Source organism: Shewanella sp. MF05956 (assembly GCF_059758055.1).
Genome location: NZ_JCAYNV010000003.1, coordinates 230,687 through 346,029, shown reverse-complemented (window position 1 = coordinate 346,029; position 115,343 = coordinate 230,687). Strand labels below are relative to the sequence as shown.

107 protein-coding genes and 1 pseudogene (2 of these 108 running past the window's edge) are annotated in these 115,343 nt (G+C 42.3%); 61 read left to right on the top strand and 47 right to left on the bottom strand.

Going from position 1 to position 115,343, the window contains the following annotated elements; all coding sequences use genetic code 11:
- The 8 genes from AC19MX_RS05235 to AC19MX_RS05200 all read left to right on the top strand — a co-directional run.
- Positions 1 to 1,512 carry the 3' portion of a bifunctional aspartate kinase/homoserine dehydrogenase II gene (locus AC19MX_RS05235; protein WP_498296835.1) on the top strand. Its footprint begins 882 nt before the window's first position, so 1,512 of the gene's 2,394 nt are visible here — the last part of the coding sequence; its start codon lies off the left edge, out of view; its stop codon occupies positions 1,510 to 1,512.
- Between the two features lie 118 nt (positions 1,513 to 1,630).
- Positions 1,631 to 2,221, top strand: a complete 591-nt coding sequence (locus AC19MX_RS05230; protein ID WP_498296834.1) for a 3'-5' exonuclease — start codon at positions 1,631 to 1,633, stop codon at positions 2,219 to 2,221.
- Between the two features lie 216 nt (positions 2,222 to 2,437).
- A complete protein-coding gene (locus AC19MX_RS05225) occupies positions 2,438 to 2,923 on the top strand; it encodes a VOC family protein (protein WP_498296832.1) in 486 nt (161 codons plus the stop codon).
- Positions 2,924 to 3,260: 337 nt separating this feature from the next.
- The gene (gene metF / locus AC19MX_RS05220; protein WP_432400100.1) at positions 3,261 to 4,145 is read left to right on the top strand and encodes a methylenetetrahydrofolate reductase; all 885 of its coding nucleotides are present in this window, start codon (positions 3,261 to 3,263) and stop codon (positions 4,143 to 4,145) included.
- 77 nt (positions 4,146 to 4,222) lie between these two features.
- Positions 4,223 to 4,474 carry a cysteine-rich CWC family protein gene (locus AC19MX_RS05215; RefSeq protein WP_498296830.1) on the top strand — a complete coding sequence of 84 codons (252 nt, stop codon included), beginning with the start codon at positions 4,223 to 4,225 and terminating at the stop codon, positions 4,472 to 4,474.
- Between the two features lie 107 nt (positions 4,475 to 4,581).
- Positions 4,582 to 5,118 (top strand): SRPBCC family protein, encoded by a 537-nt coding sequence (locus AC19MX_RS05210; protein ID WP_498296828.1) that lies wholly within the window; start codon positions 4,582 to 4,584, stop codon positions 5,116 to 5,118.
- A 191-nt stretch (positions 5,119 to 5,309) separates the two neighbouring features.
- On the top strand, positions 5,310 to 6,674 hold the full coding sequence (locus AC19MX_RS05205) for an alanine/glycine:cation symporter family protein (protein ID WP_432400097.1): 1,365 nt from the start codon (positions 5,310 to 5,312) through the stop codon (positions 6,672 to 6,674).
- Between the two features lie 150 nt (positions 6,675 to 6,824).
- The gene (locus AC19MX_RS05200; RefSeq protein WP_498296826.1) at positions 6,825 to 7,223 is read left to right on the top strand and encodes a hypothetical protein; all 399 of its coding nucleotides are present in this window, start codon (positions 6,825 to 6,827) and stop codon (positions 7,221 to 7,223) included.
- A gap of 40 nt (positions 7,224 to 7,263) precedes the next feature.
- Here AC19MX_RS05200 and AC19MX_RS05195 read toward each other — a convergent pair whose 3' ends face one another.
- From AC19MX_RS05195 to AC19MX_RS05180, 4 genes are all read right to left on the bottom strand, one after another.
- A complete protein-coding gene (locus AC19MX_RS05195; protein ID WP_498296824.1) occupies positions 7,264 to 8,382 on the bottom strand; it encodes an ABC transporter permease in 1,119 nt (372 codons plus the stop codon).
- Between the two features lie 4 nt (positions 8,383 to 8,386).
- Complete coding sequence (locus tag AC19MX_RS05190) at positions 8,387 to 9,364, bottom strand: ABC transporter ATP-binding protein (protein ID WP_498296822.1); 978 nt, start codon at positions 9,362 to 9,364, stop codon at positions 8,387 to 8,389.
- The gene (locus tag AC19MX_RS05185) at positions 9,361 to 10,320 is read right to left on the bottom strand and encodes an HlyD family secretion protein (protein WP_498296820.1); all 960 of its coding nucleotides are present in this window, start codon (positions 10,318 to 10,320) and stop codon (positions 9,361 to 9,363) included. The genes AC19MX_RS05190 and AC19MX_RS05185 overlap by 4 nt, the downstream gene beginning before the upstream one ends.
- A gap of 159 nt (positions 10,321 to 10,479) precedes the next feature.
- Positions 10,480 to 11,832 carry a flavohemoglobin expression-modulating QEGLA motif protein gene (locus tag AC19MX_RS05180; RefSeq protein WP_498296818.1) on the bottom strand — a complete coding sequence of 451 codons (1,353 nt, stop codon included), beginning with the start codon at positions 11,830 to 11,832 and terminating at the stop codon, positions 10,480 to 10,482.
- On the opposite strand from AC19MX_RS05180, the gene AC19MX_RS05175 reads away from it, so the two are divergent.
- Both AC19MX_RS05175 and AC19MX_RS05170 read left to right on the top strand, forming a co-directional pair.
- A complete protein-coding gene (locus AC19MX_RS05175; RefSeq protein WP_498296816.1) occupies positions 11,832 to 11,981 on the top strand; it encodes a hypothetical protein in 150 nt (49 codons plus the stop codon). The genes AC19MX_RS05180 and AC19MX_RS05175 overlap by 1 nt on opposite strands.
- 110 nt (positions 11,982 to 12,091) lie before the next feature.
- Positions 12,092 to 13,069, top strand: coding sequence for a PDC sensor domain-containing protein (locus tag AC19MX_RS05170; RefSeq protein ID WP_498296814.1), 978 nt, complete (start codon positions 12,092 to 12,094; stop codon positions 13,067 to 13,069).
- A gap of 51 nt (positions 13,070 to 13,120) precedes the next feature.
- Here the strand turns inward: AC19MX_RS05170 and AC19MX_RS05165 are convergent, their stop codons facing one another.
- The 5 genes from AC19MX_RS05165 to AC19MX_RS05145 form a co-directional block, all read right to left on the bottom strand.
- A complete protein-coding gene (locus AC19MX_RS05165; protein WP_170293502.1) occupies positions 13,121 to 13,297 on the bottom strand; it encodes a PA3496 family putative envelope integrity protein in 177 nt (58 codons plus the stop codon).
- Between the two features lie 291 nt (positions 13,298 to 13,588).
- Positions 13,589 to 14,275, bottom strand: coding sequence for a TorF family putative porin (locus tag AC19MX_RS05160; protein ID WP_432400090.1), 687 nt, complete (start codon positions 14,273 to 14,275; stop codon positions 13,589 to 13,591).
- A 324-nt stretch (positions 14,276 to 14,599) separates the two neighbouring features.
- Complete coding sequence (gene hbs, locus AC19MX_RS05155; protein WP_011638950.1) at positions 14,600 to 14,872, bottom strand: non-specific DNA-binding protein Hbs; 273 nt, start codon at positions 14,870 to 14,872, stop codon at positions 14,600 to 14,602.
- A 156-nt stretch (positions 14,873 to 15,028) separates the two neighbouring features.
- Complete coding sequence (locus tag AC19MX_RS05150) at positions 15,029 to 15,826, bottom strand: response regulator (protein ID WP_432400089.1); 798 nt, start codon at positions 15,824 to 15,826, stop codon at positions 15,029 to 15,031.
- Between the two features lie 116 nt (positions 15,827 to 15,942).
- Entirely contained in the window at positions 15,943 to 16,314 is a 372-nt protein-coding gene (locus AC19MX_RS05145) for a hypothetical protein (protein WP_498296812.1), read from the bottom strand.
- A gap of 108 nt (positions 16,315 to 16,422) precedes the next feature.
- Here AC19MX_RS05145 and AC19MX_RS05140 point away from each other — a divergent pair, with 108 nt between their 5' ends.
- Together AC19MX_RS05140 and AC19MX_RS05135 are read left to right on the top strand one after the other, a co-directional pair.
- Positions 16,423 to 16,932, top strand: coding sequence for a DUF4240 domain-containing protein (locus AC19MX_RS05140; RefSeq protein ID WP_498296810.1), 510 nt, complete (start codon positions 16,423 to 16,425; stop codon positions 16,930 to 16,932).
- A 160-nt stretch (positions 16,933 to 17,092) separates the two neighbouring features.
- Positions 17,093 to 17,617: a DUF3016 domain-containing protein gene (locus tag AC19MX_RS05135; RefSeq protein ID WP_498296808.1), complete on the top strand. Its 525-nt coding sequence runs from the start codon at positions 17,093 to 17,095 to the stop codon at positions 17,615 to 17,617.
- A 137-nt stretch (positions 17,618 to 17,754) separates the two neighbouring features.
- Here the strand turns inward: AC19MX_RS05135 and AC19MX_RS05130 are convergent, their stop codons facing one another.
- Positions 17,755 to 18,063 (bottom strand): prephenate dehydrogenase, encoded by a 309-nt coding sequence (locus AC19MX_RS05130; RefSeq protein WP_188956114.1) that lies wholly within the window; start codon positions 18,061 to 18,063, stop codon positions 17,755 to 17,757.
- 52 nt (positions 18,064 to 18,115) lie between these two features.
- On the opposite strand from AC19MX_RS05130, the gene AC19MX_RS05125 reads away from it, so the two are divergent.
- Complete coding sequence (locus AC19MX_RS05125; RefSeq protein ID WP_498296806.1) at positions 18,116 to 19,024, top strand: TraB/GumN family protein; 909 nt, start codon at positions 18,116 to 18,118, stop codon at positions 19,022 to 19,024.
- Between the two features lie 28 nt (positions 19,025 to 19,052).
- On the opposite strand, the gene AC19MX_RS05120 is transcribed toward AC19MX_RS05125, so the two are convergent.
- Positions 19,053 to 19,826, bottom strand: a complete 774-nt coding sequence (locus AC19MX_RS05120) for a methyltransferase domain-containing protein (RefSeq protein ID WP_498296804.1) — start codon at positions 19,824 to 19,826, stop codon at positions 19,053 to 19,055.
- Positions 19,827 to 20,112: 286 nt separating this feature from the next.
- Between AC19MX_RS05120 and AC19MX_RS05115 the strand changes: the two genes are divergently transcribed.
- On the top strand, positions 20,113 to 20,946 hold the full coding sequence (locus AC19MX_RS05115) for a MaoC family dehydratase (RefSeq protein ID WP_498296862.1): 834 nt from the start codon (positions 20,113 to 20,115) through the stop codon (positions 20,944 to 20,946).
- Between the two features lie 72 nt (positions 20,947 to 21,018).
- Here AC19MX_RS05115 and AC19MX_RS05110 read toward each other — a convergent pair whose 3' ends face one another.
- Positions 21,019 to 22,668: a mechanosensitive ion channel family protein gene (locus tag AC19MX_RS05110; protein WP_498296802.1), complete on the bottom strand. Its 1,650-nt coding sequence runs from the start codon at positions 22,666 to 22,668 to the stop codon at positions 21,019 to 21,021.
- Between the two features lie 129 nt (positions 22,669 to 22,797).
- Between AC19MX_RS05110 and AC19MX_RS05105 the strand changes: the two genes are divergently transcribed.
- On the top strand, positions 22,798 to 23,121 hold the full coding sequence (locus tag AC19MX_RS05105) for a hypothetical protein (RefSeq protein WP_432400082.1): 324 nt from the start codon (positions 22,798 to 22,800) through the stop codon (positions 23,119 to 23,121).
- A gap of 16 nt (positions 23,122 to 23,137) precedes the next feature.
- Here AC19MX_RS05105 and AC19MX_RS05100 read toward each other — a convergent pair whose 3' ends face one another.
- On the bottom strand, positions 23,138 to 23,263 hold the full coding sequence (locus AC19MX_RS05100) for a hypothetical protein (RefSeq protein ID WP_432400081.1): 126 nt from the start codon (positions 23,261 to 23,263) through the stop codon (positions 23,138 to 23,140).
- 213 nt (positions 23,264 to 23,476) lie between these two features.
- Between AC19MX_RS05100 and AC19MX_RS05095 the strand changes: the two genes are divergently transcribed.
- The 6 genes from AC19MX_RS05095 (at position 23,477) to rraB (ending at position 28,349) form a co-directional block, all read left to right on the top strand.
- Positions 23,477 to 23,767, top strand: a complete 291-nt coding sequence (locus AC19MX_RS05095) for an ABC-type zinc uptake system zinc chaperone (RefSeq protein ID WP_432400080.1) — start codon at positions 23,477 to 23,479, stop codon at positions 23,765 to 23,767.
- Positions 23,768 to 24,034: 267 nt separating this feature from the next.
- Complete coding sequence (locus AC19MX_RS05090; protein WP_498296800.1) at positions 24,035 to 25,237, top strand: hypothetical protein; 1,203 nt, start codon at positions 24,035 to 24,037, stop codon at positions 25,235 to 25,237.
- Positions 25,221 to 26,126, top strand: coding sequence for a metal ABC transporter solute-binding protein, Zn/Mn family (locus AC19MX_RS05085; RefSeq protein ID WP_498296798.1), 906 nt, complete (start codon positions 25,221 to 25,223; stop codon positions 26,124 to 26,126). Before AC19MX_RS05090 ends, AC19MX_RS05085 begins: the two co-directional genes overlap by 17 nt.
- Positions 26,127 to 26,130: 4 nt before the next feature.
- On the top strand, positions 26,131 to 26,898 hold the full coding sequence (locus AC19MX_RS05080; protein WP_432400077.1) for a metal ABC transporter permease: 768 nt from the start codon (positions 26,131 to 26,133) through the stop codon (positions 26,896 to 26,898).
- Between the two features lie 197 nt (positions 26,899 to 27,095).
- A complete protein-coding gene (locus AC19MX_RS05075; protein WP_498296796.1) occupies positions 27,096 to 27,830 on the top strand; it encodes a 1-acylglycerol-3-phosphate O-acyltransferase in 735 nt (244 codons plus the stop codon).
- Between the two features lie 81 nt (positions 27,831 to 27,911).
- A complete protein-coding gene (gene rraB, locus AC19MX_RS05070; protein ID WP_498296794.1) occupies positions 27,912 to 28,349 on the top strand; it encodes a ribonuclease E inhibitor RraB in 438 nt (145 codons plus the stop codon).
- Positions 28,350 to 28,482: 133 nt separating this feature from the next.
- Here rraB and AC19MX_RS05065 read toward each other — a convergent pair whose 3' ends face one another.
- A complete protein-coding gene (locus AC19MX_RS05065) occupies positions 28,483 to 29,439 on the bottom strand; it encodes a GGDEF domain-containing protein (protein ID WP_432400074.1) in 957 nt (318 codons plus the stop codon).
- A 17-nt stretch (positions 29,440 to 29,456) separates the two neighbouring features.
- Positions 29,457 to 30,452, bottom strand: coding sequence for a response regulator (locus AC19MX_RS05060; RefSeq protein ID WP_432400073.1), 996 nt, complete (start codon positions 30,450 to 30,452; stop codon positions 29,457 to 29,459).
- 392 nt (positions 30,453 to 30,844) lie between these two features.
- Between AC19MX_RS05060 and AC19MX_RS05055 the strand changes: the two genes are divergently transcribed.
- A complete protein-coding gene (locus AC19MX_RS05055; protein ID WP_498296792.1) occupies positions 30,845 to 31,654 on the top strand; it encodes a crotonase/enoyl-CoA hydratase family protein in 810 nt (269 codons plus the stop codon).
- Positions 31,655 to 31,686: 32 nt separating this feature from the next.
- On the opposite strand, the gene AC19MX_RS05050 is transcribed toward AC19MX_RS05055, so the two are convergent.
- Both AC19MX_RS05050 and rapA read right to left on the bottom strand, forming a co-directional pair.
- Positions 31,687 to 32,559 (bottom strand): DUF3530 family protein, encoded by an 873-nt coding sequence (locus AC19MX_RS05050; RefSeq protein ID WP_498296790.1) that lies wholly within the window; start codon positions 32,557 to 32,559, stop codon positions 31,687 to 31,689.
- 96 nt (positions 32,560 to 32,655) lie between these two features.
- Entirely contained in the window at positions 32,656 to 35,562 is a 2,907-nt protein-coding gene (rapA, locus tag AC19MX_RS05045) for an RNA polymerase-associated protein RapA (protein ID WP_498296788.1), read from the bottom strand.
- 350 nt (positions 35,563 to 35,912) lie between these two features.
- On the opposite strand from rapA, the gene AC19MX_RS05040 reads away from it, so the two are divergent.
- The 3 genes from AC19MX_RS05040 (at position 35,913) to AC19MX_RS05030 (ending at position 43,720) form a co-directional block, all read left to right on the top strand.
- A complete protein-coding gene (locus AC19MX_RS05040) occupies positions 35,913 to 37,307 on the top strand; it encodes a PhoH family protein (RefSeq protein WP_432400069.1) in 1,395 nt (464 codons plus the stop codon).
- A gap of 242 nt (positions 37,308 to 37,549) precedes the next feature.
- Positions 37,550 to 41,254 carry a response regulator gene (locus AC19MX_RS05035; protein ID WP_498296786.1) on the top strand — a complete coding sequence of 1,235 codons (3,705 nt, stop codon included), beginning with the start codon at positions 37,550 to 37,552 and terminating at the stop codon, positions 41,252 to 41,254.
- A gap of 69 nt (positions 41,255 to 41,323) precedes the next feature.
- The gene (locus AC19MX_RS05030) at positions 41,324 to 43,720 is read left to right on the top strand and encodes a zinc-dependent metalloprotease (RefSeq protein WP_498296784.1); all 2,397 of its coding nucleotides are present in this window, start codon (positions 41,324 to 41,326) and stop codon (positions 43,718 to 43,720) included.
- A gap of 62 nt (positions 43,721 to 43,782) precedes the next feature.
- On the opposite strand, the gene AC19MX_RS05025 is transcribed toward AC19MX_RS05030, so the two are convergent.
- Complete coding sequence (locus AC19MX_RS05025) at positions 43,783 to 45,597, bottom strand: protein kinase domain-containing protein (protein WP_498296861.1); 1,815 nt, start codon at positions 45,595 to 45,597, stop codon at positions 43,783 to 43,785.
- A gap of 172 nt (positions 45,598 to 45,769) precedes the next feature.
- Between AC19MX_RS05025 and AC19MX_RS05020 the strand changes: the two genes are divergently transcribed.
- The gene (locus AC19MX_RS05020) at positions 45,770 to 46,117 is read left to right on the top strand and encodes a hypothetical protein (protein ID WP_432400067.1); all 348 of its coding nucleotides are present in this window, start codon (positions 45,770 to 45,772) and stop codon (positions 46,115 to 46,117) included.
- An 80-nt stretch (positions 46,118 to 46,197) separates the two neighbouring features.
- A complete protein-coding gene (locus AC19MX_RS05015) occupies positions 46,198 to 46,857 on the top strand; it encodes a thiopurine S-methyltransferase (protein ID WP_432400066.1) in 660 nt (219 codons plus the stop codon).
- A gap of 70 nt (positions 46,858 to 46,927) precedes the next feature.
- On the opposite strand, the gene AC19MX_RS05010 is transcribed toward AC19MX_RS05015, so the two are convergent.
- Complete coding sequence (locus AC19MX_RS05010; RefSeq protein ID WP_432400065.1) at positions 46,928 to 47,185, bottom strand: hypothetical protein; 258 nt, start codon at positions 47,183 to 47,185, stop codon at positions 46,928 to 46,930.
- 938 nt (positions 47,186 to 48,123) lie between these two features.
- Between AC19MX_RS05010 and AC19MX_RS05005 the strand changes: the two genes are divergently transcribed.
- Positions 48,124 to 49,299, top strand: coding sequence for a type III PLP-dependent enzyme (locus AC19MX_RS05005; protein ID WP_498296782.1), 1,176 nt, complete (start codon positions 48,124 to 48,126; stop codon positions 49,297 to 49,299).
- 413 nt (positions 49,300 to 49,712) lie between these two features.
- Entirely contained in the window at positions 49,713 to 50,471 is a 759-nt protein-coding gene (gene udp / locus AC19MX_RS05000; protein ID WP_432400063.1) for a uridine phosphorylase, read from the top strand.
- A gap of 99 nt (positions 50,472 to 50,570) precedes the next feature.
- Here the strand turns inward: udp and AC19MX_RS04995 are convergent, their stop codons facing one another.
- Positions 50,571 to 51,323 (bottom strand): outer membrane protein OmpK, encoded by a 753-nt coding sequence (locus tag AC19MX_RS04995; protein ID WP_498296780.1) that lies wholly within the window; start codon positions 51,321 to 51,323, stop codon positions 50,571 to 50,573.
- A gap of 375 nt (positions 51,324 to 51,698) precedes the next feature.
- Here AC19MX_RS04995 and AC19MX_RS04990 point away from each other — a divergent pair, with 375 nt between their 5' ends.
- The 3 genes from AC19MX_RS04990 (at position 51,699) to AC19MX_RS04980 (ending at position 54,114) form a co-directional block, all read left to right on the top strand.
- Positions 51,699 to 52,160 (top strand): NfeD family protein, encoded by a 462-nt coding sequence (locus AC19MX_RS04990; RefSeq protein WP_498296778.1) that lies wholly within the window; start codon positions 51,699 to 51,701, stop codon positions 52,158 to 52,160.
- 86 nt (positions 52,161 to 52,246) lie between these two features.
- The gene (locus tag AC19MX_RS04985; protein ID WP_432400060.1) at positions 52,247 to 53,176 is read left to right on the top strand and encodes an SPFH domain-containing protein; all 930 of its coding nucleotides are present in this window, start codon (positions 52,247 to 52,249) and stop codon (positions 53,174 to 53,176) included.
- Positions 53,176 to 54,114, top strand: a complete 939-nt coding sequence (locus AC19MX_RS04980; protein WP_188956062.1) for an SPFH domain-containing protein — start codon at positions 53,176 to 53,178, stop codon at positions 54,112 to 54,114. Before AC19MX_RS04985 ends, AC19MX_RS04980 begins: the two co-directional genes overlap by 1 nt.
- Before the next feature lie 233 nt (positions 54,115 to 54,347).
- Here the strand turns inward: AC19MX_RS04980 and AC19MX_RS04975 are convergent, their stop codons facing one another.
- Complete coding sequence (locus tag AC19MX_RS04975) at positions 54,348 to 55,220, bottom strand: LysR family transcriptional regulator (RefSeq protein ID WP_498296776.1); 873 nt, start codon at positions 55,218 to 55,220, stop codon at positions 54,348 to 54,350.
- 191 nt (positions 55,221 to 55,411) lie between these two features.
- On the opposite strand from AC19MX_RS04975, the gene uvrD reads away from it, so the two are divergent.
- From uvrD to AC19MX_RS04955, 4 genes are all read left to right on the top strand, one after another.
- On the top strand, positions 55,412 to 57,601 hold the full coding sequence (uvrD, locus tag AC19MX_RS04970) for a DNA helicase II (protein WP_498296774.1): 2,190 nt from the start codon (positions 55,412 to 55,414) through the stop codon (positions 57,599 to 57,601).
- Positions 57,602 to 57,637: 36 nt separating this feature from the next.
- Positions 57,638 to 58,498: a 4-hydroxybenzoate octaprenyltransferase gene (gene ubiA / locus AC19MX_RS04965; RefSeq protein WP_498296773.1), complete on the top strand. Its 861-nt coding sequence runs from the start codon at positions 57,638 to 57,640 to the stop codon at positions 58,496 to 58,498.
- Positions 58,499 to 58,530: 32 nt separating this feature from the next.
- Positions 58,531 to 59,460, top strand: coding sequence for an alpha/beta hydrolase (locus tag AC19MX_RS04960; protein WP_498296772.1), 930 nt, complete (start codon positions 58,531 to 58,533; stop codon positions 59,458 to 59,460).
- 186 nt (positions 59,461 to 59,646) lie between these two features.
- Positions 59,647 to 60,657: a hypothetical protein gene (locus AC19MX_RS04955; protein WP_498296770.1), complete on the top strand. Its 1,011-nt coding sequence runs from the start codon at positions 59,647 to 59,649 to the stop codon at positions 60,655 to 60,657.
- Between the two features lie 93 nt (positions 60,658 to 60,750).
- On the opposite strand, the gene AC19MX_RS04950 is transcribed toward AC19MX_RS04955, so the two are convergent.
- The 3 genes from AC19MX_RS04950 to ubiD all read right to left on the bottom strand — a co-directional run bounded on the left by AC19MX_RS04950 (position 60,751) and on the right by ubiD (position 63,744).
- Positions 60,751 to 61,332, bottom strand: a complete 582-nt coding sequence (locus tag AC19MX_RS04950) for a nucleoside triphosphate pyrophosphohydrolase family protein (protein WP_498296768.1) — start codon at positions 61,330 to 61,332, stop codon at positions 60,751 to 60,753.
- A gap of 153 nt (positions 61,333 to 61,485) precedes the next feature.
- Positions 61,486 to 62,184 (bottom strand): NAD(P)H-flavin reductase, encoded by a 699-nt coding sequence (gene fre, locus AC19MX_RS04945; protein WP_498296766.1) that lies wholly within the window; start codon positions 62,182 to 62,184, stop codon positions 61,486 to 61,488.
- A gap of 78 nt (positions 62,185 to 62,262) precedes the next feature.
- Positions 62,263 to 63,744: a 4-hydroxy-3-polyprenylbenzoate decarboxylase gene (gene ubiD / locus AC19MX_RS04940; protein WP_498296765.1), complete on the bottom strand. Its 1,482-nt coding sequence runs from the start codon at positions 63,742 to 63,744 to the stop codon at positions 62,263 to 62,265.
- Positions 63,745 to 63,885: 141 nt separating this feature from the next.
- On the opposite strand from ubiD, the gene AC19MX_RS04935 reads away from it, so the two are divergent.
- Positions 63,886 to 64,515, top strand: a complete 630-nt coding sequence (locus AC19MX_RS04935; RefSeq protein WP_498296763.1) for a hypothetical protein — start codon at positions 63,886 to 63,888, stop codon at positions 64,513 to 64,515.
- On the opposite strand, the gene AC19MX_RS04930 is transcribed toward AC19MX_RS04935, so the two are convergent.
- From AC19MX_RS04930 to AC19MX_RS04920, 3 genes are all read right to left on the bottom strand, one after another.
- Positions 64,485 to 65,813, bottom strand: a complete 1,329-nt coding sequence (locus AC19MX_RS04930; protein ID WP_498296761.1) for a diguanylate cyclase domain-containing protein — start codon at positions 65,811 to 65,813, stop codon at positions 64,485 to 64,487. The two genes, AC19MX_RS04935 and AC19MX_RS04930, sit on opposite strands and share 31 nt — an antisense overlap.
- Positions 65,814 to 65,816: 3 nt before the next feature.
- Positions 65,817 to 66,824 (bottom strand): ABC transporter substrate-binding protein, encoded by a 1,008-nt coding sequence (locus tag AC19MX_RS04925; protein ID WP_498296760.1) that lies wholly within the window; start codon positions 66,822 to 66,824, stop codon positions 65,817 to 65,819.
- 214 nt (positions 66,825 to 67,038) lie between these two features.
- The gene (locus AC19MX_RS04920) at positions 67,039 to 70,149 is read right to left on the bottom strand and encodes a CHASE domain-containing protein (RefSeq protein ID WP_498296759.1); all 3,111 of its coding nucleotides are present in this window, start codon (positions 70,147 to 70,149) and stop codon (positions 67,039 to 67,041) included.
- A 174-nt stretch (positions 70,150 to 70,323) separates the two neighbouring features.
- Between AC19MX_RS04920 and AC19MX_RS04915 the strand changes: the two genes are divergently transcribed.
- The gene (locus AC19MX_RS04915) at positions 70,324 to 72,783 is read left to right on the top strand and encodes an EAL domain-containing protein (protein WP_498296757.1); all 2,460 of its coding nucleotides are present in this window, start codon (positions 70,324 to 70,326) and stop codon (positions 72,781 to 72,783) included.
- 9 nt (positions 72,784 to 72,792) lie between these two features.
- The gene (locus tag AC19MX_RS04910; RefSeq protein ID WP_498296755.1) at positions 72,793 to 75,912 is read left to right on the top strand and encodes an ATP-binding protein; all 3,120 of its coding nucleotides are present in this window, start codon (positions 72,793 to 72,795) and stop codon (positions 75,910 to 75,912) included.
- 953 nt (positions 75,913 to 76,865) lie between these two features.
- Here the strand turns inward: AC19MX_RS04910 and AC19MX_RS04905 are convergent.
- The 13 genes from AC19MX_RS04905 to AC19MX_RS04845 all read right to left on the bottom strand — a co-directional run bounded on the left by AC19MX_RS04905 (position 76,866) and on the right by AC19MX_RS04845 (position 86,165).
- Complete coding sequence (locus tag AC19MX_RS04905) at positions 76,866 to 77,117, bottom strand: transposase (RefSeq protein ID WP_432400044.1); 252 nt, start codon at positions 77,115 to 77,117, stop codon at positions 76,866 to 76,868.
- Between the two features lie 20 nt (positions 77,118 to 77,137).
- Positions 77,138 to 77,290, bottom strand: coding sequence for a hypothetical protein (locus AC19MX_RS04900; RefSeq protein WP_160052705.1), 153 nt, complete (start codon positions 77,288 to 77,290; stop codon positions 77,138 to 77,140).
- A gap of 670 nt (positions 77,291 to 77,960) precedes the next feature.
- On the bottom strand, positions 77,961 to 78,230 hold the full coding sequence (locus AC19MX_RS04895; protein WP_498296754.1) for an HPr family phosphocarrier protein: 270 nt from the start codon (positions 78,228 to 78,230) through the stop codon (positions 77,961 to 77,963).
- A 20-nt stretch (positions 78,231 to 78,250) separates the two neighbouring features.
- On the bottom strand, positions 78,251 to 79,114 hold the full coding sequence (gene rapZ, locus AC19MX_RS04890; RefSeq protein ID WP_498296753.1) for an RNase adapter RapZ: 864 nt from the start codon (positions 79,112 to 79,114) through the stop codon (positions 78,251 to 78,253).
- Positions 79,111 to 79,554: a PTS IIA-like nitrogen regulatory protein PtsN gene (gene ptsN / locus AC19MX_RS04885; protein ID WP_432400040.1), complete on the bottom strand. Its 444-nt coding sequence runs from the start codon at positions 79,552 to 79,554 to the stop codon at positions 79,111 to 79,113. Before ptsN ends, rapZ begins: the two co-directional genes overlap by 4 nt.
- A gap of 2 nt (positions 79,555 to 79,556) precedes the next feature.
- A complete protein-coding gene (gene hpf, locus AC19MX_RS04880; RefSeq protein ID WP_188953525.1) occupies positions 79,557 to 79,844 on the bottom strand; it encodes a ribosome hibernation promoting factor in 288 nt (95 codons plus the stop codon).
- A 24-nt stretch (positions 79,845 to 79,868) separates the two neighbouring features.
- On the bottom strand, positions 79,869 to 81,353 hold the full coding sequence (locus AC19MX_RS04875; protein ID WP_432400039.1) for an RNA polymerase factor sigma-54: 1,485 nt from the start codon (positions 81,351 to 81,353) through the stop codon (positions 79,869 to 79,871).
- A gap of 408 nt (positions 81,354 to 81,761) precedes the next feature.
- Positions 81,762 to 82,493 carry an LPS export ABC transporter ATP-binding protein gene (gene lptB, locus AC19MX_RS04870; RefSeq protein WP_160052698.1) on the bottom strand — a complete coding sequence of 244 codons (732 nt, stop codon included), beginning with the start codon at positions 82,491 to 82,493 and terminating at the stop codon, positions 81,762 to 81,764.
- Complete coding sequence (gene lptA, locus AC19MX_RS04865; protein WP_432400038.1) at positions 82,490 to 83,071, bottom strand: lipopolysaccharide transport periplasmic protein LptA; 582 nt, start codon at positions 83,069 to 83,071, stop codon at positions 82,490 to 82,492. The genes lptB and lptA overlap by 4 nt, the downstream gene beginning before the upstream one ends.
- Positions 83,058 to 83,618 carry an LPS export ABC transporter periplasmic protein LptC gene (gene lptC / locus AC19MX_RS04860; protein WP_432400037.1) on the bottom strand — a complete coding sequence of 187 codons (561 nt, stop codon included), beginning with the start codon at positions 83,616 to 83,618 and terminating at the stop codon, positions 83,058 to 83,060. Before lptC ends, lptA begins: the two co-directional genes overlap by 14 nt.
- On the bottom strand, positions 83,615 to 84,178 hold the full coding sequence (kdsC, locus tag AC19MX_RS04855) for a 3-deoxy-manno-octulosonate-8-phosphatase KdsC (RefSeq protein WP_498296751.1): 564 nt from the start codon (positions 84,176 to 84,178) through the stop codon (positions 83,615 to 83,617). Before kdsC ends, lptC begins: the two co-directional genes overlap by 4 nt.
- A 2-nt stretch (positions 84,179 to 84,180) precedes the next feature.
- Positions 84,181 to 85,158 (bottom strand): KpsF/GutQ family sugar-phosphate isomerase, encoded by a 978-nt coding sequence (locus AC19MX_RS04850; protein WP_498296749.1) that lies wholly within the window; start codon positions 85,156 to 85,158, stop codon positions 84,181 to 84,183.
- Positions 85,159 to 85,202: 44 nt separating this feature from the next.
- On the bottom strand, positions 85,203 to 86,165 hold the full coding sequence (locus AC19MX_RS04845) for a calcium/sodium antiporter (RefSeq protein WP_432400034.1): 963 nt from the start codon (positions 86,163 to 86,165) through the stop codon (positions 85,203 to 85,205).
- Positions 86,166 to 86,353: 188 nt separating this feature from the next.
- Here AC19MX_RS04845 and AC19MX_RS04840 point away from each other — a divergent pair, with 188 nt between their 5' ends.
- From AC19MX_RS04840 to murA, 7 genes are all read left to right on the top strand, one after another.
- On the top strand, positions 86,354 to 87,178 hold the full coding sequence (locus AC19MX_RS04840) for an ATP-binding cassette domain-containing protein (RefSeq protein WP_428848133.1): 825 nt from the start codon (positions 86,354 to 86,356) through the stop codon (positions 87,176 to 87,178).
- A complete protein-coding gene (gene mlaE, locus AC19MX_RS04835) occupies positions 87,165 to 87,950 on the top strand; it encodes a lipid asymmetry maintenance ABC transporter permease subunit MlaE (protein ID WP_498296747.1) in 786 nt (261 codons plus the stop codon). Before AC19MX_RS04840 ends, mlaE begins: the two co-directional genes overlap by 14 nt.
- Positions 87,951 to 87,991: 41 nt before the next feature.
- Positions 87,992 to 88,465: an outer membrane lipid asymmetry maintenance protein MlaD gene (mlaD, locus tag AC19MX_RS04830; RefSeq protein WP_432400032.1), complete on the top strand. Its 474-nt coding sequence runs from the start codon at positions 87,992 to 87,994 to the stop codon at positions 88,463 to 88,465.
- Positions 88,466 to 88,475: 10 nt separating this feature from the next.
- Positions 88,476 to 89,144, top strand: coding sequence for an MlaC/ttg2D family ABC transporter substrate-binding protein (locus AC19MX_RS04825; RefSeq protein WP_498296745.1), 669 nt, complete (start codon positions 88,476 to 88,478; stop codon positions 89,142 to 89,144).
- Positions 89,141 to 89,440, top strand: a complete 300-nt coding sequence (locus AC19MX_RS04820; protein WP_432400030.1) for an STAS domain-containing protein — start codon at positions 89,141 to 89,143, stop codon at positions 89,438 to 89,440. The genes AC19MX_RS04825 and AC19MX_RS04820 overlap by 4 nt, the downstream gene beginning before the upstream one ends.
- Before the next feature lie 163 nt (positions 89,441 to 89,603).
- The gene (locus AC19MX_RS04815; RefSeq protein WP_188953551.1) at positions 89,604 to 89,855 is read left to right on the top strand and encodes a BolA family protein; all 252 of its coding nucleotides are present in this window, start codon (positions 89,604 to 89,606) and stop codon (positions 89,853 to 89,855) included.
- A gap of 15 nt (positions 89,856 to 89,870) precedes the next feature.
- Positions 89,871 to 91,130, top strand: coding sequence for a UDP-N-acetylglucosamine 1-carboxyvinyltransferase (gene murA, locus AC19MX_RS04810; RefSeq protein ID WP_498296743.1), 1,260 nt, complete (start codon positions 89,871 to 89,873; stop codon positions 91,128 to 91,130).
- 109 nt (positions 91,131 to 91,239) lie between these two features.
- Here murA and degS read toward each other — a convergent pair whose 3' ends face one another.
- Together degS and degQ are read right to left on the bottom strand one after the other, a co-directional pair.
- Positions 91,240 to 92,319: an outer membrane-stress sensor serine endopeptidase DegS gene (gene degS / locus AC19MX_RS04805; protein ID WP_432400028.1), complete on the bottom strand. Its 1,080-nt coding sequence runs from the start codon at positions 92,317 to 92,319 to the stop codon at positions 91,240 to 91,242.
- A gap of 176 nt (positions 92,320 to 92,495) precedes the next feature.
- Positions 92,496 to 93,845: a Do family serine endopeptidase DegQ gene (gene degQ / locus AC19MX_RS04800; RefSeq protein ID WP_498296741.1), complete on the bottom strand. Its 1,350-nt coding sequence runs from the start codon at positions 93,843 to 93,845 to the stop codon at positions 92,496 to 92,498.
- 315 nt (positions 93,846 to 94,160) lie between these two features.
- Here degQ and zapE point away from each other — a divergent pair, with 315 nt between their 5' ends.
- The 8 genes from zapE to rlmB all read left to right on the top strand — a co-directional run bounded on the left by zapE (position 94,161) and on the right by rlmB (position 102,094).
- Positions 94,161 to 95,273: a cell division protein ZapE gene (gene zapE / locus AC19MX_RS04795; protein WP_498296739.1), complete on the top strand. Its 1,113-nt coding sequence runs from the start codon at positions 94,161 to 94,163 to the stop codon at positions 95,271 to 95,273.
- 259 nt (positions 95,274 to 95,532) lie between these two features.
- A complete protein-coding gene (rplM, locus tag AC19MX_RS04790; RefSeq protein WP_011638797.1) occupies positions 95,533 to 95,961 on the top strand; it encodes a 50S ribosomal protein L13 in 429 nt (142 codons plus the stop codon).
- Between the two features lie 17 nt (positions 95,962 to 95,978).
- Positions 95,979 to 96,371, top strand: coding sequence for a 30S ribosomal protein S9 (rpsI, locus tag AC19MX_RS04785; RefSeq protein WP_432400025.1), 393 nt, complete (start codon positions 95,979 to 95,981; stop codon positions 96,369 to 96,371).
- A gap of 146 nt (positions 96,372 to 96,517) precedes the next feature.
- The gene (locus tag AC19MX_RS04780; protein ID WP_432400024.1) at positions 96,518 to 96,703 is read left to right on the top strand and encodes a DUF2065 domain-containing protein; all 186 of its coding nucleotides are present in this window, start codon (positions 96,518 to 96,520) and stop codon (positions 96,701 to 96,703) included.
- Positions 96,704 to 96,775: 72 nt separating this feature from the next.
- On the top strand, positions 96,776 to 98,071 hold the full coding sequence (locus tag AC19MX_RS04775) for an adenylosuccinate synthase (protein WP_432400023.1): 1,296 nt from the start codon (positions 96,776 to 96,778) through the stop codon (positions 98,069 to 98,071).
- A 146-nt stretch (positions 98,072 to 98,217) separates the two neighbouring features.
- On the top strand, positions 98,218 to 98,835 hold the full coding sequence (locus AC19MX_RS04770) for a tetratricopeptide repeat protein (RefSeq protein WP_498296737.1): 618 nt from the start codon (positions 98,218 to 98,220) through the stop codon (positions 98,833 to 98,835).
- A gap of 36 nt (positions 98,836 to 98,871) precedes the next feature.
- Positions 98,872 to 101,346: a ribonuclease R gene (gene rnr / locus AC19MX_RS04765; protein ID WP_498296735.1), complete on the top strand. Its 2,475-nt coding sequence runs from the start codon at positions 98,872 to 98,874 to the stop codon at positions 101,344 to 101,346.
- A gap of 4 nt (positions 101,347 to 101,350) precedes the next feature.
- A complete protein-coding gene (gene rlmB, locus AC19MX_RS04760) occupies positions 101,351 to 102,094 on the top strand; it encodes a 23S rRNA (guanosine(2251)-2'-O)-methyltransferase RlmB (protein WP_432400019.1) in 744 nt (247 codons plus the stop codon).
- Positions 102,095 to 102,167: 73 nt separating this feature from the next.
- Here the strand turns inward: rlmB and AC19MX_RS04755 are convergent, their stop codons facing one another.
- The gene (locus AC19MX_RS04755; RefSeq protein WP_498296733.1) at positions 102,168 to 103,562 is read right to left on the bottom strand and encodes an MFS transporter; all 1,395 of its coding nucleotides are present in this window, start codon (positions 103,560 to 103,562) and stop codon (positions 102,168 to 102,170) included.
- 296 nt (positions 103,563 to 103,858) lie between these two features.
- Positions 103,859 to 104,611: a DUF481 domain-containing protein gene (locus AC19MX_RS04750; protein ID WP_432400016.1), complete on the bottom strand. Its 753-nt coding sequence runs from the start codon at positions 104,609 to 104,611 to the stop codon at positions 103,859 to 103,861.
- A gap of 215 nt (positions 104,612 to 104,826) precedes the next feature.
- On the opposite strand from AC19MX_RS04750, the gene rpsF reads away from it, so the two are divergent.
- From rpsF to rplI, 4 genes are read left to right on the top strand one after another with little or no spacing between them, the layout of a single operon-like run.
- Positions 104,827 to 105,222, top strand: a complete 396-nt coding sequence (rpsF, locus tag AC19MX_RS04745; RefSeq protein WP_432400015.1) for a 30S ribosomal protein S6 — start codon at positions 104,827 to 104,829, stop codon at positions 105,220 to 105,222.
- Positions 105,223 to 105,230: 8 nt separating this feature from the next.
- Positions 105,231 to 105,533 carry a primosomal replication protein N gene (gene priB, locus AC19MX_RS04740; protein WP_160052670.1) on the top strand — a complete coding sequence of 101 codons (303 nt, stop codon included), beginning with the start codon at positions 105,231 to 105,233 and terminating at the stop codon, positions 105,531 to 105,533.
- Positions 105,534 to 105,545: 12 nt separating this feature from the next.
- Positions 105,546 to 105,773, top strand: a complete 228-nt coding sequence (gene rpsR, locus AC19MX_RS04735) for a 30S ribosomal protein S18 (protein WP_006083042.1) — start codon at positions 105,546 to 105,548, stop codon at positions 105,771 to 105,773.
- A gap of 42 nt (positions 105,774 to 105,815) precedes the next feature.
- Complete coding sequence (gene rplI, locus AC19MX_RS04730) at positions 105,816 to 106,268, top strand: 50S ribosomal protein L9 (protein WP_432400013.1); 453 nt, start codon at positions 105,816 to 105,818, stop codon at positions 106,266 to 106,268.
- Between the two features lie 1,449 nt (positions 106,269 to 107,717).
- Here the strand turns inward: rplI and AC19MX_RS04725 are convergent.
- Positions 107,718 to 109,907 (bottom strand): annotated as a pseudogene (locus AC19MX_RS04725) (S46 family peptidase); the annotation flags it as partial.
- 130 nt (positions 109,908 to 110,037) lie between these two features.
- Between AC19MX_RS04725 and dnaB the strand changes: the two are divergent.
- The gene (gene dnaB / locus AC19MX_RS04720; RefSeq protein ID WP_432400011.1) at positions 110,038 to 111,444 is read left to right on the top strand and encodes a replicative DNA helicase; all 1,407 of its coding nucleotides are present in this window, start codon (positions 110,038 to 110,040) and stop codon (positions 111,442 to 111,444) included.
- A gap of 122 nt (positions 111,445 to 111,566) precedes the next feature.
- Complete coding sequence (alr, locus tag AC19MX_RS04715) at positions 111,567 to 112,685, top strand: alanine racemase (protein WP_432400010.1); 1,119 nt, start codon at positions 111,567 to 111,569, stop codon at positions 112,683 to 112,685.
- 152 nt (positions 112,686 to 112,837) lie between these two features.
- Here alr and AC19MX_RS04710 read toward each other — a convergent pair whose 3' ends face one another.
- Complete coding sequence (locus AC19MX_RS04710; RefSeq protein WP_432400009.1) at positions 112,838 to 113,308, bottom strand: chemotaxis protein CheX; 471 nt, start codon at positions 113,306 to 113,308, stop codon at positions 112,838 to 112,840.
- 635 nt (positions 113,309 to 113,943) lie between these two features.
- Positions 113,944 to 114,102, bottom strand: coding sequence for a diguanylate cyclase domain-containing protein (locus AC19MX_RS04705; protein WP_498296731.1), 159 nt, complete (start codon positions 114,100 to 114,102; stop codon positions 113,944 to 113,946).
- 358 nt (positions 114,103 to 114,460) lie between these two features.
- Here AC19MX_RS04705 and dusA point away from each other — a divergent pair, with 358 nt between their 5' ends.
- Positions 114,461 to 115,343, top strand: the 5' portion of a protein-coding gene (dusA, locus tag AC19MX_RS04700; RefSeq protein WP_498296729.1) for a tRNA dihydrouridine(20/20a) synthase DusA. 119 nt of this gene lie beyond the right edge of the window; 883 of the gene's 1,002 nt are visible here — the first part of the coding sequence; its start codon is at positions 114,461 to 114,463; the stop codon falls past the right edge of the window.

Below are 115,343 nucleotides of genomic sequence, written 5' to 3'. Positions count from 1 at the left end.
TCATCGGCTAGCGCACCTGTGGTGACTAACCTCAATGAAGTGGTGTTATTTAGCTTTAAACTCAACACCGAGATTGCACCACTGCTGGCTATTTTAGATCAAGCAGGCCTGACGCCATTAGCATATTGGGAGCTCGCCCAACATAAATTTGAGCTGGCATTTACCCTAGAAAGCCAAAAACAGGTTCAAGCACTGTTGGTAAAACATGGCGAGCAATGGGCGATTGATGAATTAGCCATACAAACCGATCTTGGTTTAGTGGCGCTAGTCAGTGCAGATGCACATCATTTTAGACGCAGCTTTGCCCGTTTATTAAGCCGCGATGCCAAACCTGTTTATCAAGACTCGTTAAGTTTAGTGACCTTAGTGCCACAAGCACAGGTGAGTTTATTAACCCAAAAGGTGCATCGTCGCTGCGCCGGCCCCAGAATGCGCATCGGCGTGTTGCTGCTAGGTGTCGGTAATATTGGCGAAGCATGGGTCGATTTATTTAAGCGTGCCAGCCAAACATTAGATCGCGAACTTGAAGCGTCGGTAGAGCTTATCGGTGTGGTTGGGTCGCAAAAGGCATTAATTTCAAATGACGGTATACGCCTTAATCACTGGCAGCAAGATTATCAAGCCCATGCCAAAGATTGGGATTATGACTCATTGTTTGAGCAATTAGCGCAATTGTCTTGTGATGAAATTGTCGCGTTAGACATCAGTGCCAGTGCCACATTAACCTTGCAGTATCCTGAGCTATTTGCACGTGGCATTCACGTGGTGAGCGCAAATAAACTGGCGGGTTCTGGGCCATTACCTTTTTACCGTGAATTAAAGCAACAACTGAGTAATCGTCGGTTATTTTGGCGTTATAACGCCAGTTGTGGGGCGGGTTTACCGATACAACACGCGTTAAACGATTTGCGTAATAGTGGCGATACCATTGAAGCTGTCGGCGGAATTTTTTCGGGTACCTTATGTTGGTTATTTGAAAACTACGATGGCAGCAAACCGTTTTCTGAATTAGTCCTAGAAGCGCGCGGTTTAGGGATTACCGAACCCGATCCGCGAGACGATTTGTCTGGCCGTGATATGCAGCGTAAATTGCTGATTTTAGCCCGTGAGATTGGTTTAGCCGTTGAGCTCGATGATATTACGTTGAATTCGTTAGTGCCTAAGACATTAGCTGAGTTGTCGTTAGACGATTTTTTACCGCGTATTAGCGAGTTAGATGACGACTTGTTACAACAATATGTTGCAGCCGCTGAGCAAAATAAAGTGCTGCGTTACGTGGCCTCGTTAGACAAGGTCGAGGGTAAACTGCAGGCCGAAGTCGGTTTGCAATGGGTAGACAATAATCATCCTTATGCCAACCTAACCCCTGGCGATAATGTGTTTGTTATTCGCAGTGCCTTTTATCAAGGTAACCCATTGATTATCCGCGGTCCAGGTGCTGGGCGAGAGGTCACCGCAGCCGCAGTGCAGTCGGACCTAGTGCATATTTGTAAAGACTTGCTGCAAGAGTAATATTGATTAAAAAGACCATGTTGAATGGTCTTTTTTTTCGTCCTCTATTAGTTTTTCGTCCTCTATTAGTTTTTCGTCCTCTATTAGATAGTGCTGCCTGGTATTAAAAGGATATTAAATGGAACGGCCAACAAAGGAGCAAATTCGAGATTTACCACTTTATGAGGGTATTGGTCTTGATAATATCATCGTTGTCACAAACACCGCTGACGCTATTAGTGCAATAGCAGAGTTAAAAACACACTCATGTTTAGGCTTCGACACCGAGAGTAAACCTTGTTTTATAAAAGGTGAGGTAAGCGATGGACCTCATTTAATTCAAATAGCCACACAGTCCAAAGTATTTTTATTTCCTACTCAGTTTTATGAATACTTCTCTGACATTGCTAAAATACTGTCGGATCCTACGATAAAAAAGGTGGGGTTTGGGCTAAAGGAAGACAGAAAAATACTCTTGAGAAAATTTGGCATTACGTTAACCAATACAGAAGAGCTTTCTTCAAAAGTGATGCGCTTTGCACGCGTTAAACAACGTGTTGGCGCTAGAGTTGCGGTTGCGATGTTTTTTAATCAACGACTATCTAAGAGTGCACAACAATCCAATTGGTCAATATTCCCTCTGCATAACCATCAGAAAAAATATGCGGCAAATGATGCCCATACTGCATTACTCATCGAGCTCGAAATGGAAAGGCTGAGTCAGCAATAATTATACCGGCATGGCACCTTTCACTACTCCATAGGTTTTATTATTCTTAATATTTTCTCTTTTTTGCCGAACGTAGCTACAGAATAAACTCAAACAAACATAAATATTTATTATCAAATCAATAAAATTTGATAATTTTTATTAATGTCGTGTTCGCCGTAAGATTACTCCATCGAAACAAATGACGAATCAATTAATCGTTTTTAGGAGTAAGTTATGAAAATGAATCACGTAGGTTTAATGGTTGGCGACATGGATAAAGCGGTTGAGTTTTATACTAAAGCGCTGGGGTTACGAGTGGTAATGGGTAACACAAAAGTACAAGAAGAGCGTAAAACGGCGATTGGCAAAATGTGTATTGCCGTATTTGGTGAAGGCTTTAAAGGCTTTAACATTGCGCACTTAGTCACTACCGATGGTATTGGTGTAGAGCTATTTGAAATGGTTGATCGCCAAGAGCGCCATGATGTTGATTTTACGCGTCTTGGTATTTTTCACTTTTGTTTGCAAACAGATGACTTTGAAGGTGCAATTGCACGTACCGAACAATATGGCGGCAAGGTGCGTATGGACATTATGCGTTACCACCCTGAAGACGATAGCAAACCCGCTAAAATGGTTTATTTAGAAGATCCGTTTGGTAACCTATTTGAATTCTACTCGCATACTTATGAAGAAACGTACGCTTCTGATTACGCGTAAGTTATACCGTTGAACCTCACCCCAAAGCGACCTTAAAGGTCGCTTTCTTGTTTTATACCAATCCGCATTAATAAATGACCACTCAGAATGCAAGCCGCGACTTCAATCGAGTCTTTAAAATAGATTCATTTGAATCGGTTTTACTTATGGGAGAAGTGTTATGCCACTAAATCGTGTGATGGATGTTTTTTTAGCTTGACTTAGCATGCAGTTAAACTAGTATATGGACATATAGACGTCCAAACGGCTAAATGGTTAGGTTGAAATAAACTGAATTTAGTCCAGTTAGCCGCTTGGTATAGACTCCGAAGTGTTACAGAAGTTGAAGGAATACATTATGGCTTTTCATCATGCACAACATGCCCAGTCGTTAAATCAGAGCTTGTCTGAGCTGAGTGATATTAATGTATCATTTGAGTTTTTCCCGCCTTCAACACCTGAGATGGAAGAGATCCTGTGGAATTCTATTCGTCGTTTAGAGCCATTAAACCCTAAGTTTGTCTCGGTAACTTATGGTGCTAACTCTGGGGTGCGTGACCGTACACACAGTGTGATTGAGCGTATTCAAAAAGAAACTAATTTGTTAGCTGCGCCGCATTTAACCTTGGTTGATGCCAGTGATGAAGAGCTCGTTGAGTTAGCAAAACATTATTGGAACTCAGGCATTAGAGACATTGTTGCGCTGCGTGGTGACTTACCAGAAGGCAGTCCAAAACCAACCCGTTTTGCCAATGATTTAGTCAGTCTACTGCGCTCTGTTGCTGATTTTGATATTTCGGTTGCAGCCTATCCTGAGGTGCACCCAGATGCACGTAATGCTCAAGCTGACCTGATAAATTTAAAGAAAAAAATTGATGCCGGTGCTAACCGTGCCATTACCCAGTTTTTCTATGATGTTGAATCATATTTACGCTTTCGCGATCGCTGTGTTACTGCGGGTATTGATGTTGAGATTATCCCGGGGATCTTACCTGTGACTAATTTTAAGCAGACGAAACGTTTTGCCGATATGACCAATGTGGCGATTCCGCATTGGTTACACCGCCAGTTTGAAGGTTTAGATGATGACCCCGCAACGCGTCAATTGGTTGGTGCAAATGTGGCCATTGATATGGTTAAAGTATTAGCGCGTGAAGGCGTTAAAGATTTCCATTTTTATACCCTTAATCGTGCAGAGTTAACCTATGCGATTTGCCACACACTGGGTGTGCGTCCAAAGTAAGGTAATCTGGGATTGGGTATTGAAGCCTTCTGTAATATGATTACAGAAGGCTTTTTGATTTTTAACGAGGAAATTAAGTGTCTGAGTTAGCGGGTCTATGCCCTATTTGTGATCAACAAAATGCGTGTTCAATGGCGCTTGGGCAAGATATTTCAAGTTGTTGGTGTGTCGATTCTGCTTATAGTGCGGTTGAATTGATTCAGCAATATGTAACGACATATCCAGACAAGGCTATCCGTTCAGATCAATGTGTCTGTACTTCCTGTTTAGCCAAAATAGCACTCATCACAGCGACAGAACCCCCAGCAGTACAATTATTTATTCCTTGATCCGCTCCTTTGTCATTACCTGATTTAGTCATTTCAATTGTTAATTATTTGTTGTTTACAAGCGCTTGGTAGGTATACTAAAACCTCAATATTTGAGGATAATAATAATGTTAAAAAAAATTCTCCTAGGGCTTGCTGTCATCATCGCCATCCCTTTTATCGCCGCATTGTTTATTAAAACCGATTACTCCGTTACCCGCACCGTTACCATAGACAAGCCTGTTACTGAGGTTTTTGACTATATTAAACATCTAAAAAACCAAGATAATTTTAGTAAGTGGGCGCAAATGGACCCAGAAATGGTTAAAACCTTTCGAGGAACAGATGCTACGGTGGGTTTTGTATCTGCATGGGCGAGTGAAAACCCTGATGTTGGGGTTGGTGAGCAAGAGATTATTGCCATTGACGAAGGTAAGCGTATCGATTTTGAATTACGCTTTATCTCGCCGTTTGAAGCGATGTCACCTGCTTATATGACAACTGAAGTTATCAGTACTCAACAAACTAAAGTGGATTGGGACTTTAGCGGCCACATGGACTATCCAATGAACTTGATGTTTCTATTTGTCGATTTTGAAACCATGATTGGGGCCGATTTACAGCAAGGCTTAGATTCGTTGAAAGTGATACTTGAAAAAGAGTAACGGACAAACCTGTTTTATCTTGAAGATGATTCATCACATCTTGTCTTAGGTTGCCTTGATTAACGTAATCGGGGTAACCTAAAAAATCCAATCATGACAATGGAGTTGGGCCGTTGTCATGATAATAATAATAACCAAACATCTAATAATAATAATTTCGACAATAGTCATTACTCATTATGAGGTTTTACATGGAAGCAATCACAAGTTTTGTCAGTACGGTCAACGGTATTGTGTGGGGTATCCCCATGCTAGTTATGATTTTAGGCGTAGGCTTATTTCTGTCTATTGGGTTAAAACTCATGCCTATTTTAAAACTGGGTCGCGGGTTTAAATTATTATGGTCTGGTCGCCAAGTCACAGACGAAAGCGAAAAAGGCGATGTGAGTCCGTTTAATGCGTTAATGACTTCGTTATCGGCAACAATAGGCACGGGTAATATTGCGGGTGTTGCTACGGCAATCTTTATTGGTGGTCCGGGTGCCTTATTTTGGATGTGGTGTACTGCGCTTGTAGGTATGGCGACCAAGTTTTCTGAAGCGGTATTGGCGGTAAAATATCGTGAGACAGATGCCAACGGTAATCATGTTGGCGGCCCAATGTATTACATTAAAAACGGCTTAGGCAGCAAGTGGGCATGGCTCGGTACCGCCTTTGCTATTTTTGGTTCTATTGCCGGTTTTGGTATTGGTAATACAGTACAAGCTAACTCAGTTGCCGATGCCATGAGCAGTAACTTTGGCGTACCAAGTTGGGTGACTGGCGTGGTATTGATGGTATTGGTTGGTGCGGTATTAATGGGCGGTATTAAGCGTATTGCTGAAGTTGCTGGCAAGTTAGTACCATTAATGACGGTGTTTTATATTACTGCGGGTATTGCAGTATTGGTGGTGTACGCCGACCAAGTACCAGCGGCGTTTATGTTAATTATTGAAAGTGCCTTTAACCCTGTTGCTGCCCAAGGTGGTTTTGCAGGCGCAGCGGTATGGGCGGCTATCCGTTTCGGTGTGGCCCGTGGAGTATTTTCAAACGAAGCTGGTTTAGGGAGTGCACCTATCGCTCACGCGGCAGCGCAAACCAGTAATCCGGTAAAACAAGGTTTAGTGGCCATGTTAGGCACATTTATCGATACGTTAATTGTGTGTTCAATTACCGGTTTAGCCATTGTAGTTTCAGGTGCTTGGACCTCGGGTGAAAATGGTGCGGCATTAACCTCATTTGCTTTTTCGCATGCATTGCCTATGGGTAATTACATTGTGGCTATCGCATTAGCTGTTTTTGCCTTTACCACCATTTTAGGTTGGAGCTTTTATAGCGAAAAGTGTGTTCAATACCTTTTAGGTGATAAAGCCGTTAAGCCATTTCGTTTAATTTGGACGTTAGTGGTGCCATTAGGTGCGGTGAGTTCTTTAGAGTTTATTTGGTTATTGGCCGACACATTAAATGCCATGATGGCGATTCCAAACTTAATCGCGTTAGTGTTACTTAGCCCTGTGGTATTTAGTTTAACCCGTGAATACTTTCTCAAGCAGCGCGCACTTAAAGCGCAGCGCTAATGTTGCTGAATTATTGATGAGCTGTTGAACTTTTATGGCTTAGCTTAATCTTATAATTCATAGTCTCTGTTAGACACGTTAATCAATTTTGGTTCTCAGTTAAGCATGTTCATTATTTTAGTGAGCATGCTTTTTTAAAAGGATTTTTACATGAAAAAAGCATTTTTGGCCACATTAGGTGCGACCGTGTTAGCGGTGTTATTTGCCGCAGGTTGTTCTAATTTGGGGTTTAGAACCAATGCGGGCGATATCGCGGTAGGTAACGTAAAAGCAGGTAATGTTGATACATATACCTCTGCGGAGATGTCGAGGTTTAAAGCGAGGTTTTTGGGCGAAGTCACGACATATTATTGCGAAAACTCATTAAACCCGGCGAAATTGGATAATTTACCCAGTTTGTCGTCTATGGCTAAGTCGCTTAAGGTACAAGTGTCGCAACGCGGAGGTAATGCGATTGTAATGAGGCAATGCGGTCGCCTTGTTGATCCATCTTGTAGTGCTTATTTAGAATGTAATGGCGAAGCTTATAGTATTGATAGAGGCTTTTAATTCATCGCAGGTCCAGCCTATTGCTGCTCAGCAATAGGCACTAATCTAAGCGTTTATTAAAGCGCTTTGCTGCTACCCACAATCCAATTAACGTAAATCCCACTAGCCATAAAATATCCTTGTAGAGCTCGCCTAGCGTTGCCCCTTTTAACACAATTGCCCGAATGACCCGCATAAAGTGGGTGCCAGGCAGGACTTCTGCAATCCATTTGGCTGTGGTTGGCATGGCTTCTAACGGGGTGATAAACCCTGACAGTAATATGGTAGGCAGTAAAATAAAAATCGTCATCTGCATGGCTTGAAGTTGAGTTTGGGCAATGGTTGAAATGATTAAACCTAAGGTTAAGCTAGCGGTAATAAACAGTAATGTAGCAAGCAATAAATGACTGATAGCACCATTGATCGGCACGGCAAAAATGAGGTTACCTAACCCTAAAATAATGGTCATTTGTATGAGACCAATAACAATATACGGTAAAATTTTTCCTATCATCAACTCAAGCGGTTTAATTGGGGTGGTGATCAATAACTCCAAATTGCCGCGCTCTCGTTCTCGCACAATGGCGGACGACGTAAATAACACCATGGTCATGGTAAGGATCACGGCGATGAGTCCCGGCACAATATTGACTGCCGATCGCTGCTCAGGATTATAAAAAAGACTCACTTCAAACCGAGATGAACTGCTCGTTTGATCTGGCACAATGTCGTTGAGAGACAAGTTTTTGAGTTGTTTGATCGCGCCTGCGATCATGGTGTCTGACCCATCGACTATCCATTGGCCTATCGGTTCGTTATGCGCTAATTTTGCGGTTAAGGTTGGCGGTAAAATTAACGCGGCTTTAATGTCGCCACGCCTGATGGCGGCTTGCGCTTGCTCTGCTGTGGTTAAAAATTGTTTTACCTCGACCACTTGAGTCACTTTAACCGCTTCAACTATCCATCGCCCAGCCGCGGAATCACTTTGATCGACAATTGCCACGGGGATAGCACGCACATCGGTATTGATAGCATAGCCAAATAGCAGTAATTGAATGAGCGGGATCATAATCACCATGGCAAAGGTAATGCGATCGCGGCTTAGTTGTTTGATTTCTTTGGCGGTAATGGCATAAATGCGCAAGTAGCTATGACGAATGCTGCTTAATAAACTCGCCATGACCTTAGCCCTCTTGTTGCATAGGTTGGGCGGGTACGGGCTGGCCTGTATAGCTAACAAACACATCTTCTAGATTAGCCGTCACTAGGCGTATGTCTTGCGGATTCAACTGCCGATTGTGCTGCTGGCATTGATGTAATATCCAGGGGATAGGATCGCTGATGTTCTTACTCACCAATACCCGTAGGCGATGACCTAATTGCGCTGCTGAGGTAACGTACTCAATGGTAATTAGCATCTGTTTTAATTGCCTTAAATCTGTGGTGGTGATTTCAATAACGTGGGCATTGATATTGTCCATTAATGATTTTGGTGTGTCATCGGCTCTAATGTGACCTTTTTCCATAATCGCGATTTTATGGCAGCGCTCGGCTTCATCCATATAGTGTGTGGTCACTAAAATACTGGTGCCTTGCTCTGATAAGTCGAATAACTGTTCCCAAAAATCGCGCCTGTTTTGTGGGTCGACGGCTGAAGTGGGCTCATCTAAAAACAGTAATGAAGGCTGATTTAAACAGGCACAGGCTAATGCAAGCCGTTGCCGTTGTCCGCCGCTGAGTGTGCCTGCTAATTGGTGTTGATATTGATTGAGCTTATAAGTGCTTTGCAGTTGATCAATTCGTTTCTTACATTGGTCTGCATTAATGCCATAAATTCGCCCAATAAATTGCAGGTTCTCTTTGACGGTGAGATCGTCATAGAGCGAAAACTTTTGTGTCATATACCCAATATGATGGCGTAATGCTTCAGCTTGTTTAGGGATGCTTAACCCCATGACATTAATGTCGCCTTCGCTTGGTGTTAATAAGCCGGTTAGCATTCTAATGGTAGTTGATTTACCACAGCCATTGGGGCCTAAAAAGCCATATATATGACCTTTAGGCACAGATAAATTTAAGCGTTCAACCGCAGCAAAGTCGCCAAAGCGTTTAGTGAGATTATGTGCTTGAATTACCCATTGAGGGTCTGTTGTTGGCTTCATTTTTGCGCCGGTAAGATAACTTGAACAGGTATACCGGTAGGGAGTTCGCTAGCGGTGTCATCTAAACTCACTTCAGCTAAAAATGCCAGCCGTGAACGATCCGTTTGATTGAGTGCGTAATAGGGCGTGAATGCGGGTTCGGTGCTTATCCAGCGAAGCGTGCCGTTAAAGTCGTTATCGATCCCGTCGACCGTTACCGACAAGCTTTGGCCTATTTTCAGTTTAGCGGCGTAAGGCTCGGGGATATACACTCTGGCATAAGGCGCTGCATCGGCCTGTATTACCGCCACTACTGCACTTAGAGGAACACGTTCGCCGATATTGTAAGGTAGGTTGTCTAATTTTCCGCTGCGAGTTGCGCGGATACTCAAATCGCTATACACCTGTTGCTCGTAGCTTAAATTAGCTGTGGCTGCATCGAGTGCCGCTTGAGCTTGAAAGATATCTTCTTGGCGAACACCTTTGATCAAAACCGTTAAGCGATCGTTTGCCGCATCGTATTCGGCAGTAGTTTGATCTCTAAGGGCTAAAGCACGATCGCGTTCGGCCTCACTGACTAAGCGCTTAGTCAATAAACTGGCTGTGCGTTGATAGGATTTTTGCGCTTCAATTTTGGCGGCATTGGCACTTTTTAATGCTGAGTTTGCGCTGGCAATGTCTTCTGGTCGCTCGCCATTGGTGAGCTTTAATAAATAGGCTTTGGCTTTAACTACTTCGGCTTGCATCACGGCTAATCGTGCCGCTTGTTTGTGGGTATCAAATTGAACTAATAAATCTCCATGATTAATGTCCATGCCTTTTTTTATGGGTTGGGCAGTAATGATTTCAGCGGCTGTGGCGCGCAGTAATACGCGATCGCGCTCTAAGGTCCCTAACGCTTGGTCGGGTGTGGACGGCGTGCAACCACTGAGGATTATGACGCAGGATAAGAACGCTGAAAATAACAGATGCTTCATAGCAAGTCTCATATAAGGATATGATTACACTATAGCATTGCATTTGATGAGTCAGCTAAGTGTGATTTACACCACACTTAGCCAATGAACGTTAGAAAAATGAGCTTAGACAATAGTGATTAAGCGGTAACCATTACTCTAAATAATTGCCCGAAATAATTACTCGAAGTTATTGTCAAATTCTGAGTCTTCAAACAAGTCGACAGCCAATGATGGAGCCACGTGCTTAAATTGGCGGGCAAAGTGTCGTTGCACCCCTTTAAGATCAATATTACCGATCCCAGAAGCAAAACCAAACCAGGCATAAAGGCCACTGATGTCTTCAAACATCGGCGGTAAATATTTGGGCTTGGCAATGATGCCTTCTTGGTAAGCTTGATACAGTACCGGAATATCTTCAATCGCGAGCTTACCTAAAAATAACATTGGGATCAGTTCTGGTAAGCCAGTGCTAATGGCACTGCGGATAAAGTTAATGTTTTCAACATAACCGCGCACATATGAAATATCTTTAGTAAAAAAGCTGCCGCCAGCGACCATGCCGCCACGAAACACTCGTTGAGTGACTCGGTAACTGTCTTTTGAACTTAGATTAAGATTTCTAAAGTAGCGATACACTTCGATAAAGTCGGCGCCTTGTTCAGCCATGTCGACCGCAGAAACTCGGTCGCTAATACGACGAGCACGCCCTGGGTTTGAGCTTAAGGTAAGCATTTCCATCAGTACTGCCAGGCCTTCTTGCGATGCCGTTACCCGTGGCGACCCGACACTGAGCCAGGTTGCATGTGGCTGAGCACGACCATTAAGCGTTGTGCCCACATGAACCCAGCCCTCATGAACTTCATACACATTGAGATCGGATTCGCTAAACATGGCGCTAGTATTCAGTTTTACTGTATCGCCACCCACCGCGGCGTCAGAGGCGATACCATCGCTTAATTTGACGTGAATTTCATCGTTATGAAAATACTTAACTAAGCGCTCACTCAGTACGTCAACGGCTTCTGGGGCGGTAATAATTTTAGGATGACGATTACTCATATGGCGCGCTGCTGGCAACGAGAAAATATGGCTCAAGCGGTCGCCGAGTTGACGCAGTGTATGGCGGTCGCCATGCAATTTATGGCTTGCACTGCCGTATAGCTCTTGGCTGAGTTTACCAAAGGTAGGGTTACCGCGATTATGCAGCATGTCGATCACGATGCGGTATTGATCAATGTTAGCCAGGAGAATTTTGCCTAATTTATCGCGTTTTCCTAGGCCTCGTTCAATGGCACTTTTTAAACCTTGTAGATCGGTTTGAGTTTGAGCGGCATTGAATGACAACGGTATCGATTGATAAAAGTCATTGCTGACGTTGGGCAATACTTTAGTTTGTTTGGCTAAAAAGTCATCTTCAATTTGTTTAGGCCACTTAATCGAATCTAAAATTTTAATGGGTGCTTGGATACGAATTAATTCATCAGAAAAACGACGAATATCTTGCTGATAACGCAATAAAGAGTCAGACATTGTCTTTTCCTAATCTAGAAAACCTGAGCCATAAAGTTTTGTGGCATATTCCTCATGCTAATGATCTTATATTAGCAGAAGTCGATCACAAAACCGCAATGAAAAAATATAACGGTATAAGCCCTATTTTGGTGCGTGTTGAGCGTTAATTAAGTAAATATTATATTAGTTTAGACTTTATCGTATTGAAAATAATGGATTTACTTGTTGGCATTAAAAGTGCTTTGTTTCATTGTCGTGTCGATGAAGAGGACTGCATATGGCTGCAATGAGTTATTTAAGCGTGATTGAGCGTTATCACGAATACGAAAATCTAGTACACGAACTGCTTGAATCCATTTTAGTGGGTGTGGGTGATGTGAATTTATTCGATAAGCCTGTTTCTGCAAAAGTGTTTGAAGATATGGCGGTGAGTTATCCGTTTGTTGAGCTGATTTATTTACTCGACGAACAAGGAATACAGGTTAGCCCCAATATCAGTGTTGTTAATCAGCAAGTGAAGCTACTCAATAACGGTAAACAGGCTGATAGAAGCCAGCGGCCTTATTTTACTCAACTTTCTCAAGCCAATACCGCACACATTACCCGGCCTTACTTGTCTAATGCCGGCGGTGGTTTGTGTTTATCTGCGTCACAAATTTTAACCTCATCAACGGGTGAGACAGGCATTGTGGTGATAGATGTCAATTTAACTCGGCTCATTGAGTTCATGATGGGGGACAGCGCAAGACGTAAAATGTCGCCGTTTTTTAAGAGTATTTACGCTGCTATAGTGTTGTGTCTTTTTGTGTTGGTGACCGTACTGATGTGGACGGTGACATTAGACATTTATGAGCTCTTTAGCCAGGCCTCGGCCCGGCATGATCCATTGCAGCCCTTTGGCATTATTATCTTTTTAACTTTGGCACTGGCTATTTTTGACTTGGGTAAAACCATATTGGAAGAGGAAGTGCTGATGCATAAAGATATTTTTAGGCACAGCTCGACGCGTAGAACCATTACCCGGTTTATTTCAACGATTTTAATTGCGATTTCGATTGAAGCCTTACTGACCATGTTTAAAGCTTCATTAGGTGAAAAACAATATATTGAGCCAGCTATTTTAATGATGCTTGCTGTGGTGGGATTGTTGGTCGGCCTAGGCATTTATGTTTACCTTGGCGCGAAAGCTGAATTGTTATTAACCCAAACTCAGGCCAACAGGCACGGCGGCAGAGCAGAAAAAAATACCCCGTAACGGTATGGAGATAAATTAAAAAGGGATAAACACGATGTTTATCCCTTTTTGCTAGAAAAAGTCGTCATCACCAATGGCTTTGCGTAATTGCGCTTGCTCGAGGAAATCCTCTAACCTGCGTTTGATTTGACGCTTATGCTGTAATGACTCGGTTGACTTACTGCCTCTAGGCGTTGTCATCGCGTCAATTTCTGTGTCATCTGGCACTCGATCTGTAAGATTAGCCATAACGAAACCCTCAAGTTGAATGGTAAAAACGAAACGAATTCAATGAGCACTTTCTAACTAAAAAAACACCAATAGAAAAGTAAAAGTTTTTGTCTGATATGGACAGCTATTTTCACCTTTCATTTTGAGCTTAGCAGTAAATTTTTTTGTTACTATAAAGCGGGCTAAAATTTGTGACTAATATTGCCAATATAAAAAATGCCATTGCATATGGCAATGGCATTTTTTTTAATAAAAAGAGCTTGATAGCTTAATTTTATTGCAGATTTTTTATAGCTTGTTACAGATATTTTAAAGCGTAAAACCGTATGAGTAGCCTAAAACAATTTTAGCATCGCTGTCTGGTAGATCTGTATCAGACGCCATGAACGACACGGTACCAATGTCTGTTTCTGCGCTTAATGTCACGTTGTAGTCTGTGTATGTATCGCCAAATAGATCTTCGACGACATCACCTTGTGAGTAACCGTAGTGGAACGCTACGCTGAGTTTTTCAGTTAATGGGAAGCTCGCATTCGCTTGGATATAGCTCCAATCTTTTTCGTCTGATGCGCCTGATACATCTGAGTCAGCGTTAACAACTTGAGAGTAGCCTACGTCTAACCATTTCCAACCGAGTACGATAGATATTTCACCAAAATCAATGCTCGCTTCTGCATCTGGGTAAGCGTAGTACAGGTAGCTTATATCGTAGGTCAGGTCTTCAGTGAAGTTGCCGCCGTAACCACCATAGAAGTCTAACTCGTAGCTGGTTTCATCTCCAAAATCGACGTTTGAAGCCCAAGTACCGGCATAAAAACCAGAGTCATGCGCGTAATCAAGCCCACCTTGAATTGCCGCTTCATTACTGGTTTGTGTAGTACCGCGCCATAAGTAGTTTGATGTCGCGCCAATATTGCCAGTGACTTCAGCAAGGGCACTGCCGCTCAATAGTAAACCTGTTGATAACGCAATTGCTTGATATAGTGATTTTTTCATCTTCATCCCTTAACGTTTTATTGTCACTGAGTCATTTATTTATACTTAAACGTACTCAATGTTGGTTTGTCTGATGATCAATTAGCGAATCGCATGCCACTTTTTTTATTTTATATTAATCAATGTTTTAATTAGAGGTGCTACATTTTGTAGCAATACTGTTGCGGCTTAATGATGCAGCGCTGCACTTTTTTTGTGCAATTGCGGATTGTTGATAAAGGCTTTAGATTAAGCCATAAACTGAATTGATCTTTGGCATTTGTTAAATGTTACGCATAAAAAAACCTCCCAAGGGAGGTTTTCGTCAAAAGGTGTTAGCGAAAATTAATTCACGCTGTCTTTTAATGTCTTACCAGCTTTAAACTTAGGCACTGTCGCTGCTGCGATTTGAATTTCTTTGCCAGTTTGTGGGTTACGGCCAGTACGAGCTGCACGTTGAGTGGTTTCAAATGAACCAAAACCAACGATTGAAATCTTGTCACCATTTTTCATGGCTTCAGTTACCGCTTCTTCGAAAGATTTAAGTGCGCGGCCAGCTTCAGCTTTAGTTAGTTCTGCATTTTCTGCGATTTTTGCTATTAATTCACTTTTGTTCATATTGATATTCTCTGCTTTCCATAGAAGTGTTTTTTAAAACATCATTAACATGCCACAAGCCATGCAGGTTTAAAAGCACTTTATCCTATAAATTCAGTATCTGTAATGGTTTTGGAGCAAAATAAGCCTAAATCATTCGCCTAAAGGGTGATCAATTTACTCTTCTAGCAATTGGTAAAGAATTTTCTTTACCAATTGTGGCTCGAAAGGCTTATCACATAAGGCGTTAACCCCGGCACTGAATACATTACTTAGATGAGTGTCGTTCGCTTCAGATGACACCATTAAAATCGGAATATGCGACTGTTGGCTTTCGTTACGAATGTATTGAGTGAGCGCTAAACCATCTACCGAAGGCATGTTGTAGTCGGTGATGACTAAGTCATACATGTTTTCTTTCATCAAGCTTATCGCTTGCTCTCCATCTTCGGCTTCTGTAATGAGTTGCATACCCAAATTGCCGATAGTGCGTTTAATCACGTTACGTGCCATTCGACTGTCATCGACAACTAATACACGAATATTGTGGACATCAAAATGGCTTAAATCGAGTTCATCATTACTCAGTAAATCAACGGTTGAGTTGAGTGCTGTGGCGAGGTTTTCGGCGTTAAATGGCTTAGGTAAAATAGCGACTACGCCAGATTGTCTAAATATTTCTAATTGTTCACGGCGGCATTCACTGGAGACCAACATAAATTGAATGTCGTTTAACCCTGGAGTGTTTTTGATATATTGCAATAACTCAGTCGATTCACCATCAATAAAGTGCAATGCACTGGCTATCAAGTCGGGTTTATGACGTTGAATGATCTCTTTTGCTTGGGTAATTGTGGCGGCCGTTTGTATGCTACTAACGCCTTCTTGTTGTAAGCGGCTAATGATTATTTTGCGCTGCGTGTCAGACGATTCGACTAGCAGAATAGACAGTTCGCTCGGAGATAGACTTTTCATGATTAACGTTCCGCATTGTTGTATTTATTATTTTAGTTTTAGGGTGTTGCTGTGTAGCTGATTGTTTTAACAAATCATACTCAAACTTATGAGGAGATTATAGACGACAAGTTATGTTATGTCGTTTTGCTCTGCTTTTGAGCTAAATAAGTGCCAGTGACCGTTGATAATCCAACCCACCATTGAAATCCAATAAGTGCTGCGAGTAATAACCATAAGGGAATAAGCGGAATGTCGTTCCCTTGAAACATTAAATTAACGTCATTAGGGGTAATTTGATACGCGATGATCGCGGTTGTGCTGATAGCGGCTAGGCCAAGGGTTTGTAAGCCGACATAAAAAAATAGCACCACTTTCGTCCACTGTGCTCGGGTCAAAATGCCAAATAATAACGGTAAGACACCTAGGGTAAGCAAATCAAATGCATAAAAAGTGGTCATACGCCAAAGCGCGATTAACGCAAGAAGTGCATACAGTGCTACCAGCATTTTTACTCTTAAAGGCATGGCGGATTGTGCTATCTGATTCATATTGGTCATCTGGCTATAAAATTTGAGGTAGAATATCGCACAAACACGCTATGTGGGTATATTTTGATGACTGAAAACGATTTTTGGGCCCTGGTTACACGTGAGCACCCGAGCCAATCTTCTGATGAAACCGCGCAACAACTGCGTGATAAATTAACCGTTTTAGACGATGACTCGCTAAAAGCGTTTGATAAAATATTTGGCCAACAATTGCGTCGCAGCTATTTGTGGTCAGTCTGGGGCGCGGCTTACATTATTACTGGGTGTGATAGCGATTATGCCTTTGCCGAATTTAGATGCTTCTTATTGTCTTTAGGCCAGCAATGGTATGACAACATAGTAGAAAACCCCGATTGCTTAGGTGAATTAAACGACTGGCCGTTAGTGGATAATTACGCTTATCCATTTGTTGAAGATTATGATCTTATTGCCGGGCAGATTTACGAAGACCGTACCGGACATGAATTACCTTTTGTGCCGTCTGGGCAAAATACGCCAGTGGGTAAAAAATTTAGCACTAAGCCAAAAATTATGCGTCAAACCTATCCATTATTAAGTGCACGTTTTCCATTTTAAGCGCGTGACTAGATTGTTCTTGTTAAGCGTTGGTTCAGCTTGATAGCGCTAAAGTGAATGCATTGAATATGTCACTATGAGTGGCGACTCATGTTACTGCTGCGCGGCTCAAGTTATCCGCGTTAAAGTGGAGAACGGTTAGGTATTTTGGAGGTTTATTATGAAGATTAAATATTTACTATTGGCTTCGGTATTTTCGGGGCAAGTTGCGATGGCTGAAGATGCGCCTGAACCTAATCCGCTAACCGAAGTCGGTGTGGTAAAAATTGAATGGCAAAATCCAAAAGATTTTCGGGATATTAAAACCTCTACGGAGCTGCAGTCTCGTTTTGAAAAGCGGTTATTTGAAACCTTAACCAAGAATATTAATAAACAAGCTGAAAAGTCGCTTAAATCGGGGCAAACCTTGCACATGCAAGTGACTAACCTTGATTTAGCGGGTGATATGCGCCCAACCTTTGGTGCGACACCAGGTGATTTACGTATCGTAAAAGATTTGTATCCGCCAAGAGCGGCGTTTAGTTTTACGGTCAATGAGGGTGATAAGGTGATAATTAGCGGCGATGAAAAAATCACTGATATGAGCTTTATGTACAGTTCTCGTCGTTTCAATGACAGACCATTTCAGTATGAAACCACGCTGTTTACCGATTGGCTGCAAAAGAGTGTTGAGCCTAAGTTATAGTTATTCTGGTGACTTCATTGGATATATCGCTTTAAAAGCAAAAGCTCCACAATTGGAGCTTTTATTTTTTATTCAGCCAGTGAAGTCACTATTAAAGCCCGCAAAGCCAACATAACCACAGTTAATGAAACGTTAGGTTACTTAGCAAGCTTAAACACTTGCAGTGTTTGTAACAGTGTCGCAAGCTTTTTAACAAACGCCTCTAAGGTTTCTTGCGCTACATGCGTACTGTTTTGCATCTTATCGAACTCAATGACAAGCTCTTGTACATAAGGTAAAAAGCGATTGCTGCTCTCGGTAAAACCTTGATCTTCAGTAAAAATCGCCACAAACTTACCATGACCGGCTTTACGCAACTCGTCTAGGCGGGCATCTGAATCAATGGCTTGTCTATAGGCTATTTGCAGGTTTTCTTTTATCTGTAGAAAAACATTGGTGTACGGCATAATTGCCTCATAGTGCATGAATAAAGAATATAACTAATTATAAGGAGCTGCTATGCAAGCAACAAGGAAAAGTCGGCTTAATTTGAATATCAATTTGATTCATCGACTTTTAGCACTCAATCTCAAGCGATGTGTTGCGTTGATATTGTGCTTAGTCGCACTCCCTGCCGCAGCATTAGGATCGCCCGTCTTTTATAAAGTAGAGTATCAGCAACAGCAAGCCTACTTATTAGGTTCGATTCATATTGGCCAGACAGATTTTTATCCCTTAGCGCAACATATCGAATCGGCGTTTAAGCAGTCGGATGCATTGGTGGTTGAGGCTGATATCACTCAAGGTAATGCGGCTGCGTTGTTGCAGCAATACGGAGTCTTATCGCCAGAGATTGCTGCCGATGTCGATGCCACACGTAAGGCATATTGCCAAACTCATCAAGCGATGTGCCAGGCGTTAGCGCCATATGCGCCCTGGCTGCAGTCAACGCAGATTAGCGTAAACCGCTTTGCAGGGTTAGGTTATAGTGCAGAGCAAGGTGTGGACACTTATTTTACCGCGAATAAAGAGGGCAAAGCGTTAATTGAGCTTGAAAGCATTCAGTTTCAATTTGAGCTCATTTCATCATTTTCGGCAGAAACCCAATTACAAATGCTCGACGATGCCATTAACGCCAGCGACGCTGAAATGCTTGATTTGATCCATGCTTGGCGTCAAGGTGATGCTCAGGCATTAGCGCAGATTATGGAAGCGCAAGCGGGGGAGTCTGATGAGTTTTTAGATAAATTATTGTGGCAGCGTAATCATTCTATGACACACAAGATAATCCAGTTACTGCAAGACAAAACCCAAAAGCAGCTGTTTATTGTGGTAGGTGCGGGACATATTGTCGGCCAACAAGCTATTCCTGATTTGCTTAGACAGCAAGGCGCAATCGTCACTCGCTGCACTTTGTTGCAATGCTGATACTGTGAGTAAATAACCATCACGAGTGTTATTTTGTCGATGATTGCGCTAAAAAATGCACGTAACGACCTAGAGATAAATAAGGTTCTCGTTGCGAGTAGGCCAATTCCATTTCGATAAGCTGTTTAGTGTCAAAGTCAGGCGGTAAATGTGTTTTTAAGTAATCGTTAATAACCCGTACCCCTGACTGAGTCACCATTGTGAGTTGCCATTGTGCAAACCACTGGCGCACATCTTCGATATATAGTGGGTGTGTAGGGGTTAAGCCGACCTTCTTTTTTACCACTAAATCGCGTTTTACATAGTCAAAATTACCCGACACCAGGCTGTGGAATCGTAACGCTTCTTTGTTATAAAACATCAATGAAAATAAACCATTAGGTTTAAGTAAACTCAGCAATCCGTTAAGGGTGGTGTTGGCATCGATAAGCCACTCAGCCACGGCATGGCACAATATGACATCAAATTGTCCATATTGTGCGGCCGTTAACGCTTGAATAGGACTGTGTACTAATTCAATCGATAAGGGGGTCTGGGATGCGGCAATTTGTTGTTTGGCCAGTGCGAGCATTTGTTCTGAAATATCACACAGCACCACATCGTGACCTAAAGCCGCTAATTTTTGACTCAAAAAACCAAATCCACCTCCCGCATCTAAAATGCGTAATCGTGGTTTACCCTGCGCGGCAAGCGCGGGGGCGAGGTCTCGCCACAATACGGCTGCGCGGATTTCACCTTTGGTGGTGCCGTAAATGTTTTTAGCAAATTTAAGGCTCAGTTTATCGAAGTTTTTATCTTGCACGGTATCATCACGTTTTGGGTCAATGTCAGTGCGGCAATTGTCTCATTGTGAATGAAAAAAGGTAAAGACAAATCATTAATTGTGTACAGACAGTAAAGAAAAGTTTGCCGATAAATCAACAAGGACTGTCACCACAACGGATATTAAACGCATTTAACAATTAGCTATTTAGTAACCTCAATGCTGTAAGGTATAATGATCCATTAACCATTTTGCAGCTTAGTATTTTGGCTGCCTATATAGGGTACATATTGTGAGTCACGACTTCGCTATCGAATTAAAGGCAATGCCTTCGCTTTTGTCTTTATATCGCAAAATTCTGTTTGGGCGTAAACCTGGATGGGATCAGCAACCGCTGCCGACGATTTATGTGCAAGCATCAAATGTGGTTATGTCACAAGAGAAAATTCGCCAATATGCTGAAGTGTGTGGCTTTGAATTCGACGGTGTGACGCTACCGCCAACGTATTTATATGTGTGGGCATTTCGATTACATGCGACTATTTTTACCCATAAAGCGGTGACGTTCCCGTTGCTAGGAATGATCCACCTTAAAAATAGCATCAGTGTATTTCGCCCCGTGCGAGCAGATGAAATCTTAACGGTGCAATGTGAACTCTCTGGCAGTCGTAATACCGATTCAGGACTTGAGTTTGACTTAGTCTCTAAGGTATTTGTCGCGGACGAATTAGTATGGCAAGCGTTGTCGACGTATTTATATCGTATCGACACACCCGGTCGTCGCGCTCGTCCTCCGAAGGCGTCGGAAATGGCCTGGGAAGATGTAAAGCAATGGCGTTTAACGGAAGATTTAGGTCGTCGTTACGCTAAAGCCTCTGGCGATTATAATCTGATTCACTTGCATCCTTTATTGTCGAAACGTTTCGGCTTTGAGCGTGTACTTGCCCATGGTATGTGGTCTAAAGCGCGTGCATTATCGCAATTAATGACCTTTATTGGCGATAAACCTTTTCAGGTGGATGTTGAGTTTAAGCTACCTGTGTTTATGCCATCTGAAGTCACTTTTGGCTTTGAAACTATTGAAAACGGTAAACGTTTTGAAATGCGTGACGTTAAAGGGCGCAGACCACATTTGCAGGGCAATGTGACTTATTTATAAGCAATAAGTGTTAATGCCAATAGCAAAAAGCTCAAGTCACTGACTTGAGCTTTTTTCGTGTATACCCGCTTATTATTTTTGATAAATATGCACATCGCGTTGTGGGAACGGAATGCTAATACCCTCAGCGTCAAAGCGCATTTTAACTTCGCGAGTAATATCCCAATACACTTCCCAGTAATCATCTGGTTTTACCCAGGGTCTAACGATAAAGTCGACCGATGATTCGCCTAATGTATGCAGTTTTACAATCGGTTCTGGTTGGGCATTCACTTTAGGGTGTTGCTCAACAATGCTTTTTAAAATCGTTTCCGCATGCTCAATATTGTCGCTGTAACTAATACCAAACGTCATGTCGACACGGCGTTGATGCTCAGCGGTAATATTGTTAATCGTGTCTCCCCAAATTTTATTGTTAGGGACAATCAGTCTTTGGTTATCCAACGTTTTGATAGTGGTCGACACTAAGCTCATGTGGCTTACTCGGCCGGTAACGCCGGCGGCATTAATCAAGTTACCTACATCAAATGGGCGATAAATTAAGATCATCATGCCCGAGGCAAAGTTTGACAGTGTGTCTTGTAATGCAAACCCGATAATCACACCGGCGATACCAAAGCCTGCCAGTAATGGCCCAAGTTCAAATCCCAGTTGTGATAAGGCGATTAATAAGCCCACCGCGTAGACGACTTTGCTCGACAGCGAGATAAAAAACTCTTGTAACAGCTGGCTAAATTGTAATTTAGAGGCGCGGACTGTCTTGGCGATAATTTGGGTTACGATTTTGGCGACTAAGCTGGTCACGAACAAAATGAATAAAAACACCAAAATTTTAAACGTGAGGTTAGGGCCGTTATTGATGGTTTGATCTTTAATCACTTTTGCCCAGCCCTGAAGTAAATTAGACGCCACGCTAAAGTTCAACACGTCCTGGGTAATGTCGCCAGACACACTAAATAAGGTTTGTTTTAGTTGCGATACATTTTGCCCTAAGCTTTCAAGTATCGATGCTGAAATCGCTAAGCTTGAACTGTTTTGGCCTAAACGTTCTTTTAGAGAGAGCACATTGGCTTTTTGTTCGGCGCTAATGTCTGCACCCGCAGTAGCGGCTTCTGCCACGGCTTTTTGTAATTCGTCTTGGGTGTAATTCACTAAACTGTCAAATTGGTCAGCTCGCTGAAGCATAAAATCAGTAAACGTTTGCTTTTGCGTGGTGACATCAATGGCTAGCATTTCTGCCCATTGCAGCGTGTCTAATGTCGCTTTTAAGTAATGGTCGCGCTCAAATTCACGGTCAGACATGGCGGCAATCACGTTACTGTCATCGTCACTGCCTAATTGATTACTGAGTAACAATAAATCGGCATCTAAATAGTTAATCACCTGGCGTAAAAACACCAATTGATTTTGCACTAAGGGGATAAGGTATTGTGGATCTGTTGTACCGGCCCTAATCAATTGGTCGATTTCGTCACGCAGTTGTGAGGACTTATTTTTAATACGGTATTCGGTAATGGTCCGCATCTCGCCTTTAGCTACAGGTAGTAGCTTCGTGTCATGGTCAATGGTTTGTTGCAACAAGGTCATTTTATTGAGCGTATTAGTGTCGATAGCGACACTGGTTGTTTCTGGTACTGCTGCAATGGGGTCTTGTGCTAACACTGATGGAGTCAGTAACAATGTGGTTATCAATAAAAGTAAAGCAGGTAAAATCCGTAACATCTAAGCGCGTCCTATGAGGCCAAGTTGCGATTATGATAGTAGAAAACCACAGATGGAGCTATGTTCAGCGATGTTATTAGCAGGGTTATTTGTTAAACTTGCGACCATTATTGATTAACGGTACTCAACATGGCACTGCAATGCGCCCATTGCTACAAACACTTTTCTATTGCTAAAGTCACAGAAAGCCGCGGCAAGGGGTTATCGGTTGAGGTGCAATGTCCGCATTGTGCAGCATGGCTTGGGCACAATAAAGCGTTAGCTATGATCAAAATAGTCGGTTTTTATAGTGGGGTGATAGCAGCGTTAGTGGCTTATTTTGTTGAAGGCGTTACACATATCACCACGCCATTGATTATTTTAGCGGTAATTGTAGTGGGGTTATCACATATTATGGATCATTTAAACATGGTTGAAGCGCCAGAAGATGACGCTAGCATAAATAAAAAATAAGCTTGGCCAGATTGGTTTAGTCAACCACGATGACTTGGCTTTCTAATGACGACTCTACATAGTAAATTCCGCCGAGTACGACAATGCCTACGATGGCCATGACTAAAATGATGCCGATATTTTCGCGAATAAATTGTGTCATGATGTGGATCCTATTGAGGTGGTATTGTCTATTGCGTTAATGGTATGAGTCACAGCTTAAGCTTATCTTAAAAACACTCAACGTGATGAAAAAGTCGACTGTGACGCCATGGATTTAGCCCATGATCATGAATTGTCACAATCTATGTGTTGCTTTTCAGCACGGCTATTTTACACTAATGCTCACATTTATTAACCTGATGGAGTTGTGCCGTTGAGTTCACGCATCCACATTAGACAAACTATCGCAATCTGGCTCAGTGCCATTTTGATTGTGCTGTCTATTGCTGCGTCTGCCCACTCAGTGCGCCATCTTGATGATGGGGTGCAAAATCACTGTACCTTATGTTTTCATCAACATCAGTTAAATAAAACGATTCACACCAGCGAACTTGTATTTAACGCAAGTAAGCAAACTTTTGAACGTCAACAATATACGCTACCATTTCTGCTTAGCGTATTTCATGCTTATTATCAAAGCCGCGCCCCACCTGTTTCTCGTTAATCCAACAACGTATTTTACCTAAACTCAGGATAGTAAACGACGCTAAAGCCGCCTTTTACTTTGCGAACTGTATTCTTCACCTGCAATAGACAAGCTATTGTGGTGTTAATTCAGTGTCTTAGCAAAGCTAAATAGCCAGCTTAATCGCGTTTAATCAATAAGATTATCAATCTTTTACCCCCCTGATTTAGGCACATCAATTTTTCTGTTATCAGCCGGTGTATTTATACCTAGAAAGTCGGCTATTTGTTGTATTTTGGAGATATCATGTCTGCGTTAAACACTCGCATTTCTGTATTGGCACTGGCGTGTGCTGTTAGTTCTTATTCGGCAATGGCTGAAGACTCAAGCTTAACTAATCCTAGTATTAGTGCCGTATTAGACGGTTATTATCAAACGGGCGATCGCCCTTTAGCTGAGCGTGAAGAAGGCTTTGGACTAGGCGAAACGGAGCTGGCGTTAAGTGCCAATATTGATGACAACTTTTACGGTAAAGTCACAGCCGTAATTGAGTCAGCCGATGGCGAAACGGAATTGAATTTGGAAGAAGCTTTTATTCAAACGTTAGCGCTACCAAGTGGTTTGTCTGTGCGTGCGGGTCGTTTCTTGTCTGATGTTGGTTACTTAAATAATCAACATCTACACACGGATGCATTTTCTGAGCGCCCTGCGGCATATCGTGCTTTTTTAGGCGGCCATTATTTTGATGATGGTGTGCGCTTAAGTTATGTTGCCCCAACTGATCTGTACTGGACCATGGGTGTTGAAGCATTTGGCGGGGACAGTTTGCGCGCTACTGACGAACATGGCGAGCGTGATTTTGACGATGTCGGTGTATTTACCGCACTAACCAAAATTGGTGGTGACATAGGTATTGAAAGTTCGTGGCAGTTAGGGTTAAGTTATTTACGCAATGAAAATGGCTTAGCGTATGCTGAAGAGCACGAAGAAGATGAAGAAGAAATAGCTGATGAGCATGAGCACAGCCACAGTGCTTCATACACTGGGGAAAACACTTATATTGCAGATTTTGTCTACAAGTGGGCACCCAATGGTAACTACAAGTACCAAAATCTTACTGTAAGCGGTGAATATTTCAGAGTGACAGATATTTTTGGTGAAGAGCCTGGTCACGTTGATGATGTCGGCGATGTAGATGACCATGAGTTAAGCGGTGATGATTATCATGAAGGTTGGTATTTAAGCAGCGTTTATCAGTTTTCTCCAAGCTGGTCTGCTGGTGTACGTTATGGACAAGTCGATACTTATGAGATTCATGAAGATCACCTTGATCCACAAAAACTAAAAGAAACTGAAGTCAGCCTTGCTTGGCACAGCAGCCATTTCACCGCAGTTCGCTTTCAGTTTACTCACCAAGATGGAACTAACTTTGACGGAGTGGAAGATGATAATATCGTTACTTTACAATATGTCATGTCATTAGGAGCTCACGGTGCGCATCAATTCTAAAATGCTTTTAGCAGTGACGTCATTGTCACTGCTGTTTACCGCGACAGCAAAAGCGGAACTTAATGTATTTGCCTGTGAAGCAGAATACGGTGCTTTAGCTAAAACGTTAGCTCCGTCGGCTGATGTATATTCAGCTACGACAGCTATGCAAGACCCCCATCAAGTGCAAGCACGTCCAAGCTTAATTGCTAAAATGCGCCAGGCAGATTTGGTAGTGTGTGCGGGTGCTGATTTAGAAATTGGCTGGCTACCGATGTTGCAGATGAAAGCCTCTAACCCAAAGGTTAAATCAACCGATAAAGGCTTATTTTTTGCCGCTGAGCAAATCGATACGTTAGATAAACTCACCAGTGTTGACCGCTCAATGGGAGATGTTCATGCAAAGGGGAACCCTCATTTGCATTTAGATCCTGAGCGTATGTTAAGCGTGGCTAAAGCGCTGAGTGCAAAACTGATTGAAATTGATCCGCAAAACAGCAGCGAATATCAGCAGTCTTTAGCTGATTTTAGTCAACGTTGGGAGGCTAAAATTCCTCAGTGGCAAGCGCAAGCTAAAGGTTTGGCCGGTAAAAAGGTTATCGCTTATCACTCAAGTTTCCGTTATTTATTTAACTGGACTGGAATAGAACAAGTTGCCGACCTCGAACCAAAACCAGGTTTGGCCCCTACCAGTAGCCACTTAGCAAGTTTACTGACTCGCGCAGAAAAAGGCGATGTTATGGCCGTAATAGTGGCGTCTTATCAGGACGAACGTGGTGCAAAATGGTTAGGTGAACGTGCTAATTTACCCGTTGTGATGTTACCTATGTCTGTGGGTGGCAATGAGCAAAGCCAAGATTTATTCAGCCTATATGACAGCTTATTAGCCCTACTAAATGGGGTGAAATAACGCCATGTTTGATGTTGAGCTTCTGTCGATATTATTACCCGCGTTAGCGGCAGGTTTGTTGGTGTTATCAACTCATGTGTTGCTGGGCCAGCAAGTGCTAAAGCGCGGTATTATTTTTATCGACTTAGCCATTGCACAAGTCGCAGCGTTAGGGGCGATAGTGTCTCACATGGATCATGATGTCGAAGGTTTACCTTTTGTTCATATGTGGATGCCGGCATTGTTTGCACTTGCTGGCGCTGGCGTTATAGCCTGGATGGCTAAGCGGCTGACAGGTGAGCTTGAGGCAATGATTGGTTGCTTTTATGTGTTAAGCGCTGTTGCGGCGATGCTATTGCTGGCAAACGATCCTCATGGTGCAGAGTTGTTAAAACAGCTTATGTCTGGGCAAATTTTGTGGGTGAGTTGGTCGCAGTTGATGATACCTGCTGTGGTCTCTGTTGCGATTTTGGCATTAATTGCGATTAAGCCCAATATACTCGACGGGGCGGGTTTTTACTTTTTATTTGCGTTAGTGATTACCTTATCGGTAGAGCTTGTTGGGGTGTATTTAGTGTTCAGCACCCTTATTTTACCGGCATTGGCATTAAACAAATACTTAGGTAAATATAAACTCGGGTGGGCTTATGCCGTTGGTATCGTTGGTTATGTAGCAGGCTTATTATTGTCTGCTAGCTACGACTTGCCAAGCGGCGCAGCGATTGTCGCGACATTGGCGATCAGCGCGCTAGTGTTTAGGCAGTTACTCAAACTTCGTCCTACAGCGGCTTAGTTTGCATCGTTAGTATGACATCATTAAACATTGCGACATTCCTTTAGCCTAGGCATGTCGCATGGCTGTCACATAAATCGTGTTATTCTGCCCTGTATAGCAGGGCAGAGTATTTCAGCGTACATATGTAAACAAAATAATTGAGTCCCTAGACCTGCATCGTTATACTGTCGACAATTATTTTGCAGGAGTATGCTGTGCTGCTAATCGCTCGTTTAATTATTCTCGCCGTGCTATTGTTTTTAGCCTTTGTTTTCGTAATGGTTTTTTGCCTTTTAAGGCCAATGCATCGCAATAACGTTCATGTCGTGGCTAAGATTTTCTCTTCTGTTGCGCCGGTGTTGGGCATAAAAGTCATTACCCGGGTTCATCCTGTCAGTGACATGCCACAACCGTGCATCTATTTAGCAAACCATCAAAACAACTTCGATTTGTTCACTCACACCTCTGCAGTGCCAAAAGGTACCGTAAGCCTAGGTAAAAAGAGTTTGGCGTGGATGCCATTGTTTGGGCAGATTTATTGGTTGTCTGGCAATATTCTGATTGACCGTAAAAACCGTCATAGCGCGTTTGATACGATGGCTAAAACCGTAGAGAAAATGAAAACTAAGTTGTTATCAGTGTGGATTTTTCCTGAGGGAACTCGTTCACGTGGTCGCGGTTTATTACCCTTTAAAGTGGGCGCATTTCACACGGCTATCGCAGCGCAAGTGCCTGTTGTACCGGTATTAGCTTCATGTCAGAACCATATTAAGTTAAATCGTTGGAATAACGGTATTGTGATTGTCGAAATGATGCCACCGATGCCGACTGAAGGATTAACTAAAAATGACGTTAAAGCCTTTAGTGCTAAAGTTCATGAGGCCATGTCAGCAAGACTGGTTGAGTTAAATAAAGAAGCGTTAGCATTAAATCAAACCGTTAAACACTAAACTGCGTTGATAAGTTCGCAACTTACTTGAGTTTGGGTATAATTGGCTAAAATTTATATGTGTTTATTAACGGAGTAATCCATGTCTGTCGAGCGTCAGTTAAAAGAGCAATTTGCTGAAAACCGCGAAATTGTTGATGCCTTACTTGCTGATGGTTCAGAGCCTGATGCGGAATATACAATTGAACATCATTTTTCGGCGACCAACTTTGACCGTTTAGAAAAAGCCGCTGTTGATGCATTTAAGCTTGGCTTTGAAGTTAACGATGCCGAAGAAATGGAATTAGACGATGGTTCTATCATTTTTTGTTTTGACGCAATTGCCCATCACAAGTTAGAAACGCCTTTGCTTGATAAGGCCTGTGAACAAATGATTCAGCTTGCTGTTAAGCAAAAAGTGGATTACGACGGTTGGGGTACTTACTTTGTTGGCGATGAAGCAGATGCTGAAGATGACGACGAAGATGATGAATTTGAAGATGATGGTTTTGACGACGATGAAACCGATTCGTTTCATTAATCCGCAACGGTAAACATTAAAAAAACGCTCATCATTGATGAGCGTTTTTTATTTTAGTCGATGTGGATTATTGTCGCGAGGGCCAGTGATATCATGTCGCACTATCGATTAATCTAAAGGTCGTTTCGGTTTGTTATTTAAACACCACGCTCTTATTACGGCCTTCTTGTTTAGCCATATATAATGCTTTGTCTGCACCAGATAACCAGTTAGAACTGTTATCAATTTGCGAGCTAAGATCGTTAATGCCTAAACTCACCGTGACTTTAATGAGGCGATTATCGAATGCGACTTCAGACTCTTCAATGCGCTGTCTTAGGCGCTCTGTAAAGTGTAATGCTTCGTCAGCCGTGGTTTTCGACAGCACAACAGCAAACTCTTCTCCGCCATATCTGCCAGCGCAATCGGTTTCGCGTAGCGACTGTTTTAATAGATACGCAATGTGTTGAATCACTTTATCGCCCGCAGGGTGACCATATTTATCGTTAACCTGCTTAAAGTTATCGATATCGATCATCACTAAGGTTGAGGTATCGCCGTAGCGCGAATGACGCTCAAACTCTTTTTCCATGCAAAGCTGCCAATGACGACGATTATGCAGTTGGGTTAAACCATCGGTTTGGCTTAGCTCTTCTAATTGCTCGTTAGCGGCCTTTAATTGTAATTTATTGACCGCAATGTCGGTAACATCATAAACAATAATACTGATATGAGTAATTTGCCCAGTAAGCGATGCAAGTGGTAGCAAAGTGATGTTTTGGAACATAAAATCAGCGCGACCAGTAACCGGACGATAATTTTTAAATTTGAATACATATGGGCGCTGTTCCCAACTAATAAAAGTGCGGTTTTTTAAGACAAACACCGACTCCATCTTTTGCTTAAGCCAATCTGCAGGCAACTCGGGAAACTTTTCAAATAAGTTATGGCCTTTAATTGAATTAGGCGATACGCCGCTGTGGTTTTCCATAAACCCGTTCCACAGCTGAATATTATAGTCGCGATCGAGCACCACTAGGCCTACTTCAATGGTTTGTACCATATCGATTAGCCAGTGTAGTTCGTTCATCGCACTTTGGTCATTTGACATAATAAAGTTATCCAGCGTTAGTCGAGTAGGTAGCCGAGCTTGTAGTTAAGCGTAGGGATTGAATCTTCTGTAAACAGCAGCAATAAGTCGCATTGGATATTGTAATCTTCAATGCGATAATTAATTTCCATAGCGAGAGTGCGCTGCCACTTTTCTGAATTGTCGTGTATGAGTTCGTTAACGCTGCAATGTCTACCAAGCACCACGGGATGCGCCTGGCTGAATTTCATGTCGAGCTGTTCTGAAATACCATTTAAAAAAGCCCCTATGAGCACATTACCTGTGTCCATCATGACTTCGATTTCAGTATTAATATCATCTGGGTTCTCTAACCCCATCAGTTTTGCCATGTCTTCAAAGCTAGAATCATGGAATAGCAACAATGCTTCACCCGCAATGCCAGCACCAATAAACCCTTGGCAAAGCCCTGATACTTTTGCACTCTGCTCAGTGGCTTTTAATGCCATGGTGAGCTCGCTCACTTCAAGCACGTTAACGTTTGGAATTGGTAGTAATACGAATACATCGAGTAATTTTGCTAATAAATCGGCAGCGCGGCCCATCGCAACGTTAGCGATTTCTTGACATGCATCGCGCAAGTCCACTTTCATTATTGGCGTGTCGTCGGCTTTAGAGCCTTGAGTCAGAGTCAGAATGCCATATTCTTGCAAGATGTTACTGATGGCATCGGCGCTCACAGGCTTTTGAATAAAGTCGAGTGCGCCCAATGCTTTAACCCGTTCATGGGCTTTAATTTGAATATCGCCGGACACCACAATGATCAGTGCGGGCAAGTCTTGTTGTTGTACTGCCTGGAGCACTTCGTAACCGTCCATCACAGGCATGTTAAGGTCGAGAAATACAATTTCGCCTTTACCGGCACGGATAATATCGAGACCTTCTGCACCATTTGTGGCGTAGCTAATTTCAACGTCCCAATCTTTGGGCAGAGTTCGTGCCATTTGTTTTCTGGCTAATGCAGAATCATCACATATCAATATCGGTATAGTCATTGTGACAGGTGTTCCTTAATTCGCCTTTAGGAAAAAGCACTCTTAAATGCAGTCGCGAGTGGTGCGAGGCGTCATCGTTATTATTAGGGCTGTTTTACAGCACTTTGTTTTTGAACATTCATTATACTTAATTGTTAATAAAATGGGTAATTCAACGTCATAAAAAACAACTTTGTAACATAAGTTGCGGTGTAACTCCCATTATTAACAGTTTCAAGCACGATATTACCTGTTGGGTGTTAATCGAAAATAAGTCATCTTCATTATTCTACTATAAACATCATGGCAATATTTTGACCAGTGACGCTTATTTGTCATGTTATTACTATTCGACAGATAGTCCAGATATGTTAACCTGAAAACTGGACTGACCAGATGAGCGGAACCCATTTATGGAAAAGGATTTAATTAAGCTTAGTATCGAACACGGAATAGCGCATGTCTGTTTAAACCGTCCGAGTAAAATCAATGCGCTCAGTTTTGAGATGTTTAAGGCGATTGATAAGGTGATTAAGCAAATTGCTGCAAATAAAAGTGTTAACGCGGTGGTGTTGTCTGGTGCCGAAGGGAATTTTTGTTCCGGTTTAGATGTTAAAAGTGTGGCGAGTTCGCCGAGCAAAGCCATGAAGTTATTGTTTAAGTGGCTACCCGGTAATGCCAATTTAGCACAACGAGTGTCTCTGGGGTGGCAGCGGTTGCCTATGCCTGTTATTGCAGTTCTTGAAGGTTGTTGCTACGGTGGCGGCATGCAAATAGCACTGGGCGCCGATATTCGTATTGCCAGTCCTGATTGCAAATTATCGATCATGGAAGCGAAATGGGGCTTAGTACCTGATATGGCTGGGTTGGTGGCGTTACGTCAAATTATGCCTAAAGATAAAGCGTTAATGCTGACTTATACTGCTGATATTTTAACGGCGCCACAAGCGCTTGAGTTGGGTATGATTACTCAAATCAGTGATACGCCTTATGACGCCGCAGTGGAACTAGCCAATAAAATTATGCGTACTTCTCCTGATGCGAATGCCGCCATTAAGCTAAGCATCAACCGAAATTGGACAGGGTCGATCCGCAGCTTATTAGCTCGAGAATCTCTGAGTCAAATTCGTTTGTTAATGGGCAAAAACCGAGTGATTGCGGCTATTAGGCAAACTAAAAATCCTGACAAGGCTTATCTATCTAGGCAATCTTGGTGGTCATGATTGATACTGATAATAGAAGTGATAAGGACTTTTTATCTACCGATAACGGTTCGTGAAAAACCTTCTATTTGATCGAGAGCCTCTTCCCAGCCGCTTTGATTGCTAAAATCCAAACTCATTTGATATTGGCGATAATAGCGAGCGGGTTTCACTTGGTTGTAATTCAGTCTTGTGGGCGCTTCGGTAATCGAAATAGGATGGGCATCGCTCGATTGAATGTCGAGGATCGGTAATGACATTGTCACTAACTGCTCAGCGATCGATTTACGCTGACTTTGCGGATCGATTAAATATTCAAACTCGCGGTAAGGGTTAACCACCACAAATACATCGGGTGTGGGGATTTTTTTGTCATAAAGTAAGTTGGTTACCATGCCCGCGCTGTCGTCAATAGCAACGAGAATACTGGCCCCCGGAAATAAGCTTACGGTTGAGCCGAGCTGATTTATTGCTTCGCTTAGCGCCGCTTGTTGAAAATTACGCAGTTCGAGCAATTGTTCTGAGGTGTACTTAGGGATGCTTTTATTGGTGCTGAGGGTGATTTGTTCGCTGCCGGCTTTGTTAATATCTTCAGGTTTGGTGGCATAGTTGGGGCGATAAAGCCCTTTTGCCGGGGTTAAGCTGATGCTGGCCCAGCCGCGAGTATTAATTTGAGTACGTAAATAACTCGCCAGCCCGTTAGCGTCTGCATCGGTGTCTGATGGTCCTACAATCATCAGCGAACCAAATTGTTTTTTACTCTGCCATGAGCGCACTAATACTTCAGATTGTTTACCGTCAACGGTAATAAACTTAATTTCATTGCTGTTTAAGTGAGCGTACTTTTGCTGCGCACTTGCGGCAGGAGTGAGTGCCCACAGCCCAACTGCAATCATTACTATGTGGCAAAAATGTCTTACTTGCACAAAAACCTCATCAGTAAATATAAAATCTAAAAACAATAATGCCCTGAAAACAGGGCATTATCAAAGCACTAAATGTTTTCCCTAAGGTAATAGGGATTAAACGTGACTCACTAACACCATGCGGATAGCATCAAGCTGTAACTGGCTGTTGTCCATGTAACCGGTTAGCTCGACCATTTGGTTGCGAATATATTCTAGCTCATCTTCGCGAATGTTCGGGTTAACGGCTTTTAGGGCTTCAAGTCGTTCAAGCTCACCAGTTAATTGTTGGGTCATCTTAGCGCGTGCATCGGTGACTAAGTCGCCCAGAGCTTGTTTTGCATGCTCTTCACCTTTAGCAAATAAAGGGTGCAATATTGGCTGCGATGCATTGACTAGTTTACTGGCGATATGTCGATTTACTGCACTTAGCTGTTTATCAAAGCTGGCATAATCGACTTTATCGGCCAGGTTTAAGCCGTTTTTATCGAGCAACACACGGATAGGGGTTGGCGGTAAATAACGGTATAACTGAGTTGATTTAGGGGCTGATGCGTCAGCCATGTAGATCAATTCTAAAAATAATGTGCCAGCAGGCAGCGCTTTATTTTTAAGGATTGCCACACTAGTGGTGCCGGTTTCAGAGCTTGTGATTAAATCTAAGCCTGTTTGCACTAGCGGATGTTCTTGCGAGATAAACGCAATATCATCACGTGATAAGGCTGTAGTACGATCAAAGGTTACCGTTATGCCATCTTCATACAAGCCTGGGTAAGTGGGGAACATCATGTGCTCGCTAGGGCGCAAAATAATCGAGTTTTCACCACGGTCTTCTTGATCAACACCAATGATGTCCCAAAGGCGAATAACCGAACCAATCAACTGGGTGTCGTTGTCGCTGTCTGACAAACGTTGTACTAATTTATTGGCACGCTCACCACCATGAGAGTTAATCTCTAGCAGCTTGTCGCGGCCTTGTTCCATGGCCTGTTTGAGTTCTTTATAGCGGTGCTGCGTATGGTTAAGTAGCTGCACCATGGCATCTTCATCGTCGTGACTCAGTACGCCTATCAACTCATCGGCAAACTCACCAAATAACACATGGCCACTAGGACACGTTAACTCAAATGAATTAAGGCCTTCATGATACCAACGCATTAAACGTTCTTGCGCAGTGTCGCGTAGGTAAGGTAAATGTATTTGAATATCGTTTTGTTGGCCGATGCGATCCAAACGACCAATACGCTGCTCAAGTAAGTCTGGATTGAGCGGTAAGTCGAACAATACTAAGTGGCTCGCAAACTGGAAGTTACGTCCTTCAGAACCAATTTCAGAACAAATGAGTGCCTGTGCACCGCCTTCTTCTTGGGCAAAGTAAGCACCGGCTTTATCGCGCTCGATGATCGACATGCCCTCGTGGAATACTGTTGCTTGAATCCCTTCGCGAGTACGCAAGGCTTCTTCAAGGCTAAGGGCTGTTTCTGCCTGGCTGGCAATAATCAGCACTTTTTTGCTGCGATGCGATTTTAAAAATTCGATTAACCAATCTACGCGCGGATCAAACTTCCACCAACTGGCACTGTCATTTTCAAATGCTTGGTAGAGTTTTTCAGGGCTTAACGCTTGTATCGCTTTAGCTTGCGCCGTTTTTGCGCTGCCCATCATGGCATTAACACGCTCTGCGGTGACATATTGAGCCGGCATTTCTTGTGGGTAGGCATTAAAGAAACGCTTAGGGAAGCCTTTTACCGAGGCGCGGCTGTTACGGTACAGCACGCGGCCAGTCCCGTGACGGTCGAGTAACTCTTGCAATAAGTCTTGGCGCGCCGCTTGTTGTAGCTCGCTATCAACCTCTTTTGATTGGATTAAGCGAATACTTGGCTCAATGTCTTTTTCGCTGAGCAGTTCCGTTAAACTGTTGATTGCACTGTCAGGCAACTTAGCGTCTTTACTTAATGCTTCAGCGGCATCAGCAACGTCTTTGTAGCTCGATTCTTCTGCTAAAAATGCGTCGTAATCGTAAAAACGATCTGGATCGAGTAAACGTAAACGCGCAAAGTGACTTTGATGACCTAATTGATCTGGGGTCGCGGTAAGCAGTAAAACACCAGGCACCACTTCACTTAATGCTTCTACGATTTGATAGGCGCGGCTTGGCGCGTCTTCAGACCATTCTAAGTGATGTGCTTCGTCGACAACCATTAAGTCCCAGTCAGCGTCTAAAGCTTGCTCTAGGCGTTTTTTCTTGCGCAATAAATCAAGTGAGCAAATGATTAACTGTTCGGTATAAAACGGGTTGTCATTGTCGGCATAGGCTTCAACGCAACGGTCTTCATCAAATACAGAGAAACGCAGGTTAAAGCGGCGTAGCATTTCGACTAACCACTGATGACGCAGTGTGTCTGGCACAATCACTAAAATACGTTCAGCACGACCGGTTAATAATTGCTGATGAATAATCAGGCCTGCTTCAATGGTTTTACCTAAACCCACTTCATCGGCCAGTAATACACGCGGTGCATAGCGACGACCGACTTCGTGAGCAATCCACTGCTGATGCGCAATCAGTCCAACGCGCGGGCCTTGCTGGCCCAGTAAATCTGATGTGGCTAATTTATGGCGTAATAGCTGACATTGGTAACGCACACCAAAACGCTCTAAACGATCGATTTGCCCAGCAAATAAACGATCTTGTGGCTTATTAAAACGAATATTGTGGCTCAGCATTGTTTCACGAAGGCTGACGTTTTCTTGGGTTTCGCTATGAATCCCGTGATAAATCACCAATTGGCTTTTTTCTTCAACCTCATTGATGGTGATACTCCAGCCTTCACCGCTTTCTACGGTGTCACCGGGGTTAAAAATAACCCGAGTTAAGGGAGCTTCACTGCGAGAAAACATCCGGTTTTCTCCAGTGGCAGGGAACAGCAGCGTAACCATGCGGCCTTCAATTTGAACGACGGTTCCTAATCCGAGCTCCGACTCGGTATCACTAATCCAGCGTTGACCTAAAGCAAAAGGCATCTTTAATTCTCTATTTGAAGCGGGGGAAACAAAAAGGGGGCGTATGTTAAACCAAACCCATGCAGATTGAAATTCTAGCATCGATTTATCTATCAGTTGGGTGTTTTTACAACAAATTGACATTTCAGTGTCACATTGACGTCATACTGTGGAACAAGGGATAACCATATTTTATTGAGTTATGATGATGCAGGTGCCATAGTCATTTTAAGTATGTTGTTGAGTCATATTAAGTTTGCTAATGACTAAACATACAGCCTGTTTTCAATAATGAAATAAATTATCCTTTTATGTTAAGCGTTTAAGTCGATAGATTGAAATCAATTAATTGAGAGCACACTGGAGGCGCCATGGAACAACACGACAAGAAGTTGTTTGTACTGGATACCAACGTGTTACTGCATGAACCTTTAGCGATATATTCGTTTAAAGAGCATGACGTAATCATCCCGATGACTGTGTTAGAAGAGCTCGACAGTATTAAAGATAGAAAGCGCGATGTGAGTCGCGATGCACGGGTCGCCATACGTGCATTAGAAGATATTCTTGGCGGCCCCACGACACCTGAACAGATCCTAAAAGGTGTTGCATTACCCACCCGTGAAGAACACTCTGAAGTATCAGGCCATTTGTCGATATTTCCAGACCATCAAGTTGAGTTTATCATCGGCTCTTTGCCAGGCGACAATAACGATAACCGCATTATTAATACCGCACTGCATCTGCAAAAAATTCATTTTCCTCGTACCGTAGTCTTAGTCACAAAAGACATTAATATGCGTTTAAAAGCCAAAGGTGCAGGTATCGAACGAGTGGAAGATTACCGCACCGATCAGCTCATTGACGATATTCGCTTTTTAGCCAAAGGCTTTTATCAGTTTGCGGGTGATTTTTGGCAACATGTTGATAATGTCTCAACAGATCGTAAAGGACGACACACAGTGCATCAGGTGCCATCGGATCATTTAGGTAATGAACACTATTATCTTAATCAATATCTTATTGATGAGGATTCTGATTTTTGTGGCCGAGTGGCCAGTAAAACCGATAAGCATCTTGAGATCATTGATCGAGGTCGCGATCGTTTAATGCACCATGAAGCATGGGGGGTAAAACCTAAAAATATCTATCAAGGTATGGCGCTTGATGCCTTACTCGATCCCGATATCGAACTGATTATTTTGACCGGCCCTGCAGGTTGTGGCAAAACCTTATTGGCCATGGCCGCCGCGCTTGAGTTGGTGGTTGAACGTAAACTGTATGACAAGGTTATCGTGACACGTAATACCCCTGACATTGCCGAATCTATAGGCTTTTTACCCGGTACCGAAGAGGAGAAAATGGCACCATGGTTAGCAGCCATTACCGACACGCTTGAGGTGTTACATAAGAATGATGTTAATCCTACGGGCAGCGTGAATTACATTATGGAAAAAGCCAACATCCAATTTAAGTCGATTAACTTTATGCGCGGCCGCTCGATTCAAAACTCTGTGGTGATTTTAGATGAATGCCAAAACTTAACCGCATCACAAATTAAAACCATGATTACCCGTATGGGCGAGGGCACAAAGCTGATTTGTAGCGGCAATTTAGCGCAAATCGATTCTACTTATCTCACCGCTGTGACTTCAGGTCTTACCTATATCGTGGAGCGTTTTAAAGATTTTGAGGGCAGTGCCAATATTTACTTAAACGGCGTAGTACGTTCACGCTTGGCAGAATTTGCAGAGGAACATTTGTAACCGCTGCAAAATGGTACAGCGTTAAGTCAATAAGGTTACCTTGGTAACCTTATTTATTTTTATCTGTATTTTATTCTATGATTACAGCACTATTTTTGAGGTTGGACGAGTCGTTAACCGGTCATTATTACATGTGCTTGAGCTTATCTTCCTGATATCATGACCATTCGTTTTTTTATTGCCTATTTTTTGGTGTTATTCGTTCGACAGCGCGCTATTTCCCGCTGTATCAAGGGTCGTTAATGAAACCGACAGAGCCAGATTTACAACTAAAATCTCCAATTCAACGCAATTATAACCAAGCGGTGTTTTACACCTACATTGGGGTAATTGTAATGGCCTTATTGTCGGCCGGTATGATGTTTGAACGCCAAAAAGATCAGCAAATTCAACAACGAGAAGAACAAGTTGCACGGCATGTATTGCAAATCGATTTGTTACTCGAATCAAGCATCAGAGCCGTTAAAAGTTTGCGAGATGTGGCGGTTGATCATTTACGTCTCGGCGAATTCGTGCGTAAAGATCGCCTACCCAAATATGAAAAGTTTAATGAAGACGGCCAATACTTCACTTTAGAACCCATGTATGGCCAAAGTGATGTGCCTTTTACCAATATGGGCCGGATCACCGGAGCGGGATCGCTCAGCGATCGCACTGAGCCTTTTTATCAAGAACTTGAAATGCTGTTTGAGTTGTCGCTATCGTTTCCGGTCGCCAAAGAAGCCGCGCCAAAAGCCTCGTCAATTTATTATATTTCGAAACGCCGCATGATGTCGTTTTACCCTTGGGAAAATAACGAACTGCGTTTTAGAGATGAACTACTGAATAAAAAACAATTCCAATTATCGACACCGTCGATGAATCCACAGCGCAGTGTATTTTGGAGCGAAGCCTACATTGACTCAGCTCATCAAGGTTTAATCACCACCCTTGGGTTGCCGGTATATTTGCAAGATGAGTTTATTGGTTCAATTAACCTCGACATGACATTGTCGTCATTAGATAAACAAATTCGCACCTATTTTAAAATGCCGGGCACGGTGATTTTGCTAGATCAGCAAAATAATATTTTATCGCACAGTGATTTTGACTCCAACGAAATGAACAAGGTGTATCACATCAGCCAGCGCATTCCTGCGGCGCTGCACTCTTTGTCAGAATCGGAACTGTTTGATGCCCATGAAGGGATTATTCGCAATGGTTATTACATTCACTCTGTCGCCTTGCATAATGCCCCATGGCGATTATTGTATTTACAAGATGAAGATGACTTGTTTAAAGACTCATGGGACAAGTTACAGCTGAGTTTTTTATTAGTCGTTTTAGCTTTATCATTGCTGGTCACTATTGTGCATTGGCAAACGCGGCGTGCCTTCGTAAGCCCTGCATCGCGGTTATTAACTCACCTTGAAGCGTGTTCACAAGAGCCAATACGCCCACCTGAAAAAATCACTAATGGTTGGGAACCCTGGTTTGCGTTAGTGAGCCGTATTTTTGAAGAAAACCGCCAATATACTCACCATTTGGCAGAGCAAAATAAACGTCTAGACAACTTAGTCGCCAGACGAACTCAGCGCTTACGTGAAACCACAGAGCGACGAGAGCGTGAATACGCATTATTGCGATCGCTCATTGACTCGATCCCTGAAGCCATTGTGTTTAAAGACAAAGAAGGCAAATACCTAGGCTGTAACAAGTCTGCTGAACGCATGCTCGGCTACAGCGAAAATGAAATTATTGGCTTAACCTCGTCTGAAGTCGTGAGTCCAGAACAGGGCGAGCGTATCCGTGAAGAAGACAAAGAAGTCCTCAGCCAACAACATTCATTGCGCTATCAAGAACGGATTATAGTTGAGGGTAAAGCCGTATTGCTCGACACCTTTAAGTTGCCATTTTATAACCGCCGCGGTGATTTACTGGGGTTAATTTGTGTGTGGCGTGACATCACCAAAGAACATGATGCCGCAGAGCAACTGCGTATGTCAGAACAACGTTATCACCTTGCGATGGATGCGGTAGAGGATGGGCTATGGGATTGGTATATCGATTCTGAGCAGATTATTTGTAACCCTGCTTTTTATTCGATGCTGGGGTATCAGGCGCATGAATTTCCGCCATTACTCGCGTCAATCGATGCATTATTCCATCCAGACGATCGTGAACGTGTGCAGCAGTATCGCAGTGGATATGTCGAAAACCCTAACGGCACTTATGAAATCGAATTTAGAATGCTGGGCAAAAATGGCAAGTATTTCTGGGTGTTATCTCGTGGCCGTGCCGTTGAGTTTAGTGAAAACGGTCGCAGCAAACGTATGCTGGGTACCCATAAAGACATCACTCGTCAAAAGAGTAACGAAGTGGCCTTGCTAGAAGCTAAGCAAGATGCTGAGTTAGCCAACATGTATAAGAGTGAATTCTTAGCGAACATGAGCCATGAAATCCGTACGCCAATGAATGCCATTATTGGTATGGTGCAATTGGCGCAGCGAACCAACCTAACGGCGCAGCAGCAAGATTACCTCAATAAAGCCGGTTTCTCGGCGCAGTCGCTATTACGTATTATTAATGACATTCTAGACTTCTCGAAAATTGAAGCGGGTAAATTAGAACTTGAACGCGTTGCGTTTCCGTTAGATACCGTGCTCGATCACGTTATTGATATTAATGCCATTAAAGCCCAAGAAAAAGGTGTGGAACTGCTACTGTATGCACCCGTCACGGCAGGATTAATTTTAAATGGCGATCCGTTACGATTAGGCCAGGTGCTAGTTAACTTATTGTCTAATGCGGTTAAGTTTACCCAAACGGGTGAAGTTGAGCTCGGCTGTGAAGATGTGGGTGAACGTGATGATCGGATCACCATGAAATTCTGGGTACGTGACACCGGTATCGGCATCGGTAAAGACCAACAAGCCATGCTATTTGATGCATTCTCCCAAGCAGACGGCTCAACTACCCGTAAATATGGCGGTACTGGTTTAGGGCTCTCTATCAGTAAGCACTTAGTGTCGATGATGGGCGGTACGATGCAGGTAGAGTCTGAAATGGACGTGGGCAGTACCTTTAGCTTTACCATCAGTTTTGAAATTGCAGAAGAGCAAGTGATTGAGCCATTAGTGGTGCCAGAACAACTCAATAACTTAAGCACCTTGGTTGTTGACGATAACCCAAGCGCATTACAAATGTATTCGACCTTAATGCAAGACTTCAGTTTTGGTGTCGACACGGCTGACAGTGGCCAAAAAGCGTTAGATATTTTGCGTCAAAAGCCGATAGATTTACTGTTGCTCGATTGGATGATGCCAGAAATGAATGGCTGTGATGTGATTAAGATCTTGGACGAAATGATCCGTGACGGGGTGATTGCAAAACGTCCGATTATTATTCTCATGACCGCCTACGCAGCAGAGCCTCTCGATACAGAACTCGCCAAAGATAGCGTCTATGCCATTTTACAAAAACCGTTCAAAGCGTCTGACTTATTTGATGAAATTATTAATGCATTTGCAACAGAGCCCAAGTTAAATGCAATGCCAATCATTAAGGCCGATGAGCCGAGTAAAGATGCAGGGTTAGTCTTGTTAGTTGAAGATAACTTTATTAATCAGCAAGTCGCCTCTGAATTGCTTAAAAGCGCAGGGTATGAGGTGGTGATTGCAGATAATGGCCAAATTGCGTTAGACATTATTGATTCTAAGCCTTTTGATGCCGTGTTAATGGATATTCAAATGCCAGTGATGGATGGCCTAACCGCCTCTACTGAGCTGCGTAAGCGTTACACAAAAGAGCAAATGCCGATTATTGCCATGACCGCACATGCCATGTCTGGCGATCGCGAAAAAAGTTTAGCGGCGGGAATGAACGCGCACATTACCAAACCCATTGTATTAACGGAGTTATTTGAAACGTTATCGCATTGGATTACTTATAAAAATAATCATAAATAATGCGATTAAATACACAATCTTACTCGCATTATTTTCGTTGATAGGATATTCACGACAGGGAGATAATTTATGGTCCGCCGCAGTATTTCATTGGCACTTTTACTGGCAATCGCGCCAGCAACGGTTGTTTCAGGCGTTGCGATTGCCGCGAGCGATCCAGCACAAAAAATCATAAAACAAGCGCAAGCTGCCCAGGGGTTTATTAACCTGTTTTATGATGCCAAAGCGGGTCAATTATATCTTGAAGTCAATAAGCTCAACCAACCCTTTTTAATGTTAACCAGTTTGCCTCACGGTGTAGGCTCTAACGACATTGGTTTAGACCGTGGTCAACTAGGTCAAACCCGTATGGTGCAATTTGAGCAACATGGACCTTATCTCGTATTAAAGCAGCTCAATACAGATTACCGCGCATCAAGCGACAATATTGCTGAGCAACAAGCCGTTACCCAGGCATTTGCTGAGTCTATTTTATGGCGCGGTAAAATTGTGGTGGGTAAACAGGCTATCGTTTCAGTAAATGATTTAGTGATTAATGACTTACATGGTGTAGCTGATGTGCTTGCTGCGACCAAACAAGGCCAATATAGTTTAGATGACAGCCGTTCGGTGATATTGCCACAAGGGATTAAATCGTTTGAACGCAATGCCGATGTTGACGTTAATTTAACCTTCAGGACCAGTAAAGCGGGTGAACAAGTTGCGAGCGTGACACCCGATGCTAAGTTTTTATCTGTACGGGTGCGTTACTCTTTTGTGCAACTGCCAGATGAAGGCTTTGAGCCGCGTCGTTATCATCCAATGAGCGGCTATTTATCTGATCAATATATCGATTATTCAACCGCAGTTGACCAACCTTTAGTGCAACGGCATTTATTAAAACACCGCCTGCAAAAAGTGATCCCTGGTGATGCTCCAAGCAAAGTGGTTAATCCTATTGTGTATTATTTAGACCCTGGCGTGCCAGAGCCTATCCGAGGTGCGTTATTAGCGGGCGCGCGCTGGTGGGAAGATGCGTTTACTGCGGCCGGTTTTATTGATGGATTTAACGTGGCGTTATTACCTGAGGGCGCGGATCCTCAAGATGTACGCTATAACATGATCCAATGGGTGCATCGCGCAACACGCGGTTGGTCATATGGTGCTGCAGTCACCGACCCTCGTACCGGCGAAATTATTAAAGGTAATGTCACATTGGGCAGCCTTAGAGTGCGCCAGGATCATTTAATCGCAAGAGGCTTAACGGCTGGCTGGCCAGATCGCAGCGCCGCAAGTGAAGCGGCAATGGCATTGTCGCTAGCCCGTATTCGCCAACTGGCTGCTCATGAAATTGGCCACACGCTGGGCCTCGATCATAACTTTTCCGCATCGACTAACGATAATTCGTCAGTGATGGATTATCCTCACCCTTATGCCAGCATTGAAGGCCAGCAAATTGATATTAGCCAGCCATATCGCGAAGGTATTGGCGAATGGGACAAGTACACCATTGCTTATGGGTATGGTTCTTCATCGCAAGCGGAAGCATTATTAGCATCGAGTTTAGAGAAAGGTTTTCGATATATTGGTGAAGCTGATTCTCGCCGTGCGAGTGCCAGCAATGCTTATGCGAGTTTATGGGACCGTGGTAACGATGCAGTGGCAGAATTATTGCGTTTAGAAACGGTCCGCCTAAAAGCCATTAATGAATTTAATTCAGATGCGTTATTGGCAGGTGAGCCCAACGGTGAGCTCGCCGATGTATTTGTGCCAATGTATTTGCTCACCCGCTACCAAATTGAGGCCGCAGCTAAATGGATAGGTGGCGCTGATTACAGTTATCAGCAAGTTGGTGGCGGAGTGAGATGGAGTTATGTACCGCCTAAAATGCAATTAGCGGCATTAGAGGGCTTATTGGGCAGTTTGCAAAGCAGTAGTTTGGCGATCCCTGCCAATGTGCTTCAGACATTGGTACCTAAAGCAGGTAATTACCGCAAAACCCGCGAAAGCTTTAGCTCTAACCTAGGCGTATTGAGCGATCCGGTTACAATGGCTGAAATGTTGAGTCGTCATATTACGGGCTTGATATTAACTCCAGAGCGCTTAAATAGAGTCAACCAAGCTTATATGGAAGACAGTGCACAGTTATCGATAGTCACTCTAGTCGACAAACTTGTTGGCAAAAGCTTATATCAAGATTTACCAAATGGCCGTGAATTAGCGATACAAATGCGTATTAACGCTGTGGTTGTTGATGCGTTGTTGGCAGCATATCGCGATCCAAAAACTGCGCCAGAAGTACAAGCTCAGCTAGCTGCGCGTTTTGACTATATCGTGAAACAATTAAAGCGTCGCAGTAATCGTGGCAGCGACTATCAATCGGCTCATTACGATTGGTTGTATAAGGGCATAGTGAACGGTTTAGAACACCCTGAGTTTAGACTCATTAAGAAACCCGCAGCAATGCCGCCAGGTTCGCCTATTTAAGGTGATCTCAAATGAAAAAATGCGACCGAGAACGGTCGCATTTTTTATGTTTGAAATGAATCTTATTGCTGTTGGTCGAACGCTTTAGGGTTTTTAGGGTAAAAGCGATCGGCCTTACGATCGAGATGACTAAACTGGCGGGTATTTCGGTAAGGCAGCTTCATAAACCCAGAAATACCATGTCCCTGAATTTTATTGGCGTGGGAAATGATACGGTCAAGACATGCCCTAAATGCTGCTTGTTTACGTGGATTGAGCAAGCGTAAATAGCTGTGGATTTTTAAATGATTTGGTAACGCTTCAAAAATAATACATCCGGTGTGATGTATTTGGTTTAACCAACCCAATTCGGTCATGATCTCGGCGGGTAATTCGAGGTTTTCTTCAGGATCTTTACCGTCTTCAAAGTACGAGTGCAGCCTGGATTTATCTTCTAATGTGGGTACATCACCAACTTCAAACGGCAGTTGTAACTCACCTGTGATGGTGTATTCATGTTCGGTACTTTTTCGCTCTAGGTGCAAGGTGTCTTTGGCATTAAAGAAACAGGCTTTAAATACCCCAATACGTTTAATGCCACGAGCCATAGTAACCATATTATTCACCGCTAAAGTTAGCGGTGCTTTGCAGTCTGGGTCGTAAATCGCCAAGTTTGAGTCAATAAAGACTCCAGACTCTTGCCAGTGGATCACCAACCCCCCCACAATAGGATATTGAGCTAAACGTCCCACTGCGGCTATAAATCCTTTTTCGGTATCGGCCATTCCAGCCATAAAGTTTCGGTAGTATTTTTCTAACTGCACATCATCCATTTTAGCGATAGGATCTTGAGTGTTGTGCTCTTTTAAAAATGATTTACGCGAGCTGTAACTCACTGTCTCAACTGTTTTTGAACGAGGCTGCGCCCATACAGGAATATCAGGCACTAACGGCGGCTCTGGCAATATGGGTAAATGCATTCGATGGCTATGACGTAGGCTTGTTAAAAAGTAGTCGCCTGCAAGATTACGCCGTGTAACATCATCGCTTAACATGGCGTCCAGCGTTTTAGCCAATTCAATGGGTAAGCCGATGCTGGTGGCAGGGATAACCTTAGTGCCAAAGCGGCTGATTTGTCCCGACGCTAAAGCATATAAGGTTGCGGCTGCGCCTTGTTCGTCAAACCTTGGGGTAGATAAAGCGCCACTAAGTTGTTCCTCGCCAATAAAATACACATCGCCCATACGGGCATTGGTGTGTTGTTGATCGCTAGACAATAACGACATCACGTTGTCATCAACGGCGCGATTATGCTCATCGCGTTGGGCAAACACGGCAGAGCCCCAATCGATTAACGACAGTTTGTCTGTTTCAATGTCGTATACCAAATTAGAGGGTTTAATGTCGCCGTGTACCAAAGGCTTACCCTTACGCAGGTAATACAAAATATTGGCCAGTTGTCTGGCGATACTCACTACCATCACTGGTGGGAGTGCGCCTAAGCGTTGGCAAATTTTATCGAGGTCTTCACCAATTGCCCGCTCCATGACTAAAATGCCTTGCTTGCCAACGCGTTCAAATTTTATCGCGCTGGGCACATTGGGGTGCTTAACCTGGCTAAGCATATAAGCTTCTTCTTCAAGCCGGTCTTGCACACTTTGCGGTAGGTTAACGCGTGAAAACTTAAACACATGCGATTGACCAAATTCATTTATTCCGGCAAATACAAACCCATAAGCACCTTTACCAATAAATTCAATTTGCTGGTATCCCAATTTGCTGAGCTGTTGTTTACATAAACGTACCCATGCTTTGTGCTTGCGGGCATCATTGGCACTGAGTAAGTATATTGATTGCTCTTCATTGATATAAAAGTGCTGTAGCTGTGGAGTTTGCAAAGTCATCCCTCTTTAATTATCTCTCCATTAAACCTTGATTCGCCTGTGTGCGGCAAGTGCTTCCTAGCTAAAAAATTACGATATGTAAACCTTGACCTACATCAAATCAAAATCAATCAACAGTAGGTAGTATGGAATGTAAGATCACTTAACGCTTTTAGCAGAGGTATTCATGCCTAACATTGATAAAGCACAACTAATTCAGTTATTTAATTTTCCTCGAACTCGTATTTTGCAATCGATGGAAGTGACTCATTGTCCTCATGCCGTCTTTTTTAATCACAGTGATGAGGAATGTATCACTTGCCATCAAGGGGAAGAGTGCTTGTGGATTAATCATAATGATGAAATGGTTGCACTCGAAATGAAATCTGTCGACGAACTCAAGCAGCAGCTACTTATTGCCGTTGATTTTGTTGATTCAAATTTGAGTCCACACCATATGTCGCGTCGTAAATGCCAGTGCGAAAATTGCCGTTGGTTAAGACAAGTTCAGTTAACGCTGGACGGTAAAGCCTAAGTTAATGTGTTTAGTTGCATCTGTTTTTTTTAGTCTTTAAAGTAGCCTGTAATATTGGTAAATAGACTAAAGAGACCATCATGGAACCACGCTTTTGGCATGAAAAATGGCAACTACAACAAATTGGTTTTCACCAGCAACAAGTTAATCCGTTTTTAGTGAAATACTGGTCGCGTTTAGGCTTAGCTGAACAAGCTGAGGTGTTTGTGCCTTTATGCGGTAAATCACTCGACATGTGCTACCTCGCAGAGCAACGGCACCGGGTGTTAGGTTGCGAATTAAATCCCATCGCAGTGGAGCATTTTTTTACTGACAACGAGTTAGCATATCAGGTTGAGCAAATCGGCGAACATGGCGTGTTTAGCGCCGACGAAGTTCGTATTTATCAAGGTGATATTTTTACCTTACCGCATCAATTAACCACTGATATAGGTGGTTTTTACGATCGCGCGGCATTGATCGCGTGGCCAGAAGCAATGCGCCAACAATATGCCGATGCATTAGCTAAATTGATCCCCGCGAATGTGAGCGGTTTATTAATTACCCTCGATTACCCACAAGATACCCTTAAAGGACCTCCATTTGCAGTCAGCCCGGATTGGGTAGAGACTCATTTGGCGCCGCACTTTGATGTTGAATTATTAGAATGTGTTGATGTGCTGGCAGACAATCCTCGTTTTGTGAATAAGCAGGTGCCTTGGTTAAACGAAGCTGTTTATAAACTGACTCGCAAAGCGTAAAACGAGGATCGCAAGGTATAAAAAAACCTACGCCAAATTGGGGTAGGTTTTTTATTGCACATTGGCAACATTAATGAATATCGCGCAGGGTAATCTTTGGGCGCAAATCAACTTCACCATCGGCATAAATCGCTGCTATATCATCATGCTGGCTTATTACTGCAACCGGTCCTGTCAGCATGTGGCGCACAAACAGTAAGCGGTAACCATAGCGGTGCAAATCATACAGTGCGAGTTTTTGGTCTGCTGTAGTTAAATCCCAATGCTCGTCGTGCTTTAACATATCCTTGTGTCGACGCTCATTTATTTGATATGCAACTTGAGTCATAATCCCTTCGCCTAAGTCGTTTAAATATTGAAAAGTAAATGGTCAACTCAGTGTTTAATATTCCAAGTTAACATGAGATTGTGCAACATGTTGTTTGTCTATGAGCGAACCATTATTGAACACTGTTCTTTAATACGGACAATTATAACAATAAAACTTTCGATTGATAGTTTTTTATCAGTATTTAGTATGAAAAATTGACTTTTTATGCTCAATTACTGATAACCCGTATTTCGTCTCCTTATTCAGAATAGCGGTCTCATACTCCAAGTGATCGATGAGTATCGCTGGGGAAAGTGTCGTGTTTCAAGCTTCACCATCAGCATGGTAGTGAGTATCACCTATTTGATGTGAAGTTATATTGCGTAAACCGCGATTTACACAGCGATAATATTTGCCGTTTTCTTGGTGAGTTTAGGCTCAATAAAAAATGCAAATTTCACCGATTAATTCACTTATTAAATTGCACACTGGCATAAGTTAGTGATCTAAGTGTGGTTGGTTTTTGTGACTGATTCATACTTGATAATGATAGGTTATTTCATTTATTTCAATGTGTTATTGATTTATGTGGGTTGTTTGGTCAATATGGTTCAGGCATCATTTTTTGGATTTTATTTAAAGTAAATGTAATAGTTGTGTTAATCTGGTGGCAGTAAAACAAAAAAAGAGTTGCTAGTTTTAGCGAATATTTCGTTGTTTTAAAATCTATTTTATTCAACAGAGTCTATACTTTTTAAGGTTGTTGAACTCGGCATTAATTTTGTTGACTAATTAAATAGGTTATTGAATGTTAATGACATTTATGCAGGAATAAAAAAGTAGAGTTTTTGCATAAAAATTCGTTGCGTATCGGTTAAAAATATCGTTTACTGCGCATGTTTTTACAAACCAGAAAACGCACTTTTATTGCCCTACTAACAGGAGGCACTGGCCTAATGAGCCAATTTCAATCGATTGATGTTGCAGATTATTATGACAAGGACACGTTTGAGCGCATTAAGGCATTTGCTGAAGATAAGCCAACGCCGTTTGTAGTTATTGACACCCAAATCGTTGCGAAACAATACGATGACATGGTTAATAATTTTCCTTTCGCAAACGTTTATTATGCGGTTAAGGCAAATCCGGCCAAAGAAATTCTTACTTTGCTGCGTGACAAAGGCTCAAACTTTGACATCGCATCTATTTATGAGCTTGAGATGGTCACATCGATAGGTGTTTCTGCTGACCGTATCAGTTACGGCAACACCATTAAAAAGCGCGTAGATGTGCGTTCTTTTTACGAGCAAGGCGTGCGCATGTTTGCTTCAGATTCTGAAGCTGATTTACGCATGATTGCAGAAGAAGCTCCAGGCGCTAAAGTGTATGTGCGTATTTTAACTGAAGGCACACATACAGCCGATTGGCCTTTATCGCGTAAGTTTGGTTGCCAAAACGAAATGGCATACGATTTATTGGTATTAGCTAAAGAGCTTGGATTACAACCGCATGGTATTTCGTTCCATGTTGGCTCACAGCAACGTGATATCGGTGCGTGGGATTCGGCGATTGGTAAAGTGAAAAGTATTTATGACCGTTTAAAAGAAGAACACGGCATTGTGCTTAAAATGATCAATTTAGGTGGTGGTTTTCCTGCCAACTATATGGATAAAACCAATGAACTTGGTATTTATGCACAACAGATTAAGCACTTTCTAGAAGAAGATTTTGGTGATGAATTGCCAGAGATTATTTTAGAGCCTGGTCGTTCATTATTGTCAAATGCCGGTGTATTGATCTCTGAAGTGGTATTGATTTCTCGTAAATCAAATACAGCACTAGAGCGTTGGGTATTTACTGATGTGGGTAAATTTTCAGGGTTAATTGAAACCATGGATGAAGCCATTAAGTTCCCAATCTATACTGATCGTAATGGTGAGTTAGATAAGTGTGTTATTGCTGGCCCAACCTGTGACAGTGCCGATATTATGTATGAGCACTACAGTTATGGTTTACCGGTTGATTTAGCCATTGGTGATCGTATGTATTGGTTAACAGCCGGTGCTTATACTACAACTTATTCAGCTGTGTGTTTTAATGGTTTTCCACCGTTAAAAGATTACTATTTGTAATCAGTCTGGTCGCTATTAAAAAAGGACGCTTAGCGTCCTTTTTTGTTTTAGCGAATGAATCACGGCTTAATACCAATCCGCATTACACCTTATTTAAGTCCTTTTAAACTCTCGCTGAGTCATCACTTATTAACGCTGAATGGTATAATTCAAATTGTGTGACAAGGTTAATTTGATGTGAATCACGTTAATGGTTTTTAAGTTAGATAAATAGCTTGTTGTTTTTCACCGTATTCAACTATGCTCAAAGCCATGATTTTTGTGGGTTTTGGTCATATATTGGTAATAATTTAACGAAACTATATTAACTATTATGAATTTATATGTGATCAAGTTAACCTTATCCTCCTAAAGACTAGGTTAAAGTCTGGAATATAAGAATTTAATATTCAAAAATGAAAGGGGTTTTCAAAATGTCCGATGTATTTCACTTAGGATTAACTAAAAAAATGTTAGATGGCGCTACCTTAGCAATCGTTCCTGGTGATCCAGAACGTGTTAAGCGTATTGCTGAGCTAATGGATAATGCAACGTTCCTAGCTAGCCATCGTGAATACACAAGCTACTTAGCTTATATTGATGGTAAGCCAGTTGTTGTTTGTTCAACAGGTATCGGTGGACCGTCGACTTCTATTGCTGTTGAAGAGTTAGCACAATTAGGTGTGAGAACGTTCTTACGCGTAGGTACCACAGGTGCAATTCAACCACATGTTAACGTGGGTGATGTGATTGTCACTCAGGCTTCTGTTCGTTTAGATGGTGCCAGCTTGCATTTTGCTCCGCTTGAGTTCCCTGCAGCCGCCAACTTTGATTGTACTACCGCTATGGTTGCAGCATGTCGCGATGCCGGTTTAGAACCGCATATCGGTATTACAGCTTCTTCTGACACGTTCTATCCTGGTCAAGAGCGTTACGATACCGTTTCTGGCCGCATTACTCAGCGTTATGTTGGCTCTATGAAAGAGTGGCAGTCAATGGGCGTGCTTAACTATGAAATGGAGTCAGCCACATTATTCACTATGTGTGCAACTCAAGGCTGGCGTGCAGCATGTGTAGCAGGTGTGATTGTTAACCGTACACAACAAGAGATTCCTGATGAAGCTACAATGAAGAAAACTGAAGTGAGTGCAGTTTCTATTGTTGTTGCAGCAGCGAAAAAACTATTAGCATAATGTTATTGAGTAATACGTTTACCATGGTTGCTTGCTAAGGCTAGCGTAAACAGTAAAAAAGGTGCCTAGGCACCTTTTTTGTTATCTTATTTTGGCCATTTAGAAATGATACTGGGCAATAATAGAGTATGTATTTTGGTCAACACCATTCACGCCGTACTTGCTTTGCCAGTAATCGTATTCAAATCCGACTAGCAATTTGTCCTTTTTGTGTTCGCCAAATAAACTTTTACCTAAATCGTATTTAATCTGTGGATTAATGTGTAGGTTTTCATCGTAACCATTATTGTCTGCAACAAATACCCAATCAATAAAGCCATCGATAATGATGTTTGCATCACCGATTGGCATGTCGACTCTAAATACTGGCGTAAACTGCCAGCCGTCGCTGATATTGCCATTGCTAATAGCATCACGGCGATAAGTATTGAGCTGCAAGTAAGTGAAAAATGGCACATCAAAGTCAAGCCCCACACCGTAAAGCATGCTTTCTACAGAGCCATCGCCATGCTCGTACGTTAAGGCAACAGACATATCCTTAATCGCACCAAACTCTACTGGCTGACCAAGGATTTTACTGGCACTAAAACGCGGTGAAATTTCACCATAATGGCTGTTATCGTCACCACCATTGTTGCCGTTAAAGTTAATAAAATCGTGAAACACGAACCAATCGCCATATGTCCAGCCACCTGCGGTTTCTAATGTAATCGTGGTTTGTCTTTCTGATGGTGCGAGGTCATAGTTTTCGCCATGCAAGACAGTTGCACTTACATCCCACCACTGGATAACATCATTTGCAAACACGTTTGGTGAAAGCACTAGCGTGGCTAAAAGGCAGATTTTTTTCATTTTTATTCCGGTTCTTAACATGGTTGTGATGCCATAATGATTGTAAATTCAGCTTAATCGAGATGAAAAGGCAACTGGTATTATTCCCGATCGCGCACAATGGGACGCAATATATTCAAAAATGATAATCAGCACAATAAAAACAAAGGAAGCACAGCTGATTTCAGCGTTTTGTAGACAGAAACATCTTACTTTACATTTTTTACTATTGCGATGTGATGTGAAACATTGGACTAAATTATTGATACTGTTATGTTAACGGTGATTGATTTATTAGATGAGCTGTTTGTGATGAACTTTGACATATTATGTCGCAATAATAAAGCGCAACTGATATAGTAAATGCACGGCATACTCATTTATTGAGGAGGATTTATGGAGCTTTCTAATCCGATCACTGTCTGGTTAGTGCTTGGGCTGTTATTAATGATATCGGAAATTATTGTTCCGGGCGGCATTGTCATTTTGCTTGGCGCTGCTTGTATTATTGTTGCATCGTCATTAGCGTTAGGGATTATCGACGGCTTTGTACAAAGCATGACGCTATGGTTTATGGCATCAATGGTGCTACTACTTAGTTTTCGTCATGTCACTCAACGCCTTGTCGGCGGTGATGCTCATGTGGCCAATACTGACGAAGAAGTTGATTTGTATAATCAGGTTGCCACGGTTAAAGAACCCATAGGGCCAGGGCAGCAAACTGGGCGAATTCATTGCCTAGGTTCTGATTGGACTGCTTTGGGGGACGGTACAGAAATAAAAGTGGGCACCAAGGTCAGAATTATATGTCGCGATAATATTGGGTTTGTGGTTGAGCCTATTATCGATTCAGTTTAAAAGTGACTTTTTAGTTATGGTTGTTTAGTTATGATCGTTAGAAGTGATTGTTTAGGGATTCGTCAAATTACAAAAAGGAAGTGGATATGTTTGTGTTAACCATCGCATTTTTATTTATTATTTTCATATTATTCAAATTGATGCTCATAGTGCCCATGCGCGAAGTGCATGTGATTGAGCGCTTAGGTAAGTTTCGTACCGTGTTAGCTCCTGGGTTTCATTTTTTAGTGCCATTTGTAGACAGAGTGGCTTATCGACACGATACCCGTGAAGAGGTACTTGATGTACCGCCACAAAGCTGTATCTCTAAAGATAACACTCAGCTAGAAGTTGATGGGCTGGTGTATCTTAAAGTGATGGACGGCAAACTAGCCAGCTACGGTATTGAAAACTATCGCCGCGCGGCAGTAAATCTAGCGCAAACTACCATGCGTTCTGAAATTGGTAAGTTAACCTTATCGCAAACTTTTTCAGAGCGTGACAGTTTAAACGAATCGATAGTGCGTGAAATTGATAAAGCTTCAGACCCTTGGGGGATTAAAGTATTGCGTTATGAGATTAAAAATATTACTCCATCGCATAATGTTATTCATACCCTTGAAAAACAAATGGAAGCAGAGCGTCGTAAGCGTGCTGAGATTACCTTAGCCAACGCTGAAAAAGCGGCGATGATCAATATGTCGCAAGGCGAGCGTCAAGAAGCGATTAACCTGTCAGAAGGTCAAAAACAAAGACGTATTAACGAGGCTATTGGTACCGGACAAGAAATATCAATTGTGGCCAATGCTAAAGCTGAAGGCATGGAAATGATATGCAAAGCGTTGACCATCAATGGCGGTAATGATGCCATGAACATGTTGCTTAAAGAGCAGTTTATTGGTCAAGTCGGCAAAATTTTATCTGAGGCCCAAGTGTCTGTTGTGCCTGCTGAGATGGCTAAACTTGAAGGTTTTTTTGAAGGCATGGAGCAAGTCACTCATGCGGTAAGTCATTCACCAGCGAAAGGAGCACGCTAATGTCGATTAACGGAATTGATACTGATTTTATTGTGATGGTGATTTGGGGTGTTATTTTTGCTATTTTCGTGTTGAAACTATTTCAATCGATTCGTTTAGTGCCCACTAAATCTGCCTATATTGTTGAGCGTTTAGGTAAGTACCACAGCACCTTAGATGCTGGTTTTCATACCCTTATCCCTTTTGTTGATAAAGTGGCTTACATCCATGATTTGAAAGAAGAAACCATTGATGTTCCACCGCAGGAATGTTTTTCGAGTGACGAAGTCAACGTCGAAGTAGACGGCGTGATTTATATTTCGGTTACCGATCCAGTTAAAGCCAGTTATGGCATTACTGACTACCGTTACGCTGCGATTCAGCTCGCTCAAACAACAACCCGTTCGGTTATTGGTACGCTAGATTTAGACCGTACTTTTGAAGAGCGTGATTTAATCTCGGCTAAAGTCGTCGAAGTGCTAGATGAAGCCGGTTCTATGTGGGGAATGCGCGTTCACCGCTACGAGATTAAAAATATTACGCCACCAGAAACCGTTAAAAACGCCATGGAAATGCAGGTTAATGCCGAGCGTGAGCGCCGTGCGTTACTCGCTAAAAGTGAAGGTGATAAACAAAGTAAAATTAACCGTTCAGAAGGTGTGATGGCAGAAACCATTAACCGATCTGAGGGTGAAATGCAGCGCCGCATAAACGAAGCTGAAGGTAAGGCGCAAGAGATTTTAACCTTAGCTAAAGCTACCTCAGAGTCGATTGAGCGTTTAGCGGTAGTGATTTCATCTGAAGGCGGACAAAGTGCATTGCGTATGCAGCTCGGTGAGCAATACATGAAGCAATTAGATGGTCTAAGCAAAAAAGATAGCCGCATTGTATTACCAGGCAACTTGGTCAACTTTGAATACTGGATGGACAGTATTGGTTTAAAAGACGATAAAAAATAGGTTGTTAAAAAATAGGTGGTTACGAAGCACCATTCAGTAGGTTATCCGCTCGGTACAAACGCTGTATAGTACTGATGTTATTTAAGCTGATGTGATGAATGTTGTCACAGAATGATAAAAAGGGGCCAGCAGCAATGCTGACCCCTTTTTTGTATTTTTTAAGCCCCCGTTTTAATCCCTTAGTTTTCGATACGTTGACCTTACTGGGTTAAGCTGGGTTTAGCCGAGGTGTACTATTTAACGATATCGCCAAGATGTTCAACAAACACTTTTGCAACCGGCGAGGGGGCGCTATCTTTGGGTGAGAGAATATTAATATCGGTAAATCCAGCGCTTAACTCAGGCAGTACGTTAATGAGTTGCTGATTTTCTACGGCATCCACAGCAATAACTTGGGGTAGGAGAGTAATCCCGGCACCGCCGAGACAAAAGTGATACAAAGAATTGTAATCACTGCAAATAATTTTGTAGTTGGCACTCACGTTTGTGTGCTGGAAATTCCATTGATGCTCTAAAACACCTTCGGTATCACGATAACCAAGTAATGAGTGGTAATGTAAATCGTCAATGGTTTCTATCACAGATGATTTTTCTAGGTAGAGGCTGCTGGCATACATTTTTCGCTCAAACGTCATGAGCTTTTGTTTGCTAATATTGCCTTTAGTGACTTCTCCAGCATTAATCATGCAGTCTAAATTTAAGCGTTTTATGTCTTGATGCTGTCCTGGCACAATAAAGACTTCTAATTGAACCTGTGGATAGGCATGCACAAAATGGGCGATGTGTTTGTCCATCAACTTATCAACAAACGGTTGTAAGCCAATTCTTAATTTGCCTTGTACGTCGTCGTGACGATGTTTAAATACGTCTCCAGCATGGTTAAGTTGACTAACCAGTGGCGTTATTTGGGCCAAATAACGTTTGCCCGAGGTGGTTAGGTTCATCACTCGAGTGGTACGGGTAAATAGTGGGGCGCCAAGTTGTTTTTCTAAATCAGCAATGCGCCGACTCACCAGAGCGCGGCGGGTATCAAGTGATTTGGCCGCCTTAGTAAAGCTACCTAGTTTAGCCACGGCAATAAACAGTTCTAAATCTTTGATGTTCAATGTGTCAGCCTAAGTCAGTCTCTTATTTTGTATAGTAATTTTCGTGATTGTTATTGTCAATTTAGTCCTAATGCAGCTTTAAGCCTTATCACTCGCAGTATTCTAGGTTTCTCGCCCCAAATAGGTAAACTATTGCACGGCTTTCCAACGCTAATTGATATATAATACATCGCAGATTTCTGGGAGGAAAAATGGACGTATCATCATTATTAGACGGCCTAAACGATAAGCAGCGTGAGGCAGTTGGCGCGCCACTTTCAAATATGTTGGTGTTAGCGGGTGCCGGCAGTGGTAAAACCCGTGTATTAACTCATCGTATTGCGTGGTTAATGCAAGTAGAACAACAAAGTCCATATTCTATTTTGGCAGTCACCTTTACCAATAAAGCGGCAGCAGAAATGCGTGAGCGCGTGGAAAAAGTGGTCGGTACTAACATGGGCCGCATGTGGATAGGCACCTTCCATGGGTTAGCCCACCGTTTATTGCGTACCCATTATCAAGACGCTAATTTACCGCAAACTTTCCAGATTATTGATTCTGACGACCAGTTACGTTTGCTTAAACGTATTCTTAAGAGCCTTAACTTAGATGAGAAGCAATATCCTCCTCGTCAGGCTCAAGGTTACATTAACGGTAAAAAAGACCAAGGTTTACGCCCTAAGCATATTGATGCGGGTGGATTTCCTATTGAGCAAAATTTACTGAATATTTATAAAGTTTATCAAGAGTCGTGCGATCGCGCAGGCTTGGTTGATTTTGCTGAAATTCTGTTACGTGCTCATGAGTTATGGCTTAACAAACCACACTTATTAGCGCATTATCAAGAACGTTTCCGCCATATTTTGGTTGACGAATTTCAAGATACTAACGCCATCCAATATGCTTGGATCCGCGTATTAGCGGGTAATACGGCTAACGTGATGATTGTCGGTGATGACGATCAGTCTATTTACGGATGGCGCGGGGCACAAATTGAAAACTTGCACCGTTTCTTGAAAGACTTTTCTGGTGCACAAACTATCCGCTTAGAGCAAAACTATCGTTCAACAGCGAATATTTTGAACGCCTCTAACGCCGTGATTGCCAATAACCCTGACCGTTTAGGTAAAGAGTTATGGACCGAAGATAAAGATGGCGAACCTATTTCAGTTTATTGTGCCTTTAATGAAATGGACGAAGCCAAATTTATTGTAGCGCGCATTAGTGACTGGCAAGAAAAAGGCGGCAGCTTAAGTGAATGCGCTATTTTATATCGCTCAAATGCGCAATCACGAGTGCTCGAAGAAGCCTTTTTACACAAAGGCTTAGCTTACCGCATTTACGGTGGTTTACGCTTCTTCGAACGCCAGGAAATTAAAGATGCGATGGGCTATATGCGTCTTATCAATAATAAAGATGATGATGCCGCATTTGAACGTGTGGTGAATACACCAGCACGTGGAATTGGCGATCGCACCTTAGATATTTTGCGCTCTACTGCCAAACAGCATCAGTTAACGTTGTGGCAAGCCAGTGTGCACTTAATTGAAGAAAAAGTATTAGCCGGCCGTGCAGCAAATGCAGTGCGTGGCTTTATGGAACTGATTATTTCGATGCGCACAGATACTGCCGATATGTTGCTGTATCGAATGGCTGATAGCGTGATTGATCGTTCGGGTTTACGGACCATGTACGAAGCTGAAAAAGGCGAAAAAGCCCAAGCGCGTATTGAAAACTTAAACGAATTAGTGACTGCTGCCCGCAGTTTTGAAATGCCAGAAGAGCTTGAAGATATGGGCGAGCTTAATGCCTTCTTATCACATGCGGCATTAGAAGCTGGTGAAGGACAAGCCGATGCCTTTACTGATGCTGTGCAATTAATGACATTGCATTCAGCCAAAGGACTTGAATTCCCGATGGTCTTTATGGCGGGTGTTGAAGAAGGCTTATTCCCGAGCAAGATGGCGTTAGATGAGGGCGATCGTTTAGATGAAGAGCGCCGCTTGTGCTATGTGGGCATGACTCGTGCGATGAAAAAACTGTACATCAGTTATGCTGAATCTCGCCGTATTTATGGTCGTGAAGATTATGCTAGCCCATCACGCTTTATCAATGAAATTCCTGAAAAGTTTGTTGAGCAAATTCGTATCCGTGCTCAGGTTAAGCCTTCTGTTAGCCAGCGTTTCCCATCGCGAGCGGCAGATGCAGTGGCGACTAAAAAACCTCATGGGTTTAATGACACCGGTCATAAAGTGGGTTCTAGAGTGAAGCACTTTAAGTTTGGTGAAGGCATTGTCACAAGCTTTGAAGGCTCGGGAGAAAAAGGCCGTGTACAAGTCAATTTTGTTGATTTCGGCAGTAAATGGTTATTGGTATCACTCGCTAAGTTAGAGCGTTGTTAAGCTGTCAACATGCGAAATCATGGAGATATGACATCGATGTCATTGCAAGACAAACTTCGTGCTTATGCACGATTAATGCGAATCGATAGACCCATAGGTACGTTGCTTTTACTCTGGCCTTGTTTAATGGCGTTAGTATTAGCAGCGCAAGGCATGCCTTATATTACTGTACTGCTTATTTTTATTGTGGGTGTGGTCATAATGCGAGCTAACGGCTGCATTATTAATGACTATGCTGATCGCAATTTAGATGCACATGTGGAGCGCACTAATATGCGCCCATTGGTGTCGGGCGAAGTCAGTATCAAAGAGGCGCTTTGCTTATTTGTGGTGCTTGGGTTAGCCGCATTTAGCTTAGTGTTATGGCTTAATCCGTTGGTAGTACAGTTGTCGGTCGTTGGCATTATACTGACGGTTATGTACCCGTTTATGAAACGGATTACCAATATGCCGCAGATGTTTTTAGGCATAGTGTGGAGCTGGTCTATACCGATGGCCTATGCCGCACAGCTGGGAGAAGTCCCCGTTGAGGCATGGTGGTTATTTATGGCTAATTGGTGTTGGACGGTGGCTTACGACACCATGTATGCCATGGTCGATCGTGATGACGATTTAAAGGTCGGTATTAAGTCGACTGCCATTTTATTTGGACGATTCGATAGGCAGATTATTGGTTTATTTCAACTGGCTGCGTTAGGTTGTTTCATTATGGCTGGCGTGTTGGCTGAGCGTGGCATGATTTACGCTTTAGGCATTGTGAGCTTTATTGGCTTTGCCGTTTACCAACAAGGGCTTATTTATCGCCGTGAGCGCGTGCCCTGTTTTAAAGCCTTTTTAAATAACAACTGGGCTGGAATGATACTGTTTATCGCACTGTCGCTAGATTATCTCGTTTAGTTCGTTACTGATATGGGCATGGATGCTTGAACATGATGAATACGCTATACCATTTTGTTGGCTTGTTGTGTTGTGGCTATTTATCACTTTATAGTTTGGTTGCTAGTGCTGAAAACAGCCACAATGTACCATCACAACTTGCGAGTCAGTGGGCCGAAGTATATGCGTCAGCTGCTGTAGTTAATATTCCCCGCACCCAGCAATTTACCCTTAAAGATGACAGTCGTGATTATCAGGTGATGATCAAATTACCTAAAGATTATCAAAAAAATAGCACTCACTTTTATCCTGTTATCTACATGACCGATGGCATGTACAGTATGCAAGTGGTCTCCGGTGCAACGCGATTTCCGATGAACAGCAATATGATGCATCAGGCGATTTTGGTTGCTATTGGCTATCAAAAGGCCAGTAAAGGGGCGTCTAGTCGTATTCGAGATTATACTCCAAGCCATGATCCGAGTTGGAAACTCAACACCGGTGAGGCAAAACGGCATGTTCGCTTTATACGTGACACTGTCATGCCTTTTGTTGAGCATTATTATCGTGTTGATACACAGCAAAATACCTTTATGGGGAATTCGTTAGGCGGGTTATTCGGTGCATATATTTTATTAGCACAACCAACATTATTTACTCGTTATGTATTGGGCAGCCCTTCGTTGTGGTTTGATAACAAGCACTTGTTACAGCAATTTACTCAAGGCTTTAGCCAAATACCCGCCATATCCGCTAAGGTCTTTATTGGTATTGGCGAATTAGAAAGGCCGCCTTATACTCACGATAATCATCACATGGTGGCCGACGCTCAGGCGTTTTATCAAATACTCCTATCTCATCCCTCTGTCGAAGCGGACACATTGCAGCCAAAACTCTTGGTGATCCCTGAAGCCGATCATTCAATGGCGTTTCCAACAACAGCTATCCATGGTTTATCGTGGTTATTTAAACGCGCTGATTAGCTCAAGCGACTAGATAAAAAACTCATTTGTATTGGTCATTTCCTGTAACAACTTTGTATGCAAGCAATATCCTTACTGGTCACTTTTATTGTTATGTTAATAACTTGTTTAAATAGATGTTGCCCCAATATCTATACTTAGCACACAGTATTAATGTGATTAAAATAGCCCAAGGAAGAGTATTGAATGAGAGCAGCTGTAAAGTACCGGTTAATTTTTTTAGCCTTAATGATATTCAGTTTCGTGATAGGTGTTAACTGGACGCCAGAGACGTTAGCTAGCGATGCTGATAAACGAGCTTTGTCTCTTATTTGTGCACTGTATTTTGTATTTCTGCCTTTAAGTTACTGGTATTGCATTATTAAAAAGGGCGCCCAAAAACTGTGGAAGTTGATTGTTGTTTTCAGTTTGAGCAGCCTTGTTGCGCGGTTAAGTTTCCCTACTGAAATTGCCCATTACTTTGAATTTATTGCCTGGTTACGCTACCCGATTATTGCCGTGTTGCTGGTGATTGAATTGTATTTGATTGTGAGTGTGGTGCGCGGGTTATTAAAGGTACGCAAGCTTAAAGGAGATCCACGAGTTGGCGCGGTTGAAACTTATCGTGAAGGCGATGATAAAAGTTTAACTATTGCGCTTATTATGGCGAGCGAAGCGACAAACTGGTTTTATTCTATTCCGTGGTTTTCACGTAATCATCCGCCAGCAATTGCCAACATTAACCTTAAGAGTGCCGCGCGCTGGCATATGTGGTTGATGTTAACCGGCTGTATTATTGCATCATGTAGCAGTTATTTTTTACTGGTGTCGTGGAGCGAGTGGGTGGCCATTATTGTCTCGAGTATTATCGGCTACACCTTAATGTCGATAGTCGCTAATCATAGGCTGTCGCGTTATTACTCGTTGTATTTAATGAGAGATAATCTGGTTATTAATAACTCATTATGGGGATTTATGGTGGTTAATATAGCGGATATTGCTGATGTTACTGAGCAAAAAAAAACTGAGTTAAACCAAGATGGAGCAGAGACAATGAGTATCGGCCGCGGACAAAGTAACGTCACTGTTACGCTAAACCGTCCGGTTATTTATCATGGCGGTATGGGGCAGTTACCCGAACCGATGACAGTGATACATTTGAGTGTAGATGAGCCGCAGCGCCTAATTAACACACTCAACGATGCTAAATTGTCGTAAGCGGCATAGCACTAAATTTCCATAAAAAATGCGCTTTTAAAGCGCATTTTTATGGTTAATTCTACAAGACTGAATAAACGAGTCTTGAATATTTTACTCATTACCCACTAACGTCGTTAAGTCTGCTGGGCGGTAATAAACAGATTTCAGCACCTTACCTTGACGCACTATTTTACCGGCCATATCAACATCTTTAGCGCACTTGGCAATAATAAACTCACCTTTCACACTGCCCACAATTTCGACACCTTGCTTAGCATAGTGAGCAATTGTTTCATCTAGCTCTTGCTGGTTACGGCACACTTTACTCATGTTGCTAGAGTGAACTTCATCCCAGCATTGAATGAAGTCGATTTCACGGTTTTTAGCCACGTTAAGCAGTATATCTATAAGATAGCTTATCTCGATGCGATCGCTTACCTGAGCAGCGCCTAGGTGGACTAGACGGCCCATTAACACATACACCGAGTCTACAATCGCATCGGCTTGCTCAATGCGCGAGTCCGCTTCAGCTAACTCGGTCATTTCTTCAATAATTAATGAGGTGTGCAGCGTATCGGCTTTATCATCTAAGCTAGCACTGTCGTTAACCGGTAAATCAAAGGTGCTGCGAAACTCAAAAATATCGCGATATAAATGGTCATAGATTGGTTGAGTTAATTGACTGAGTTTCATAGGATTACCTTAATGATAAATGTGACATAATTTTAAATAAATGAGTCGTGGAATACAAAGCGTTAATCGAATAAAAAAACCGGCAAGTTTGCCGGTTCTATGACGATTTACTGACAGGTTTAGTTAACCTTAATGCTTATATCCGGATATAACTTACTTAATGAATGCGAAAGCATCGCCGTATAAGTGGGCTTCTTCAACACCAAGTTCGCGGAATAATTCACGTGCCGCGCCAACCATATCAAAGCGACCAGCGATGTAGATGTCGTAACCGTTTAAGCTAATAAAATCATGTTTAATTTGTTCTAGCAGGTTGGCTTGTTTACCTTGCCAAGTGTCGCTAACTATTTCAACAATTGGGATAAACTCTAACCATTCGTGGTCTGCATGCCATTGACGTGCAATGTCTTGGTAGTACATGGCCTCTTCGTTACGACAACCCCAATACAATTTTGTATTAATGGTTTCGCCGTTAGCAATTTGCTGTTCAACAATACTTTTTATGTATGAAAAACCCGTGCCGCCAGCAATTAAAATGCGAGGTCTGTGGCTGTCGCTGCGTAAGTATGCATCACCAGCAGGTGCTTCAATGTCGATATGCGTTGATGTCTTTAAGCGTTCTACCACTTGCATTGGGTAGCTTTCACTTACCGCTGCACCGATATGCAATTCGATTAACGCAGAATTAGGCGCAGAAGCGATAGAAAAAGGACGTTTGTCTTTTTCACCCATGACTACACACAAGTATTGACCAGCCTTGAAGTCAAAGGCGGCTTCTGGTTTTAGCAACACTTGATAAACAGCGTCATTAAACGGGGTGACTTTTTCAATCTGACAACGAATGGTTTTCATCTAACGTCCTTTAAGGCCTTTTTAATTTTTATCAATCACTTATTTATAGCCAATAGTATCCTAATTGGATCACTCTGGTTACAGCGTAGGTCTTTCATCAATGCCAAGGTCATCCCAAATTTGGTCTACTTTTTGTTTGACCTCAGGGTCCATCACAATAGGCGTGCCCCATTCTCGGGTGGTTTCACCTGGCCACTTATTCGTTGCATCTAAGCCCATTTTTGAGCCTAAACCTGCCACTGGAGAAGCAAAATCTAAATAATCGATGGGGGTGTTATCAACTAGCATCGTGTCGCGCGTAGGATCCATACGGGTCGTAATGGCCCAAATAACATCTTGCCAGTCACGGCAGTTAACATCTTCGTCAACGACAACAATGAATTTAGTGTACATAAATTGACGCAAGAAAGACCATGCACCCATCATGACTCGTTTAGCATGCCCTGGATATTGTTTGCGAATTGATATTACCGCCATGCGATAAGAACAACCTTCTGGCGGTAAGTAAAAGTCGATAATCTCAGGGTACTGTTTGCGTAAAATAGGCACAAATACTTCGTTTAATGCCACGCCCAACATGGCTGGTTCATCGGGTGGACGACCTGTGTAGGTACTGTGATAAATCGCATCTTTACGATGAGTAATGTGAGTGACGGTAAATACTGGGAATGAGTCGGTTTCGTTATAGTAGCCAGTGTGATCGCCGTATGGACCTTCTATTGCTGTCTCATCTGGGTCAATATAGCCTTCAAGAATAATTTCACTGGTGGCTGGTACTTCAAGATCGCAACTAATCGCTTTACACACTTCAGTACGTTCGCCGCGCAGTAAACCCGCAAAAGCATATTCACTCATGGAATCTGGCACGGGAGTCACAGCACCTAAAATGGTGACAGGATCGCTGCCCAATGCCACTACGACAGGGTAACGCTCACCAGGATGGAGCTGTTTAAAGTCTTTAAAATCTAACGCGCCGCCACGGTGATCTAACCAGCGCATAATGAGCTTATTTTTGCCCAACAGCTGCTGACGATAAATGCCTAGGTTTTGACGTTTTTGACGTGGGCCTTTGGTAATCGTTAATCCCCATGTTACCAGCGGGGCAACATCTCCTGGCCAACAATGTTGTATAGGTAAACTGGTGAGGTCGACTTCGTCGCCGGTTTTAACCACTTGTTGGCAAGGTGGATTACGTACTGTTTTAGGCGGCATGTTGAGTGCTTGCTTAAACATGGGGATTTTAGCAATAGCATCTTTAAAGCCGCTTGGCGGTTCTGGCTCTTTTAAAAAAGCCAGTAATTCGCCTACTTCACGCAGTGCCAATGGATCGTCTTTGCCCAATGCCATGGCAACGCGTTTGGGGGTACCAAATAAGTTTACCAATACTGGCATGGTGTTATTTTTAGGATTTTCAAATAGCAGCGCGGGACCGCCCGATCGTAAAACGCGATCAGCAATCTCAGTCATTTCTAAATAAGGGTCAACAGGGTAGCTAATACGTTTTAGCTCGCCATTTGCTTCTAAATGATCGATGAAGCTGCGTAAGTCCTTAAAACTCATGTTTACCGCCTGAATATCAAATCCAATATGGCGCGCACTATAGCATTTTTCTAATTTAGGGTTAAGCCAAAATGGAGGATATCGACTTTATCTCGACTTAGCGTAAAATGAATGCTGTCGATGACGACGTTGAGGTGACCCATGCAAAGAATTAAATCCCCATTATTGCTGAGTGTTGTAGCGGTAAGTACTTGTTTATTAACTAGCGTATTTGTGCCTGTTCATGCAAAAGCGCCTGTCGATAATGATCGACTTACCCGCGAGTCACATTCGGTAGGTAACCAACATGATGGACGACGCCATTCACAGCATCGTTCTCGCCATCGAGATCCCTGGCGTTTGGGCTTAGGCCTAGGGTTAAGTCATGCCTGGGGATGGAGTAATGGTATGGGTGTTCACAGTGGCTGGGGCATTAACAGTGGTTGGGGCCCAACTATTGGGCTGAGTTGGCCTTATGGTGTTAACTCTCGCTATGTCGATCGCTATGATTATCGTCGACAAAACGAAGGTTTTTATCCTTACCGTAGCGTTAATATTGTGCCAACAACAGGTTATCGGGTTGTTGATGAGCCTATTATTGTGCCTACTCGCGTGTCTGCGCCACAACAAACAACCATAGTCACTCAGGTCAATAAAGGTTTACGTAGTTTGCCGCAGAACGCTAAAGTCATTCAACGCGACAGTGGCACAGTGTATGAGTGGCAAGGGGTAGAGTATTATTTTGACTGGAATACACAAACTTACGAACTGGCTAACGTTGATATGCCATGATCGCCCGCGTAATAACAATACTCTATACTGTTGTCTGCTTTAGCTTGGTACATGGCCGTATCTGCTGCGCTGATTAATTCTCTGCTACTTAATCCGTGTTTTGGTAGCACGCTAACGCCAATGCTGGCGCCCACTTCTAAGGTGTGAGGCCCAATGTTTATCGGCTGTTTGATGAGATTTAAAAGCTGAGTTAATTTTTGGTCGATATCGATAGGTTCAGCAATCAAATCTAGCCATACCACAAACTCATCGCCGCCGAGCCGGCCAACAATATCGGTGGTTCTTAGGTTGCTCATTAACCGCTGAGCGAGGGTAACAATGACTTCATCTCCTACGCTGTGGCCTAACGTGTCATTGATCTGTTTAAACTTATTTAAATCGATAAACAGTAATGCTGCTTGATCGTCGGAACGTAAATCTCTGGCAATGGCACTGTCGATTTTTTTAATAAAAGCGCGTCGATTATAGATACCGGTTAACTCGTCATGTTCAGCCAGAAAAATAAGCCTGTCTTGCTGCTCTATCAGTTTATGAGTTTGCCGGTCGACTTCTTGTTTAAGGCTGTCTTTTTTGACTGTAATTTGAGTGAGCGAGTGTTTCATATTATTAAAATTCCCCGCTAATGCAGACAATTCATCATCGTCACTAAATACAATCCGGCTGGTTAAATCACCAGACGCAAGCGCCTCCATACCTTGATTTAATGAATATAATCCGTTTCTAAAGCGGATTAAGGTCATAAACGACCATGCTGTGATTAATGTTGTTAATAACAATAAAATAGCACCAACCATCCACAATAAGCTTTGTTGTTTAATCTTTGCTTGTTTAATCGATAACTGATGTAGGCTAAACATCTCTTCTGTCATCTCTTCAATAATCATGCTGTATTTTGTTTTAAATAATCGCTCTGCTGTGGGGTTGACTGCATCATCGAGTTGTTTGCTGTGATGAGTATTTTGTGTGTTAATCAATACTCTGACATTGGTGTTGAGTCGATTGATATTTTGGATGATGATTTTTTGCTGCACATCCCAATCAATATCTTGCGATAACTCCGCAGCGAGCTCTGCTTGACGGTTGTTGAGTTCAATAAGCCCTTGTTTATCGGAATATTCTTGATATAACCACAATTGACTGCGTAAGCTGTCGATACTGAGTTGCAGCTTCATTGAGTAATTAAGTTGACGATAAATTTTTTGCTGATAATTATGAACTTGAATAAGCGACAAACCGACAATCAATGTCAAGATTGAGCATAATATGGCGGTCCATTTAAGGCGCTTTGATAACATCATAACTTACCAGCCTGCCTCTTGATTATTAAAGGTTTCAAGTAGTTGTCGGTCAAATACTTGTCTGAAATCGACTCGGTTTTCTTTGGGCACTAATTGGTTATCAATCGCCCACTGACTTTGAGTTTGAATGTTAGAAAACAATGCGTTACTGAGTGATAATCTAAAAGTATAGTCGGCCCATGAGTATTCGAGTTGCGATGGTGTAATATTCAAGACTTGGCTAAGGATCTTTTGAGCCTGTTTTGGGTGTGTGTGAATATATACCGTGGCATCAGTAATCGCTTTAAGCAGTGCAAGTTTATGATTTGTATCAACACTGGTATTTTTTAGTCCAATTAAATTAAATGACAGATGATATAAACCACGGATATTAATCATTTCTGGGTTTTGCGAAAGATGCTCTGACAGCATATAACTCGATGGCTCCCAAGCCGAAATGATGTCTACTCTATTATTGAGTAATGCAGGTATGAGTTGGTCTGGGGTTAAATATACGCGCTCGATAGGCAGGTGAGTTTTGTTATACATAATTAATACACTGTCTAAAAAAAACTCACTGGCACTGCCTTTAATAATGCCAATACGGGTATTGGCAATATTATCAAGTTGTCGATACTTTTCTGGGGTTAAGCTGAGTAATTTAACGTCATTATCAGATTCAACAAAGCTCGCAATTACCGAAAAATCAGTGCGGTTAAAACTATTAAACATCACTACCGTTTCAGACGATGTTGCAAAATCAACCTGTTCGTTAATTAAGGCATTAAAGCAATTTACTCCGCCATCAAATCGGACAAGTTCAACATTGAGATTATTATCTGCAAAAAAGCCCATTTTCTCAGCAATAAAAAAAGGGGCTGATAATGGAGTATTAGATACGGCAATTGTGATGGTTTCTTTTGACGTAGCCTTTAGCGATGTTGATTTAGCTGAAAAATCACAGCTAACGATACAACATAAGGCGCTAATGCTAATAATGATAAAAACACACTTTTTAAATGCTACGGTCATTAATTATGTTCAATCAGCATGGGGTATGATTAAGTGTAGTAATGGTAGCAATTTTTGTGGGTAAATATTTGTGTTATTTAGTCTTTATTAATAAAATCAAACAACAATACTAATACCTTAGTATTGGTTAGCTATCATATTATGCGACTTATTGATTTTTATCCGTCTGTGGAATTGTAAAAGCCCTAGCTGGCAGTGTTATCGTCGCTTCATTTTATGACTTTGTCTGATACTTTTGCAGTAACGTTGGCTGAATATTATTGAGGATCGCTTCTGCTTGTTGGAATTTAAGGTTTTTGATTGAATGTGCTAATAATTCATAATCAGTTGGCTCAAGTATTTTAAGAATATGAGCTATTTGAGGGAAAGTATTGGTCGCATTCATATTAAATGTGCCAATCTCTTCTCGTAATATGTTAAATAACCTCAATACGTCATCGCTAATGTCTATTGACGGTTTAACGCCTGACTCGTTTGCTACAGGCTGTTTGTCTTGCAGTTGAGAGAGTAAACCCTGCGCGATAGGCAATGTAAGGTTTATTTGCCCAACAAGGGCGCTGTAGCCTTTTGCTAAATCGTAATTTTTAGTGGTTTTTATCTCTGTTTCCTGTTGCTTGGCAAAGTGGGCTAGTTCAGTAAAGCCCAATGTGGCAGATGAGCTTTTAAGGGTATGAAACATCATTTTGAATTCAGTGTTAGCCTCTGTCGATAACACATCTAATGCTGCATATTGAGTGATATCTTCCATAAACAGCTCTAGTGCTTTCAGATAGACAGTTTTGTTATAGCTGAGGCGAGATAACGCGCCCTGATAGTCGATGTTCTGCTGCTCGCAATAGCTTTCAATACTGTTATTACTAACGTCTTCAATACTGATATTACTCGTGTTTGCTACAATGTCATCACTAGGGGCATTAACATAATCGTCATCACTAACGGCAATGGAGTCATTATTAGCGGTTAAGATGTTGGCGGAGTCACTCGGTGCAATGGGTAATACGTGCTTAGCACTTAATTCTTTTACTGTTGCGGTCATCAAAGTTAAATTAGTGTATTTTACTGCGATACTTTTTATTTCAATAAAAACAAATTCAACATCATCAATACGGATTAATGTGGCCGACATCCGCACGGGTAGGGATGGGGTGTTCAAGGTCTGAATGTTATATTCAAGTTCCTTATTGCTGCCATTAAGTAAATTGAGTTTTAAGTCTTGCCACGTTTGCTCGCTGTTGTGCGCGAGTATACTGTCGATATTTTGGCTTTGCATGTCTTTACTGCTGTAACCTAAAATCTGCTCTGCATATGTGTTGCTGTGAACAATATAGCCTTCTCTATTGACCCACAATAAAATGTTCTGCGAACAATCTACTGCACTGTTGATTAAATGCAGCTGCTTTAATAAGCCCTTTTTTTCGGTTAAGTCTTCAACAACAAATACAAACCCCGTTATGCCTAATGTGCGTTGTTTTATTGCTGAGACATGCAAATATACCTGTTTATGGTCGCCATACTTTTGCTTTATCGCGCACGACAAGGTGAGATGCTCTTGCAGTTGTAAATGCTGATGTAAAAAACTGAATATTTTTTTACTGTCTTGAGGGATAACCTCTGGCGCTTTGGTGTTGCCATTTTCATTATTGAGTAATCCAACGTCCTTTATCAGCGTCGTTAGGTTGCAACTACCGACCATTTCATCGTGACTAAAACGCAGGCTTTGTTCTGCACCGCGACTAAAAAAGGACATTAGCCCAGATGAGTCGGTGGCAATAATAACCACGTTGCTACTGTTTAAAATGTTTTGTTGAAATAAAGTTGCTTGCTCAATTTCTAAATTACTTTCATCTACTTGGTTTTTCAGCTCACTGTTATGTTGTTGCAATTGACCTTGTAGTAATTTGAAGTTGGACACATCGTTGATAGTAAAGCTAGCACCTAAAAAATGATTGTTTTTTAATAGTGGTGTAATGGATAGCTCAAGCGACCGAGCTTCAGTTTCGTTGTTGAGCTGGTAGTTAAACTCAATGTTACTGACTTGCTGACCGCGGGCTACTTTTTTAAAATAGGCAATTAACGTGGCCGGCGATATGCTTTCCCTTAAGTAGTTAATGATAGGCTTTTTGGAAGACCCCGCTTCTAAATCAAAAATAGTTGCAGCAGAATGGTTCCAATTTAAGATGGCAAAACTACTGTCTACACCGATTAAACACTCTGAGGAGTTGTCGATAAAGGAAGATAAGGATATTTTTTGTCTAATATTGTCCATTCTTCGTGTGATATAGCGTAACAAACCGTGGAGTATCACAATCAATAATAGCGTGGAGCCCAGTGTAATCATCAACACTCGTTCTGGGTCTGCTAAGTTAAGATCTGTTATCCATTGTGTCGATGGGGTGAACGTGATTTGCCAATGGCGACCATAAATTTGTATTTGTTGTTGGTGCATATGGCTATTGTCTATTGCTGGCGGCTTTATTGCTAATGATGCTGATGAATCACTTGTATCGGCTAAAGAAGAAGTGAAAAATTGCACATTGTTGGTTGGGCTAATATCGGTTATATCAAGTTTTATACCATTATGTTGATCCGTTAATGTCGCTAGAATTTCATTGATCAGCAAAGGTGTATAGACCCAACCAAGCACTTCTGGTGGCGCTAAACTTGGTGTATTAAGCGGTTCAAAAATAGGCAGTAATAATAAAAAACCATGGTTCACTTTATTGTCTGCTTGCACTAGCGTGATGGGAGCTGAGAGTGTTGCACTGCCTGCAATAGCTGAAGATAATGCTGCTCTGCGGCGGTTTTGCTCTGAACCAATATCTAACCCTAGCGATTCTATATTAGGGCGTTCTGGCTCAATATATTGCACAATAAATAAAGGGTCTTGTGGCTCGTCTAGCTGTTTAAATGTGAACGCTTGTTTTCGATCTAGCTTTGCTTGCTGTAAAAAAATATTTAAATCTTTTTTGGCCACAACTTTTATCACACCAAAACCCCGAGCGCCAGGGAACTCCCTGGCATAATCTCGACTTTGGAAGTAAGCTAAGTTTTGTGAGTAGTGAAAGTTATCCAGGCCAACAGTATTGATTGCACCTCGTAATCCTTGTAAGCCATATTCAAATTTATTAACTCGTTCGACCACCTCTTGACTGACTTTATTTAGGTGTTGAGTTAAGCTGTTGTGTAGCAATACAGTGTTACGTTGCTCGGTATTGTGTTTAAGCGTAAAAGCGATAAACAAGCCAATGATTAAGAGTAAAATAGAGGTTAGGTTTGCCCATTTATATGTATTGAACTGTGCATCCATTTTAAACGTATTCGGCATAATGCTACCTGTTCTGAATGTGCATTGCTGAATGAATGCTGAAAAAGCTTAATGGATTTAACCCTAACCGTTTTCTACTTACTAATACAATGTAAAAATAGACTAAGTCGTTAAAAACCTAACAATATGTATAGGGTAAATGGATGTTAAGTCACCAAATGGAGAAAGGCGATCATGTTGTTGTCGGGTTTAGCTAACACCGTATATCGAATTTTGATTATCGATGACGATATTCAAAATATCTTTGTTTTAGAAGATATTTTATCACCGCTAGGCAATATTTATTTCTCGGAGTCTGGCAGCAATGCTTTGGCTTTAGTGGATAAAATTAAGCCTGATGTCATTTTGCTTGATATTGAAATGCCCGATATGGATGGTTGGCAAGTTTGTCGCGCCCTCAAATCTAATCCGCTTTACAGTGATATTCCGATTATCTTCATTACCGGTCATACTGAACCAGAATTCGAAAAGCTGGCACTAGAAAGTGGTGGAGTCGACTTTATCACCAAACCCTTTAATGCCTCTATTTGTTGCCTGCGAGTGCATACTCAACTTAAATTTAGGCAGCAAAGCCATCTGATTATTAAAGCAAAAGAAGAGCTACAGCAACTGGTTAACCAGGTGCCTATGCTGATTACCTATTGGGATGATAAAGGTAATAACTTATTTAGTAATGATTATTCTGGCGCATGGTTTGACAACTTAACTGGCGAGGTCAATGGCAAACACATTTCCAGTCTATTTCCAAACGAGCTCAGTCGTGCAGTGCTGATGCATCAGCGAGAAGTCACTACCGAACCATTGAAATACATCGTAACCGTGACGAATAAACCGGGCATGAGTTTTTATGAAGTCTTTCAGTCCAAAATGAAATCAAGCGCTGGCGTCGATGGTTACTTGGTTACAGTGGTTGATGTGTCCGAAGTTAAACATGCAAAACAAGCCTTATACTCAGAAAAAGAACGTTTACGGGTCACGTTAAATTCTATCGGCGACGCTGTGATTGCCACAGATACTAAAGGGCTCATTACCTTTATGAACCCGATAGCTGAACGCATGACAGGCTGGCGCATTAAAGATGCGCTACACCAAAAGATTGAAAATGTGATGCAATTGCGTGACGCCAATACTCGGCATACGTTGCTCAATCCACTTTACATTGCGCTGCGTGAACAACGTATTGTGGCGATGGCATTAAACAGTCAGCTAACGGCCAGAGGCGGTCAAGTTTTTGCTGTTGAAGATTCAGCAGCACCTATTCGTAATGAAAATGGAGAAGTTATTGGCGCCATTATGGTATTTCATGATGTGAGTGAAACGATGGCGATGGCGATGAAAATGAGCCATTTAGCAAACCATGATCAACTCACCGATTTACCCAACCGGATTTTATTGCAAGACCGCTTAAGTGTAGCCTGCTCCACAGCTCAGTCTTTTGGCACCAAAGCGGCGGCATTACTCGTCGATATCGACCACTTTAAATACTTAAATGATTCACTTGGGCACCAACTGGGTGATGAAATGATTTGTTTAATGGCGCAACGTCTGCGCTCGTTAATTCCGCCTTCGTATACACTTGCAAGACTGGGTGGCGATGAATTTGTGATTTTGATGAGTGACACTCACTCTGTAGAAGCGTCATCGGTATTGGCCTCTAAATTAGTCGAGGCCATGCATGAGCCCTTTACCCTGGCGGGACAAAAATTCAGTGTGTCGATCAGTATTGGCATTAGTGTTTACCCAAATGATGCTGCCGATGCCGAAGAGTTAATGCGTCATGCTGATGTAGCGATGTACAGAGCCAAACAAGAAGGCCGAAATCGGTTTAGCTTTTTCTCACATGACTTAGAAAGTAGCATTCGCGAACGGCACCAGTTAGAAACCTGCTTACGAAATGCCATCGCGAATGATGAACTACTTGTGCATTATCAGCCCAAGTTTGATTTAGCCACTAAACAGATTATTGGCGCCGAAGCCTTAGTCAGGCTGGTGGGCGCAGATGGCGTCTATATTTCTCCGATAGAATTTATTCCGTTAGCCGAAGAGACGGGACTGATTATTAAGCTGGGTAAGCAAGTGTTATTTAAAGCCTGTGCAGAAGCAAAGCGCTGGCTTGATATGGGGCGAATAATCCCTGTCTCGGTTAACGTTGCCGTGGCACAATTTTCCGATCCTAATCTTGCCAATATGATTGAAAAAGCCTTAACAGATTATCAGTTACCTGCCGATTTACTCGAACTTGAAATCACAGAAACTGCGTTAATGATTGATGCCGCTGAAATGCAAACCAAATTAAGTCAGTTAAAGTCGTTAGGTATTAAGATTTCGATTGATGATTTTGGTACTGGGTATTCGAGTTTATCTTACTTGAAAAAGTTTAATGTTGATGTAATGAAAATTGACATGTCATTTGTGAAAGACATGCTCAATAATAAACATGATTATGAAATTGTAAAAACGATTATTTCATTAGGAAAATCAATGTCACTGGCGTTAATTGCTGAAGGTGTAGAAACTGAGGGGCAGCGTCAGGCACTACTTGAGCTTGAATGCACTATGGGGCAGGGTTATTTATTGAGCCGTCCCTTATCTGCAAAGGATTTTAATGCGTTTTTGGTAGCCAACGAAAGCTAAAGGAAGGCTATGTTCAAACAATGGTTTGATAGGAGTAATACGGCGAGATACCAAACATTGTCTTACTTAGGTTATTTTGTTATTGGCTGTTGTTGTTTGATGTTTTATTTGGTGTTTTCGCATTTTGCCAAACAAACGATTATCGATAACAATAACAAGACGTTAGTACAGTTGAGCCATACCGCTTCACAAGAAATGACCAATGTTTTTGATGTTTATGCTAATAAGGTGTCATTTTTACATTCTACTTCCTCTGCTATTGGTATCAGTCGAACCATGCAACATGGTGATATCGACCCAATAGATGGCACCACTACAGCGCAATGGACGCGCCGTTTGCAAGATATGTTTACCGCATTTATTGAAACTAACCCAGAAGTACGTCAATTACGCTTTATTAGCCGTTTAAACAATGGCCATGAAGTCGTTAGAGTTGAGCGGCGTAATGGCAAGATTGTAGTCGTGCCTGAAGGTTTGTTACAAGAGAAGGGCAATACGGATTATTATTCGGATATTGCAGCATTAAATGCTAATGAACATTATATTTCTGATATCAGTTTAAACCGTGAGTATGGGGTAATTGAAACGCCAATTTGGCCAACCTTTAGAGTCGCAAGGTCAATGTTTGACGATAACGGTGATTTTTTTGGTTTTGTTATCGCTAATATTGACGCCAGTTTATTGCTTGAACAGCTACAAAGAGATTTTAAACATTCATTGTTTGACCTGGTTATTTTGAACTCAAATGGTTACTTTATTTCGTCACCGAATCAGGCACTGCGTTTTGGTTTTGACTTACAGATCCCTCATGCCACATGGCAGGCACAAACCGGCAATACTCCATTACCGACGTTAGGCAACATTCAATCCGTTAAAATGGGCAAACAACATTATTGGTCTATTGGTGAAACCATTTCTTTATCGAGTGGTGAGCATCGACAGTTAACGGTTATAGGCTTATTTCCAGAAACAGCCGTTGATACATTATGGCAGCCGCAACGCAATATAATGCTGCTGTTGATGCTGGTTATTTACGGCATTATCGTGGCAATTATTCTGGTATATCAAAAATACGTGAATAAAATTATTGTGCTGTATGACAATCAGTCATTGTATCAAGCGATTATTGCCGGTTCGTCAGATGCCATTATTAGTATTGATCGCCAAGGGCTGATACTCAGCTGGAATGAGTCGGCAACATTTTTGTTTGGTATTGCACAAAGCCAGGCAATCAAGAGCAATTTATTAGATATTATTGATGAAACTGCAAATGAGACCGGTGATGAAAAGAAACTAAGCCCACGTTTAATTGCTGAGGTGTTTGATGCCAAAGAACATACGATGGTTACGGTAGAATCGGCATTTAACGGGTTGCAAAGTAAAGTGCTGACAGTGAGTTTATCACCTGTAATTGCCATTAACTCAAAGCAAATAAGCAGTATCTCTGCGATCATTCGTGATGTAACTGATTCGCGGCGCAGTGAGAAAAAAATTCTGCAGATGAACGAATCCTTAGAGCAACAAGTCATTTCACGGACTCAAGAACTTGAAGCCGCAACGGCGGAAGCTATCTCTGCTAATCAACTTAAGAGTGAGTTTGTGGCCAATATTAGCCACGAAATACGCACGCCATTGAATGGTATTGGCGGCTTGGTTGAATTACTCAAGCGTGATTATTTATCTGAGAAGCAGCTCAGTTATTTAATGATGGCTAAAAATAGTATTGCCACACTGACAGTGTTGATAAATGACTTACTGGATTTATCTAAAATTGAGTCGGGTAATTTACAGGTTGAACTGGATTCTTTTGATTTACTCGAAAACGTCTGCGGCGTCATTAACATGATGTCAATTAGAGCAGAAGAGAAAGGCTTGATTTTATTGCTCGACAGCGTTGATCTAAGGCACAGGAAGTTAATTTGTGACCCTTATCGAATCAAGCAGGTTTTGGTTAACCTTATTGGCAATGCGATTAAGTTTTCTGTGCAAGGGCATGTGATTGTAAAGGTCAGTACGCGTGCTTTTGATGACCAACCCGACAATATTAATGTTGAATTTTCAATTACTGATAATGGTATTGGTATCACGAAAGAGCAGCAGAAAAAATTATTTAAACCTTTTATTCAAGCTAACGGCTCAATTACGCGTGATTTTGGCGGTACTGGATTAGGCTTATCTATTTCTAAGCAATTAGTCACCTTGCTGGGTGGCGATATTGGCGTGAGTAGCGTGTTGGACCAAGGAAGTACCTTCACGTTTAACGTGTGTGCTAAACAAAATCGCGACATACACAACAACCCCATAGTGTTACCAATGGCTAATCAAGCTGTGCTGATTTTTATTGCTGATAAACTAACGGCCAGCATGATGCAAAAACATTGTGAGTCGTGCTCTGCCAATGCGACCCTCATTCAATCGTATCAGCACCTTGTCGATGAATATGCACTACAACATGCAGATGTAGTGATTGTTGATAACAGTTTAGTGACGGGAAAAACGAAGCAATGGCTCGAACATTACCAAGCCTCAAAAGGTGCTTTGTTGCTAATGATTGGTCGCGATGAAGTAGACGTTACAATGCTTGAAAATGCTCATTGTAAGCACCTAATTAAACCTGTACTGCCGATTCAGCTGATGGATGTTTACCGTAAACTGTTAAGTGAAAACAGTGAAAATACTTCTTTATTGGCACAACCTGATGACAATCATACTCCAGTAGTCAAAGATAAAAAGTACAGCGTTTTAGTGGTTGATGATAACCAAATTAATCGGATTGTAGCCGAAGGGTTGTTAGAAGAATTACCGGTGATTGTCCATACTGCCAATAATGGCGCCGAAGCAATAACCTTTTTGCAGAACATCAAACATAAAAATGAGTTGCAGTTAGTCTTAATGGATGGACAAATGCCGATATTGGATGGCTATAAAGCTACAGAGCTTATCCGCAACGGGGATGCTGGCGACGTTATGGCTGAAGTGACTATTATTGCGATGACAGCTGATGCAATGGCTGGCGATCGCGAAAGGTGCTTAACCATAGGGATGAATGACTTTATTTCTAAGCCGATAGACAAAGGGGCCTTTTTACATAAAGTGATGTATTGGCTAGAACAAACAGAAACGCGTTAGCGAGTATTGAAATTGACTATTTTTAGGGGGATAAACACCCCTTTATAGAGTGATAAAAATAAAAGCCCCAGAGCATCCTTTGCTTTGGGGCTTTTGTTTGCATTGCTTGCGCTTTTTGTCGTTATTGCTCAAGTCTCTTTATCCTTCTTAGAGGATATTATTGATGACCTAAAGCTCAATTCTGCCAATGGCATGAATAAAAATGACGTTATTGGATATAGAGTCTGGGGACCCAATAACGCCTGAACTGTCGCGTTAATTACTCGTGTTCGTTACAGCAACACACGGCATTAACGGTAAAAAATAAAGCGGCAAGGATGCAAGATATTGTGCGCTTATTATTAGTTTGTTTGCTGTGTTATCGACATGCTGGGGGCGAGTGATAATACGGTCAAACATCCTTGCCATAACATGGGTAGAGCGGCGTTAAATGAATCGCACTGCATCTACTCGAATAAAAATGACGTTATTGGATATAGAGTCTGGGGACCCAATAACGCCTGAACTGTCGCGTTAATGACTGTGTTCGTTACAGCAACACACGGCATTAACGGTAAAAAATAAAACGGCAAGGATGCAAGATGTTGTGCGCTTATTGTTATTAGTCTGTTTGCTGTGTTATCGACATGCTGGGGCGAGTTGATAATACGGTCAAACATCCTTGCCATAACATGGGTAGAGCGGCGTTAAATGAATCGCATTGCATCTACTCGAATAAAAATGACGTTATTGGATATAGAGTCTGGGGACCCAATAACGCCTGAACTGTCGCGTTAATGACTGTGTTCGTTACAACAACACACGGCATTAACGGTAAAAAATAAAGCGGCAAGGATGCAAGATGTTGTGCGCTTATTATTAGTATGATGTTGTTGCTATTTGCTTTGTATTATCAGTTCGCTGGGGGACCAACTGACAACACACTCATACATCCTTGCCAAAACGGTTTTGGCTTAACTTGCCATTGTTTGTAATTGTTGACTTAACTGAGTAATTTTTTCCTGTAAAAGAGCGATCTCTGACATTATTGCACCGCGTTTTTCAGTTTTATGGCTTTCGCTATATTTGACCCATTTATATACAGTTTTTGATGACACACCATATTGTTTGGCGACATCAGATAATAGGCGGTTATGTACCTTAACTTCGCTAATCACTTGATGTTGAAAGTCCATTGGATAGTGTCTCGCAGTTGAAATACTCATCTTATTTATTCCTTAATGCTTTATTTGTATTTGCTTGAACGGGATTCAACTTCATCCCATTGGCTGCAACCAAGATGCGCTAAGAAAAAAATGTTTTGACGGCATTGTTCAACCAGCTTAGCGACCATGCCATTAACTGATTTGATGTTCTGACCTAGGTTCATTTTACTCATCGCTATCTCCTACAAATGACAATGGACTGCTTAAAAATTAAACTACTACTTAGTAGGTATCCTCTCTCTATATGAAAACTGTATGCCAACTTTTTAAATTAATTTAAACTGTTTAAAAACAATTATTTATAGTCGTTATTGTGTTTTGCAATATTGGCTCGTTTGTTTTAATTGGTGCAATTGCACTAATTTGGTGAACTAGCCTTAGGGTGATGGCTGTTTATTGAGAGGCATTATGGCGGTAATTTATGGCAGTAAAAGGTTATGTAAATGACAAAATGAGGACATTACGTTTGTCATTTATATGAGGATAAATAATAGTGCATTAATGTTCATTGAAGACGCGCTTAAAAACTGCTTAAGAGCGTCATTCTCAACGTTAAAGAATAAGTGTACTTTAGTCAGCGCACGACAGAAGAGGGGGAATACCAATCAGCATTAACAAGTGACCACACTGAATGTGTCCAGTGGTTTTTGATTAAGGCATAATGATATATAAGGCATTATATTCAATTTGAGCGGTAAATAATTTACCGTGAAATGTGAGTCGTATACGATGAATGGTAATTGATGAATAGTGGGCTGTAAGCTTGAATATCATTGTCAAAAAATGCCACGAGAGAGTACAACTGACGTTTGTTAAGTGCTGTTAGATAATCAGTGCGACGCGTTAGCCGCCTTCATCGAATTTATCGTTAATCAAATTACACACCGCATCTAATGCCACTGCTGCGTCTGGACCTGTTGCTGTGACAGTGATCATTTTTCCGATGCCACTTTCCAACATGAGCAATCCTAAGACGCTAGCGGCACTGGCTTGTTTGTCTGCTTGAATTAGGGTGATTTCAGCATCAAAGTCAGCAGCCAGTATCGCTAGTTTTGTGGCTGCTCGTGCATGTAAACCTAATTTATTTGAGATGGTGACTTGGCGCTCAAGCATGGCTAGCACTCCACATAGGACTAAAGCTGATCTTCACTGATATTTAGCTCTCTGTGGCGGGCGTTGACTGTGTGTTTACTGCCTTGTCTAAATCGCTTAGCGAGTTGGTCGGTGATATAAACTGAGCGATGTTGTCCGCCTGTACAGCCGATGGCGATGGTTAAATAACTGCGATTATTACGCTCTAAATGTGGCATCCAGGTTTCGAATAGATTTTCGATTTGCCAAATAAACTTATTCACCAGAGGCTGACGGCCAAGAAACTCTTGCACAGGCTCATCAAGACCTGTTAATGGTCTTAATTCTATTTCCCAGTGCGGGTTAGGTAAAAAGCGCACGTCGAACATAAAGTCTGCTTCGGTCGGCATACCGTGTTTAAAGCCAAACGATTCAAAATTAATCACTAACTCTTTATCAACACTGCCAAGCAATATTTGTCTTACTTGATCGCTTAGCTCGTAAATATTGAGTGCCGATGTATCGACATAGTGATCAACCATTTTGGCGATAGGTTCGAGTAAGCGGCCTTCTAATTTAATCGCTTCTTGTAATGAAATATGGTTTTTAGATAGCGGGTGTAATCTGCGGGTTTCGCTGTAGCGTTTAAGTAAAACTTTGTCGCTAGAGTTTAAGAAAAAACTGGTAATTTCGGTATCAGGTTGCAGTATTTCAAGTTGTTCTTGAAGCACTTTGCCTTGTTCGGCAATATTGCGCACATCAACACTAATCGCTACTAGGTCATTACTGCCTTTTAACTGAGCCAATAAGGTGCCAATTAGCGGCAATGGCAGGTTATCAACACAGTAATAGCCTAGGTCTTCTAGTACTCTTAATGCTACTGATTTACCTGAGCCTGACCGTCCTGATACGATAACAAGTTTCATGCCGTAATTACCTGATAGAGTTCTGTTGAATCGTGGATTTTACGCAGCTGTTTTAGTACTTGTTTGTCGCTGAGTTTTTGGGCCATCGAGGATAAGGTGCTTAAGTGTTGTTGGCACTGATCTGCAGGAACTAATAATGCAAATAAGATATCGACAGGTTGTTTATCGATGGCATCGAACGAAATGGGTTCTTCGCATTTTACAAAGATCGCAATAGGGTGATCGATTGTCGTTAATCGGCCATGAGGTATTGCAATACCATTACCTATACCTGTGCTACCCATTTTTTCTCTTGCGATAAGGCTTTCAAACACCTCTTGCGAAGACAGGGTCGGGTACTGGGCAGCGACTAAATCGCTGATAAGTTCCAGTACCTTTTTCTTACTGCCCGGTGTGGCACAGGTGGTGCATTCCGGCTGCAGGATGGTACAAAGTTCCATCGTTAGTGTTTTGTATACTTCTCTTTGTGTTTAATTACCTGACGATCGAGCTTATCTATCAGGGCGTCTATTGCTGCATACATGTCTGTATGTTCTGACATTGCAAAAATTTCTCCGCCCTTTAGGCTGACTTTAGCTTCTGCTTTTTGTTGTAATTTTTCTACGTTGAGTACAACGTGAACATTATTGATCTGATCGAAGTGTCGTTCAAGCTTTGAAAACTTTTCCTGAACGTATTCACGTAAAGATTCGGTTATTTCAACATGATGCCCTGATAAATTGATCTGCATTACACTTCTCCATTGTTGAGTGATTTATAAACTCTTACGTTGGTTTGAGGGCGGTATCATCATTGCCTCACGGTATTTTGCAATCGTACGACGAGCAACGTTTATGCCCTGTTCGGCCAGTAGTTGAGCCATTTTGCTGTCGCTAAGCGGCTTTTTCTGGTTTTCTGCTGCAACCAACTTTTTAATAAATGCGCGGATTGCTGTCGATGAACACTCTCCGCCATCATCAGTGCTGACATGGCTAGAGAAAAAGTATTTTAACTCAAACAACCCTCGTGGGGTGTGCATGTATTTTTGAGTGGTCACGCGCGAAATGGTCGATTCATGCATTTCTACGGCTTCAGCAATGTCATTTAATACCATAGGTTTCATGGCTTCTTCGCCATATTCGAAAAACCCTTGTTGGAATTGCACAATGCAATTGGCTACTTTTAACAAGGTATCGTTACGGCTTTCAATGCTTTTGATAAACCATTTAGCTTCTTGCAAATGACCTCGTATAAACTGAGTATCAGATGGGTTTTTACTGCTGCGAGCCATTGCTGCATATTGCTGATTAACACCTATTTTAGGCATGTTATCTGGATTGAGTTCAACAACCCAACGGCCATTCTTTTTAAATACTGTGACATCAGGGATCACGTATTCGTCATCGACGGCAGTAATCAATAAGCCAGGACGCGGATTAAGAGATTGAATTAAGGTAATGGCATCACGTAACTCATCTTCTTTTAAACGCGTTTTACGCATTAATAATCTAAAGTCACGCCCAGCGATTAAATCCAAATAATCTTTGATGAGCATTCGCGCATTTTCAATGTGCGGGGTTGAGTCTGCATATTGTGACAGTTGAATGAGTAAACATTCACTAAGGTCACGTGCAGCAACACCTACGGGGTCAAAATGTTGAATTCGCTTTAACACCGCTTGAACCTCATCAAGCTCAACATTTTCATCGCCCATAGCTTCTAGTATTTCTTCAGTGCTTTGGGTTAGATAGCCGCGTTCATCTATTGCGTCAATGATGGCTGTTGCGATGGCAAGGTCGGTGTCTGAAAATGGCGTTAAGTTTTTTTGCCACTCTAAATGTTCATATAAGCCTTCGGTGGTTTCCCCTTGAAAAGGCATATCATCGTCGCGCATGCTGGCACTACCAGACCCTGACATCGGTGAGGCGGTATAGACTTCATCCCAGGTCGTGTCCATGGGCATGTCGTCCATGGTTTCTTTACTGATGGATTCTGTGGTGTCGATGGTTGAAGTATCTTTTTCGACACTCACATTACTGTTGTCACTGAAGTCTGTGTCTGATTGATCGCGACTTTCTTTTAAGGGATCTTTAGCTTGAGAAAATTCATCTTCTATTTCAAGCAATGGATTTGAGTCCAGCGCCTGTTGGATTTCTTGCTGTAGCTCCAATGAAGATAATTGCAGCAAGCGGATGGCTTGCTGCAATTGAGGGGTCATAGTGAGATGCTGACCCATTTTAAGTTGGAGTGACGCTTTCATTTACCGCTTATCCCTAGATGATTTCCATAAAAATAACAATCTCGAAAAACTGTAATGGGGTGTCACGTACGTCAATGACATTTCACGCAATTTAGGTATCGTTCAATGGAATGAATTAGATAGGCTAAAAGGCGTATACCCAATCAACTTGAAGATACGTGTTTCAGAGCTTCACCGTGTTTTCAATACTAGGCGCGTTAATGCGGTAATGTAGGCACCTTATAAATTAACGCAACAACGTAGTGGGAACACGGTGAAACTCCCAAGGGGCAAGTTTTACACGCGTTCATGCTGTGTTATTGATTTTGGAAAGGGAACGACCATTAACCGCAATCAATGCCTTGCCTAAACGCGTGTAAATTCTTGCTGAAATCGAGTATCTTCAGGTTGTTTGGGTATATAACCTAACTATAGCTTGAATTGTTCACCTAAGTACACCGCTCGAACTTGTTGATTGCTCAAGATCTCTTCAGGTGTTCCTTCGGCAATTAAATTACCTTGGCTTACGATGTAAGCTCTTTCACATACATCGAGTGTTTCGCGAACATTATGGTCGGTGATCAGTACGCCTAATCCACGACTTTTTAGCTGTTGGATAATTTTTTTAATGTCGATAACCGAAATCGGATCAACACCCGCAAAAGGTTCATCAAGCAAAATGAATTTAGGGTTAGCAGCGAGTGCTCGGGCAATTTCGACTCGACGGCGTTCACCGCCAGACAATGACATGCCTTGGCTGTCGCGAATGTGAGTAATGTGAAACTCTTCCAGTAAATGCTGGAGCTGTTCAATACGTTCGTCATTACTGAGTTCTTTGCGGGTTTGTAACACCGCCATGATATTGTCGTGCACGGTGAGTTTTCGAAAAATACTGGCTTCTTGTGGTAAATAACCAATCCCTTTACGGGCTCTAAGATGCATTGGGTCAGCGGTGAGATCGTCATTATCAATTAATATACGGCCTTTATCACTTTTGACTAACCCTACAACCATGTAAAACGTGGTTGTTTTACCGGCACCATTAGGGCCAAGTAAACCGACAATCTGCCCCGTTTTTACAGTTAAGCTGACGTCTTTTACAACTTGACGCGCTTTATAGCTTTTGGCTAGGTTTTCAGCTGTTAAGGTAATTTGGCTCATGGTTTTATCTGCTTGTTGACAGGGATCTCAGGCAGCTTTTGTTTTGGCGCTGACTCGTCTTGGAAATTTTCTGGTTGAATAATCGTGATGACGCGATCTTGGCCTTTACCGGTACTCTCAGCAATTAACTCTTGGGCTTTAATGTTGTATTTAATTAGGTTGCCCGTGACCTGACTGCCTGCTTGGTCTAGCTTGGCATTACCGGTTAACGTCAGAGTTGTTGTGGCGAGATCGTAACTGATTTCGTTGGCACTGGCGGTACCGATGTTACCGTCGTCGAGTTCTTGAGAAAATGTCGCGGGTTTACCCGTCGCGATTAAGCGTTTGGATACGCCATTTTTGGGGGTAAATGCGCGTAATTCGTCAGCATTAATATTAATCGTGCCTTGGACAATAGTCACGGGGCCATTAAAGACAATTTGATTGTTTTTAATGTCGGCAGATTGGCTCACTGCAGCAATTTTCAATTCTTGTTTGAGATCACCTTGTTTTGCCATTGCTGGAATGCTCAGCATGCAAAGTAAGCCACTTAATAGTAATGCGGCATTGGCGCGAGGATGTCGATTATTGTGACTCATATGTTCCTTCTACTTTGCTTAGTAGCGATAATTTTTGCGTATTCAAGTCAGCATGTAGGCCTAAGCCTTGGATCATAAACCCTTTACCTTTGATATACACCATCTCTTGTGAGCTGCCTATCATGGTCGTTAAATCTAGGGTGACTGCTTGTGTGGTCACTGACTGTAACGGTTCTTCAATATCAATTGCATCGATAATAACATTATTTTCTAAGCTGACTTTATTGCTCTGTTTATTTAATTGTCCTTTGTCAGCACTGAGTTGCCACTGTGCTTTACCATTTTCTGGGTAAATTAAATAAACGGGATCAGTAAAGTGGGTGATATCGCTGGAAGCATAATGCTCCATATGCTTCGCGGTGACTTTACTGGCAATCAAACCTTGTTCATTGTATTCGGTTGTGCGTAAGTCGTTGGCGACAAAGTCCGGACGCTCAATACCTATCACTTTTACGGCATCCATTTCACTGCGTTTTACTTGCGTTTGCCAGTACAACACAAGGGCAAGGCCGAAAAATGCCGCTATCGCGATGGTAACTCTATTCATATACTCATACCGTGGGCACTTGTGAATTTGTCTTGGCTTAATAATAGTAAATCTGTGAGTTCACGCAATGCACCATGGCCACCATTGAGACTCGTCGTCATATGGCAATGTTGTTTAACAAATGGGTGACCGTCGGCCACACAAACCGCAAGACCCACGGCTTTCATCACAGGTAAATCGACCATGTCATCACCAATGTAAGCCACTTCGTCTGGGGTGACATTATATAAAGACAATAACGCTTCAAATGGTTCAAACTTATTATCGATGCCTTGATAAATGTGTTTAACCCCCAGTGCAGTCATACGGGTTTCAACAATTTTAGATTTACGGCCTGTTATCACGGCGACATGAATGCCGCTAGTGAGGGCAGATCGCACGCCATAACCATCGCGAGTGTGGAAAGCTTTTAACTCTTCGCCGGCATTACTAAGGTAAATTCGGCCGTCAGAAAACACGCCATCAACATCGCATATTAACAATTTGATTTTTTTAGCACGTTGCCAAATATCATCGCTGATTGGTCCGTAAAAACCTGAGTGAGTGTTTGTGTCTGACATGGTTAAATAACTCCTGCTTTAACCATATCGAGCATATTTAGCGCGCCGATCGGTTGATGTTGTGGGTTAACGACAATCAGTCCGTTAATATTTCGTTCTTCCATGATTTGCAGTGCTTGTGCCGCTAAAATACCGCTAGGGCTAGTGACACAATTTTTGGTCATTACCTGCGAAATAGGTGTGGTGCGTAAGTTAACTTCGGCATCGATAATACGGCGCAAATCACCATCAGTAAAAATACCGACTAGGGTATTCGTTTTATCGACTATGGCGGTCATGCCAAGGCCTTTTTTCGATATTTCGTACAGTGCTTCAGTAATGCAGATGTCATCGTTTACGCTCGGTAAGCTTTCACCCTGATGCATCACATCTTCAACTTTTAATAATAATTTACGGCCTAATGAACCACCCGGATGCGATAGGGCAAAATCATCTCGAGTAAATCCTTTTGCTTGCAGTAATGCAATGGCGAGTGCATCACCCATCGCCAAGGTCGCGGTGGTACTTGACGTTGGCGCTAATCCAAGTGGGCATGCTTCTTCTTGAACTTGAATACAAAGATGGATTTTTGAGAGCCTTGCCATATTGGACTCTGGTTTACCAGTAATCGCGATGACAGGAACGCCCATGCGTTGAATCACAGGCAATAAGGTCAGGATTTCGCTTGATTCACCAGAGTTTGAGATGGCCAATACAATGTCATTTTTATCTAATGCGCCTAAATCGCCATGACTTGCTTCGCCAGGGTGCACAAAAAAGGCTGGTGTGCCTGTGCTGGCAAATGTCGCCGATATTTTATTACCAATATGGCCTGATTTACCCATGCCCATGACAATAACTTTGCCCTTGCATTGCATAATGAGTTCGCAAGCCTGGCCAAACTCTACCGAGTCAACATATTGATATAAATTATCTAATGCCGCTTTTTCAATATCGATGACTTTGCGGCCCCATTGGCGAAACTGAGTTTGATCTACCATGCTTGTCTCTCTTTTGGCTTAATACCTAACCTTTATGCTCCAACTTAATGGGATTGAAATACAACAATTTGGTACGCAATAAAGGTGATTAATAATAGGACGCCATGCCAACGAGTCAGTTGTTTTTTGGCGCCACTGGATAAGACTAAAACGGCTAACGCTGCACTTGTGCCTAATACCATGTAGAAATCTCTCCCACTGGCTTGTGCATCTATCACCCCAGGGGCGATAAGCCCTGGTATCGCGAGTACCGCTAATATATTAAATAAGTTAGATCCAACGATATTGCCTATTGCTAAATCATCTTCTTTTTTTAATACCCCAGCAATACAGGCGGCAAGTTCTGGCAAACTGGTCCCCACAGCAATAATGGTTAAGCCAATGACCAAATCAGAGAGCCCATAAAATTTGGCAATCCCGACAGCACCATCTACCATCCAACCTGCTGATAGTGGGAGTAATATAATACCAACTATAAGCCAAATGATAGCACGAAAGGTGGGGACGTTTTTAGGGATCTCAGATTCGATATCGTCATCTAAAGCATCTGGGGTTTTATTGTGAGTGGCTTGCCAAATGAAATAGCCCATTAATGCAAAAAACAATATTGTGAGCATGATGCCTTCTGCACGAGTTAACAAGCCATCATGTAAGGTGTAACCGGCAAAGACGGTGGCGGCTAACATTAATGGGATTTCACGTTTAAGCGTTTTGGAACCGACGCTAATCGCGCCCAGTAATGCGGTTAATCCTAAAATTAAGGTAATGTTGGCAATGTTTGAGCCCAAAACGTTACCGACAGCGGTATCACGCATGCCGTCCATTGAGGCTGTTGCTGCCACGAACATTTCCGGGGCAGAGCTGCCCATCGCGACGATAGTCAGTCCAATCAACATGGGTGGCAAGCCTAAATTACGTGCAAATGCTGCGGCTCCGTAAACAAATCTATCCGCGCTCCACACTAAAACAGCAAGGCCTGCAATTAACATTAGGATATTAACTAACATGAGATTCCTATGATGATAAATAATTAGCGGGCATTTTCGCTGGATTTTCACTAAATTGAAAGCATTGCACACTAATTGTATTAACAATGAGCATTGGTTATATGGATATAGTTGTCGCTTAGTGGACAATTACAGTACAATTTGCGCTTCATCTTTTTCTAAGGAAGGTTGTTATCTCCTCAACACCGATGCCTGATATGAGTAAATCAAATAATTCCCCTTTGGTCGAAATAAACCATTTGGCGTTTAGCCATGGTTCGCGAGTGATCTATAAAGATATTTCGCTAACGATACCTAAAGGTAAAGTGACGGCCATTATGGGCCCAAGTGGGATAGGTAAAACTACCTTATTAAAATTGATTGGTGGGCAACTCAGACCTGACAGCGGCCAAATTTTATTTGATGGCCATGATGTTCATAAGTTAAAGCGCGAAGAACTCTTTGAGCTGCGCAAGCGTATGAGTATGTTGTTTCAAAGTGGTGCTATGTTTACCGACCTTAACGTGTTCGATAACGTCGCATTTGCATTACGAGAGCATTCGGGATTACCTGAAGACATCATTCGCTCGATTGTATTGATGAAACTGCAAGCGGTAGGTTTACGCGGCGCAGCATATTTAATGCCAAACGAGTTGTCTGGAGGTATGCAACGCCGAGCTGCATTGGCGCGTGCCATTGCGCTTGAGCCCGAAATGATTTTGTATGATGAGCCTTTTGCAGGGCAAGACCCGATTTCTATGGGGATGCTGGTGAAATTAATTCGTGAGCTTTCAGATACCTTAAAGCTCACCTCTGTTGTGGTATCGCACGATGTAGATGAAGTGTTGGGTATTGCTGATTACGTTTACGTCATCGCAGAGAAAAAAGTCATTGCACACGGAACACCAGAGCAACTTCGTTTGTCTGATAACCCGCAATTAATTCAGTTTATCCAAGGCGCGCCAGATGGTCCGGTGCCATTTCATTATCCTGCCGAGGATTATCAAGAGGAGTTATTGCGTGGGCGTAATTGATTACATTGCCGACATCGGCAAATACGCACTAAAAATGGTGTCAGGCGTTGGCCGTGCTGGCTTAATGCTGTGGGGCGCTATTGTACGAGTGCCTAATATCAAGAAAGGTTTACCATTATTAATCAAGCAAATTTATGTGCTTGGTGTTCGTTCAATGGTGATCATACTGGTATCGGGTTTATTTATTGGTATGGTGCTGGCATTGCAGGGATACAACATTCTTGTTGGTTTTGGCACTGAAGAAAGCTTAGGCCCAATGGTTGCGCTGAGTTTACTACGTGAATTGGGTCCGGTGGTTGCTGCGCTGTTGTTTGCTGGTCGTGCCGGTTCTGCACTCACCGCAGAAATCGGTCTAATGAAATCTACCGAACAGCTATCGAGTTTAGAAATGATGGCTATCGATCCACTGAGGCAAATTATCGCACCGCGATTTTGGGCTGGGGTCATCAGTATGCCTTTGCTTGCATTAATGTTCAGCCTAGTGGGTATTTTTGGCGGTCACCTGGTGGGTGTCGAATGGAAAGGTATCGATAGCGGTGCTTTTTGGTCTATTCTTCAAGCATCGGTAGAGTGGGAGCAAGATATTGTTAATAGCTTGATTAAAAGTGTGATTTTTGGCGTAGTTGTCACTTGGATAGCCTTATACAGAGGTTATGAAGTACAACCGAATCCAGAAGGCATTAGCCGTGCAACAACATCTACCGTTGTACAGGCCAGTTTAGCTGTTTTAGCGCTGGACTTTTTGCTAACCGCAATCATGTTCGGAAATTAAGGTTTTTTCATTGTTTAGTTTAATTGAAGTGGTTTAAGAGTATGTTGACACGGAAAATTGAGTTACTAGTAGGCGTGTTTTTATTGTCTGGTCTGTTGGCTTTTTGTGGGTTGGTATTTAACGTTGCCAATGTCGAAGTAAAGTCAAATGACCAAACTTACACATTAGTTGCCGAGTTTAATAACATCGGCGGGTTAAAAGTACGCTCTCCTGTGAAAGTCGGTGGTGTGGTGGTAGGTCGAGTGACAGACATTACCCTTGATACCCGTAAATTGATCCCTGTGGTCACATTGACTATGGATAAGCGCTTTGATCAGTTTCCTGAAACCAGTAGCTTAGCTATTTTGACATCAGGGTTATTGGGCGAGCAATTTATTGGCTTAACCCCAGGCTTTATGGATGATGACATTGTTATGCTTGCGAATGGCGATAAAGTTCACGATACGCGTGGTGCATTGATTTTAGAAGATTTAATCGGTCAGCTTTTGTACAGTATGTCGTCTAAAGATAAATAGGAGCTCTATAATGAAAGCACTTTTTAGTCGTGTAATTGCGTTATGTTTGGTGGGCAGTGCGGTAATAAGCTCTGCAGCGATAGCGGCCAATGACGAGATCGATACCACAAATCCATATGTGATGATCAAGCAAGTTGCCAATAAAACCTTTGATCGTTTTAAAACAGACAGAGCAATGATTGACTCTGATTTAAGTCACCTTAAGGTGATTGTTAACGAAGAATTAATGCCATATGTTGATTATAAATATGCTGCATACAAAGTGATGGGACAGTATTTACGTGACACCACGCCAGATCAGCGTGATCGCTTTGTTGAAGCATTTGAAGGCTATTTAGTGGCAACCTACGCGCAAGCGTTGACTGAATATACCAACCAAGCTGTTGAGTTCGATCCTGCCAGCGATTTCAGCGAAGAAAAAATTGTTGAAATTAATGTGCAAATTATTGAAAAAGGTCGCCCTCCGATCAAAATTCAATTTAAAGCACGTCGTTTAAAAGACAACACCTGGAAGGCATTTGACCTCGTGGCCGAAGGCGTAAGTTTGCTTGCGTCTAAGCAATCTGAGATCTCTAATTTGATCCGTCAACAGGGTATTGAAGCTGTTATTTCAATGTTAAATGACAAAACTAAACAACAAATTGACCGTCAACCAGCTAAAGAAGCCGCTGCAGCGTGATTACCTTTAATCAACAAGAGCAGCAGTGCTTTGTTAGCGGCCGCTTAACGCAGGTTGAAGTAAAACAATTATGGCCAAAACGCCAAGAGTTGTTTACTGCTTCAACCCAAGTGATAGACTTGGCCGCTTTAGAATACGTCGACAGTGCTGGGGTAGCATTACTTCTGGCATTTGTTAGATTACATCACTCTGGTAATAACGAACAAAGCGCATCTCGCCAACTGGTTAATCCCAGTGAACAGCTCATCAAAATGATAGAGCTATATGACTTAGACGCTTTTTTTGGCAAGGCTTAGTGAGTTAGCACTGATTGTTGCATTACTCCCATTACTTAATAATCAGTTATACAACTGGCCAGTTTGATCTGTATTCGTTTGATGAGTAATAGTCTGATAAATATTAGGTTTATAAGCACGAGTCTTATAAACAAGAGTTTTATAAGTAAAGGTAATAGATTTCATGGATTGCAAAGTTATTGAACAAATTTTGACAGAAGCACTGTCTTTGACAGAAGCTCATGTAACGTCAGACGGAAGCCATTATAAAGTGGTAGCAGTAGGAGAGTGCTTTGATGGCCTGAGCCGAGTTAAGCAGCAGCAAGCTATTTATGCTCCATTATCAGAGCAAATTTCCAGTGGCGAATTACACGCACTCACTATCAAAACGTTTACGCCGACCCAGTGGAAGCGTGAAAAACTTTTTAACATGTAAGTACTGAGATTCACTGTGGATAAATTAACAATTATAGCCAGCAAACCGCTTGCTGGTGAAGTCGTGATCTCTGGTGCAAAAAATGCTGCCTTGCCTATTTTGATGGCTGGCGTATTAGCTGAAACAGATTTTATTGTTTCAAACGTGCCTAATTTACGTGACGTCAACACCAGTTGTGAGCTTTTACGCTGTCTTGGTGCAGAGGTTGAGCAACTAGAGGGGAGTCGTGTTCGTATTTCAACGACCAACTTAAATGAGTATTGCGCACCGTATGATCTAGTCAAAACCATGCGTGCTTCAATCCTTATTTTAGGGCCATTATTGGCCCGTTATGGTACTGCTGACGTCTCTTTACCTGGCGGTTGTGCTATTGGTGCTCGCCCGGTTAACCTTCATTTACACGGTTTAGAGCTTATGGGCGCTAAAATTGAAGTCAAAGAAGGCTACATAAAAGCGCGTGTTGATGGTCGCCTCAAAGGTGCTCATATCTTTATGGATATGGTGAGCGTTGGCGCTACTGAAAACTTATTAATGGCAGCAGCATTAGCAGACGGCATCACCGTGATTGAGAATGCTGCCCGCGAACCTGAAGTGACAGATTTAGCCAATTGCTTAATTGCCATGGGCGCTAAAATAACTGGCATAGGCACAGCAACGTTAAAAATTGAAGGTGTTGAGCGTTTATCGGGTTGTGAATACCGTGTAATGCCAGACCGGATTGAAACCGGTTCTTTCCTTGTTGCCGCAGCGGTAACTCGCGGTAAAATTCGTTGTGTATCTGCAGACCCAAGTGCATTAGAGGCTGTGCTTTCTAAGCTTGAGGATGCCGGCGCGACGATTACAACAGGTGAAGATTGGATTGAGCTTGATATGCACGGTAAGCGTCCAAAAGCTGTGAATATTAAAACGGCACCTTATCCTGCTTTTCCGACAGACATGCAAGCACAGTTTTGTGTATTAAATGCTCTGGCAGAAGGAACGGGTAGAGTCACTGAAACGATTTTTGAAAACCGTTTTATGCATGTTCCAGAAATGAGCCGTATGGGTGCCAATATCGAGCTTGAAGGCAATACTTGTATTATTCATGGTATTGAACGTTTAAACGGTGCTCAAGTAATGGCGACCGATTTACGTGCTTCAGCTAGTTTAGTGATTGCAGGGTTAATGGCCGACGGCATGACAACGGTAGATCGTATTTATCATCTCGACCGCGGTTATGAACATATTGAAGCTAAGTTCCAAGGCCTTGGTGCTGAAGTCGTTCGTGTGAAGTAACAGGTTCTATTGCTGTACTAAAACGCGACTAAAAACCAGCGACAAAAAAGCCATTCACTGAAAAGTTGAATGGCTTTTTTATTGCTATGGCAATGGGCAATGGCTGCAATTATTCCGGTTCGTCAGCTTTCTCGGCAATTATCACCGGTAAAGTCTGCTTTTTTCCTTCACGAATAATCGTCATGTTCACTTTTGTACCTGGAGTGGTTTCTGCAATACGGTCCAGTAGCATTTCTACACCGGGTACATCTTCTTCATTATATTGAGTTATCACATCTCGTGGTGCTAAACGTGCGCGAGCGGCAGGACCATCGGGGTCAATACCAGTCACTAATACACCTTTTAAATCAGGCAAGTTAAGAATTTGCGCCACCACAGGGTTTAATGGTTCGCCAGAAATCCCTAGGGCACCACGGATAACGCGTCCATGTTTAATTAATTTATCCATAATGCTGTGAGCTAACTTTATCGGAATAGCAAAACTAATCCCATTACCGCCGTTATCACCGCCAACCTGAAATGCAGCGGTATTGATACCGATTAACTCACCGCTAGTATCAATTAATGCACCGCCAGAGTTACCTGCATTAATCGCGGCATCAGTTTGTAAAAAGTCTAAATAACCTGAGCTTAAGCCGTTACGACCTGTCGCGCTAATAATGCCTTGAGTAATGGTTTGGCCAATATTGTATGGATTGCCAATGGCCAATACTACGTCACCCACTTGAGCGGGGTTATAAAGATTAAAGGGTACGACAGGTAAATTGTCACCTTCGATTTTAAGCACTGCTAAGTCTGTTACGGGATCAGAACCAACGACTTCGGCGGTAAACTTACGGCCGTCTTGCAGCGCAATCACAATCTCATCTGCTTTTTTTATCACGTGATAATTGGTTAGCACATAACCATCTTTACTCATAATAACCCCAGAGCCTAAGCCCTGCAGTGAACTTGAATTTAATGGGTTACGCTGATCAATGCTTAGGCTATAAATATTAGCGACTGCGGGTGCCGCACGGCGAACCGCTTTGGCAAATGACAGTTCTGAACCGCCACTATGTACCGTTGATAAACCACTATTGAGGGCGTTATTGGGTAACACTGAGGTAATAACTAAAAAAACAGCTGCCATGATCAGGCCAAATACCGCAGCTTTAACTATATAGATGCATGTGTCTTTAAAATTCATGGCCTGAGATTTGTTGAAGAAAATGAACTTTATATTAACATAACTCAAAAAATTAAGCATCGACCAAACTGGGGCCGATGCTTAATTATTCAAGTCACATCACAGTCATTAACACCTTGATAGTTAATGACTGTAGACAGAAACGTGCTCGCTACATTTGTGTCAGTTGATTAAGACTAACGTAACACTAGGTAGAGTAAGTTATTGTCACGAAGTATCTTTAATGCCACTGAACTTTGGTTTTCTTTCAGCGCTTCTTTTAATACTTTTAAGCTCGAAATTTTACTGCGATTTAAGCCGACAATTAAATCTCCTTTTTGTAATCCACTCACTGCAGCGGGCGAACCTTGGGCAATATCTGTGATCTCAATACCTTTCTTACTGTCTTCTAAAGTTGCACCTTGTAGCATAGGGTGCACATTGCCCGCTTCAGCTTCTACTTTGTCAGCTTCACCTAGAGTTGCTTTAATCGTTTTATTATCGCCATCACGGATAATACCAAATTCGACTTGTGCTCCAGCGCCCATGGTGGCAACTTTGGCGCGAAGTTCTTGGAAGGTTTTAATACTGCGGCCATTAAGGCTAACAATAATATCACCTGCTTTTAATCCGGCTTTGTCTGCTGCACTCTTTGGAATGACTTCATTAACAAAGCCACCATGTTGAGTATCTAAGCCAAACGCTTTAGCCAGTTCATTATCAAGATCTCGCCCTGAGACGCCTAATACTCCGCGGCGCACTTCGCCATGTTCGATGATTTGCTCAACGAGGTTGTTAACCATGTTTGCTGGTATCGCAAAACCAATGCCGACATTACCGCCATTAGGTGCAACAATGGCAGTGTTAATCCCAATGAGTTCACCTTTTAAGTTCACTAATGCGCCGCCAGAGTTTCCACTGTTAATGGCTGCATCTGTTTGAATAAAGTTTTCGAGCATTTCAATGCCTAAACCGCTGCGACCTAATGCACTGACAATACCAGAGGTGACGGTTTGCCCTAAACCAAAGGGATTACCAATGGCCACGGCAAAATCACCCACGCGGATATTGTCTGAGTCAGTTTGACTAATGGCGGTCAGATTTTTGGCTTCGATTTGCAGCAATGCAATGTCAGACTCTTTATCTGCGCCAATCAGCTTTGCTTTAACTTCACGGCCATCATGTAAACCAATTTGAATCTCATCCGCGCCATTAATGACGTGATTATTGGTGATAATGTATCCTTTCGCTGCATCGATGATGACACCAGAACCTAACCCTCTAAAAGGGCGCTCTTGGACTTGTTCCTGCGGAGCGTTAGGCCCAAAAAAGTAACGAAATACATCCGGTACGCGTTGTTTTGATACTTGAGTACCCGACACTGCAACAGATACCACAGCAGGAGTGGTGCGTTCTAACATAGGCGCAAGACTTGGCATTGCCTGGCCATCAACCGATTGTGGAATCGCGGCTTGAGACACTGCTGGAAACATCGTTAGCGATGCGGTCAATAATGCTGCAGAAAGTAAGCTTAATTTGGTTTTCATGTATTGGTAGCTCCTAGATGCCTTCAGTTTGATACTTAAAATATGTGGTTTGAAAGCATGATTTCAAAGTTAAATATCGTTAATCAATTTGGTTGTTGTTCATTCGGTTGTTTGTGTTGGCTGTTTAATCAATAGTGATGCTTAAATAGCGGCAAATAAATTCGGTTATGCTGAGTTATTTATTCAGAGTAAAGCACTAAACGTTAGTTCCATATTGATTAACAAAGCTTAATTTGATCGTTTATAGCGGTTACTCGTATTGAATATTTAATGTTATTATCCGCAGCAATTATTTGATGTAAGAGAGTCGTAATCGTGTCGCAGTTAACTCCTTGGCAGCATTATCAGCAAGACCTTACCCGAGATGATTTTTCACATGATGCCGCACAAGAACAGGCAGTAAAATCATTACAACGAGTTTACGATGAACTGATTAACGCAAATAAACCGGCGTCGGGCTTATCTAAGTTTTTTTCGGCTGTGGGTGTAAAAGGCAAACCTATTCCGGTTAAAGGTCTATATTTGTGGGGCGGCGTCGGACGCGGAAAAACCTACCTAATGGATACGTTTTACGATGCCTTGCCTGGCGATCGTAAATTGCGAGCTCACTTTCATCGTTTTATGCATCAAATTCATCACGATCTTACTGACTTAAAAGGTGTGCAAGATCCGCTGATCAGCATTGCAAAAAAAATGGCTGGCCAGTATCAGGTGATTTGTTTTGATGAGTTTTTTGTCTCTGACATTACCGATGCCATGTTGCTGGGCACATTATTTCAAGAATTGTTTAAACAAGGCGTCGCGCTAGTCGCAACCTCAAATATTATTCCTGATGAGCTGTATAAAAATGGCTTACAGCGTGCACGATTTTTACCTGCTATCGCATTAATTAATCAACACTGTGAAATTCTCAATGTAGATTCTGGCATTGATTATCGCCTACGTACATTAGAGCAAGCCGAGATTTATCACTATCCGTTAGATGAGCAAGCTGACATTAACTTGCTGCATTATTTTGCCCAATTAGCGCCAGAGTCTGAAGTGCAAACCGCTGCGATTGATATCGATGGACGAGCGATTACGATTCGTCAGCAATCACAAGGTGTACTGCTAATTAATTTTAGAGACATGTGTGATGGGCCGCGTTCACAGCGTGACTATATGGAAATAGCTTGCCAGTATCATACGGTGTTGCTCAGTGGCATAGAGCAAATGGGTGCGCAGCAAACGGGCGACGATATCGCCAGACGATTTTTAGCCATGGTAGATGAGTTCTATGAACGTAATGTCAAACTGATTGTATCTGCTCAAATTGAGCTTAAAGACATTTATACCGATGGGCAGCTGACTTTTGAGTTTAGGCGTTGTCGTTCACGCTTAATCGAAATGCAATCGAGGGATTATTTGGCCTTAGAGCATTTACCTTAAAGGTGTTCTTTGCATTTAAGCGCTGGAGATTTCATCGTGAATTTGAATAGAGTAATTTATTTTGAAATATCTCAAAAAGCAGGTGATCTTTGGTTTCTCTTTGCGTATAATCTGCGACCTGCCCGCGTTAATCCGCCAATTTGGGCGGAAGTTGTAAGCCAATATTCATGTTCGAAGGGGCAAGAATCGGTAATTTTGTGTTGATTGCAACCTGCAATCGGCATGTGAGACAGAAAATTAACTTTGGGTTTTTGTAATAATGAAGACTTTTACTGCTACACCAGAAACTGTAACTCGTGACTGGTTTGTTGTTGACGCTGAAGGCAAAACTTTGGGTCGTATCGCAACTGAAATCGCAACTCGCTTACGTGGCAAGCATAAGCCAGAATACACTCCACACGTTGACACTGGTGATTACATCATCGTTATCAATGCTGAAAAAGTGACTGTAACTGGTAATAAAGCTGCTGGTAAGATTTACTACTCTCATTCAGGCTTCATTGGTGGCATTAAGCAAATCAGCTTTGAGAAGCTTCAAGCTCATAAGCCTGAAATGATCATCGAGAAAGCAGTTAAGGGTATGTTACCAAAAGGTCCTTTGGGCCGTGCTATGTTCCGTAAACTTAAAGTTTACGCTGGCACAGAACATAACCATGCTGCACAACAACCACAAGTTCTTGATATCTAAACGGGAGGAGTAAGCAAATGTCTGCAACTCAGTACTACGGCACTGGCCGTCGCAAAACATCTACAGCTCGCGTTTTCGCTAAAGCAGGTAGTGGCAATATCATCGTAAACCAACGTCCTTTAGATGTATATTTTGGTCGTGAAACAGCTCGTATGGTTGTTCGTCAACCATTAGAGTTAGTTGAAATGACTGATAAGTTAGACATCTATGTAACTGTTAAGGGCGGTGGTACTACTGGCCAAGCTGGTGCAATTCGTCACGGTATTACCCGTGCACTTATGCAACTAGATGAAGCTTTACGTCCTACTCTACGTAGCGCTGGTTTTGTTACCCGTGATGCTCGTAAAGTTGAACGTAAGAAAGTTGGTCTACGTAAAGCACGTCGTAAGCCACAGTTCTCTAAGCGTTAATTCGTTTTTTGGATTCAAAAAACCCAGCATATGCTGGGTTTTTTATTGCCTAAAATAAACATAATAAATTGTACCGTTTAGCGCATAATCGAGATCAATAGATTAACTTACTTAATGGCAATACTACTTTATTTGAGGCTTTTAGCATGAGTTTACAATTACTAATGACCGCTTTTGGCCTAGTTTTAATTATTGAAGGCCTAGGGCCGTTGCTTTTTCCTCACAAATGGCAAAAATATTTATTTGAGCTTTCTACACAAAAGCAAAATGTTCTCAGACGCTTAGGTGGAAGCCTTGTTACCGCTGGAATTGTTTTATTGATTATTTTTTAATAAAACACTTGCCTATAACCCCCTAAAATCTGTTAAAATTCTATTTTATACCACAAGACGTTGCAGCTAATAATGGGCAAAAATGTAGTCGTACTCGGCACTCAATGGGGTGACGAAGGCAAAGGTAAGATTGTCGACCTTTTAACAGAACAGGCAAAATACGTAGTTCGTTACCAAGGCGGCCACAATGCCGGTCATACTTTGGTAATTGATGGTGAAAAAACCGTTCTTCATCTTATTCCGTCAGGGATTTTACGTGATAACGTAAAATGCATTATCGGTAATGGTGTGGTTGTCGCTCCTGATGCGTTGATGAAAGAAATCAACATGCTGAAAGGCCGCGGTGTACCTGTAGAAGAGCGTTTACTTATTTCTGAAGCGTGTCCGCTTATTCTTCCATTCCATTGTGCACTTGATATCGCTCGCGAAAAAGCGCGTGGTAATAAAGCCATTGGTACAACAGGTCGCGGTATTGGTCCTGCATATGAAGACAAAGTCTCTCGTCGCGGTTTACGCATCGGTGATTTGTTTAATGCAGAGCTTTTTGCGACGAAGTTACAAGAAGTCATGAAATATCATAACTTCATGTTAACTGAGTACTACCAAGCTGAAGCCGTTGATTACCAGCAAACACTTGATGATGCATTAGCGATTGCTGATTATCTGAAGAGCATGTGTACTGACGTCACTGAAATGTTAGATGTTGCGCGTAAAGCGGGTGAGCCAATCTTATTTGAAGGCGCACAAGGTACATTATTGGATATCGACCACGGTACATATCCATTTGTAACTTCATCAAATACTACAGCAGGTGGTGTAGCGACAGGTTCAGGTTTTGGTCCTCGTCACTTAGATTACGTGCTTGGTATTATGAAAGCGTACACTACTCGTGTAGGTGCTGGTCCGTTCCCAACAGAACTTGCTAATGAAATCGGTGATTATATCGGTGAAAAAGGCCAAGAGTTTGGTGCAACTACCGGTCGTAAGCGTCGTCCAGGTTGGTTAGATGCAGTGGCAATGCGCCGTGCAGTTCAAATCAACAGCGTCAGCGGTTTCTGTTTAACTAAATTAGACGTTTTAGACGGCCTTAAAGAAGTTAAAATTTGTGTTGGCTATGAATATCCTGATGGAACAGTGTCAAAGGTTACCCCTTTAGCTGCTGAAGGTTATGAGCTAGTGACGCCGATTTATGAAACGATGCCTGGTTGGAGCGAAGTGACTTACGGCGCAACTTCAATTGAGCAATTGCCAGAAGCGGCAATCAATTATATCAAGCGTATCGAAGAGCTTTTAGAAACGCCTATTGATATTATCTCTACTGGTCCGGACCGAAATGAAACCATGATTTTGGTTAATCCGTTCAAGTAAAGATTAAGAGGCCGCGATAAGCGGCCTTTTTTATGAGTACCGCTAAAATAGTATTGAGCATGCCGCGTCTTTTCTCTGAGGGTAACACTCAAGAAATGCGCTATACTGCCGATGGATAAGTCATCATCGTGTTATTGAGAATCCTTATGTTGCGTATATCTTTAGTCCTTTTTAGCCTAATCTCGGCCAATGTATTTGCATTAGATGAGGCTGTCGATATTTATAGCGATCAACAACTGATATCACTTATCCAATCGAACCAATATTTACAGCGCGTTAAAGCAGACGATTGTCAATTAGTGCAAGATGTTGAGGCGCGAGCAGAAGTTTTACAACAACCCTTATATCAATTTTTATGGGGTGAAATGTTAATTAATGGCGTTTGCGTAAAAGCGCATCCGTCTCGCGGTATGATGTTATTACAAACATCAGCGGAGCAAGGTAGCTCTGAAGCCATGGTAAAATTGGCGGATTACTATTATCGCGGTAAACTAGTGGTGAAAGATCCTAATCGCGCAGTGCAATATATATTGCCTGCAGCTGCTAATGGCAATTTAGCCGCTAAAATGATGTTAGTTCGCTTATTTGGCGAAGGTTACGGTAGCCCGACCGATTATGAAATGGGTTATCACTGGTTGTATAACAGTATATTTGATAACGATGCCGAACAGAAAAAGGCCTCGTCTTTATTGCAGGTGTTAGCTGCAAAAATGCCCGCCAGTGTAGTGGCCAGGGCTCAGCAGCCTCAGCTGTACAAACGTTAAGGCTCCACAGTATGGAGCAAATTATTTGGAAATTGAATGATCAACGATCCTCATTTTGATAGAGAGCAAGACAAGTACGACAATCCTATTCCTAGCCGCGAGTATATTTTAGAGTACTTGCGCGCACAAAAGTCTCCTGTTACCCGCGACAAAATAGCCGAAGCACTAAAAATAACCGAAGAAGAGCCATTAGAAGCACTTCGTCGTCGTTTACATGCGATGGAACGAGACGGCCAATTGGTATTTACTCGTGGCCAAAGTTACGGTTTACCTGAGCGCATGGATTTGTTGTCAGGTAGTGTCATTGGGCACCGTGATGGTTTTGGCTTTTTTAAGCCAGATGAAGGTGGCGATGACTTATTCATCAATAACCGTGACATGCTGATGTATTTTCATGGTGATAAAGTATTGGCTCAAAAAGCGGGTACTGATCGCCGTGGACGTCGCGAAGCACGGATTGTGCGCTTGGTGCAAGAGCGCACCGCAGCACTCGTTGGCCGCTACCACGTAGATGGTGGTATGGGCTTTGTGGTTGCTGATGACCGCCGTATTACTCAAGAAATTTTAATCGATAACAACGATCGTAATGGCGCTAGAGCTGGCGACGTTGTCGTGGTTGAATTAACCCGTCGTCCAGGCCGTTTTGTTAAAGCTGCCGCCAAAGTAACTGAAGTGCTGGGTAAAACCATGGCGCCAGGTATGGAGATCGAAATTGCATTGCGTAATTACGATTTACCGCATACCTGGTCAGCGATTATCGAGAAAAAACTAAAACGTATTCCAGACGAAGTCACCGAAGAAGATAAACTCGGTCGTGTTGATTTACGTCATTTACCGCTTGTCACTATTGACGGTGAAGATGCGCGAGATTTTGACGATGCGGTATACGCAGAAGCTAAACCAAGTGGTGGCTGGCGTTTATGGGTCGCGATTGCTGATGTCAGTCATTATGTTAGAACCGACTCAGCACTCGATGTAGAAGCGCGTGCACGTGGTAATTCCGTTTATTTCCCGTCGCAAGTTATTCCTATGCTGCCAGAGAAAATCTCTAACGGTTTATGTTCATTAAAACCGCATGTCGACCGTTTATGCATGGTTGCCGAGATGACCATTTCTGCAGCGGGCAAGCTATCGGGCACTAAGTTTTATTCCGCGGTGATGCATTCACATGCACGTTTTACTTATACGCAAGTTGCCGACATGCTTGAAGGCGGCTCGATTGCACCAGAACACGAAGCATTATTCCCGCATTTATTGTGTTTGCAGTCGCTGTATCTAACCCTGGATGAGCGCAGAGCTGAGCGTGGCGCAATTGCGTTCGAAACATTGGAAACGCAGTTCATTTTCAATGAAGATCGTAAAATTGATAAAATTGTACCAAGAGGTCGTAATCAGGCGCATAAGATCATCGAAGAGTGCATGATTTTAGCCAACGTAGCGTCTGCAAAGTTTGTTAAAAAGCATAAAGGCGAAGTGTTATATCGTGTTCATGAAGCGCCATCTGAACAAAAGTTAGCAAACTTTAAAGAGTTTTTGGCTGAACGCGGGTTAAGCATGGATGGTGGTTTAGAGCCCACGCCAACAGATTACCAAAACATCATGTTGAAAATTGCTGATCGCCCAGATTTTGAGCTTATTCAAGTGATGTTACTGCGATCAATGCGCCAAGCTATTTATAGTCCTGATAATGAAGGTCACTTTGGTTTAGCATTAGAAGCTTATTCGCATTTTACTTCGCCAATTCGTCGCTATCCTGATTTGATTTTGCACCGAGTCATTAAATATTTACTCGCAAAAGAGCAAGGTCAAGTGGGTGACAAATGGACTCAAGATGGTGGTTATCTCTACCAAATTGAAGAGTTGGATTTATTGGGTGAAGAATGTTCAACAACTGAGCGCCGCGCTGATGAAGCAACCCGTGATGTCAGTGACTGGTTGAAGTGCGAATACATGCAAGACCATGTTGGTGATACCTTTGAAGCGGTCATCGCATCGGTCACCAGCTTTGGTTTGTTTGTGCGCCTTAATGAATTATTTATTGATGGCTTGGTCCATATTTCAAGCTTAGCCAGTGATTACTATCAATTTGATCAAATGCGTCAGCGTTTAATTGGTGAGAATACTCGCCAAGTCTATCAAGTGGGTGATGAGGTCACGGTTAAAGTGGCTGCAGTGAATTTAGACGACCGTCAAATTGATTTATTGATGGTAGGTGACAACAGTAAAGGTACAGGTAAAACCGCGCGTAAAGGCAGTAAGCCGACAACTGCTCGCCAACGTGTTAATGCTGAAGGTGCTAAGTCAGCACGAGGTAAATCATCTGCGAAGTCTGATAAACCTAAATCTGACAAGCCTAAAGGCAGTAAGCGTCGTTCAAGCGGAAAAGCTTCATCGCCAGCGGCAAAACCAGCGGCGGTAAAAAAACCTTCTGCAGTTGCACAAAAAACAGATGCAGCAAAACCAGATTCTAGCGTTAAGAAAACCCCTGCCAAGCGCAGCAAGAGAAAGTAATTAAATGAAAAAACAAGATACCATTTTTGGCATTCATGCTGTTCAAGCCTTATTAGCCAATAGCCCTGAGCGAGTCATCGAATTGTGGCTATTACAAGGCCGTGACGATGAGCGTTTAATGCCATTAATTCAAACCGCTTCAGAGTTTGGTACTACGCTGCAGCGTGCTGCACGTAAAGTGTTAGATGAAAAAGCTGGTAGCTCTCAGCACCAGGGCATTGTGGCTCGTGTTAAAGCCACTAAACCATTAACCGAAAATGATTTAGATGCGTTATTAGATAAAACAGACGTACCATTTTTATTGATATTAGACGGTGTAACTGATCCGCATAATTTAGGTGCGTGTTTGCGTAATGCCGATGCTGCAGGTGTACATGCTGTTATTGTACCGAAAGACAACTCAGTAGGCTTAACCTCTACCGTGAGCAAAGTGGCTTGCGGTGCGGCTGAAACTATCCCATTATTTCAGGTGACCAATTTGGCCCGCACTATGCGCCATCTTCAAGAGAAAGGTGTGTGGATTGTAGGCACTGCAGGTGAGGCTGATGGCAATGTTTATCAAGCGGATTTAAAAGGTCCGTTAGCGATTGCTATGGGCGCGGAAGATAAAGGTTTACGTCGCTTGTCACGCGAAAGTTGCGATTCATTAGTGTCTATCCCAATGTCTGGCAGTGTTTCAAGCCTTAACGTGTCTGTTGCTACAGGTATTTGTTTATTTGAAGCGGTAAGGCAACGTCTAGGCGCATAAGCGTTTTGTGCAAATAAAAAACGGCGATAATCATCGCCGTTTTTTTATATTTGAATCTTTATATGATTGAAAGTTAGCGCCGACTCATCTCGTTATCGACATCTTCATCATCAATGGCATTTGCATAAGCGGCGTTATAGTCCGGTTGATCTTCTGCATCATCTTGCTCATCGTCAATGATATCGTCAAGTCTATCAAAGGCATCATCAGCGGGATAAATCATCTGTTCGTTAACCATTTCAACATTCACCCTTGGATCCAGCGATGCTGCTAATGGTGAGCTGACTAAGTCACCACCGGCCATCACATAATCACCTGTAGAGTGTTGTTCTGCTTTCTGGCGAAGATTAATCCACATTAACCGTGCTAATAAGGTAAATGAGCATATTGCCATAAAGCCATAGAGCATTTGATCGCCGAGCACTTGCATGAGCCCAGATGCGACTAATGGGCCAATACTGGCACCAATACCAAAGGTGACTAAGATGGTGGCTGACAAACCGACACGCTCGTGTTGTTCGACTCGTGAGTTGGCTAAGGCTGTCGCTAATGGGTATAGCGTAAAGGCTAGTATGCCAAATAAGCTGGTGAGTATGAGCGAGTAAACGGAATGAAACGGCACTATGGTGATAATTAATACGAGTACACCAAGTAACGCACAATTAATTCTAATCAGTAGGCTGCGCGAAATAATGTCCGACAATTTGCCCATTGGCCATTGTGCTAATAGGCCTGCGAAAATGGTACACGACATATACATCGCGACATGTTCAGGATCGATCCCCTTTGCGGTGGCGTAAGAGGGAGCAAGACCATAAAAACAACCGACTATCATACTTCCCAAAGCAATAGTTGATAATGCCTGTGGTGCACGTTGCCAAAAGTGACCCATTTTTAATGGCGCTGGAGTAAGTGGTTCTGGGTGGATTCTGCGAGTGATGGAAATGGGCACGATGCACAGTGCAAAACAAATGGCGATCAATAGTAGTGGCTCAATGCCAAGTTCAGGGTATAAGCTAATTGCACCTTGACCGGCCATAAGCCCGAGGTAAGAGACAATCATGTAACTGGCAAAGACGGTGCCGCGCTGATTGGTTTCTGCTTGCTCGTTTAGCCAGCTTTCTAAAACCATATATTGACACATCATGCCCATGCCAACAGCAAGACGTAATATTAACCACACGGTTAGGTTGTCAATCAGTGCATGGCCTAATGCAGATGCCGTAACAATCCCTGCACAGGCGACGAAAGCACGAATATGGCCCACTTGTGCTATTAGTTTATGGCCCACTTTAGACCCACAAACAAGGCCAATATAGTAGGCTGACATCATGCCGCCTATCCATATTTGAGGCACATGCATATTCGTTAGGCTTAAGCCTAAATAAGTGGTGAGTAAACCTGCAGCGAGCACCATCAAAAAAGTGGTGCTATATAATGATGCAAAACTGCGTAGCGGGCTGTCCATAACTGCGCCTCGATAGTTTCAGTAAAACGGGTACACCTTACTGAATGAATGGCTTGTTTCGTTTCATTTCACTTATGCTAAATAACCGGTACATAGGATAATCAAGGTCTTTCAAGAACGCCCTGTCCTGCTAACTGCGTTATTCTTTATATAAGAAAACTGACAACAGGCTAGCCATTGACGCGTCAATTCGCCTTGTTAGTAACACAAATGACAAGCTTGAAAGTGAGTCTACATTAACCTATTAATTGTTAATGTCGTTAACTCATCCCTTATCCTGATTTCAGGTTAAATCATTATTGAAACGTATATAACAAGTTGAAAGTTGTCACTGTATCGGTATTTTTACTGTCTTCAGGGACGACTTCAGTGTACTTGATGTTCATACCTATTTTAAATGCCCAATCTTGAATAAAGGTATTTTTATAACTCATATCAAGGGTTAACGTATTGTTCTCTAAACCGGTTTCGGCTGTTACGTCGGCATTAAAGCTAGTGTATTCTTGTAATTTTACATTGTACTTGGCAGCAGAACGCAGAATGACATCACGGTTTTCATCTGGATACGGGTCTTCGGTACTGGCTTGTGGTTGGTCATAACGGTAACCTGGGCCGGCTTCAAGGCTGAGTTTAGTTCTGCTGTTTTTAATTAAATCAAAACCATAACCGCTTGAGATAGTGGTTATGCGGGTATAAGAGCCAAATTCGTTCCACGTAAATTCACCACGGCCGAATACATAACCTCGGTCTAACTTATAGTTTGACTGTAAAAACAGTTCATACTTTTCTGCCGTCGATTCACTGCCATCGGCGGCATAATAAGCTTTGACCGTCGCTTCTTGCTTAGTTTTTAACGTGTCATAAGTTAAATAAGTACGGCCGTTGAAGTTTTTAGTTTCGTTGTTGCCGCTGTTTAATTGTAAACCAGCTTCAACCTCGGCATTAAAACTCGTCGTCGGTTCTTGATAATCGGGTGGAACTAAAGCCCATGCTGGAGCTGACAATAAGAAGAGGAAGCATGTAGTAACTAGATTTTTTAAGGTCATCATTAAATTGCTTTATTCTGTGATGGCGTAAACGCAAGGTTTTTGACTGCCGACATCATACCTGCAATCAAGTTTGCTGAAAAGAGAGTTATTACTTGAGTTTCACTCTATGTTTATGTATCATCGCGCGCTCAAATCAGTCACTTTAATTCGTTCCTTGCCTCCACATTGGTCCGACTGAGCCAGAAAAGAGGCTACTTAACCGTAAGGAGCAATAAATGCGTCATTACGAAATCGTATTTATGGTTCACCCAGATCAAAGTGAACAAGTCCCAGGTATGATTGAGCGTTACACCGGTGTTATCACCGCTGCTAACGGAACAATTCACCGTTTAGAAGATTGGGGCCGTCGTCAATTGGCATACCCAATTCAAGACCTACATAAAGCTCACTATGTTCTTATGAACGTAGAAGCATCTGCAGAGTCTATGGAAGAGTTAGAAACAGCTTTCCGTTTCAACGACGCTGTTCTGCGTAACATGGTAATGCGCACTAAAGTTGCCGTTACTGAAGCTTCTCCTATGGCAAAAGCAAGAGACGAACGTGATTCACGTCGTTCACCTTCTGATGACCGTAGCAATGAAGAAGAAAGCGCTGAAGAAAACGCTGAATAATTTATTCTGTGAATAACCACTTAACCTTGTTTGGTACGGTTACCCGAACTAAACGATTAAATAGCCCTAGCGGGATAAACCATACGGTTATTACGGTAGAGCATAAATCACAGCGATATGAAGCAGAGTTATTACGTAACGTATACTGCATTATACAGGTGATATTAAGTGGTCCACGCTTTAATAGCGTAACAGATAAATTACAAGCAGGTGTGCAGGTTGAAGTAGAAGGGTTTCTTTCACTACAACAAGGACGAAATGGTCAAAACCGTTTAGTTTTGCATGCTGAAAATGTCGAATTGAAAACTTAGGAGACTGTCAAAATGGCACGTTATTTCCGTCGTCGCAAGTTCTGCCGTTTCACCGCTGAAGGTGTTGCAGAGATTGATTACAAAGATATCGTTACTTTAAAGAACTACATCACTGAAAGCGGCAAGATTGTTCCTAGCCGTATCACTGGTACTAGTGCTAAATACCAACGCCAACTAGCTCGCGCTATCAAGCGTGCTCGTTATCTTTCTCTACTGCCATATACTGATTTACATCAGTAATATTGCAGTATTAATTCCTAATCGAATAAAGAGGATTTGATAATGAACGTTATTCTGCTAGATAAAGTTGCAAACTTAGGTAGCTTAGGCGACCAAGTTTCTGTTAAAGCTGGTTATGCTCGTAACTTCCTTTTACCATATGGTAAAGCGGTTGTAGCAAACGCAGCAAACACTGAAGTATTTGAAGCTCGTCGTGCTGAATTAGAAGCTAAATTAGCTGCTGAATTAGCTACAGCGACTGCACGTGCTGAAAAATTAACTGCATTAGAATCAGTTGTTATTGCTTCTAAAGCAGGTGATGAAGGTAAATTGTTCGGTTCAGTTGGCAACCGTGATATCGCTGATGCAGTTACTGCAGCTGGCGTTGAACTTGCTAAATCTGAAGTCCGTTTACCTTTAGGTGCTTTACGCACTACTGGTGACTTCGAAGTTGAAGTACAAGTACACGCTGAAGTTAAAGCAGTAGTTAAAGTTTCTGTTGTTGCAGAAGCTTAATTACCTTTAGCTCCATAAAAGAACACCGCCTCAGGGCGGTGTTTTTTTATGGGCGATATTTATACCACTCAATATAAGAAATACTTGATTTAGATTTTAACGCAGTTATTGAGTTTTAGTTTAGAACGTTGAGCGAAGAATAATTAGCGATGCTGTTCTTTAATCATGGCAAATATTGAGTGTCTCAAGAAACTAAATGTTATAAATGACAATATATTTATATTGATTGGAATGGCGTTAGACATCTATCGTATGGAATCTGTTACACCCTCGGAATGAACACCTTGCGATGTTCATTCCATACAGATTATTTAATGATTATTCGACTTCTGATCATTGTTTTTCTTCAGCATCACTCACTGCTTGGCTCGATATATTATCAGTCTGTACTTTAGGCTTCGCTTTTGCATTGCCTGTAGATATTTCAGTATCAGCTTTCTTTTGCTCTACCGTTTGAGCCGTTGCTTCAGCAGCCTCCTCAGTTAAGGCTTCAACGGTTACTTCAGTGGACGTTTCGGTTTCTCTTGAAGATAGTGCTTCCGTTGGTACTTCGGCTAACGCTTTAAGTGGTGCATGAGCTTTTAGTTCAGTTTCTACTTCTACTTCAGTTTCTACTTCTACTTCAGTTTCTACTTCAGTTTCTACTTCAGTTTTTATACCAGAGGTTGTTTCAGTAATGACTTCAGACGCCGCTTCGGTTACTGCTTCTGTAGAAGTTTCGGCTGATTCTTCTGCTACGGTTTCCGTTGATGTCTCAGCTACGATTTTCTTTGGTATTTTGCCTTCGGCTGTCGTTAACGTTTTAGCATTAGTATTAACGACCTTCTTTGGTGCTTCGACAGCAACTTCAGTTGTCGCTTCGGCTACTGCTTCAGTTGTCGCTTCGGCTACTGCTTCAGTTGTCGCTTCGGCAGCTGCTTCAGTTGTCGCTTCGGCTACTGCTTCAGTTGTCGCTTCGGCAGCTGCTTCAGTTGTCGCTTCGGCTACTGCTTCAGTTGTCGCTTCGGCAGCTGCTTCAGTTGTCGCTTCGGTTACTATTTCAGTTGTTGCTTCGGCTACTGCTTCAGTTGTCGCTTCGGCTACTACTTCAGTTGTCGCTTCGGTTAATACTTCAGTTGTTGCTTCGGTTACTACTTCAGTTGTTGCTTCGGCAGCTGCTTCAGTTGTCGCTTCGGTTACTATTTCAGTTGTTGCTTCGGCTACTGCTTCAGTTGTCGATTCGGCTGATACTTCCGTTAACGCGTCGGTTGTGGCTTCAGTTGTCGATTCGGCTGATACTTCCGTTAATGCGTCGGTTGCGGCTTCAGTTGTCAGCTCTCCAGCAACTTCAGCATTCGCTTCAACGAGTGCTTCTGCTTGTGTTTCTACTGAAGCATCAATTGGCATTTCCGTTATCATTTCTGTTGCGATAATAGTGGTGGTCGGCGTGATCACTTCTGGTATGTCAGAGTTTCTGGTCAGTGATAATTCTTTAATTAAGTTATCAGCGTGGTCAACTTTATCCATCATCCATAGTATGTAGCGAATGTCGACGTGGACAGCGCGGGTGATGGTTGGGTTAAAGAACCAGTCTTTAGTGATAGCTTCGTAGGTTGAGTCGAAGTTAAGTCCGACAAGTTCACCTCTACCATTAAATACTGGCGAACCTGAGTTACCACCGGTTGTGTCTGCGCTGGATAAAAAGTTAACCGGTACAGAATTGAAATCGGCAGGTTTGTCTAAACAAGACATAAACTGGCAGCTGCTCTGCTGTTTATATACTGAGGTGACACGGTGATCACCTAAGTCACCCGACTTAATAGCGGCCAACAATTTAGCCGGAACATTATAAGGTTCTTTACCTGTGTGCTTTGCCAACAACCCTTCTAAGCGAGTAAAAGGCTGTTTGTAGGTGGCGTCTTTAGACAGATAACCATCGACCATGCCGTAAGTGATACGTAAGGTGCGATTTGCGTCTGGGTAAACGGGCCAGTTATTAGACTTGTAATAGTTAATAATAGCTTTCATGTATTCAGGGCGTGCTGACGACAACTTACCGTCGAGTATTTTTTCGCGTTTCTCTAACGCCATATTGGTGTCGTGGATCGCAACAGCTAAACGAATAAAGGGATCTTCACTGGTTTCAAAATCTATGGCTGTCTTTTTCATCCAAGCAAGACGTTTTGTTTGGTCTGTGAGCTCTGTTAATGCATATAAGGCTTCAACTTTAACTTCTAAGGCTTCAAAGTTGCCGGTAATACTCAGTGCTTTATCAAACACTTTATTTCTAAGTGGCTGCCTCACATAAGCTTGTAAATCTTGTAACCACAACGTTTTATCCACCGCAGGGTCAAAGCTGCTATCAATACGTCTTAGTGCAGCTTTAAACATTTTCATGTCTCTAAGCTGATATCCTGGTTCACGTTTGTCGTTGGGTTTCTTTCTTTCTTTTGCTAAACGATACAGTTTACTGGCCGTATTAAGCATTTCGCTCGATTGGGCATTTTTAAAGAAGTAGTTTGTTTGTGATTGCTCGTGCTGTTCAGTCAGTAATGCTTCAAGATTACTGATCACATCTTGATTGGCAGTAGGGTCTTTTTTTAACCACGCTAAAAAGTCATTTTCACGTTGCTGTTTAATGCCGACAATATCGGTGGCATTAAAGCCATCGAGAAGGCCATTGAACTTTTTCATGCGATTGGCCATCGATGCCATCGTACCGGCATATTTTAAGGCAATTTCTTTATCAATCGCGCCCATAAAGTTCACGGTATCAATTTGTAATTGATACCGTTTAGCGTAAGTAGGGTAAATCCAATCACTGGCAAATTGCAGTTCGCTGGTGAGGTTATAACGGCTGGTTGAACCTGGGTAACCCGCGACAAAAATACCGTCTCCGGCTTTAACACCGTCCGCGTTAATTTTTAGGTAGCTTTTAGGTTGATAGGGCACATTGTCTTGATTAAACGTCGCCGGTTTGCCGTCTTTACCGACATAAGCGCGTAAAAAGGTAAAATCACCAGAATGACGTGGGTATTCGTAATTGTCGATGTCACCACCAAATCCACCGACCGTTTCGGGGGGAGCATAAACCAAGCGCACATCGCGAATAATCAGTTTTTTAGTGAGGTAATACTCGAGACCATGGTGAAAGTCATCGACTTCGCAGCGGTAGTTACTGTCGATTTCACACTCTTTCACTAATGCTTTGCTATTGGTTTGGATCTGCTCGAAACGGGTTAAAGGTTCGTCGCTTAAGTTGGTGAGTACTTTGCTGGTGACGTCGGTCACTTCTTCAGTAATGTAAAGGCGCTCATTAGGCCCCGCCGACGGTTCTTCTGCTTGGGAATGTGCTAAAAAGCCATTTGCCAAATAATTATGTTCTTTTTTGCTGTTATATTGAATCCCACGATAGGCACAATGATGGTTTGTGACAACTAGGCCTTGGGGCGATACAAAACTGGCGGTACAATAGCCCAAGCTGACGACAGCGTTCATTGGGTATTGGCCTAAGTCGGCAAGCTGAGATGCAGGAATATCAATGCCACGTTGTTGTAATTTGTCGGCAATGGACAGCATTTGGTAAGGCTGCCACTGTCCTTCATCAGCATAAGCGAAACAGGATGTCAGCACTAATGCTGCAACAAGTGCAATACGCATGTATTTTCCTTAAATGAATAATTTATTAACCGTTGACTGAGGCGTCGTTTTCATTCTAAATGACTGCATTTTAAGCTTAGTCACGGTGTTATACCATATTTTATAAAGTCGTTGTAAATTGGGAGCGTTAATGTCACAACAAGGTGCTTTTAAAGCCAGAAATAGGCAAAAAGATGCAGAAGTAAATGCATTAAAACTGCCTCCACATTCGATTGAGGCTGAGCAGTCCGTTTTGGGCGGCTTGATGCTCGATGCTGAAGCGTGGGACCGTGTTTCTGAAGCGGTTGTGCCTGAAGATTTTTATTCTCGCTCACATCGAATGATTTTTAATGCGATGCAAAAGTTAATGGAGTCTGGGCAGCCGCTCGACTTAATTACCGTCTCTGAACAGCTCGAAATCGAAGATCAATTAGACGACGCTGGCGGTTTTGCTTATTTAGGCGAAATTGCCAAAAATACCCCCAGTGCCGGTAACATTTTATCTTACGCTGATATCGTGCGTGAACGTGCCGTGGTACGCGACATGATTGGGGTAGCACATGAAATTGCTGATGCGGGTTATAACCCAGAAGGTCGCGACTCAAGTGCGTTATTAGATTTAGCCGAAAGCAAGGTGTTCAAAATTGCCGAAATGCGTACAAACGCCAATGAAGGCCCTGAGAACATCAAAAGTATTCTTGAAAAAACCGTCGACAGAATCGAGCAACTTTATAACAACCCACATAATGGTGTGACGGGCGTATCGAGTGGTTTTGGCGATTTAGACAAAATGACGGCCGGTTTCCAAGCGGGCGACTTAATCATTGTGGCGGCACGTCCATCGATGGGTAAAACCACCTTTGCGATGAACTTGTGCGAACAAGCCGCGATGAATGAAGACAAGCCTGTGCTTATTTTCAGTCTCGAGATGCCGTCAGAACAGATTATGATGCGTATGCTGGCCTCACTTGGCCGCGTCGATCAAACTAAAATTCGTACCGGCCAATTGGATGACGAGGATTGGGCACGTGTTTCATCTACGATGGGGATTATGCTTGAACAAGGCAAAATGTACATTGATGATGGTTCAGGCTTAACCCCAACGGAAGTGCGCAGCCGCGCCAGACGTATTGCCCGTGAACACGGTGGTTTGTCGATGATTATGATCGATTATTTGCAGTTAATGCAGGTGCCATCGTTAAAAGATAACCGTACATTAGAGATTTCAGAAATCTCGCGCTCGTTAAAAGCCTTAGCAAAAGAGCTCGAAATTCCGGTTATTGCACTATCGCAGCTTAACCGCTCACTAGAGCAACGAGCAGATAAACGTCCTATTAACTCAGACTTACGTGAATCGGGTGCGATTGAGCAGGATGCCGACTTAATTATGTTTATTTATCGCGATGAAGTGTATAACGACAACTCTGAAGATAAAGGCACCGCCGAGATCATTATAGGTAAACAGCGTAACGGTCCTATTGGGCGTATTCGCCTTGTATTCCAAGGGCAATTCTCTCGATTTGATAACTATGCTGGACCACAGTTCGAAGAAGATTAATTTTTGATTATCAATTATTTAATTTTACTTCGTGGTTATTTATGATCTTCAGTTAGCGATAGAATATCTTGGTTTTACTCGTAACATGCGTCATGTTTTTATTGTTTAAATAAGGCTCTCTATTGAAACCGTTTCCTCGTGCAGAAATCAGCCGTTGCGCATTACAAAGTAACTTGGCGCAGCTGCGTCTTATCGCCCCTAAAAGTAAAATCATGGCGGTTGTAAAAGCCAATGGTTATGGTCATGGTTTGTTAAATGTGGCTGAAAGCGTTGGTATATTGAATTTTGTCGAAAGCGTTGGCAAATATCATGGTGGTGCCGATGGGTTTGGCTTAGCAAGGCTTGAAGAGGCATTACAGCTGCGCGCTGGCGGTGTCGAAGGTAAGCTTTTATTATTAGAAGGCTTTTTTCGTCAGTCTGACTTACCTATACTGGTCACTCACAATATTGATACTGTGGTTCATCATGAATCGCAATTGCAAATGCTTGAGACCATTAAGCTTGATAAACCGGTAACCGTGTGGATAAAAATTGATACTGGCATGCATCGCATTGGTTTTACTTTGGATCAATTTGACAGTATTTATCAACGTTTATTGCAATGCCCACAGGTGGCTAAGCCTATTCATTTAATGACTCATTTTGCCTGCGCAGATGAGCCAGATAACAAGATGACGCAAACACAAATGAATGCGTTTGAAGAGCTCATCAGTGGTTTAGACGGCGACCGTACTCTGGCAAATTCTGCCGGTACATTATTTTGGCCATCAAGCCAGGCAGATTGGATAAGACCAGGAATCGCCCTTTATGGTGTCTCTCCTGTTGTTGGCGATAAAGGCACTAATCATCGGCTTATTCCAGCCATGGAGTTAGTGTCTAACATTATTGCAGTGCGTGAGCACAAGGCCGGTGACAGTGTTGGCTACGGTGCATTCTGGACCGCCAAGCAAGATACTCGATTGGGTGTCGTCGCGATTGGATATGGTGATGGTTACCCGCGCAATGCCCCAGAAGGCACACCCGTTTGGATTAATGGCCGTAGAGTACCCATTGTGGGCCGTGTGTCTATGGACATGTTAACGGTAGATCTTGGCGCCGATGCGCAGGATAAAGTGGGCGACAGCGTACAACTTTGGGGTAAAGCATTGGCGGTTGAAGAAGTCGCGGAGCATATCGGCACGATTGCTTACGAGCTAGTGACCAAATTAACTCCTAGGGTGCTGGTAGAGTTGCTCGATTAGTCGTTTAAATAGCATAAACATGTGATAAAAATGGCCAACTTACCATAGTAAGTTGGCCATTTTTATGTGTTCTTTAGGTCAATGCACTAAAATAATCGTTAACATAAAAATCATCGTTAATAATTATTATCCCTAATGTAGGCTCGCCAGCGTTATTTTGCATCTTCGAAACAAATTTCAATAAAAGCATTACCGTATTCATGTGTAAAAGGCATCATGATTTTTTTGCCGCGTGCTTTGTGAGAAATCGTATGATTTTTGCCTGACACTACCGCTGGTGTTGCCATATCAAAGTCATAACCTTTTTCGCTGAGCAAATTCTTTGCACCGCCAGTCACCATATTGGTGATTTCACCGACTAAGTCAGTCACTTCATCATTAATAGTGTTAGGTTTTTCACCGAGCATTTTATTCATGATTTCTAGAATTAAGGTTTGCTCAAAGGTAATAGACAGCGAGCCACGGGTTTTAGGACCCACCATACCAATCAAACCAGAAACATCGCCTTTAGCAAGGTCATGGTTTTTGAGTTGGGGTTTACCGGGCTTAAGATCCATTGTCGCCATAGTTGAGATTACATTGATCAAAGAAACAAGAAATGGGTTAATGAATTCAACGTTCATAGGCAAAGATGTCCTCTAGATTAAAAATGCTAAATCAGTTTCATGCAAATTATCGGTGTTTACCCCAGTATTATATCTGCACGTTAGCTTAAATATACACCGATTAATATTTAGGGTCCGTTGATCTTTCAAGGTTGTTTTTGCAGCGAATTGTTGGCCACTACTCACATGTATAACTGCGCGGCAGGGACTTTGAGGTGTAGTTATTCTACATAAAAGTCGATAACGCCGTAAAAATAGTCAACAAACGCTGCCCGAAGGGTTCGGCTAAAAACGTTTTACTCTTTGTTGAATGGATTTTGCTTAGATGACTAGGCATCAATCCATTCGCCTCGATTAAAACGTTTTTAACTCGAACAAAATTCAACCAACAAAGATCAACAGACCCTAGGCAAATTCTTATGAATACACACTATATCAGTAAAGTGAAATACAAGTTAAAGCTTAGAACACAAAAAACAAATTGAAAGAGACATTGCTCGTAAAAACAATTTTTATACAGAGATTTGGTGTTGTAGATAGATAAGCTGACCGGCAGTGACTGTTTATTGTGTAAGTTGCTTCGTTATCGAGTACATACCGTTTTAGTAAGCCAAATATTGATATATCAAAAGGTATGAATCAGTTTTACTCTATTAGCAAGATGCCTTTATTGGCCAAAGTACAACCTTATTTCTCCCTGTTGTTTTAGCTTTGTAGAGTGCTTCATCAGCTTTAACAAGCATGCTGTCTAACGACATTTCGGGATGCTCATCATTGGTCGCAATACCGATACTGACTGTTCGTTTCTTCACTTTTTTAGCGTAACGATATTCTGTTAAATGAAATGTATTGACGATAAAACTTAAAAATAACTGTTTAACCTAACACTATTGCGGTAATAACATTGTTCACTTCTTGAGGAGGACTTGCAGCCCCTCCCATAAACGAATGATTCACTGTATAATGCGCATCGATTCTTGCAGACATTTCAAGCGTGCAAACAGCTCAATGATGTTGATGTTATATCAACGATATTGAAGTTACCGTGTGGTATTGATAAAAGCCTTACTTCGGTATTTAACTCGGTTTTAACCTCTCACATGACTTTACACGTGCACGATTAACCCAGATTATGAGTAAAATAATTCAGTGAATACAACGCCTAAGATCATGACCTCAACAGATACCCTCGATCGTACTTTTTCAATCGCGCCAATGCTTGATTGGACTGATCGTCACTATCGTTACTTTGCGCGTCTATTGTCGGCTAAGGCGCTGCTTTATACTGAAATGGTGACAACCGGTGCGATATTGCAAGGTAAGGGCGACTATTTAGCCTATAACACTGAAGAACATCCATTAGCGCTGCAACTTGGTGGCTCTAACCCCGTTGATTTAGCCGCATGTGCCAAATTGGCTGCAGATCGTGGTTATGATGAAGTTAATCTCAACGTAGGGTGTCCGTCAGATCGGGTCCAAAATGGTCGTTTTGGTGCTTGTTTAATGGCTGAGCCCGCCTTGGTGGCAGAGTGTGTCGATGCGATGAAGCAGGTTACTGATATTCCAATTACCGTCAAAACCCGTATTGGCATTGATGAACAAGACAGTTATCAATTTTTAACCGACTTTATTGAGACGGTCAACGCTAAAGGGTGTACTGCATTTACTATCCATGCACGCAAAGCGTGGTTACAGGGGCTAAGCCCAAAAGAGAACCGTGAAATTCCGCCATTAGATTATGAGCGCGTGTATCAATTAAAGCGTGATTACCCGCAGCTGAATATCAGCATTAATGGCGGCATTAAAACACTGGAAGAAGCCCAGTTACATTTAGCACAGTTAGACGGGGTGATGGTTGGCCGCGAAGCGTACCAAAATCCGTATATTTTAGCGTTGGTAGACCAGCAATTGTGCGGCCTTGATAGCCCTGTCATTACTCGCGAGCAAGTGATTGAGCAAATGATCCCCTACATTGAGGCCCATTTAGCTCAAGGTGGTCGCTTGAATCATATTACTCGCCATATGATAGGTTTGTTCCAGGGGTTACCTGGCT

Bases quoted from the DNA above. Each gene is read 5' to 3' on its own strand.
- AC19MX_RS04900 (WP_160052705.1), bottom strand. From the start codon at position 77,290: ATGAGTAAAATGAACCTAGGTCAGAACATCAAATCAGTTAATGGCATG.
- rraB (WP_498296794.1), top strand. From the start codon at position 27,912: ATGTCTGTCGAGCGTCAGTTAAAAGAGCAATTTGCTGAAAACCGCGAA.
- AC19MX_RS05205 (WP_432400097.1), top strand. From the start codon at position 5,310: ATGGAAGCAATCACAAGTTTTGTCAGTACGGTCAACGGTATTGTGTGG.
- AC19MX_RS04915 (WP_498296757.1), top strand. From the start codon at position 70,324: ATGTTGTTGTCGGGTTTAGCTAACACCGTATATCGAATTTTGATTATC.
- AC19MX_RS04845 (WP_432400034.1), bottom strand. From the start codon at position 86,165: ATGTTAGTTAATATCCTAATGTTAATTGCAGGCCTTGCTGTTTTAGTG.
- AC19MX_RS04930 (WP_498296761.1), bottom strand. From the start codon at position 65,813: ATGATGTTATCAAAGCGCCTTAAATGGACCGCCATATTATGCTCAATC.
- AC19MX_RS05135 (WP_498296808.1), top strand. From the start codon at position 17,093: ATGAAGATTAAATATTTACTATTGGCTTCGGTATTTTCGGGGCAAGTT.
- AC19MX_RS04775 (WP_432400023.1), top strand. From the start codon at position 96,776: ATGGGCAAAAATGTAGTCGTACTCGGCACTCAATGGGGTGACGAAGGC.
- fre (WP_498296766.1), bottom strand. From the start codon at position 62,184: ATGAAAACCATTCGTTGTCAGATTGAAAAAGTCACCCCGTTTAATGAC.
- AC19MX_RS04875 (WP_432400039.1), bottom strand. From the start codon at position 81,353: ATGAAAGCGTCACTCCAACTTAAAATGGGTCAGCATCTCACTATGACC.
- degS (WP_432400028.1), bottom strand. From the start codon at position 92,319: ATGAATTTTAAAGACACATGCATCTATATAGTTAAAGCTGCGGTATTT.
- AC19MX_RS05160 (WP_432400090.1), bottom strand. From the start codon at position 14,275: ATGAAAAAATCACTATATCAAGCAATTGCGTTATCAACAGGTTTACTA.
- AC19MX_RS05010 (WP_432400065.1), bottom strand. From the start codon at position 47,185: ATGACTCAAGTTGCATATCAAATAAATGAGCGTCGACACAAGGATATG.
- rplI (WP_432400013.1), top strand. From the start codon at position 105,816: ATGAACGTTATTCTGCTAGATAAAGTTGCAAACTTAGGTAGCTTAGGC.
- AC19MX_RS04990 (WP_498296778.1), top strand. From the start codon at position 51,699: ATGGAGCTTTCTAATCCGATCACTGTCTGGTTAGTGCTTGGGCTGTTA.
- ubiA (WP_498296773.1), top strand. From the start codon at position 57,638: ATGTCATTGCAAGACAAACTTCGTGCTTATGCACGATTAATGCGAATC.
- AC19MX_RS04825 (WP_498296745.1), top strand. From the start codon at position 88,476: ATGAAAGCACTTTTTAGTCGTGTAATTGCGTTATGTTTGGTGGGCAGT.
- AC19MX_RS04895 (WP_498296754.1), bottom strand. From the start codon at position 78,230: ATGCTTGAGCGCCAAGTCACCATCTCAAATAAATTAGGTTTACATGCA.
- rplM (WP_011638797.1), top strand. From the start codon at position 95,533: ATGAAGACTTTTACTGCTACACCAGAAACTGTAACTCGTGACTGGTTT.
- AC19MX_RS05035 (WP_498296786.1), top strand. From the start codon at position 37,550: ATGAAACCGACAGAGCCAGATTTACAACTAAAATCTCCAATTCAACGC.
- AC19MX_RS04770 (WP_498296737.1), top strand. From the start codon at position 98,218: ATGTTGCGTATATCTTTAGTCCTTTTTAGCCTAATCTCGGCCAATGTA.
- AC19MX_RS04755 (WP_498296733.1), bottom strand. From the start codon at position 103,562: ATGGACAGCCCGCTACGCAGTTTTGCATCATTATATAGCACCACTTTT.
- rlmB (WP_432400019.1), top strand. From the start codon at position 101,351: ATGAAAAAACAAGATACCATTTTTGGCATTCATGCTGTTCAAGCCTTA.
- ptsN (WP_432400040.1), bottom strand. From the start codon at position 79,554: ATGGAACTTTGTACCATCCTGCAGCCGGAATGCACCACCTGTGCCACA.
- AC19MX_RS05150 (WP_432400089.1), bottom strand. From the start codon at position 15,826: ATGAAAAGTCTATCTCCGAGCGAACTGTCTATTCTGCTAGTCGAATCG.
- AC19MX_RS05140 (WP_498296810.1), top strand. From the start codon at position 16,423: ATGACTGAAAACGATTTTTGGGCCCTGGTTACACGTGAGCACCCGAGC.
- AC19MX_RS05225 (WP_498296832.1), top strand. From the start codon at position 2,438: ATGAAAATGAATCACGTAGGTTTAATGGTTGGCGACATGGATAAAGCG.
- AC19MX_RS05210 (WP_498296828.1), top strand. From the start codon at position 4,582: ATGTTAAAAAAAATTCTCCTAGGGCTTGCTGTCATCATCGCCATCCCT.
- rapZ (WP_498296753.1), bottom strand. From the start codon at position 79,114: ATGAAACTTGTTATCGTATCAGGACGGTCAGGCTCAGGTAAATCAGTA.
- ubiD (WP_498296765.1), bottom strand. From the start codon at position 63,744: ATGAGTTTTAAGGACTTACGCAGCTTCATCGATCATTTAGAAGCAAAT.
- AC19MX_RS04995 (WP_498296780.1), bottom strand. From the start codon at position 51,323: ATGAAAAAAATCTGCCTTTTAGCCACGCTAGTGCTTTCACCAAACGTG.
- rpsF (WP_432400015.1), top strand. From the start codon at position 104,827: ATGCGTCATTACGAAATCGTATTTATGGTTCACCCAGATCAAAGTGAA.
- lptA (WP_432400038.1), bottom strand. From the start codon at position 83,071: ATGAGTCACAATAATCGACATCCTCGCGCCAATGCCGCATTACTATTA.
- hpf (WP_188953525.1), bottom strand. From the start codon at position 79,844: ATGCAGATCAATTTATCAGGGCATCATGTTGAAATAACCGAATCTTTA.
- AC19MX_RS04910 (WP_498296755.1), top strand. From the start codon at position 72,793: ATGTTCAAACAATGGTTTGATAGGAGTAATACGGCGAGATACCAAACA.
- AC19MX_RS04850 (WP_498296749.1), bottom strand. From the start codon at position 85,158: ATGGTAGATCAAACTCAGTTTCGCCAATGGGGCCGCAAAGTCATCGAT.
- AC19MX_RS05030 (WP_498296784.1), top strand. From the start codon at position 41,324: ATGGTCCGCCGCAGTATTTCATTGGCACTTTTACTGGCAATCGCGCCA.
- AC19MX_RS05200 (WP_498296826.1), top strand. From the start codon at position 6,825: ATGAAAAAAGCATTTTTGGCCACATTAGGTGCGACCGTGTTAGCGGTG.
- AC19MX_RS05185 (WP_498296820.1), bottom strand. From the start codon at position 10,320: ATGAAGCATCTGTTATTTTCAGCGTTCTTATCCTGCGTCATAATCCTC.
- AC19MX_RS04840 (WP_428848133.1), top strand. From the start codon at position 86,354: ATGCCTGATATGAGTAAATCAAATAATTCCCCTTTGGTCGAAATAAAC.
- mlaD (WP_432400032.1), top strand. From the start codon at position 87,992: ATGTTGACACGGAAAATTGAGTTACTAGTAGGCGTGTTTTTATTGTCT.
- AC19MX_RS05110 (WP_498296802.1), bottom strand. From the start codon at position 22,668: ATGTTACGGATTTTACCTGCTTTACTTTTATTGATAACCACATTGTTA.
- AC19MX_RS05065 (WP_432400074.1), bottom strand. From the start codon at position 29,439: ATGTCAAATGACCAAAGTGCGATGAACGAACTACACTGGCTAATCGAT.
- AC19MX_RS04980 (WP_188956062.1), top strand. From the start codon at position 53,176: ATGTCGATTAACGGAATTGATACTGATTTTATTGTGATGGTGATTTGG.
- uvrD (WP_498296774.1), top strand. From the start codon at position 55,412: ATGGACGTATCATCATTATTAGACGGCCTAAACGATAAGCAGCGTGAG.
- rapA (WP_498296788.1), bottom strand. From the start codon at position 35,562: ATGCCTTTTGCTTTAGGTCAACGCTGGATTAGTGATACCGAGTCGGAG.
- AC19MX_RS05165 (WP_170293502.1), bottom strand. From the start codon at position 13,297: ATGGCTAATCTTACAGATCGAGTGCCAGATGACACAGAAATTGACGCG.
- AC19MX_RS04935 (WP_498296763.1), top strand. From the start codon at position 63,886: ATGCAAAGAATTAAATCCCCATTATTGCTGAGTGTTGTAGCGGTAAGT.
- AC19MX_RS05125 (WP_498296806.1), top strand. From the start codon at position 18,116: ATGCAAGCAACAAGGAAAAGTCGGCTTAATTTGAATATCAATTTGATT.
- AC19MX_RS04950 (WP_498296768.1), bottom strand. From the start codon at position 61,332: ATGAAACTCAGTCAATTAACTCAACCAATCTATGACCATTTATATCGC.
- AC19MX_RS05015 (WP_432400066.1), top strand. From the start codon at position 46,198: ATGGAACCACGCTTTTGGCATGAAAAATGGCAACTACAACAAATTGGT.
- metF (WP_432400100.1), top strand. From the start codon at position 3,261: ATGGCTTTTCATCATGCACAACATGCCCAGTCGTTAAATCAGAGCTTG.
- AC19MX_RS05020 (WP_432400067.1), top strand. From the start codon at position 45,770: ATGCCTAACATTGATAAAGCACAACTAATTCAGTTATTTAATTTTCCT.
- AC19MX_RS04815 (WP_188953551.1), top strand. From the start codon at position 89,604: ATGGATTGCAAAGTTATTGAACAAATTTTGACAGAAGCACTGTCTTTG.
- rpsR (WP_006083042.1), top strand. From the start codon at position 105,546: ATGGCACGTTATTTCCGTCGTCGCAAGTTCTGCCGTTTCACCGCTGAA.
- rpsI (WP_432400025.1), top strand. From the start codon at position 95,979: ATGTCTGCAACTCAGTACTACGGCACTGGCCGTCGCAAAACATCTACA.
- rnr (WP_498296735.1), top strand. From the start codon at position 98,872: ATGATCAACGATCCTCATTTTGATAGAGAGCAAGACAAGTACGACAAT.
- AC19MX_RS05040 (WP_432400069.1), top strand. From the start codon at position 35,913: ATGGAACAACACGACAAGAAGTTGTTTGTACTGGATACCAACGTGTTA.
- AC19MX_RS05115 (WP_498296862.1), top strand. From the start codon at position 20,113: ATGCCTTCGCTTTTGTCTTTATATCGCAAAATTCTGTTTGGGCGTAAA.
- AC19MX_RS04905 (WP_432400044.1), bottom strand. From the start codon at position 77,117: ATGAGTATTTCAACTGCGAGACACTATCCAATGGACTTTCAACATCAA.
- AC19MX_RS05145 (WP_498296812.1), bottom strand. From the start codon at position 16,314: ATGCTGGTAGCACTGTATGCACTTCTTGCGTTAATCGCGCTTTGGCGT.
- dnaB (WP_432400011.1), top strand. From the start codon at position 110,038: ATGTCACAACAAGGTGCTTTTAAAGCCAGAAATAGGCAAAAAGATGCA.
- AC19MX_RS05190 (WP_498296822.1), bottom strand. From the start codon at position 9,364: ATGAAGCCAACAACAGACCCTCAATGGGTAATTCAAGCACATAATCTC.
- AC19MX_RS04750 (WP_432400016.1), bottom strand. From the start codon at position 104,611: ATGATGACCTTAAAAAATCTAGTTACTACATGCTTCCTCTTCTTATTG.
- hbs (WP_011638950.1), bottom strand. From the start codon at position 14,872: ATGAACAAAAGTGAATTAATAGCAAAAATCGCAGAAAATGCAGAACTA.
- AC19MX_RS05170 (WP_498296814.1), top strand. From the start codon at position 12,092: ATGGCTGCAATGAGTTATTTAAGCGTGATTGAGCGTTATCACGAATAC.
- lptC (WP_432400037.1), bottom strand. From the start codon at position 83,618: ATGAATAGAGTTACCATCGCGATAGCGGCATTTTTCGGCCTTGCCCTT.
- AC19MX_RS04925 (WP_498296760.1), bottom strand. From the start codon at position 66,824: ATGACCGTAGCATTTAAAAAGTGTGTTTTTATCATTATTAGCATTAGC.
- AC19MX_RS05005 (WP_498296782.1), top strand. From the start codon at position 48,124: ATGAGCCAATTTCAATCGATTGATGTTGCAGATTATTATGACAAGGAC.
- AC19MX_RS05130 (WP_188956114.1), bottom strand. From the start codon at position 18,063: ATGCCGTACACCAATGTTTTTCTACAGATAAAAGAAAACCTGCAAATA.
- AC19MX_RS04780 (WP_432400024.1), top strand. From the start codon at position 96,518: ATGAGTTTACAATTACTAATGACCGCTTTTGGCCTAGTTTTAATTATT.
- AC19MX_RS05100 (WP_432400081.1), bottom strand. From the start codon at position 23,263: ATGACACAATTTATTCGCGAAAATATCGGCATCATTTTAGTCATGGCC.
- udp (WP_432400063.1), top strand. From the start codon at position 49,713: ATGTCCGATGTATTTCACTTAGGATTAACTAAAAAAATGTTAGATGGC.
- AC19MX_RS04960 (WP_498296772.1), top strand. From the start codon at position 58,531: ATGATGAATACGCTATACCATTTTGTTGGCTTGTTGTGTTGTGGCTAT.
- AC19MX_RS05230 (WP_498296834.1), top strand. From the start codon at position 1,631: ATGGAACGGCCAACAAAGGAGCAAATTCGAGATTTACCACTTTATGAG.
- AC19MX_RS04710 (WP_432400009.1), bottom strand. From the start codon at position 113,308: ATGAACGTTGAATTCATTAACCCATTTCTTGTTTCTTTGATCAATGTA.
- AC19MX_RS05080 (WP_432400077.1), top strand. From the start codon at position 26,131: ATGTTTGATGTTGAGCTTCTGTCGATATTATTACCCGCGTTAGCGGCA.
- degQ (WP_498296741.1), bottom strand. From the start codon at position 93,845: ATGAAAACCAAATTAAGCTTACTTTCTGCAGCATTATTGACCGCATCG.
- AC19MX_RS04955 (WP_498296770.1), top strand. From the start codon at position 59,647: ATGAGAGCAGCTGTAAAGTACCGGTTAATTTTTTTAGCCTTAATGATA.
- kdsC (WP_498296751.1), bottom strand. From the start codon at position 84,178: ATGTCAGACACAAACACTCACTCAGGTTTTTACGGACCAATCAGCGAT.
- AC19MX_RS05195 (WP_498296824.1), bottom strand. From the start codon at position 8,382: ATGGCGAGTTTATTAAGCAGCATTCGTCATAGCTACTTGCGCATTTAT.
- AC19MX_RS05105 (WP_432400082.1), top strand. From the start codon at position 22,798: ATGGCACTGCAATGCGCCCATTGCTACAAACACTTTTCTATTGCTAAA.
- AC19MX_RS05180 (WP_498296818.1), bottom strand. From the start codon at position 11,832: ATGTCTGACTCTTTATTGCGTTATCAGCAAGATATTCGTCGTTTTTCT.
- AC19MX_RS04920 (WP_498296759.1), bottom strand. From the start codon at position 70,149: ATGCCGAATACGTTTAAAATGGATGCACAGTTCAATACATATAAATGG.
- AC19MX_RS04985 (WP_432400060.1), top strand. From the start codon at position 52,247: ATGTTTGTGTTAACCATCGCATTTTTATTTATTATTTTCATATTATTC.
- AC19MX_RS05090 (WP_498296800.1), top strand. From the start codon at position 24,035: ATGTCTGCGTTAAACACTCGCATTTCTGTATTGGCACTGGCGTGTGCT.
- AC19MX_RS05060 (WP_432400073.1), bottom strand. From the start codon at position 30,452: ATGACTATACCGATATTGATATGTGATGATTCTGCATTAGCCAGAAAA.
- AC19MX_RS05055 (WP_498296792.1), top strand. From the start codon at position 30,845: ATGGAAAAGGATTTAATTAAGCTTAGTATCGAACACGGAATAGCGCAT.
- lptB (WP_160052698.1), bottom strand. From the start codon at position 82,493: ATGAGCCAAATTACCTTAACAGCTGAAAACCTAGCCAAAAGCTATAAA.